Source organism: Polaromonas sp. P4_H1 (assembly GCF_056400945.1).
In genome coordinates this window covers 1-110,681 of record NZ_JBFUKG010000012.1, presented here as the reverse complement: position 1 = coordinate 110,681, position 110,681 = coordinate 1, and the positions used below count along the sequence as shown (strand labels likewise).

At 65.5% G+C, this 110,681-nt stretch carries 108 protein-coding genes, 1 pseudogene and 1 riboswitch (1 of these 110 running past the window's edge); of the genes and pseudogenes, 44 read left to right on the top strand and 65 right to left on the bottom strand.

Annotated features, from left to right (window positions below; translation table 11 throughout):
* From AC1DS5_RS16580 to AC1DS5_RS16565, 4 genes are all read right to left on the bottom strand, one after another.
* Nucleotides 1-27, bottom strand: the start of a protein-coding gene (locus AC1DS5_RS16580) for an IS91 family transposase (RefSeq protein ID WP_477719344.1). Its footprint begins 1,158 nt before the window's first position; 27 of the gene's 1,185 nt are visible here — the first part of the coding sequence; the start codon lies at nt 25-27; its stop codon lies off the left edge, out of view.
* A 10-nt stretch (nt 28-37) separates the two neighbouring features.
* Nucleotides 38-913 (bottom strand): tyrosine-type recombinase/integrase, encoded by an 876-nt coding sequence (locus AC1DS5_RS16575; RefSeq protein WP_477719343.1) that lies wholly within the window; start codon nt 911-913, stop codon nt 38-40.
* 400 nt (nt 914-1,313) lie between these two features.
* A complete protein-coding gene (locus AC1DS5_RS16570) occupies nt 1,314-1,706 on the bottom strand; it encodes a TraR/DksA family transcriptional regulator (RefSeq protein ID WP_477719342.1) in 393 nt (130 codons plus the stop codon).
* Between the two features lie 331 nt (nt 1,707-2,037).
* A complete protein-coding gene (locus AC1DS5_RS16565) occupies nt 2,038-2,379 on the bottom strand; it encodes a zinc ribbon domain-containing protein YjdM (protein ID WP_477719341.1) in 342 nt (113 codons plus the stop codon).
* Between the two features lie 217 nt (nt 2,380-2,596).
* On the opposite strand from AC1DS5_RS16565, the gene AC1DS5_RS16560 reads away from it, so the two are divergent.
* The 3 genes from AC1DS5_RS16560 to AC1DS5_RS16550 all read left to right on the top strand — a co-directional run bounded on the left by AC1DS5_RS16560 (nt 2,597) and on the right by AC1DS5_RS16550 (nt 4,651).
* Nucleotides 2,597-3,616, top strand: coding sequence for a hypothetical protein (locus tag AC1DS5_RS16560; RefSeq protein WP_477719340.1), 1,020 nt, complete (start codon nt 2,597-2,599; stop codon nt 3,614-3,616).
* Between the two features lie 265 nt (nt 3,617-3,881).
* Entirely contained in the window at nt 3,882-4,400 is a 519-nt protein-coding gene (locus AC1DS5_RS16555) for a cupin domain-containing protein (RefSeq protein ID WP_477719339.1), read from the top strand.
* Nucleotides 4,376-4,651 carry a hypothetical protein gene (locus AC1DS5_RS16550; protein WP_477719338.1) on the top strand — a complete coding sequence of 92 codons (276 nt, stop codon included), beginning with the start codon at nt 4,376-4,378 and terminating at the stop codon, nt 4,649-4,651. The genes AC1DS5_RS16555 and AC1DS5_RS16550 overlap by 25 nt, the downstream gene beginning before the upstream one ends.
* 251 nt (nt 4,652-4,902) lie before the next feature.
* Here AC1DS5_RS16550 and AC1DS5_RS16545 read toward each other — a convergent pair whose 3' ends face one another.
* Nucleotides 4,903-5,691, bottom strand: coding sequence for an SDR family NAD(P)-dependent oxidoreductase (locus tag AC1DS5_RS16545; protein WP_477719337.1), 789 nt, complete (start codon nt 5,689-5,691; stop codon nt 4,903-4,905).
* A 120-nt stretch (nt 5,692-5,811) separates the two neighbouring features.
* On the opposite strand from AC1DS5_RS16545, the gene AC1DS5_RS16540 reads away from it, so the two are divergent.
* Entirely contained in the window at nt 5,812-5,979 is a 168-nt protein-coding gene (locus AC1DS5_RS16540) for a hypothetical protein (protein WP_477719336.1), read from the top strand.
* Here AC1DS5_RS16540 and AC1DS5_RS16535 read toward each other — a convergent pair.
* From AC1DS5_RS16535 to mnmG, 18 genes are all read right to left on the bottom strand, one after another.
* Nucleotides 5,976-6,689, bottom strand: coding sequence for a transcriptional regulator NanR (locus AC1DS5_RS16535; RefSeq protein ID WP_477719335.1), 714 nt, complete (start codon nt 6,687-6,689; stop codon nt 5,976-5,978). The two genes, AC1DS5_RS16540 and AC1DS5_RS16535, sit on opposite strands and share 4 nt — an antisense overlap.
* A gap of 94 nt (nt 6,690-6,783) precedes the next feature.
* Complete coding sequence (gene oiaK / locus AC1DS5_RS16530) at nt 6,784-8,157, bottom strand: 3-oxo-isoapionate kinase OiaK (protein ID WP_477719334.1); 1,374 nt, start codon at nt 8,155-8,157, stop codon at nt 6,784-6,786.
* Between the two features lie 5 nt (nt 8,158-8,162).
* Nucleotides 8,163-9,404, bottom strand: a complete 1,242-nt coding sequence (locus tag AC1DS5_RS16525) for a ribulose-bisphosphate carboxylase large subunit family protein (RefSeq protein ID WP_477719333.1) — start codon at nt 9,402-9,404, stop codon at nt 8,163-8,165.
* Between the two features lie 10 nt (nt 9,405-9,414).
* Nucleotides 9,415-10,479 (bottom strand): tartrate dehydrogenase, encoded by a 1,065-nt coding sequence (locus AC1DS5_RS16520; RefSeq protein WP_477719332.1) that lies wholly within the window; start codon nt 10,477-10,479, stop codon nt 9,415-9,417.
* An 11-nt stretch (nt 10,480-10,490) separates the two neighbouring features.
* Complete coding sequence (locus tag AC1DS5_RS16515) at nt 10,491-11,252, bottom strand: SDR family oxidoreductase (RefSeq protein WP_477719331.1); 762 nt, start codon at nt 11,250-11,252, stop codon at nt 10,491-10,493.
* Between the two features lie 43 nt (nt 11,253-11,295).
* Nucleotides 11,296-12,744, bottom strand: coding sequence for an aldehyde dehydrogenase family protein (locus AC1DS5_RS16510; protein WP_477719330.1), 1,449 nt, complete (start codon nt 12,742-12,744; stop codon nt 11,296-11,298).
* A 53-nt stretch (nt 12,745-12,797) separates the two neighbouring features.
* Nucleotides 12,798-14,090, bottom strand: coding sequence for a TRAP transporter large permease (locus tag AC1DS5_RS16505; protein ID WP_477719329.1), 1,293 nt, complete (start codon nt 14,088-14,090; stop codon nt 12,798-12,800).
* Entirely contained in the window at nt 14,087-14,599 is a 513-nt protein-coding gene (locus AC1DS5_RS16500; protein WP_477719328.1) for a TRAP transporter small permease, read from the bottom strand. Before AC1DS5_RS16500 ends, AC1DS5_RS16505 begins: the two co-directional genes overlap by 4 nt.
* A gap of 24 nt (nt 14,600-14,623) precedes the next feature.
* The gene (locus AC1DS5_RS16495; protein WP_477719327.1) at nt 14,624-15,619 is read right to left on the bottom strand and encodes a TRAP transporter substrate-binding protein; all 996 of its coding nucleotides are present in this window, start codon (nt 15,617-15,619) and stop codon (nt 14,624-14,626) included.
* Between the two features lie 93 nt (nt 15,620-15,712).
* On the bottom strand, nt 15,713-16,543 hold the full coding sequence (locus AC1DS5_RS16490; RefSeq protein ID WP_477719326.1) for a phosphogluconate dehydrogenase C-terminal domain-containing protein: 831 nt from the start codon (nt 16,541-16,543) through the stop codon (nt 15,713-15,715).
* Nucleotides 16,544-17,032: 489 nt separating this feature from the next.
* Nucleotides 17,033-18,469 (bottom strand): NAD-dependent succinate-semialdehyde dehydrogenase, encoded by a 1,437-nt coding sequence (locus AC1DS5_RS16485; protein WP_477719325.1) that lies wholly within the window; start codon nt 18,467-18,469, stop codon nt 17,033-17,035.
* A gap of 611 nt (nt 18,470-19,080) precedes the next feature.
* The gene (locus AC1DS5_RS16480) at nt 19,081-19,968 is read right to left on the bottom strand and encodes a class I SAM-dependent methyltransferase (RefSeq protein WP_477719324.1); all 888 of its coding nucleotides are present in this window, start codon (nt 19,966-19,968) and stop codon (nt 19,081-19,083) included.
* A 345-nt stretch (nt 19,969-20,313) separates the two neighbouring features.
* Nucleotides 20,314-21,249, bottom strand: coding sequence for a ParB/RepB/Spo0J family partition protein (locus AC1DS5_RS16475; RefSeq protein WP_477719323.1), 936 nt, complete (start codon nt 21,247-21,249; stop codon nt 20,314-20,316).
* Nucleotides 21,250-21,319: 70 nt separating this feature from the next.
* Entirely contained in the window at nt 21,320-21,859 is a 540-nt protein-coding gene (locus AC1DS5_RS16470; RefSeq protein WP_477719322.1) for an RBBP9/YdeN family alpha/beta hydrolase, read from the bottom strand.
* Between the two features lie 117 nt (nt 21,860-21,976).
* Entirely contained in the window at nt 21,977-22,747 is a 771-nt protein-coding gene (locus AC1DS5_RS16465) for a ParA family protein (RefSeq protein WP_477719321.1), read from the bottom strand.
* A gap of 115 nt (nt 22,748-22,862) precedes the next feature.
* Nucleotides 22,863-23,489 carry a LysE family transporter gene (locus tag AC1DS5_RS16460; protein WP_477719320.1) on the bottom strand — a complete coding sequence of 209 codons (627 nt, stop codon included), beginning with the start codon at nt 23,487-23,489 and terminating at the stop codon, nt 22,863-22,865.
* 114 nt (nt 23,490-23,603) lie between these two features.
* Nucleotides 23,604-24,296 carry a 16S rRNA (guanine(527)-N(7))-methyltransferase RsmG gene (gene rsmG / locus AC1DS5_RS16455; protein WP_477719319.1) on the bottom strand — a complete coding sequence of 231 codons (693 nt, stop codon included), beginning with the start codon at nt 24,294-24,296 and terminating at the stop codon, nt 23,604-23,606.
* On the bottom strand, nt 24,296-26,293 hold the full coding sequence (gene mnmG / locus AC1DS5_RS16450) for a tRNA uridine-5-carboxymethylaminomethyl(34) synthesis enzyme MnmG (RefSeq protein ID WP_477719318.1): 1,998 nt from the start codon (nt 26,291-26,293) through the stop codon (nt 24,296-24,298). The genes rsmG and mnmG overlap by 1 nt, the downstream gene beginning before the upstream one ends.
* A 410-nt stretch (nt 26,294-26,703) precedes the next feature.
* Between mnmG and AC1DS5_RS16445 the strand changes: the two genes are divergently transcribed.
* Nucleotides 26,704-27,282 (top strand): NADPH-dependent FMN reductase, encoded by a 579-nt coding sequence (locus AC1DS5_RS16445; protein ID WP_477719317.1) that lies wholly within the window; start codon nt 26,704-26,706, stop codon nt 27,280-27,282.
* A gap of 52 nt (nt 27,283-27,334) precedes the next feature.
* On the top strand, nt 27,335-27,601 hold the full coding sequence (locus AC1DS5_RS16440) for a YkgJ family cysteine cluster protein (RefSeq protein ID WP_477719413.1): 267 nt from the start codon (nt 27,335-27,337) through the stop codon (nt 27,599-27,601).
* A gap of 15 nt (nt 27,602-27,616) precedes the next feature.
* Here the strand turns inward: AC1DS5_RS16440 and AC1DS5_RS16435 are convergent, their stop codons facing one another.
* Nucleotides 27,617-27,832: a DUF1127 domain-containing protein gene (locus AC1DS5_RS16435; RefSeq protein WP_477719316.1), complete on the bottom strand. Its 216-nt coding sequence runs from the start codon at nt 27,830-27,832 to the stop codon at nt 27,617-27,619.
* Nucleotides 27,833-27,927: 95 nt separating this feature from the next.
* On the opposite strand from AC1DS5_RS16435, the gene AC1DS5_RS16430 reads away from it, so the two are divergent.
* Together AC1DS5_RS16430 and AC1DS5_RS16425 are read left to right on the top strand one after the other, a co-directional pair.
* Complete coding sequence (locus AC1DS5_RS16430) at nt 27,928-28,818, top strand: LysR family transcriptional regulator (RefSeq protein ID WP_477719315.1); 891 nt, start codon at nt 27,928-27,930, stop codon at nt 28,816-28,818.
* Nucleotides 28,819-28,975: 157 nt separating this feature from the next.
* Nucleotides 28,976-29,746 (top strand): class II aldolase/adducin family protein, encoded by a 771-nt coding sequence (locus tag AC1DS5_RS16425; RefSeq protein WP_477719314.1) that lies wholly within the window; start codon nt 28,976-28,978, stop codon nt 29,744-29,746.
* 243 nt (nt 29,747-29,989) lie between these two features.
* On the opposite strand, the gene AC1DS5_RS16420 is transcribed toward AC1DS5_RS16425, so the two are convergent.
* From AC1DS5_RS16420 to AC1DS5_RS16405, 4 genes are all read right to left on the bottom strand, one after another.
* A complete protein-coding gene (locus AC1DS5_RS16420; protein ID WP_477719313.1) occupies nt 29,990-30,841 on the bottom strand; it encodes a transglutaminase-like domain-containing protein in 852 nt (283 codons plus the stop codon).
* A gap of 88 nt (nt 30,842-30,929) precedes the next feature.
* Nucleotides 30,930-31,313 carry a hypothetical protein gene (locus AC1DS5_RS16415; RefSeq protein ID WP_477719312.1) on the bottom strand — a complete coding sequence of 128 codons (384 nt, stop codon included), beginning with the start codon at nt 31,311-31,313 and terminating at the stop codon, nt 30,930-30,932.
* The gene (locus tag AC1DS5_RS16410) at nt 31,314-31,499 is read right to left on the bottom strand and encodes a DUF1328 family protein (RefSeq protein WP_477719311.1); all 186 of its coding nucleotides are present in this window, start codon (nt 31,497-31,499) and stop codon (nt 31,314-31,316) included.
* 425 nt (nt 31,500-31,924) lie between these two features.
* Nucleotides 31,925-33,298: an AsmA family protein gene (locus tag AC1DS5_RS16405; protein ID WP_477719310.1), complete on the bottom strand. Its 1,374-nt coding sequence runs from the start codon at nt 33,296-33,298 to the stop codon at nt 31,925-31,927.
* Nucleotides 33,299-33,406: 108 nt separating this feature from the next.
* On the opposite strand from AC1DS5_RS16405, the gene AC1DS5_RS16400 reads away from it, so the two are divergent.
* Nucleotides 33,407-33,835, top strand: coding sequence for a glutathione binding-like protein (locus tag AC1DS5_RS16400; protein ID WP_477719412.1), 429 nt, complete (start codon nt 33,407-33,409; stop codon nt 33,833-33,835).
* On the opposite strand, the gene AC1DS5_RS16395 is transcribed toward AC1DS5_RS16400, so the two are convergent.
* Entirely contained in the window at nt 33,795-34,268 is a 474-nt protein-coding gene (locus AC1DS5_RS16395) for a cytochrome C (RefSeq protein WP_477719309.1), read from the bottom strand. The two genes, AC1DS5_RS16400 and AC1DS5_RS16395, sit on opposite strands and share 41 nt — an antisense overlap.
* A 330-nt stretch (nt 34,269-34,598) precedes the next feature.
* Here AC1DS5_RS16395 and AC1DS5_RS16390 point away from each other — a divergent pair, with 330 nt between their 5' ends.
* Nucleotides 34,599-35,699, top strand: a complete 1,101-nt coding sequence (locus AC1DS5_RS16390; RefSeq protein WP_477719411.1) for an alkene reductase — start codon at nt 34,599-34,601, stop codon at nt 35,697-35,699.
* 54 nt (nt 35,700-35,753) lie between these two features.
* Here AC1DS5_RS16390 and AC1DS5_RS16385 read toward each other — a convergent pair.
* The 9 genes and pseudogenes from AC1DS5_RS16385 to AC1DS5_RS16345 form a co-directional block, all read right to left on the bottom strand.
* Nucleotides 35,754-35,939: pseudogene (locus AC1DS5_RS16385) on the bottom strand (aldehyde dehydrogenase family protein); the annotation flags it as partial.
* A gap of 3 nt (nt 35,940-35,942) precedes the next feature.
* Complete coding sequence (locus AC1DS5_RS16380; RefSeq protein ID WP_477719308.1) at nt 35,943-37,241, bottom strand: D-amino acid dehydrogenase; 1,299 nt, start codon at nt 37,239-37,241, stop codon at nt 35,943-35,945.
* Nucleotides 37,238-38,689: an NAD-dependent succinate-semialdehyde dehydrogenase gene (locus AC1DS5_RS16375; protein WP_477719307.1), complete on the bottom strand. Its 1,452-nt coding sequence runs from the start codon at nt 38,687-38,689 to the stop codon at nt 37,238-37,240. The genes AC1DS5_RS16380 and AC1DS5_RS16375 overlap by 4 nt, the downstream gene beginning before the upstream one ends.
* A gap of 55 nt (nt 38,690-38,744) precedes the next feature.
* Complete coding sequence (locus AC1DS5_RS16370) at nt 38,745-39,608, bottom strand: N-formylglutamate amidohydrolase (RefSeq protein WP_477719306.1); 864 nt, start codon at nt 39,606-39,608, stop codon at nt 38,745-38,747.
* A gap of 17 nt (nt 39,609-39,625) precedes the next feature.
* Entirely contained in the window at nt 39,626-41,467 is a 1,842-nt protein-coding gene (locus tag AC1DS5_RS16365) for an ABC transporter ATP-binding protein (protein WP_477719305.1), read from the bottom strand.
* A complete protein-coding gene (locus AC1DS5_RS16360) occupies nt 41,467-42,336 on the bottom strand; it encodes an ABC transporter permease (protein ID WP_477719304.1) in 870 nt (289 codons plus the stop codon). Before AC1DS5_RS16360 ends, AC1DS5_RS16365 begins: the two co-directional genes overlap by 1 nt.
* Nucleotides 42,337-42,394: 58 nt before the next feature.
* Nucleotides 42,395-43,351, bottom strand: coding sequence for an ABC transporter permease (locus tag AC1DS5_RS16355; RefSeq protein WP_477719303.1), 957 nt, complete (start codon nt 43,349-43,351; stop codon nt 42,395-42,397).
* A 186-nt stretch (nt 43,352-43,537) separates the two neighbouring features.
* Complete coding sequence (locus AC1DS5_RS16350) at nt 43,538-45,157, bottom strand: ABC transporter substrate-binding protein (protein WP_477719302.1); 1,620 nt, start codon at nt 45,155-45,157, stop codon at nt 43,538-43,540.
* Between the two features lie 78 nt (nt 45,158-45,235).
* Entirely contained in the window at nt 45,236-45,487 is a 252-nt protein-coding gene (locus AC1DS5_RS16345) for a hypothetical protein (protein WP_477719301.1), read from the bottom strand.
* Nucleotides 45,488-45,804: 317 nt separating this feature from the next.
* Between AC1DS5_RS16345 and AC1DS5_RS16340 the strand changes: the two genes are divergently transcribed.
* The gene (locus tag AC1DS5_RS16340; RefSeq protein WP_477719300.1) at nt 45,805-47,277 is read left to right on the top strand and encodes an aldehyde dehydrogenase family protein; all 1,473 of its coding nucleotides are present in this window, start codon (nt 45,805-45,807) and stop codon (nt 47,275-47,277) included.
* Nucleotides 47,278-47,330: 53 nt separating this feature from the next.
* Nucleotides 47,331-48,656: an NAD(P)/FAD-dependent oxidoreductase gene (locus tag AC1DS5_RS16335; protein WP_477719410.1), complete on the top strand. Its 1,326-nt coding sequence runs from the start codon at nt 47,331-47,333 to the stop codon at nt 48,654-48,656.
* 17 nt (nt 48,657-48,673) lie between these two features.
* On the opposite strand, the gene AC1DS5_RS16330 is transcribed toward AC1DS5_RS16335, so the two are convergent.
* Nucleotides 48,674-49,567, bottom strand: coding sequence for a LysR family transcriptional regulator (locus AC1DS5_RS16330; RefSeq protein ID WP_477719299.1), 894 nt, complete (start codon nt 49,565-49,567; stop codon nt 48,674-48,676).
* A 119-nt stretch (nt 49,568-49,686) separates the two neighbouring features.
* On the opposite strand from AC1DS5_RS16330, the gene AC1DS5_RS16325 reads away from it, so the two are divergent.
* The 10 genes from AC1DS5_RS16325 (at nt 49,687) to AC1DS5_RS16280 (ending at nt 60,186) form a co-directional block, all read left to right on the top strand.
* Complete coding sequence (locus tag AC1DS5_RS16325; RefSeq protein WP_477719298.1) at nt 49,687-49,998, top strand: (2Fe-2S)-binding protein; 312 nt, start codon at nt 49,687-49,689, stop codon at nt 49,996-49,998.
* Nucleotides 49,980-51,371: an FAD/NAD(P)-dependent oxidoreductase gene (locus tag AC1DS5_RS16320; protein ID WP_477719297.1), complete on the top strand. Its 1,392-nt coding sequence runs from the start codon at nt 49,980-49,982 to the stop codon at nt 51,369-51,371. The genes AC1DS5_RS16325 and AC1DS5_RS16320 overlap by 19 nt, the downstream gene beginning before the upstream one ends.
* Nucleotides 51,364-52,545 (top strand): NAD(P)/FAD-dependent oxidoreductase, encoded by a 1,182-nt coding sequence (locus AC1DS5_RS16315; protein WP_477719296.1) that lies wholly within the window; start codon nt 51,364-51,366, stop codon nt 52,543-52,545. Before AC1DS5_RS16320 ends, AC1DS5_RS16315 begins: the two co-directional genes overlap by 8 nt.
* A gap of 33 nt (nt 52,546-52,578) precedes the next feature.
* Entirely contained in the window at nt 52,579-53,622 is a 1,044-nt protein-coding gene (locus AC1DS5_RS16310) for a membrane dipeptidase (RefSeq protein ID WP_477719295.1), read from the top strand.
* A gap of 44 nt (nt 53,623-53,666) precedes the next feature.
* Nucleotides 53,667-54,671, top strand: coding sequence for a Bug family tripartite tricarboxylate transporter substrate binding protein (locus AC1DS5_RS16305; protein ID WP_477719294.1), 1,005 nt, complete (start codon nt 53,667-53,669; stop codon nt 54,669-54,671).
* 60 nt (nt 54,672-54,731) lie between these two features.
* On the top strand, nt 54,732-56,354 hold the full coding sequence (locus AC1DS5_RS16300; RefSeq protein ID WP_477719293.1) for an ABC transporter substrate-binding protein: 1,623 nt from the start codon (nt 54,732-54,734) through the stop codon (nt 56,352-56,354).
* Nucleotides 56,355-56,595: 241 nt separating this feature from the next.
* Nucleotides 56,596-57,261 (top strand): haloacid dehalogenase type II, encoded by a 666-nt coding sequence (locus AC1DS5_RS16295; protein WP_477719292.1) that lies wholly within the window; start codon nt 56,596-56,598, stop codon nt 57,259-57,261.
* Nucleotides 57,258-58,304 (top strand): phosphotransferase, encoded by a 1,047-nt coding sequence (locus AC1DS5_RS16290; RefSeq protein ID WP_477719291.1) that lies wholly within the window; start codon nt 57,258-57,260, stop codon nt 58,302-58,304. The genes AC1DS5_RS16295 and AC1DS5_RS16290 overlap by 4 nt, the downstream gene beginning before the upstream one ends.
* The gene (locus tag AC1DS5_RS16285; RefSeq protein WP_477719290.1) at nt 58,301-59,653 is read left to right on the top strand and encodes an aspartate aminotransferase family protein; all 1,353 of its coding nucleotides are present in this window, start codon (nt 58,301-58,303) and stop codon (nt 59,651-59,653) included. The genes AC1DS5_RS16290 and AC1DS5_RS16285 overlap by 4 nt, the downstream gene beginning before the upstream one ends.
* A gap of 32 nt (nt 59,654-59,685) precedes the next feature.
* Complete coding sequence (locus AC1DS5_RS16280; RefSeq protein WP_477719289.1) at nt 59,686-60,186, top strand: Lrp/AsnC family transcriptional regulator; 501 nt, start codon at nt 59,686-59,688, stop codon at nt 60,184-60,186.
* On the opposite strand, the gene AC1DS5_RS16275 is transcribed toward AC1DS5_RS16280, so the two are convergent.
* From AC1DS5_RS16275 to AC1DS5_RS16245, 7 genes are all read right to left on the bottom strand, one after another.
* Nucleotides 60,183-61,463 (bottom strand): NAD(P)/FAD-dependent oxidoreductase, encoded by a 1,281-nt coding sequence (locus tag AC1DS5_RS16275; RefSeq protein ID WP_477719288.1) that lies wholly within the window; start codon nt 61,461-61,463, stop codon nt 60,183-60,185. The genes AC1DS5_RS16280 and AC1DS5_RS16275 overlap by 4 nt on opposite strands.
* Nucleotides 61,460-62,191: an amino acid ABC transporter ATP-binding protein gene (locus tag AC1DS5_RS16270; RefSeq protein ID WP_477719409.1), complete on the bottom strand. Its 732-nt coding sequence runs from the start codon at nt 62,189-62,191 to the stop codon at nt 61,460-61,462. The genes AC1DS5_RS16275 and AC1DS5_RS16270 overlap by 4 nt, the downstream gene beginning before the upstream one ends.
* Before the next feature lie 2 nt (nt 62,192-62,193).
* Nucleotides 62,194-62,850, bottom strand: a complete 657-nt coding sequence (locus AC1DS5_RS16265) for an amino acid ABC transporter permease (protein ID WP_477719287.1) — start codon at nt 62,848-62,850, stop codon at nt 62,194-62,196.
* A gap of 16 nt (nt 62,851-62,866) precedes the next feature.
* Nucleotides 62,867-63,610 carry an ABC transporter substrate-binding protein gene (locus AC1DS5_RS16260; protein WP_477719286.1) on the bottom strand — a complete coding sequence of 248 codons (744 nt, stop codon included), beginning with the start codon at nt 63,608-63,610 and terminating at the stop codon, nt 62,867-62,869.
* A 248-nt stretch (nt 63,611-63,858) separates the two neighbouring features.
* Nucleotides 63,859-64,521, bottom strand: a complete 663-nt coding sequence (locus AC1DS5_RS16255; RefSeq protein WP_477719285.1) for an aspartate/glutamate racemase family protein — start codon at nt 64,519-64,521, stop codon at nt 63,859-63,861.
* Nucleotides 64,518-65,231 (bottom strand): cupin domain-containing protein, encoded by a 714-nt coding sequence (locus AC1DS5_RS16250; protein WP_477719284.1) that lies wholly within the window; start codon nt 65,229-65,231, stop codon nt 64,518-64,520. The genes AC1DS5_RS16255 and AC1DS5_RS16250 overlap by 4 nt, the downstream gene beginning before the upstream one ends.
* 55 nt (nt 65,232-65,286) lie before the next feature.
* The gene (locus tag AC1DS5_RS16245) at nt 65,287-66,906 is read right to left on the bottom strand and encodes an ABC transporter substrate-binding protein (RefSeq protein ID WP_477719283.1); all 1,620 of its coding nucleotides are present in this window, start codon (nt 66,904-66,906) and stop codon (nt 65,287-65,289) included.
* Between the two features lie 310 nt (nt 66,907-67,216).
* Here AC1DS5_RS16245 and AC1DS5_RS16240 point away from each other — a divergent pair, with 310 nt between their 5' ends.
* The 4 genes from AC1DS5_RS16240 to AC1DS5_RS16225 are packed head-to-tail and all read left to right on the top strand — an operon-like array spanning nt 67,217 to nt 70,248.
* Nucleotides 67,217-67,423, top strand: coding sequence for a hypothetical protein (locus AC1DS5_RS16240; protein ID WP_477719282.1), 207 nt, complete (start codon nt 67,217-67,219; stop codon nt 67,421-67,423).
* Between the two features lie 9 nt (nt 67,424-67,432).
* Nucleotides 67,433-68,572, top strand: a complete 1,140-nt coding sequence (locus AC1DS5_RS16235; RefSeq protein WP_477719281.1) for an NAD(P)/FAD-dependent oxidoreductase — start codon at nt 67,433-67,435, stop codon at nt 68,570-68,572.
* Nucleotides 68,562-68,870: a (2Fe-2S)-binding protein gene (locus tag AC1DS5_RS16230; protein ID WP_477719280.1), complete on the top strand. Its 309-nt coding sequence runs from the start codon at nt 68,562-68,564 to the stop codon at nt 68,868-68,870. Before AC1DS5_RS16235 ends, AC1DS5_RS16230 begins: the two co-directional genes overlap by 11 nt.
* Nucleotides 68,860-70,248 carry an FAD-dependent oxidoreductase gene (locus AC1DS5_RS16225; RefSeq protein ID WP_477719279.1) on the top strand — a complete coding sequence of 463 codons (1,389 nt, stop codon included), beginning with the start codon at nt 68,860-68,862 and terminating at the stop codon, nt 70,246-70,248. The genes AC1DS5_RS16230 and AC1DS5_RS16225 overlap by 11 nt, the downstream gene beginning before the upstream one ends.
* Before the next feature lie 118 nt (nt 70,249-70,366).
* Here AC1DS5_RS16225 and AC1DS5_RS16220 read toward each other — a convergent pair whose 3' ends face one another.
* From AC1DS5_RS16220 to AC1DS5_RS16210, 3 genes are read right to left on the bottom strand one after another with little or no spacing between them, the layout of a single operon-like run.
* On the bottom strand, nt 70,367-71,644 hold the full coding sequence (locus tag AC1DS5_RS16220) for an NAD(P)/FAD-dependent oxidoreductase (RefSeq protein WP_477719278.1): 1,278 nt from the start codon (nt 71,642-71,644) through the stop codon (nt 70,367-70,369).
* A gap of 23 nt (nt 71,645-71,667) precedes the next feature.
* Complete coding sequence (locus AC1DS5_RS16215) at nt 71,668-72,507, bottom strand: GNAT family N-acetyltransferase (protein ID WP_477719277.1); 840 nt, start codon at nt 72,505-72,507, stop codon at nt 71,668-71,670.
* Complete coding sequence (locus tag AC1DS5_RS16210; RefSeq protein ID WP_477719276.1) at nt 72,507-73,685, bottom strand: DSD1 family PLP-dependent enzyme; 1,179 nt, start codon at nt 73,683-73,685, stop codon at nt 72,507-72,509. The genes AC1DS5_RS16215 and AC1DS5_RS16210 overlap by 1 nt, the downstream gene beginning before the upstream one ends.
* Before the next feature lie 123 nt (nt 73,686-73,808).
* On the opposite strand from AC1DS5_RS16210, the gene AC1DS5_RS16205 reads away from it, so the two are divergent.
* Nucleotides 73,809-74,726: a LysR family transcriptional regulator gene (locus AC1DS5_RS16205; RefSeq protein WP_477719275.1), complete on the top strand. Its 918-nt coding sequence runs from the start codon at nt 73,809-73,811 to the stop codon at nt 74,724-74,726.
* 84 nt (nt 74,727-74,810) lie between these two features.
* Here the strand turns inward: AC1DS5_RS16205 and AC1DS5_RS16200 are convergent, their stop codons facing one another.
* Genes AC1DS5_RS16200 through AC1DS5_RS16180 form a run of 5 tightly spaced genes read right to left on the bottom strand, consistent with a single transcriptional unit; the run spans nt 74,811 to nt 79,276 of the window.
* The gene (locus AC1DS5_RS16200) at nt 74,811-75,167 is read right to left on the bottom strand and encodes a cupin domain-containing protein (protein WP_477719274.1); all 357 of its coding nucleotides are present in this window, start codon (nt 75,165-75,167) and stop codon (nt 74,811-74,813) included.
* Between the two features lie 59 nt (nt 75,168-75,226).
* On the bottom strand, nt 75,227-76,855 hold the full coding sequence (locus tag AC1DS5_RS16195; protein ID WP_477719273.1) for an ABC transporter substrate-binding protein: 1,629 nt from the start codon (nt 76,853-76,855) through the stop codon (nt 75,227-75,229).
* A 27-nt stretch (nt 76,856-76,882) separates the two neighbouring features.
* Complete coding sequence (locus AC1DS5_RS16190; protein WP_477719272.1) at nt 76,883-78,166, bottom strand: NAD(P)/FAD-dependent oxidoreductase; 1,284 nt, start codon at nt 78,164-78,166, stop codon at nt 76,883-76,885.
* A gap of 26 nt (nt 78,167-78,192) precedes the next feature.
* Nucleotides 78,193-78,552 (bottom strand): cupin domain-containing protein, encoded by a 360-nt coding sequence (locus AC1DS5_RS16185; protein ID WP_477719271.1) that lies wholly within the window; start codon nt 78,550-78,552, stop codon nt 78,193-78,195.
* Nucleotides 78,553-78,607: 55 nt separating this feature from the next.
* Nucleotides 78,608-79,276, bottom strand: a complete 669-nt coding sequence (locus AC1DS5_RS16180; RefSeq protein ID WP_477719270.1) for a haloacid dehalogenase type II — start codon at nt 79,274-79,276, stop codon at nt 78,608-78,610.
* 389 nt (nt 79,277-79,665) lie between these two features.
* On the opposite strand from AC1DS5_RS16180, the gene AC1DS5_RS16175 reads away from it, so the two are divergent.
* The 6 genes from AC1DS5_RS16175 (at nt 79,666) to AC1DS5_RS16150 (ending at nt 85,684) form a co-directional block, all read left to right on the top strand.
* A complete protein-coding gene (locus tag AC1DS5_RS16175) occupies nt 79,666-80,565 on the top strand; it encodes a GNAT family N-acetyltransferase (RefSeq protein WP_477719269.1) in 900 nt (299 codons plus the stop codon).
* A 156-nt stretch (nt 80,566-80,721) separates the two neighbouring features.
* Entirely contained in the window at nt 80,722-81,648 is a 927-nt protein-coding gene (locus AC1DS5_RS16170) for a 2-hydroxyacid dehydrogenase (protein WP_477719268.1), read from the top strand.
* A gap of 169 nt (nt 81,649-81,817) precedes the next feature.
* The gene (locus AC1DS5_RS16165; protein ID WP_477719267.1) at nt 81,818-83,218 is read left to right on the top strand and encodes an aminotransferase class III-fold pyridoxal phosphate-dependent enzyme; all 1,401 of its coding nucleotides are present in this window, start codon (nt 81,818-81,820) and stop codon (nt 83,216-83,218) included.
* Between the two features lie 43 nt (nt 83,219-83,261).
* On the top strand, nt 83,262-83,765 hold the full coding sequence (locus AC1DS5_RS16160; protein WP_477719266.1) for an Lrp/AsnC family transcriptional regulator: 504 nt from the start codon (nt 83,262-83,264) through the stop codon (nt 83,763-83,765).
* A 264-nt stretch (nt 83,766-84,029) separates the two neighbouring features.
* The gene (locus AC1DS5_RS16155) at nt 84,030-84,518 is read left to right on the top strand and encodes a helix-turn-helix domain-containing protein (RefSeq protein ID WP_477719265.1); all 489 of its coding nucleotides are present in this window, start codon (nt 84,030-84,032) and stop codon (nt 84,516-84,518) included.
* Nucleotides 84,512-85,684, top strand: coding sequence for a M20 aminoacylase family protein (locus tag AC1DS5_RS16150; RefSeq protein ID WP_477719264.1), 1,173 nt, complete (start codon nt 84,512-84,514; stop codon nt 85,682-85,684). Before AC1DS5_RS16155 ends, AC1DS5_RS16150 begins: the two co-directional genes overlap by 7 nt.
* Before the next feature lie 45 nt (nt 85,685-85,729).
* On the opposite strand, the gene AC1DS5_RS16145 is transcribed toward AC1DS5_RS16150, so the two are convergent.
* The 7 genes from AC1DS5_RS16145 to AC1DS5_RS16115 all read right to left on the bottom strand — a co-directional run bounded on the left by AC1DS5_RS16145 (nt 85,730) and on the right by AC1DS5_RS16115 (nt 92,855).
* Nucleotides 85,730-86,326, bottom strand: a complete 597-nt coding sequence (locus AC1DS5_RS16145; protein WP_477719263.1) for a hemerythrin domain-containing protein — start codon at nt 86,324-86,326, stop codon at nt 85,730-85,732.
* Between the two features lie 72 nt (nt 86,327-86,398).
* Nucleotides 86,399-87,046 carry a thiamine phosphate synthase gene (thiE, locus tag AC1DS5_RS16140; protein WP_477719262.1) on the bottom strand — a complete coding sequence of 216 codons (648 nt, stop codon included), beginning with the start codon at nt 87,044-87,046 and terminating at the stop codon, nt 86,399-86,401.
* A gap of 234 nt (nt 87,047-87,280) precedes the next feature.
* Nucleotides 87,281-88,096, bottom strand: coding sequence for a thiazole synthase (locus tag AC1DS5_RS16135; protein WP_477719261.1), 816 nt, complete (start codon nt 88,094-88,096; stop codon nt 87,281-87,283).
* Between the two features lie 130 nt (nt 88,097-88,226).
* On the bottom strand, nt 88,227-88,445 hold the full coding sequence (thiS, locus tag AC1DS5_RS16130; protein ID WP_477719260.1) for a sulfur carrier protein ThiS: 219 nt from the start codon (nt 88,443-88,445) through the stop codon (nt 88,227-88,229).
* Complete coding sequence (gene thiO / locus AC1DS5_RS16125) at nt 88,442-89,503, bottom strand: glycine oxidase ThiO (protein ID WP_477719259.1); 1,062 nt, start codon at nt 89,501-89,503, stop codon at nt 88,442-88,444. The genes thiS and thiO overlap by 4 nt, the downstream gene beginning before the upstream one ends.
* Nucleotides 89,504-89,594: 91 nt before the next feature.
* Nucleotides 89,595-91,511 (bottom strand): phosphomethylpyrimidine synthase ThiC, encoded by a 1,917-nt coding sequence (gene thiC / locus AC1DS5_RS16120; RefSeq protein ID WP_477719258.1) that lies wholly within the window; start codon nt 91,509-91,511, stop codon nt 89,595-89,597.
* Nucleotides 91,512-91,582: 71 nt separating this feature from the next.
* Nucleotides 91,583-91,694, bottom strand: a riboswitch (TPP riboswitch).
* 84 nt (nt 91,695-91,778) lie between these two features.
* Nucleotides 91,779-92,855: a LacI family DNA-binding transcriptional regulator gene (locus AC1DS5_RS16115; protein ID WP_477719257.1), complete on the bottom strand. Its 1,077-nt coding sequence runs from the start codon at nt 92,853-92,855 to the stop codon at nt 91,779-91,781.
* A 113-nt stretch (nt 92,856-92,968) separates the two neighbouring features.
* Between AC1DS5_RS16115 and AC1DS5_RS16110 the strand changes: the two genes are divergently transcribed.
* The 5 genes from AC1DS5_RS16110 (at nt 92,969) to AC1DS5_RS16090 (ending at nt 99,865) form a co-directional block, all read left to right on the top strand.
* Nucleotides 92,969-93,988: a TRAP transporter substrate-binding protein gene (locus AC1DS5_RS16110; protein WP_477719256.1), complete on the top strand. Its 1,020-nt coding sequence runs from the start codon at nt 92,969-92,971 to the stop codon at nt 93,986-93,988.
* Nucleotides 93,989-94,727: 739 nt separating this feature from the next.
* Complete coding sequence (locus AC1DS5_RS16105) at nt 94,728-96,611, top strand: TRAP transporter large permease (protein WP_477719255.1); 1,884 nt, start codon at nt 94,728-94,730, stop codon at nt 96,609-96,611.
* A gap of 49 nt (nt 96,612-96,660) precedes the next feature.
* Nucleotides 96,661-97,200 carry a VOC family protein gene (locus tag AC1DS5_RS16100; RefSeq protein WP_477719254.1) on the top strand — a complete coding sequence of 180 codons (540 nt, stop codon included), beginning with the start codon at nt 96,661-96,663 and terminating at the stop codon, nt 97,198-97,200.
* 11 nt (nt 97,201-97,211) lie between these two features.
* Nucleotides 97,212-98,507: a ribulose-bisphosphate carboxylase large subunit family protein gene (locus AC1DS5_RS16095; RefSeq protein ID WP_477719253.1), complete on the top strand. Its 1,296-nt coding sequence runs from the start codon at nt 97,212-97,214 to the stop codon at nt 98,505-98,507.
* Nucleotides 98,508-98,509: 2 nt separating this feature from the next.
* Nucleotides 98,510-99,865, top strand: coding sequence for a four-carbon acid sugar kinase family protein (locus AC1DS5_RS16090; RefSeq protein WP_477719252.1), 1,356 nt, complete (start codon nt 98,510-98,512; stop codon nt 99,863-99,865).
* A gap of 19 nt (nt 99,866-99,884) precedes the next feature.
* Here AC1DS5_RS16090 and AC1DS5_RS16085 read toward each other — a convergent pair whose 3' ends face one another.
* A complete protein-coding gene (locus tag AC1DS5_RS16085) occupies nt 99,885-100,859 on the bottom strand; it encodes a recombination-associated protein RdgC (RefSeq protein ID WP_477719251.1) in 975 nt (324 codons plus the stop codon).
* A gap of 402 nt (nt 100,860-101,261) precedes the next feature.
* Between AC1DS5_RS16085 and AC1DS5_RS16080 the strand changes: the two genes are divergently transcribed.
* Complete coding sequence (locus AC1DS5_RS16080; RefSeq protein WP_477719250.1) at nt 101,262-101,831, top strand: Spy/CpxP family protein refolding chaperone; 570 nt, start codon at nt 101,262-101,264, stop codon at nt 101,829-101,831.
* A gap of 259 nt (nt 101,832-102,090) precedes the next feature.
* Complete coding sequence (locus tag AC1DS5_RS16075; RefSeq protein WP_477719249.1) at nt 102,091-103,161, top strand: flavodoxin family protein; 1,071 nt, start codon at nt 102,091-102,093, stop codon at nt 103,159-103,161.
* Nucleotides 103,162-103,263: 102 nt separating this feature from the next.
* Here AC1DS5_RS16075 and AC1DS5_RS16070 read toward each other — a convergent pair whose 3' ends face one another.
* Nucleotides 103,264-103,620: a hypothetical protein gene (locus tag AC1DS5_RS16070; RefSeq protein ID WP_477719248.1), complete on the bottom strand. Its 357-nt coding sequence runs from the start codon at nt 103,618-103,620 to the stop codon at nt 103,264-103,266.
* A 728-nt stretch (nt 103,621-104,348) separates the two neighbouring features.
* Here AC1DS5_RS16070 and AC1DS5_RS16065 point away from each other — a divergent pair.
* From AC1DS5_RS16065 to AC1DS5_RS16055, 3 genes are all read left to right on the top strand, one after another.
* Nucleotides 104,349-105,119, top strand: coding sequence for an endonuclease/exonuclease/phosphatase family protein (locus tag AC1DS5_RS16065; protein WP_477719408.1), 771 nt, complete (start codon nt 104,349-104,351; stop codon nt 105,117-105,119).
* 318 nt (nt 105,120-105,437) lie between these two features.
* Nucleotides 105,438-106,766 (top strand): cardiolipin synthase ClsB, encoded by a 1,329-nt coding sequence (clsB, locus tag AC1DS5_RS16060; protein ID WP_477719247.1) that lies wholly within the window; start codon nt 105,438-105,440, stop codon nt 106,764-106,766.
* 7 nt (nt 106,767-106,773) lie between these two features.
* Nucleotides 106,774-107,778, top strand: a complete 1,005-nt coding sequence (locus tag AC1DS5_RS16055; RefSeq protein WP_477719246.1) for a lysylphosphatidylglycerol synthase domain-containing protein — start codon at nt 106,774-106,776, stop codon at nt 107,776-107,778.
* A 266-nt stretch (nt 107,779-108,044) separates the two neighbouring features.
* Here the strand turns inward: AC1DS5_RS16055 and AC1DS5_RS16050 are convergent, their stop codons facing one another.
* Complete coding sequence (locus AC1DS5_RS16050; protein ID WP_477719245.1) at nt 108,045-108,587, bottom strand: hypothetical protein; 543 nt, start codon at nt 108,585-108,587, stop codon at nt 108,045-108,047.
* Nucleotides 108,588-108,783: 196 nt separating this feature from the next.
* Between AC1DS5_RS16050 and AC1DS5_RS16045 the strand changes: the two genes are divergently transcribed.
* Nucleotides 108,784-109,776, top strand: a complete 993-nt coding sequence (locus AC1DS5_RS16045; protein WP_477719244.1) for a TIGR03915 family putative DNA repair protein — start codon at nt 108,784-108,786, stop codon at nt 109,774-109,776.
* 39 nt (nt 109,777-109,815) lie between these two features.
* Here AC1DS5_RS16045 and AC1DS5_RS16040 read toward each other — a convergent pair whose 3' ends face one another.
* Nucleotides 109,816-110,178, bottom strand: a complete 363-nt coding sequence (locus AC1DS5_RS16040) for a hypothetical protein (RefSeq protein WP_477719243.1) — start codon at nt 110,176-110,178, stop codon at nt 109,816-109,818.
* Between the last annotated feature and the right edge of the window lie 503 nt (nt 110,179-110,681).

Genomic DNA, 110,681 nt, shown 5'->3' with positions numbered 1-110,681 from the left:
GGCGACTTCCAGAGCTGCGTGGCCCACGACCGCAGGCTTACGACGACGGCAGCGTCTCCAGTGGGCTGATCACCGCGCGCAGCACCTCGGTGGCCACGTGGGTGTACAGCGCGGTGGTCTCCAGCCGCTTGTGGCCCAGCAGCACCTGGATCACCCGGATATCGACCTTCTGCTCCAGCAGGTGCGTTGCGAAGCTGTGGCGCAGCGTGTGCATTGATACGCGCTTGTCGATGTGGGCGGCGTCGGCGGCCAGGTGGATCGCGCGATTGAGTTGCCGGGTGGACATCGAGTCCATGGGGTTGAGCCCCGGAAACAGCCAGCCATTGGGCAGGATCTTTCCTTGCGCGTGGCCCACCCGCCACCATGCCCGCAGCCGCTCGAGCAGCACGGGCGAGAGCAAGGCATAGCGGTCCTTGCGACCCTTTCCTTGCTCCACGCGCAGCGTCATGCGCTCACTGTCGATATCGGTGACCTTCAGCGCGCAAACTTCGCTGGCACGCAGTCCGGCCCCATAGGCCACGGACAACGCCGCCTGGTACTTGGGGTTCGGTGCGGCGGCGATCAGACGAGCGACCTCGCCGCAGCTCAGCACCACCGGCAGCGGGCGCGGTTGGTGCACTGGCTGCACCTTGACCATCAGCTCGGCGTGGCCCAGCGTCACATCGAAGAAGAACTTCAGGCCACTGAGCGTGGAGTTGATGGTCGGCGGGGACGTGCCGGTGTCGACCATGTGCAGTTGGAAGGCCCGAAGGTCCTCGGCGGTGGCGGTGTCCGGCGATCGCTTGAGAAAGGCGGCGAGCCTGCGTACAGCGCGGATGTAGTGGATCTGTGTCTTGCCGTTGAACTTCCGCATGCGCATGTCGTCGATCATGCGTTGCCGCAACGGGGAGACGGAAGGCGTCAATGAGCTCATGGTTCAACTCCAGTCGAAGAGCGAGGCGGATTGCCTCACCCGTCAACTTGGCAGAACCAGCGGCGGAACGAATAACCACGATGTCGTCGAAGCGATTACCGCGCGAGCGGTTTAGTCCTACGCTGCTTTGCGGTCCGTCTCGTCTCTGACCGCTCAGGGTCGACGAAGGTAGTCCGCCAGTAACTTGAGCCTGCCAGCTGCCGCCTGCCATCATCAGCGGCAGTGGTCAGAACTTTCCTCCAGCGCCCGCACCCCCTCTTGGGTGGCGATACCGGGGTTGGGCCCGTTGCGAACTGCCGCCGCCGCGGCATGGGCGGGCGGGTACTGCATTTCATGGCGTTCCCGCGGGAATCCACCGAAATCGTGAAGGGTGTGGGGGTGCGACTGGCGTCGTGGCGCGTCAGACCACGTAGCGCGGGGTGGTGTCGCGCCCTTGCTCGAAGCGCGTCTGGCACACGATGCAGCGTGACGCGCTCGGCTGCGCCTTCAAGCGCTCGAAGGGAATGGGCTGGCCGCAGTCGATGCAACTGCCATAGCTGCCGTCGGCCATGCGCTCTTGCGCCTGCTGGATGGCGCGCAGCTCTTCCTCGTCACGCTGCAGGTCGACATGTTCGAGCCCGTGACGGAAACGCTCTTCCGCGTCCTCGCCCGGGTCCTGCACCTCGCGCGCGGTCGCGGGTGGTCGCTCGGCGGCCGCCTCCCTGGCCGCGCGCACATCGACCTGCAACTGCGCGTCGCGTTCGGCGAGGGCGCGGCGCAGCAGGTCGAGCTGTTCGTTTTTCAGGGTCGTCATGGTCGGGTGCAGCAAATGTAAATGTCGTGCCTGTCAGGTGGCTCCAGCGCTACCGGCGACCGGCGACCGGCGACCGGCGACCGGCAGCACGATGCCTGTGATGTAGACATAGCATACAGGTGTGGCGAAAAAACGTACACCGACGAGAGTTTCGCCAGCGAAAGTGGCGCGTGATTTCATAAATCGGGTCACGAAGCAAAAATCGATATGCCATTTCGGCGCATTTTTCCAGGGCTGTTGAGTCCTTTAACGGTCGGACACCTTAAAACCGCCGGAGTTCCAGACCGGGCCCGACCGCAGCATGTGGCTGGGCGCCTGCACAGTCCGACGGCTAGGCCTTCCTCAGGTAGCAGGCTTTCAGCATGAAGCTGCCGGCGTCCATTTTGCAGTCCACCTCATGGTCGCCGCCGACCAAGCGAATGCTTTTGACCTTGGTTCCCATTTTGAGGGTGATGGACGAGCCCTTGACCTTCAGGTCCTTGATGAGCACCACGGCGTCGCCATCGGCCAGCACGTTGCCATTGGCATCCCTGACCATGGCGTCTGCGCCGTCATCAGCGTCCGCGGCCTCCAGCATGGGCCATTCATGGCCGCAGTCGGCACAAACATAGTTGTCACCGTCAGGGTAGGTGTTCTCCAAAGCGCACTGGGGGCAGGCTGGGATGGTGGGCATGATTCCGTTCAAATCGCAGGTGGTTGAGACAACCTGAAGTATCCATCACGGGCCGGGGCGACCCCTGCCTGCCTGCTTTGTAGAGATCTCTGACCAGGCCGAGCATTCGTATTCATACTAGCCCTATCCGCTCGCCGGGCGTACGATGGCACAAGGCATGTCACTGGCGGAATCGAACCATCTGGCACGGAGGCTTTTTTGAAGAGTCGGGGCAGATGTGACTTTCCCCAGTCGACACGCCGCCTCGGTGATCGAACTGGAGGACAAGATGCGCTACCTACTTATTGTGCTTTGGATACTGCTTGGGTCGGTGACTTCGGCCATTGCCCAGGTGAGCATCGGGATCCACCTGCAGTTGTTCCCGGATCTCGTCCGGGTGCCGGGCTACCCGGTCTACTACGCTCCGCGACTGAATTCCAACTTCTTCTTCTACGATGGCATGTACTGGGTATACCAGTACGACACCTGGTACGCGAGCTCCTGGTACAACGGGCCCTGGTGGTTGGTGGAGCCTCAATTTGTGCCGCTGTTCATCCTGCGAGTCCCGGTGCGCTACTACCGGGTTCCGCCTGGGTACTTTTATGGGTGGCGGCCCGATGCGCCGCCGCGCTGGGGTGAGCACTGGGGCAATGAGTGGGAGCGGCATCGGAGAGGATGGGACAAGTGGAACCGGAGTGCTGTTCCAGCGCCCGCCCCGCTGCCTGTCTACCAGCGGCAGTATTCAGGGGATCGGTATCCCCAGGTGGTGGCGCAGCAGCAGGCCCTGCACAACCGAAATTACCGTTACCAGCCGCGCGACACCATAGTGCGGCAGCACTATCAGGGTCAGGGGCTGGCAGCGCAAAAAGCGCCCGCGCCTTCTCAGCGGGAACAGCCGGGAGCGCAGCAAGAGAGGCAGAGAAGTGCCAGGCAGCAGGATATCCAGCGGCCTGATCAGCCACCGCCGCTGCAGCAGCAGGGTCGGCCGGCCACCCCACGTTCACAGCCGCCGCAACGGGGAGGCGAAGAGGATCAGCGGGCAGCCCCCGGCCAGATCCATCCTCAACAGAGAGGCCCGGCAATGCAGGATCAGCGTCGGCAGCCACCGCAAGGGGCAGCCCCGCATGAGCAGCAGGCGCCAAGGGCAAGCCAGGAAAACGCTCCGAAAGGCAAGGGAGCGCCGCAGGAGCCAAGGCGCAAGCAGGGACAGGGAAAAGACCGCGACAAAGACGAGGATCGAGGCCAGGAGCGCAGATGAGAAGTGGACTGCACAGCTCAAGGCGGTGCGCCTGCTGCTCGGCCTGATCAAGGTGAACCAACCACTGGCTGCTGCGCTACTGGCAGGCGCCATGCCACAGGGCCGGGCAGCCCGGTGACGAAGTCAAGGGCGCCTCCACTCCTTCACCCCTCCTCTGCGGATGCGCCGGGCATGGCCGCAGCACCGCTGCGCGAGGCTTGCGCGACGCACCGATGTACGGCAAACTCCAGCGAGCCTGGGGAAGCCTCGGGCGGAGGGAGTGGCCATGGAATCCTTGCTCACTGATGAACGGCTGTATTCCAACACGGCCGGCGAGCCTCATTTTGCCCACCTGCAAATCGGCCGGTCCACCCGTCACTTTGCGCCGTCCGCCCCGCCCTTCGGCGTGTCTGAATTGACCGCCGTCTCCCGCTGCGGATTCCTGCGCGTGCCGGCCGGATTTGTCGGCGATTTGCCTCCCTCACCCCTGCACATGCGGATCTTCTTCCTTAACGGTGAAATGGAATTCGAAGCAAGCGATGGCGAACGCCGACGCCACGTCCCGGGCAACGCGCGGTTGCTCGAGGACACGACAGAAAAAGGACACCGCCGCCGGGTGCTGGGGGCCGCCGACGCGGTTCTTGCGGCTGTCCAGCTGTGCACCAAGGTTTTTTCAACGAGGAGGACTCCATGGGTAATCGCTTTTTACGTCTGGCCGTTATTTATCTCTTGCTTGGCGTATCGCTGGGCATCGCCATGGCCGCAAGCCATAACTACACGATGCGACCGGTTCATGCCCATCTGAACCTGCTGGGCTGGGCCAGCATGGGCTTGTTTGGGCTGTGGTATCGGTCTGCGCCTGCGGCGGCCGACACCCGGCTGGCCAAGGTTCATTTCTGGCTGCACAACCTCGCCCTGCCGGTCCAGATGATCACGCTGGCCATGTTTATGGGCGGCAACCAGGCCGTGGAACCGGTGCTGGCGCTGGCCTCGGTGGTGATCGGCGTCGGCCTGGTGTGCTTCGCGATCAACCTGTGGAAGCACACCGGTAGCTGACGCAGGTCGGCATGCGCACCACCGACTGGTGAGGCCTCCTGTGAACAGGCCCTGGCCCCAATACGGTTCAATTAAGGATCCGTGAAGCTCCCGCCCCTTCCGGGGAGGGCTGGGTGGGGGCCAGCGACGACCAGGTAAGCACGGTGGCCCGACGCCCACGCCGTGAGCCCCCATCCCGGCCTTCCCCCAGCGGGGGAAGGAGATGACACCTCATGCTCCTTCACGCGCTTTTGCACCGTTGAACGAATTGCCTAGGCTGCAGCCCGCTTGCGCAACGTGGGCAGCCCTACGCCGGCAGCGTCGAAGCCGCCGTCCGCGGCCAGGACCTGGCCGTTCACATAACTCGCGGCCGCACTGCAGAGGAAACCGGCGACCGACGCGATCTCCTCGGTTGTGCCGTAGCGATTCAGCGGAATTGCATCGTAGTAGTCCGAGCGGATGGCCACGCTGTGAACCAGCTTGGCCATCTCGGTCTCTACGGGGCCGGGAGCGATAGCGTTCACACGGATGCCGACATTGCCCAGCTCAACGGCCTGCTGCTTGGTAAGGTGAATGAGCGCGGCCTTGCTGGTGCCGTATGCAACGCGCAGTGTGCTCGCGCGCAGGCCGGAGATGGACGCGATATTGACAACGCTGCCACCGCCCGTTTTTTGCATGACCGGTGCGCAGGCCTGGGTACACAGAAACGCACCGTCAAGGTTCGTCGCCATCACGCTGCGCCATTCCTCAAAAGTAGTTTCGGCAATGGGTTTGAACACCGCCACACCGGCGTTGTTAACCAACGCGTCAATCCGGCCGAAGGCAGCCCCTACCTTGTCCACGGCAGCTTGCACCTGCTGCGGGTCGGACACGTCACAGTGGACGGCGAGCACGTGATCGTCATTCAGCCTGGCGGCCGTCTGGGCCAGCGTGTCGCCGTCGATGTCGAGCAGTGCGACCCGATGTCCGTGTTCCAGGAACCACTGACCAATCGCCAGGCCGATGCCGCGCGCACCGCCGGTGACCACGGCCACCGGCATTGATGAATTATCAGACGTCATGAGATGCTCCATTAAAAAAGATGATCACTTGTTATTGCTTACTCGCTTGCGTACTGGCCGGCAGCCATTCTTCCAGCGTGACCTCAAACGTCATGCAGATCGAATTGAAACCGGCCACGAATGGCCCCCATAGACGTTGCCTTCGACATCCGCGACAACGCCCGAGAGAGATGCCCTGAGCAACCCGTCGTCTTGCGAACGTACTTCACCAGCGAGGCTGACGAGCTCAACAGCCGGCCTCTTGATCTGCTGATAGGTGCCATCCTGGCCGGCGCCGGGCCCCGCTAACCCGACGTGTCCAGCTGGCGGTAGAGCTCGTTGGCACGCGTCAGGTGCTCCCGGATGGCAGTCTCCGCCGCTTGTGGATCGCGCGTGGCGATGGCCTCGACGAGTCGCGCGTGTTCGGCCAGGGTCAGCTGTTCGGCACCGGGCGCACGGACGAAGGGGTGGTAATACTCGATCGCCCAGCCGAACAGGGCCTCGAGGATGGCGGGGAAGATCGGGTTGCCGCTGATGCGCGCAATCTCGCGGTGAAAAGCCATGTCGAGCTGGATGAACTCGTCGACCTTGCCGACCGAGGCCCGGTGTTCGGCCAGCCGCTCCCGCAGCCGCGCAATGTCGTCGTCCGTCGCGCGCTCGGCGGCCACGCGGGCCATGCCCACTTCCAGAAAGACGCGCGCGTCTTTCAGGTGCTCCAGCATGTCGGGCTGGCTGTGCAGCAGGTGGCGTGCGCCGCCGGCGAGCTGCTCGATCAGCCGCCCGGCCGTGGGGATGACAACACGCGCCCGCTCGCCATGGGTGATCTCGACGATGCCCGAGCGCTCCAGCGCCTGCAGCGCCTCGCGCACCGCCGGCCGGCCCACGCCGTAAAACTCCATCAGCTCGCGCTCGGAAGGCAGGTGGGCACCGGGCGGAATTTCGCCGCTGCGGATCCGCTCCAGCAGCCGGTCGAGCACTTCCTGGTACAGCTTGCGGCGCTGAATCTGTTCGGTGGTCATGGTGGCGGGTATGAAGGGGAACGAAAAACTTCGGGCGGGGTGAGCTTTTAATTATCACTTAGTCGAGTAATCAGTCGAGCAATCAGTAGAAGGGTTAGTCGAGCAAGCGGCCGGCGCGCACGGCGCCAAAAAACGAGGCCGTGCCCATCTGGCCGCCCTTCAGCACAATCTCCAGGCCGTCGCGTTCGCGCCGCTCGGACCAGGCCTTGCACAACGGTGCGCCCGGCGCGAGCCCGGCCACCACGCTGAGCGCGGTGATGTCGAGTGCGCTCGCCACCTCACCCGAACTGTCGCCGCCAGCCACCACAATGCGCTGCAAGGGCGCCCGCTCGAGCAGCCGCCGCATCACTTCGGCCAGGCCGGCACCGACACGCTGGGCCGCCTCGCCGCGCGCCAGGCCGGCTTGCGCCGCCGTCGCATCGAATTGCCGCACCGCCGCATCATCGGGCCCGGCGGCCGAATACACCAGCGGGCTGGCGCCCTGCGCTATCGCCCCCACGGCCGCGGCCACCACGCGCTCAATCTCGGCCTCGCTCTCGCGCGCGTCGAGCAGGCGCGCCAGGTTCAGGCGCTCGGCCTGAAAGCCCTGCCCTTGCGCCCAGGCGATCTGCGCCGCCGTCACCGGCGAACAACTGCCGCTGACCACGGCGATCACCGGCACGGGCGCCGCCACCGGCAGCGAGGGCTGCTCCGGCAGCAGGCCCTGGCTGCGCCAGTGCGCGGCCAGCGCGTACTGCAGGCCGGACGACGAAGCGGTGAACAGGCCACGGCCGCGCTGCGTCCAGACCAGCCGGCCGGCCGCAGCCAGCGTTTCTTCGTCAAGCACGTCGATCAGCACCACCGGCACATCGGCGCCAGCGAGCGCCTGCACGCGGGCGGCCGCGTCGCCGGTACGCAGCTGCACCATATCGATCAACTCGCTGCGGCGCGGTGTCTGCGCCGCCAGGTGCAGGCGCAGGTCAGCCTCGGCCATGGGTGTGACCGGGTGGCGCGACATGGTCGGGTGCCGGTCCAGGCGGTAGCCGACGCCGTCGACCGCCGCGAACAGGTTGCCAAAGGCCTGATAGCGCTTCAGGCGCGGCGCGCCGACCACCATGGGCGACCAGCTGCCGGGCATCAGCGGCACGCCGAGGTCGATGGCGCGGCCGATCGAGCCGACCGCGGGTGAGGAGTCGAAGGTCGAGCAGACCTTGTATTGCAGGATAGGCGCGCCGAGTTTGGCCAGGCTGGCGAAGGCCTGCGGCAACTCGCGGTCCATCCAGTCCGGGCTGCGGCCGCGCGACTGCCCGGCCAGGCCGACGCAGCGCACCTCAGGGAATCGCTTCAGCCAGTCTGCCGTGGGCGGGCGCAGAAACAGCACGGTCGGTACACCGGCGGCCGTAAAGGCCTCCATCACATCGGTGGAGCCGGTGAAATCGTCGCCGTAGTAGGCGAGCAGCAGGCCGTCTGGCCAGCGTTGATCGGCCACGGGGTTCACCAGAACTCGAGCGCGCTGCGCAGCTCGGCATGCGTTTTGGCATGCTCGTGCAGCGGCGTGCCGGCCATGGCCGCCTCCCAAGCCTGGCGAAAGGCGCTGACGCCGGCGGCGATGCCGCCCGGGTGGCCGAAGATGCCCCCGCCGGCGGCATGGATCAGGTCCGCGCTGCCGAGCGCGGCATAGGTGCCGGGCGCCTGCAAGCCGGTCTGACCCGAACTGAAGACCGGCATCGCCGGCATCGGCTGATGCGCGAACAGCGGCTTGAGCACCGCGCGCGCGGCGGCAATCACACTCGTGTCGGACTCGCTGAACTTGTTGGCCAGGCCGTTGACATGCAGGTGGTCGGCGCCCGCCAGGCGCCAGATCTGGTGCCATGGCGCAAAGTCCCAGCCCAAGGCCGGGCTGCGCGAGAGATAACCCCAGCCGCAGCGGTGCGCATGGATGGGCAGGCTGGCATGGCGGCGCAGCTCGAGCAGGCCGACGAGGCCGATGGAGTTGAGGCTGGCCATCACGCAGGTGCCGCCCAGCGACTGCACGAGGTCGTGGCGGCGCCGCATCTGGTCCAGGTCGCCGGTCAGGTTGAAGGCCACCATCACCTTGCGCCCGTCGCGCTGGGCCGCGTCGTTGACCACCTGCATCACGGCGCGCACACGCTCGTCGAACGGGCAATGCGGCCCGTCGGCCTGCAGCTCGTCGTCCTTGATGAAGTCGATGCCGCCGGCTATCAGCTGGCGCACCTGCTCAGCCGTCTGCGCGGCGTCCAGGCCGACGCTGGGCTTGATGATGGTGCCGATCAGCGGGCCCTTCGCCACGCCGGACAGGCGCCGCGTGCCGTCGATGCCGAAGGCCGGGCCGGGGTAGGCATCGGCGAAGGACGCTGGCAGTTTCAGGTCCAGCACGCGCAGGCCCGACACCTGGCGCAGCTCGAACAGGTTGCCGGCGATGGTCGACATCAGGTTGGGCAGCGAGGGGCCAAGGTTCTCGATCGGCCACGACAGCTCCAGCGTGCAGCGGGTGTAGACCTTGGCCGGCGTGGCAACCGGCAGGCTGGGCTGGCCAACCTGCTCCAGCACCTCGAGCCGCTCGATGCGCGCGCCCGAGCGCGCCTTCAGGGCCGGCGTCTCGTTGGGCAGCGTGATGAAGGTGCCGCTGGACTGCTCGCCGGCAATCACCTCGGCGGCGTGCCGCGGGTCATCGCCGGTTTCCAGCCAGTAGGTCGCGTGAATGCGTTCGCTCATGGGTAATCCTTCAATTCGGCAGCGCCTGCACGATGGCGTCACCGAGCTCGCGGGTCGTGGCGCGGCCGCCGAGGTCGGGCGTTCGCGGTGTGCTCGCCGTGCCCAGCACTTTCTCTATCGTTCTGACAATCATTTGGCCTGCCTCTATCTCGCCCAGGTGTTCCAGCATCATCGCGGCCGACCAGATCTGGCCCATCGGATTGGCGATGCCGCGGCCGGCGATGTCGGGCGCCGAACCATGCACCGGCTCGAACAGCGAGGGGTAGGTTCGCTCGGGGTTGATGTTGCCCGACGGTGCGATGCCGATGGTGCCGGTAACCCCGGGGCCGAGGTCGGACAGGATGTCGCCGAACAGGTTGCTGGCGACCACCACGCCGAAGCGCTCGGGCGTCATCACAAAACGCGCGGTGAGGATGTCGATGTGGTCCTGGTCGGCACGCACATCCGGGTACTCCGCCCGGATCGCGGCAAAACGCTCATCCCAGAACGGCATCGAATAAAACAGGCCGTTCGACTTGGTGGCCGAGGTCACGTGCAGCTTGCCGCTGCGGCGTGCCAGCTCGAAGGCATAACGCATGATGCGGTCGGTCGCGCGGCGCGTGAAGACCGACTGCTGCACCACGATCTCGTGCTCGGTGCCGGCATTCTGCCGGCCGCCGATCTGCGAGTACTCGCCTTCGCTGTTTTCGCGCACGACCCAGAAGTCGATCGGCTGCTCGCGGTCGCGCACCGCCGGTGTCATGCCCGGCATCAGGCGCACCGGCCGCAGGTTCACGTACTGCTCAAACGCGCGGCGGATCGGGATCAACAGGCCCCAGGCCGAGACATGGTCCGGCACACCGGGAAAGCCGACCGCGCCGAGGTACAGCGCGTCGTGGTCGCGCAGGCGCGCCAGGCCATCGTCCGGCATCATGCGGCCGCTGGCCTTGTAGGTCTCGCAGCTCCAGTCGAAGTGCTGCTGCTCGATGCCAAAGCCGAAGCGCGCCGCCACGGCCTCAAGCACGCGCAGGCCCTCGGGCACGACCTCGCGGCCTATGCCGTCGCCGGGAATCACGCCGATGCGGTAGGTCTTCATCGTGAACGGCTTCAGATGCAGCGGCCGCCGTCGACTTCGAGCGCCACACCGGTGATGAAGTCGGCTTCGTCGCTGGCCAGAAAGGCGGTCGCCTTGGCGATGTCAATCGGTTTGCTCAGGCGGCCCAGCGGGATCGTCGCGATGATCTTGCGGCGCACTTCCTCGCTGTCCGCGCCGGGCAGGAAGTCGGCGAGCAGGCCGGTCTCGCCCATCACCGGGTTGATGGCGTTGACGCGGATCTTGTCCGGTGCCAGCTCGACCGCCATGGCCTTGGTCAGCGTGATGGCCGCGCCCTTGGTGCCGGCGTACCAGCTCAGGCCCGGGCGCGGGCGCAGGCCGGCGGTGGAGGCGATGTTGATGATGACGCCACCGCCCTGCTGGCGAAACAGCGGCACCGCATGGCGCGCGCCGAGGTAAATGCTTTTCACGTTGGTCGCATAGACGCGGTCGAAAGTCTTCTCGTCGGTCTCCAGCATGGGCTGGTTCTTGTGCGTGGTGCCGGCGTTGTTGACGAGGATGTCCAGGCGGCCGAAGCGCTTGACCGCGGCGGCCACCATGTCGGCGACCGACGCGTCCTGCGTCACGTCGACGTGCACCGCAATCGCCTGGCCGCCGCCCGCCTCGATGGCAGCGGCGACCTGCTGCGCCGCCTCGGCGCGCAGGTCGGCCACGACTACCTTGGCGCCGAGTTCGGCGAAATGTTTCGCAATGCCTTCGCCAAAGCCGCCACCTGCGCCGGTGATGATGGCCACGCGGTCCTGAAGTTTTTTCATGTCTCTTTCTCTCTCTCTGTCCTGAAGGGCTAACTTAAAAGGTTCAGCCGTGCTTGATGGCAATGGTCTTGATGGTCGTGAAACCACGCATGCCCTCGAAGGCCTTCTCGCGGCCATAGCCCGAATGTTTCATGCCGCCGAAGGGCAGCTCGATGCCGCCGCCCGCGCCGTAGTTGTTGATAAAGACCTGGCCGGCCTCGATGCGGTGCGCAACGCGCAGCTGGCGCGCGCCGTCGCGCGTCCACACCGCGGCCGTCAGGCCAAAGGGCGTGCCGTTGGCGATGTCGACCGCTTCGTCTTCGCCGTCAAACGTCATGGCCGCCAGCACCGGGCCAAAGACCTCCGACTGCGCAATCGTGTGCGCGGCCGGAACGTCATCGAGCAGCATGGGCGGAAAGAAGAAGCCGCCTGAAGGCGCGCCAGGCGCAAGCCGTGCGCGCGCCGCCACCCGCACGCCGTCGCCACGCGCCGCCTCGACCATGGTTTGCACACGCTCCAGCTGCTTGCGGTTGATCAGCGGGCCGCAGTCAAGGCCCTGCAGGCCGGGGCCGGTAGACAGCGCCTCGAAACGTTCCTTCAGCAGCGCCATGACCTGCGCATGAATGGCGCGGTCTATCAGCACCCGGCTGCCGGCGGCACAGGTCTGGCCGGCGTTCTGCACGATCGCGTTGACCACCACCGGCAGCGCCTGCTCCAGGTCGGCATCGGCGAACAGGATTTGCGGCGACTTGCCGCCGAGCTCCAGCGTCACCGGCACATGGTTGACGGCGGCCGCCTGCGCAACGGCAGTGCCGGTCTGCGGCGAACCGGTGAAGGAAATATGGTTGATGCCGGTATGGCTGGCGAGCGCCGCACCGGCTTCGATACCCAGGCCGCAGACGATGTTCAGGGCGCCCGCGGGCAGACCGACCTCCAGGGCCAGCGCGGCGATGCGCAGCGGTGTCAGGCAGGCGTCTTCGGCCGGTTTCACGACGCAGGCATTGCCCGCGGCCAGTGCGCCGCCGACCGAGCGGCCGAAGATCTGCGCCGGGTAGTTCCACGGAATGATGTGGCCGGTGACGCCATGCGGCACCCGCGCGGCCATCACGGTCGTGCCCTGTGCATACGGAATCATTTCGCCGTGCAGCTTGTCGGCCGCACCGCCGTAATACTCAAAGTAGCGCGCACAGGCCGTGATGTCGGCCTGCGCCTGCTGGATCGGCTTGCCGGTGTCGCGGCACTCCAACTCCGACAGCGCGGCGTGGTGCTGCAGAATCAGCGCCGACAGACGCATCATGATGCGGCCGCGCTCGGTGGCCGTGGTACGGCCCCAGGCGCCGTGGAAGGCGGCCCGCGCGGCCGCCACGGCGGCGTCGATGTCGCGGGCGTCGCTGCGCGGCAAGCTGGTGAAGACCTCGCCGTCGGACGGGTCGAGCACGTCAATGGCCAGCCCCGAGGCGGCGGCGCAATGCTCGCCGTTGATCAGGTTGCGCTGGGGTGCAAGCGGATTCATTTCTTTCCTTTGATGTGAGATCGGATGGAGGGGAAGAAGGGGGAAAAGGCGGTTTATTTGAAGCCCAGCGCGCGCGGCAGCCAGGTGCTCAGTGCCGGGATGAAAGTGATGACGACCAGGATGGCGGCGTGAGCGACGAGGAAGGGTTTGAGTTCGCGCACCAGCGCGGCCAGCGGCACCCGCGAGACGTTGGAGGTCACGAACAGCAGCCCGCCGACCGGCGGCGTGATCATGCCCAGCGTCAGGTTGTAGATCACGATCATGGCGAAGTGCACCGGGTCTACGCCCAGCTTGAGCGCCACCGGCGCCAGGATCGGCACCAGCACCATGACGCCGGGCAGCGGCTCAATGAAGATGCCAAACAGCAGCAGGAAGACGTTGACCACGATCAGGAAAACGGTGGGCGTGAAGTGCTGCGCGATCATCCATTCGGCCAGCGTCTGCGGCAGCCCTTCGATGGTCAGCACCCAGGCGAAGGCCGCCGACAGGCCGATGATGATCAGCACCGAGGCCGTCAACAACGCCGAGCGCTCCAGGATATTGGGCAGCGCCTTCCACTCCAGCGTGCGGTACACCCATTTGCCGCAGACCAGCGCGTAGAAGACCGCCACCACCGACGCCTCAGTCGGCGTGAACCAGCCCGCGCGCATGCCACCCAGGATCAGCACCGGCAGCAGCAGCGCCGGCAACGCCTTCACGCTGGTGCCGACGATTTCGCGCCAGCCCGGATGCTCGCCGTCGCCGCGGTAGTTGCGCGCCGTTGACACGCGCCAGTTGACGATGCACATGCCGACCGCGATCAGCAGGCCCGGCAGCAGCCCGGCCGCAAACAGCGCGCCCACCGACACGCTTTCGTCCTGCAGCGCGTAGATGATCATGATGATGGACGGCGGGATGATGGGCCCGACGATGGCGGTGGCCGCCGTCAGCGCCGCGGCGTAGGCGCGGTCGTAACCGGCCTTGTCCATCATCTTGATCATCATCGAGCCGGGGCCGGCGGCATCGGCCAGCGCCGAGCCGGAGATGCCCGAGAAGAACGTCAACCCGACCACGTTGGTGTAGCCCAGGCCCCCGCGTTTGTGGCCGACGAACTGGCTGGCAAAGCGCAGCAGCACTTCGGTGAGCGAGCCGCCGCTCATGAGTTCGGCCGCGAGGATGAAAAACGGCACCGCCATCAGCGGGAAGCTGTCGATGCCGGTGAAGGTTTCCTTGAGCAGCACAAACAGCGGGTAGTCGCCGCCCAGCAGCAGCGAGGTCAAGGTCGACAAGCCCAGCGCGAAGGCCACCGGCACCCCGACAGCCAGGTAGGCGCAGGCACTAATCAACAGGATGAGGCTTGCGCTCATAGCGATGCACTCGCGTTGGCGTCAAAGTGCGCGTCCGAGGCGAAGACACGCTCACGCATGTAGCCGCGCACGACCAGCAGCCAGTGCGCGATCAGCAGCACCCCGCCGATCGGCATGGCCGCATATATCCAGGCAAAGGAGATCTGGGTGGCTGCCGTGGTCTGGAACTGGGCGCGCTGCAGGTAGAGCCAGCCGTACCAGACCATGAAGGCAAAGAAGCCGAGCAACAGCAGCGCGATCAGGCAGCGCAGCGCCACGGCCAGGCCGCGCGGCAGGCTGTCCTGCAGGTTGTCCACCGCAATGTGCCCGCCGTAGCGCAGCACCGGCCCGGCGCCCAGAAAGGTCAGCCAGATCATCAGGTGGCGCGCGACCTCTTCGGCCCACTCGATGGATTCGTTGGTGAGGTAGCGCAGCCCCACGTTGGCGAAGATGATCAGCGCCATCACCGCCAGCAGCACAATCAGCACCCAGCGGTTGCCCGCCAGCAGCCAGCGTTCAAAGGTGTCCATGCCGGGCTCCTGGTGGACGTGCGGTTACTTGACGGCCTGGATCGCGGCGATCTTGTCGGCGCCAAATTCCTTGGCGAACTGCGGATAGGCCGTGGTCACCGCCTTGCGGAAGCTCTCGCCGTCGACCTTCTCGATCACCTGCATGCCATCTTTGCGCAGCTGCGCAATGCCCATGTGCTCGTCGTCATTGACCCTCTTGCGCTGGATGATGGCCGCCTTTTGCGCGGCCTCGACGAAGAGCTTCTTGTCGGCGTCCGACAGCTTGCTCCAGACCTTGGTCGAGAGGAGCAGGGCCGCGGGCGAATAGACATGGGCCGTCAGCGACAGGTGTTTTTGCACCTGGGAAAACTTCGACGACAGAATCACCGGGATCGGATTCTCCTGGCCGTCAACCGTGCCCTGCTGCAGGGCGCCGAAGAGCTCAGGAAAAGCCATCGGTGTCGGCAAGAGGCCAAAGGTCTTGTAGCCCTCCATGTGCACCTTGTTCTCCATGGTGCGCACCTTGAGGCCGCGGGCGTCGTCAGCAGTGTTGATGGCCCGCTTGTTGTTGGTCATGTGGCGAAAGCCGTTTTCCGTCCAGGCCAGGCCGATCAGCCCCTTGTCCGGCATCTTCTTCAGCAGGTCCTGGCCGATCGGGCCGTCCATGACCTTGCGCGCATGGTCGTAGTCGCGGAACAGGAAGGGGATGTCGACGATCTTGACCTCGGGCACGAAATTGCCGAGCGGACCCGTGGAAGTGTTGACCATATCCTGGGTGCCGAGCTGCACCGATTCGATCATCTCGCGTTCGCCACCGAGAGCCGAGGACGGGAAGTGCTGGCACTTGTAGCGGCCTTGCGTGCCCTTCTCCACCTCGTCGCAGAACGTTGTCGCGCCCACGCCGTAGTGCGAGTCCTTGGGCGGTGTGTAGCCGATCTTCAGAATGGTCTGGGCGCCGGCCGTGCCGGCGAGGGCCATCAGGAGGGCGGAGGCGGCGAGTACCGCGCGGGGAAGGAGGGAAGAGCGGGAACGTGAGGTCATGTTTGTCTCCATGAGAGGTTTGCAATGGGAAACCGAAGGAACGCAGCCGCGCCGCTTCTGTGGCGGCGTCGGCCGGGCGGGGAACGCGAAAACTCAGGTGATGCGGCGGATGCTGTCAGCAATCTCGTCGTGGTCGAAGACTTTTTTCCAGTCGTCGCGCATCAGGCGCGGCTTGCCGAAGGCAATCGCCTTGTTGCAGGCATCGGAGAACTGGCCCGGGATCTCCTTGAAGATCACCGCGCCCAGAATGGTCATATGGCCCAGCAGGAAGTCGCGGGCAGCGTCCTTGGGCACGCCGCGCGCCACCACCTCGTCCATCGCTTCGCGCATCACGTCGAGCAGCGTGGCGCAGACGGTTTCGGACAGGCCGGGCTCCAGCAAAGCCATCTGCTCGACCGTGAGGCGGTAGGAGCGCAGGATGGGCTGGTAGATCACCTTGGCCACCGCTTCGCCCAACGCGAAGTCCGCGTCCGTGCCCTGCATCAGCGCGCTGACGATGGATTGCTTGGCGTGCGCGCCGCCAAAAAAGTCGCGCCGTGCCTCGCTCGTGCTTTCGTCGTTGAAGATGGGCGGGTGGCAGGGATGGGCGACGAAGTAGACCAGGTCCGGCCGGTCCGGCAGGTGGCCGGCAAAGGGCGCGGCGGCGTCCAGCGTGATCACCATGGTGCCGGGCAGCAGTTTGGGCGAGATCTCGGCGGCGACCTTGCCGATCAGGGTGTCGGGGACGGCCAGGATCACCACCTGGGCGCCATCCAGCGCCGCATCGACCGAGACACATTCAAGGCCCAGCTCGTCCTTCAGACGCTGCCGGCCAACGGTGCCAACCTCGACATGACGCACCCGGTAGTCCGAGCCCTGCAGGTTCCTGGCCAGCCGAACCCCCATTTTCCCGCCCGCGCCGAACAGCGCGATTGTTGTCTTCATTACCAAGCTCCAGTCTGTTAGTGAGTGGGAGCACTCCCCTTCCAGGTGGAGAGCGCCAAGGAGGTGTGATGGTATGATGAGTACATCAGCACATCAACATGGGACTAACCCTAGGTCTTTAGTGAATGGGGCTTGGAGGGTTGCACGCTGCATTGCGCAGGAATGGCGGACGCAGGCACGCCGCGCCGGTGTGGCGCGGCCGTTGGATTGGCCATGCAATTCATTAATGGCTGCTCATTGCCCGTCGTTCAGGGGGCCAGAGGCATTTTTGGCTTGCAAAAATCCCCTGCAGGAGTCAGCTTCAGGCGCTGTTGCTCGTGATCCTCTGAAAACCCGAAAACCGGAGCCAGGACATGACAGAAGTCAGCGCCCACACACAGCCTACACGAACACTGCTCTGGCATATGCTCGAACCCATGAGTGCTACGGTGCCGGGCGGCCGTGAGCCGCGCCGCCCCACAGACGTCAGTGTGTGGGGCGCGGTGGAGCTCAAACGTTCATGATCGACACGGCCCGCGTGTTCAGGTAGGCCTCCAGAGCTTCCGGCCCGCCTTCGGAGCCGTAGCCGGAATCCTTGACGCCGCCAAAGGGCATCTCGGGCCAGGGCGCGGCGGGCTGGTTGATCCACAGCATGCCGACCTCCACGTTCTGCGACAGCGCGTGCGCATTCTTCAGTGAGCGCGTGAACGCGTAGCCCGCCAGACCAAAGGGCAAGCGGTTGGCTTCGGCGATGGCTTCGTCCAGCGTGTTGAAGCTGCGGATGGCCGCCATGGGGCCGAAGGGCTCGTCGTTGAACACCTTGGCGTCCAGCGGCACATCGGTCAGCACCGTGGGCGCCCAGAAGTTGCCCAGGTCACCGATGCGCTCACCCCCTGCTGCCACCTTGGCGCCGCGCTGTACCGCGTCCTGCGTGAACTCGGCCATGGCCGTCAGCCGGCGCGGGTTGGCCAGCGGCCCCATCTGGACGCCTTCGCCCAGGCCGTCGCCGACCTTGAGGCCTTGCGCGTGCTTGACCAGCGCCGCCGCAAAGTCGTTGCGTATGCTTTCATGCACCAGAAAGCGCGTGGGCGAAATGCACACCTGCCCGGCGTTGCGGAACTTGGCGCCGCCGGCGGCCTTGACCGCCAACTCGACATCGGCGTCTTCGGCCACGATCACGGGCGCGTGGCCGCCCAGCTCCATCGTCACGCGTTTCATGTGCTGGCCCGCCAGGGCAGCGAGCTGCTTGCCCACCGGCGTGGAACCGGTGAAGGTGATTTTGCGGATCACCGGGTGCGGGATCAGGTAACCCGAGATTTCGGCCGGGTTGCCGTACACCAGGCCGATCACGCCGGCCGGAATGCCCGCGTCGGCAAAGGCCTGGATCAGCGCAGCCGGTCCGGCCGGTGTTTCCTCCGGCGCCTTGACGATGATGGAGCAACCCGTGGCCAGCGCGGCCGACAGCTTGCGCACCGCCTGGTTGATCGGGAAGTTCCAGGGGGTGAAGGCGGCCACCGGCCCGACGGGGTCCTTCAGCACCAGCTGGCGCGTGGCCAGGTTGCGCGACGGCACGACGCGGCCATAGACGCGAAAGCCTTCCTCGGCAAACCACTCGATGATGTCGGCCGCAGCCATGGCCTCGACCTTGGCCTCGGCCAGGGGCTTGCCCTGCTCCTGCGTCAAAACCGCCGCGATCTCGCCGGCGCGCTCGCGCATCAGGCCCGCCGCCCGGCGCATGATCTTGCTGCGCTCGAACGCCGGAACCTTGCGCCAGGTTTCAAACCCCTGCTGCGCGGCCGCCAGGGCACGGTCCAGGTCGGCTTTGGCCGCATGGGCCACGCGGCCGATTTCCTTGCCGGTGGCCGGGTTGAAGACGGCCAGGCTGCGGCCATCGGCGGCATCCAGCCATTGGCCGGCGATGAACAATTGGGTATTGGGGTAGGTCATGAGATTCGGGTCCTGGCAATGTCAATGTATCTGGGGATAGCCATTGTCTGGCAATTCGATGCAGCATGCTTGACATGCTCAGCGCGCCCCGCGCAGCACGGGCCACAACAGAGCCCCCCAGATGCCGGATATACGACTGCAGGCGCTTCCCCGACAGCCAAAACTATCGGTCAACTTCTTGCTGTTGAGGGGGCATCCATATACAACAGGAAGCCGTCATTAGCCAAAGAAGGATGCCGATGACCATTGAAGACACACTCGTGGACGGACCTGAAGTTTGAAAAATAGCCGTAAGTCTCCAGCGTCAACGTTGCCAACAAGCGACTCATCGCCAGCAGACCGCTATATGTCAAGGGAGCGCACACCTTGAAGCTTAACGTCTAGCGTGAGTCGGCCCGAGAGCCACCACATGAAACGTAACTCATCTTCGCCGGGTAGCAATTCGCAAACTATGCGCCCCTCGCCGGCAACGCATTCAAACCGGTGGGTGCTGTACGGCTCCGGCTCCGGCTCCGGCTCCGGCTCTTCGGGGTATAGCTGGACGTGCGTACCACCAAGGCATTCAGTTCGTCGATTTCAGGGCAACGGTTCATGACGGCTAACATTCGGCGTCAGCCGCGCCCGCTTGCGGGCGTCGGTTGCACGCCGGGGTTAGGCAACGCCCATTTGCTTGCGATGACTTGTGCGAGAACAATCCGCCCCTCTTCAAGATTTCGTCGTTGATTCTGGGCCATCGCTTGAAAATCAGCTCCGAGCAGGACGTGAAATCCAAGCGGCGGCAAGCCTTCTTTGCGGATCTTCTCAGCCAGCGACACGAACCAGGCGCGCGCCGCATCAGTCGTGTCCGACCAGTTGGTCACCATGAACCCGGCAGCGTCGAGAAGCTTACGCAGCTCATCCGGCCGCACCAGGAAGCTCGTATCAGGCGTGCGCGCCCAAGGAACAGGAAAGAGAACGGGACCTGACGGGCCGGCGAGAATATCGTAGATTGCGAGCGTGCCGCCCGGCTTCAGAACCCGGTGCATCTCCCGGTACAGCCGGGACTTCTCCGGGATGTTCATCGCCACGTGCTCGGTCCAGACCACGTCGAACGACGCGTCATCGAACGGTAGATTGGTCGCGTCGCCCTGGCGATAGTCAACGAGGTCCGCGAGGCCGATCTTCGCGGTGAGCAACGCAGCGGCGCCGCAGTATTCCTCGGTGAGGTCGATGCCGGTGACACGGCAGCCGAACTCCTTTGCCAGGCATCGAGACGTCCCGCCGACACCGCTACCGACATCCAGCACACGCTTCGCCGCATCGAGGCCAGCAGCCCGCGCAAGCTCGAGCGTCGCCGCCCGGCCGCGGATATGAAATTCGTCGACCGGCGCCAAGTCCTCGAGCGTGAGGCGATTTGCGTCCTTACCCGCCTTTTCCAGCGCCGCGAGGATGATGTTCCCCAAATCGGAACGGGTGTAGTGTGTCTGGATTGCTTCGTTGACTCGAGTCGGTATGGACATGACCACTCCGTATGTTGACGCTGCCTAACGTAATGTATACCGCAAGGTGCTGCGGTATAACGTGGCAACTTGAACTAAAAAAACTGGCATCTACGCGTGTCTCACTTGGATAGTTTGCTCCATTAAAAATAGCGACAAACCCGGCAACTTTTAAGAAGTCGCTCGCTCTACATTTGCAGCGATTCTCGACCAAACTTTGTGGTTGGAACATCCTCCATTTGACGGAGGGTGCCGAAAGTCCGCGGTCGCTGTTTTGCGATTGTTCGTTGGTGCAAGTTGGCGGTTCACTTTGGGCGGCGGATTCAACCGGTCGATGCAACAAGTTGGCTCCACCCCTGGCGCGGTTTATTTATCGCCGCGCAGCCGCTCGATCAGCCCATTGAGCTCATCCATCGAGGAGAACTGGATCGCCACCTCGCCCATCTCTTCGTGCCGGCCGTTGCGCTTGACCTGCTTTTTGACGCGGACTTCGACCTCGGCCATCAGCAGGTCGGCCAGCTCTTCTTCGACGCGGCGGGTGTCACGCGATTTTTCCTTGGCGGCCTTTTGCGGCCTCAGGGAGAACTCGGCGCTGAGTTTCTTGACCAGGTTTTCCGTCTCGCGCACCGACATCTTTTTGGCCGAGATCTGGTTGGCCGCTGTGATCTGCGTGGCGCGGTCCAGGGCCAACAGAGCCCGGGCGTGACCCATGTCCAGGTCGCCGGCCATCAGCATGGTCTGCACCGGGTCGGCCAGGTTCAGCAGGCGCAGCAGGTTGGAGGCGGCGCTGCGCGAGCGCCCCACGGCCTGCGCCGCCAACTCGTGAGTGAGCCCAAACTCCTTCACCAGGCGTTGCAGGCCTTGGGCCTCTTCGAGCGGATTGAGGTCTTCACGCTGGATGTTTTCAATCAGGGCCATGGCCGCGGCCGACTCGTCGGGCACGTCGCGCACCAGCACCGGCACGCTGTCGAGCCCGGCGATTTTGGCGGCACGGAAGCGCCGCTCGCCGGCGATGATTTCATACTTGCCGTCGTGCGCACCGCTGTTCAGCCGTCGCACCAAAATCGGCTGCATGATGCCCTGCGCCTTGATGGATTCGGCCAGTTCGTACAGCGCGCCCTCGTCCATGCGGGTGCGCGGCTGGTACTGGCCGGGCACCATGTCGGCCAGGCGCAGTGTTGCCGGCAGGCCGGGACTGGTGGCGCTGCTGTTGGCGTTGTCCACGTCCCCTGATTCGCTGACCTTGGGCCCCAGCAGGGCTTCCAGTCCGCGGCCCAGGCCTTTTGGTTTTTTGGTGACCATGTCTGTCATTTCTTTCTTGAATACAAATCGAAGGGAGTCGCTTGCCGTGGCGTTGTGAAGCACTCGGGCATCACAAGCGCATCAGGCGCTGCAACTCGGTATAGGCTTGCGGCCAGTCGCCCAAGCCGCTCTCGGCATTGAGGTGGCCGCGTGCGCCGGCATCCATCAGCCCGGCACCCCACGCGGCCGCAAACCGGCGGGCGCGCTCCGGGGCGCAGAACGGGTCGTCGTTGCTGGCAAACAGCACAGTTCTAAAAGGCAGTGTCTGCAGCGGAATCGGCGACCAGCTCGGCAGCATCTCGCGCACACCGTCCTGCTCGACATCGGGCGGCGCCACCAGCAACGCCGCTTTCACGCGGTGCGTGTTGCGCGAGTGCGCGGCCCATGCCGCCACATGGATGCAGCCCAGGCTGTGCGCCACCAGTACGGCGGGCTCGTCACATGACAGCAGCACATCTTCCAGCCGCGCGATCCAGTCGCCCCGCAGCGGACGCTCCCAGTCATGCTGCTCCACGCGCGTGAAGCCATGGGCCTGCTCCCAGCGGCTTTGCCAGTGCTCGGGGCCGCTGTTCTGCCAGCCGGGAAGGATCAGGACATTACGGGAGTTCATGCGTTCAACGACTCAGTTTGACTCAATGTGGCTCAATGCGACTCGGCTTGCTATGTTTTTGATAGCTACAGGTGAAGTATGCAGGATGGATGTGGATGCTTTTATCAAGAGGCCGCCTCACATGCCCTTGATGCGCAGCACCATTTCCTCGGCAAACGTGACGAAGGCCTGCGCGCCTCGGGAGGACGGGTCGAACACCACACCAGGCAGGCCGTAGCTGGGCGCTTCGGCCAGGCGTACATTGCGCGGGATCACGGTGTTGAACACCTTCTCGGCAAAGTGTTCCTTGAGCTGCTCGCTGACCTGCTGCTGCAGCGTGATGCGCGGATCGAACATCACACGCAGCAGGCCAATGATCTGCAGGTCCTTGTTGAGGTTGGCATGCACCTGCTTGATGGTGTTGACCAGGTCGGTCAGGCCTTCGAGCGCAAAGTACTCGCACTGCATCGGCACGATCACGCCATGCGCGCAGCACAGGCCGTTGAGGGTCAGCATGCTCAGCGATGGCGGGCAGTCGATCAGCACGAAGTCATAGTCTTTTTCCACGGCATTCAGGGCCAGCTTGAGCCGCCGTTCGCGGCGCTCCACCTCCACCAGCTCGACCTCGGCACCGGCCAGCTCGCGGTTGGCGCCCAGCACGTCGTAGCCGCATTTCTCGCTGTGCACGCGTGCTTCCATGACAGAAGCCGACTCCAGCAGCACATCGTAGACGGTGAGTTCGAGCTTGCGCTTGTCCACCCCCGAACCCATGGTGGCATTGCCCTGCGGATCCAGGTCAACCATCAGCACACGCTGGCCAACCTTGGCCAAGCCCGCCGCCAGATTCACCGTGGTGGTGGTCTTGCCCACCCCGCCCTTTTGGTTGGCAACGCAGAATATTTTGGCCATCAGTAAGCCCCCACGCTTTTCACTGCGTGTAAGGCGCTGCCCCCCGAGGGGGCTAATTTTTCTAGGGGCAGCCCGTCGAAAAATTGTGCTGGGTGATCTTTTTTGGTTTTATGGTTCATTTGGAGACCGCGAGCTTGAGACCAAAGCCGATCAGGAAAACACCTGCCAGCTTGTTCAGGATGGCGGTGATTTTCGGGTTGGCGCGAATGCGTTCCGCAAGGTGATAGGTCAACATGACCGAGGTCAGGCCATACAGAAAAGTCAGGACGGCAATCGTCGCCGCCATCACGCCAAAGGTTTTCAGCCCCTGGTGCTGGGCCGGATCGACAAACAACGGGAAGAAGGCCATGTAGAAAACAATGGCCTTGGGGTTGAGCAAGGTGATCAGCAAGGCCTGGCGGAAATAATGACGCGGCTTGATTTGCAGGAGGGGTGCGTCGCCGGGCTTGGCGATCAGCATCTTGATGCCCAGCCAGGTCAGGTAAATGGCGCCCATCCACTGCACGGCATGAAAAGCCGTCGGGTAGGCGGCCATCACGGCGGCCACCCCAGCCACGGCCGCCCAGAGCAAGACCTGGTCGCCGGCAATCACGCCCAAGGTGGCACCCAGCCCACCCCGAATGCCGCCCTTGCCGGTCGAGGTGATCAGCGCCAGGTTGCCGGGCCCGGGAATCAGCAGAAACACAATGATCGCGACAACAAAAGCGCCGTAATCGGCAACGCCGACGAATGAGCCCAGCATGGAATTTCTCCGGAAGTAGAGGGCTTGAGTTTACGACAGGGGGTCACAGCGCCAATGCGAATGAACCTGTCTTTCGTGCCGCGCACAACGGCACGATGAAGAAAATCCCGCTCTTCAACCCTGCTGGGCCGGTCCTGCCGCAGCGTCCCGGCACCGCATCCAGACGATGCAACGCTCGGCCTCCAGCCCCGGCACCTGCAACTGTTCCACGTGAAACACTTCAACGGTCGGCGGCAAGGCGGCCAATTCTTCCGCTGGTTGCTTCCCCTTCATGGCCATCCACACGCCATGGGGCGCCAGTGCACCGCCAGACCATTGGGTGAAATCGGCCAGCGAAGCAAAGGCACGGGAACAGATCAGGTCAAACGGCTGGGTAAGGGTTTCAACCCGCGCATGCAAGCCCAGGAGATTTGGCAACTTGAGCGCGAGCGCCGCCTGTTTGATAAAGGCGGCTTTTTTGGCCACGGTGTCTACGCAGGTCACGGCAAGCGCGGGGCAGCAGATGGCCATCACCACACCCGGCAAGCCGGCGCCGGAGCCCACATCCAGCACACGGGCGCCCTGCCCCAACCCGGCATTTTGCAGATAGCGCCGCAAAGGCCCGATGGCCGCCAGGCTGTCGAGCAGATGGTGCGTCATCATTTCGGCCGGATCACGCACCGCCGTGAGGTTGTAAACCTGGGTCCATTTCGCGATCAGGTTCAGGTAGTCCAGCAACTGGCTGACCTGGTCATCGCTCAAGTCCAGCTGCAACTCCTGCAAGCCGGCCAGCAAAGTGGCCCGCAAGTCGTTTCCGGCGCCGACCATCAGGCTTGCGCCTGCTCGGCAGATGACGCCTCGGGTTTGACCGGAACGGCGTTTTTCCAGAGGTTCTTTTTCAGGTGAACCAGCAGCAGCGAGATGGTCGCCGGTGTGATGCCGGAAATCCGCGAGGCCATGCCCAGCGTTTCGGGCCGGTGCCTGGCCAGGGTTTGGCGCGCTTCAAAACTCAGGGCCGACACCTGCAGGTAATCAAGATCCGTGGGCAGCTTGAGGTTTTCATAGTGCGCAGCGCGCTCGACCTCGGTTTTCTGGAGGTCGATATACCCCGCATACTTGGCCGTAATCTCGATCTGCTCGATCACGCTTTTGGCCAGATCGTCGCTCGCGGCCGCTTCAGCCGCAAGTTCGGGGTTGGCATATTTGCCCTCCTCCAGCGACATCAGGCCGGCGTAGTTCACATCGGGGCGGCGCAGCAGGTCCAGCAGGTTGTATTCGCGCTCAATGGATTTGCCCAACACCCGCTCGGCTTCGGCCAGGGGCAGATTGTGCGGGTTGACCCAGAGGGAGCGAAGCCGCTCTGTTTCACGTGAAACAGCATCGCGCTTGCGGTTGAAGGCGTCCCAGCGGGCGTCGTCCACCAGGCCCAGTTCGCGGGCTTTTTCGGTCAGGCGCATGTCGGCGTTGTCCTCGCGCAGCATCAGGCGGTACTCGGCCCTGCTGGTAAACATGCGGTAGGGCTCGGTCACGCCCTTGGTGATCAGGTCGTCGACCAGCACACCCAGGTAGGCTTCGTCGCGCCGGGGCAGCCACGCCTCCTTGCCCTGGCACTGCAGCGCGGCGTTGATGCCGGCAAACATGCCTTGGGCCGCCGCCTCTTCGTAGCCGGTGGTGCCGTTGATCTGGCCGGCAAAGAACAGCCCGCCAATCGCGCGGGTTTCAAAGGTTGTCTTCAGTGCCCGCGGATCAAAATAGTCGTATTCGATCGCATAGCCCGGCCGCAGGATGTGGGCGTTCTCCATACCCGCCATCGAGCGCACCAGCTCATACTGGATGTCAAACGGCAGGCTGGTCGAGATGCCGTTAGGGTAGATCTCGTGCGTGGTCAGGCCTTCGGGTTCGAGGAAAATCTGGTGGCTTTCCTTGTCGGCGAAGCGGTTGATCTTGTCTTCCACGCTGGGACAGTAACGCGGCCCCACGCCGTCGATCTTGCCGGTGAACATCGGACTGCGGTCAAAACCGGAGCGGATGATCTCGTGGGTACGCTCGTTAGTATGGGTGATCCAGCAAGGCATTTGCCGGGGATGAGCGATCTTGCCGCCCATGAAGCTGAACACCGGAACCGGCCCGGCGGTTCCGCCCGGCATGCCATCGCCCGGCTGCTCGGTGCATTTGCTGAAGTCAATCGTCCGGCCGTCGATGCGCGGCGGTGTGCCGGTTTTGAGGCGGCCCTGCGGCAGCTTGAGCTCCTTCAGCCTGCTGGAGAGCGACACGGCCGGCGGATCGCCCGCCCGGCCCGCCGCGTAATTGTTGAGCCCGACATGGATCTTGCCGTCCAGAAAAGTCCCGGCCGTCAACACCACGGCGCGCGAACGGAACCGGATGCCGACCTGTGTGACAGCGCCCACCACTCGATCGCCCTCCACCATCAGGTCATCCACCGCCTGCTGGAACAGCCACAGGTTGGGCTGGTTTTCGAGTTTGCGGCGAATCGCCGCCTTGTACAGAATCCGGTCGGCTTGCGCCCGGGTGGCGCGCACGGCCGGGCCCTTGGAGCTGTTGAGAATGCGGAACTGGATGCCGCCTTCGTCCGTGGCCAGCGCCATCGCGCCGCCCATCGCGTCGACCTCCTTGACGAGGTGGCCCTTGCCGATGCCGCCAATCGAGGGGTTGCAGCTCATCTGGCCGAGTGTCTCGATGTTGTGCGAGAGCAGCAGGGTCTTGCAGCCCATGCGGGCGGAGGCCAGCGCGGCTTCCGTGCCTGCGTGGCCGCCACCGACCACGATCACATCAAATTCTTGCGGATAGATATAAGGCGATTGCATCACGCCTCCTTCAATAAAGCGGCCTTCAGGCCAGATGCCTGTACGCCATGGAGCTGCCCCGAAGTTGACGATGACCAGAGGGCCACGCCGGCCGCGGCTGGCACAGCCAGCGGCACATCAGGCCGCACGCTGCTTGCGCCCAGACCTGTTCCCGCCCCACCGGGCGAATGGTGAATTTTATCAGGCAGGCCCTTGTTCTGCGCTGCGTAATGGCATTTGAGCCATTCCTGCCGGCGCGCTGCAGCAGTGGCATTTGCTATGAATTCAATAGCAAATAACCCCCTATCTGTGCGTGTCTGCCCGTATTCATTGGCACAAGCGCCACAAAGGCCCCGCAGGCAAGGGACTGGCCGGCACGGAAATCGCCCCACCGCACCGCCAGGAGGCCACAAGCAGCCACAATAGCGGGCATGAAACTCCTCATCTTTGCCGGCAGCACCCGCCAAAACTCCTTCAACCGCAAACTGGCCCACGTCACCGCCGACATGGCACGGGCGAGTGGCGCCGAAGTCACCCACATCGAACTGGCCGACTTTGACATTCCAATGTACAACGCCGACCTTGAAGCCAAAGGCACGCCGCCCGACGTGATGAAGCTCAAGCAACTCATGTATGAGCATCCTGCCTGGATCATCTGCTCGCCCGAATACAACGCGAGCTATTCCGCCCTGCTCAAGAACACCATCGACTGGGCCTCCAGCCCGGTCAAGTCCGACCCGGCCTGGACCGACGAATTCAAGTTTTCACGCGGCAAGGTCGTCGGCATTCTGAGTGCCTCGCCCGGTGCGCTGGGCGGCCTGCGCTCGCAAAGCCACCTCGCCCCGCTGCTGCTCAATGTGCAGTGCTGGGTTGCCCCGTTCAATTTCGCGCTGGGCCGCGCGGGCGACGCCTTCGACGCACAAGGCAAGCTGGTCAATGACGCGCACCGCCAGAAGGTGCAGGCGGTGATTGACCAGGTGCTGTTTGCCAGCAGCCGCCTGGCAGGATAAGACGCAGGCATGGCCCCGCCAGCTAATTCCGGCCCATAGCCCCTCCTCCATGATGAATTGCCGACCCGGCTGCGGTGCCTGCTGCATTGCCCCATCCATCAGTTCGCCCATTCCTGGTACACCCGGCATGCCCGAAGGCAAGCCGGCCGGCGTGCGTTGCGTGCAGCTTGACGACGCCAATGCTTGCCGCATCTTTGGCCAGCCCGGTCGGCCCGCGGTCTGCGGGCAGCTGGCCCCCTCGGCAGAGATGTGCGGCACCGGGCGCACGCAGGCCCTGCTGTACCTTGCGCGACTGGAAACCCTGACCGCTCCGCAGTAAGCTTGCACCTCCCCCTCATCTTCTCACCTCCTCCCCGCAGTCCGGCCCCCGGCTCAGCAGCAGATACGGTATCTCCCCCCGCCCTATCCCCAAATCATTGAGTTCCCGCGCGCTCATGCCCTGCAGCTCGGCCGCCTGCCTGCGGTCATCGCGCTGACGCCAGAAGCGCGCGTGAAGGCGCAGGCGGGTCAGCGCCTGATTCAACAAAACAAAACCCGGCTTTAACAACATGGTGGCAACTCCTGTGATCGGGAAGTGCCCAATGGTGCGGCTTGTCGTGCTATTGTGGAAGTTGAATTTTCTGATGCAACCTATCAGGATTAATGATGCGTGAACTCAATCTGGACCAGCTGCGCACCCTCGTTTCCATCGCCGACCTGGGCACCTTCTCCGCCGCGGCACGGGCGCTGCATCTGGCGCAGCCCACGGTCAGCCTGCACATCAGCGAGCTGGAGGCCCGGCTGGGCACGCAGCTAGTGGTGCGCGGGGGCCGCAGCGTGGTGCCCACGGCGGCCGGTGCCGTGCTGGTCGAGCGGGCGCGGCGCCTGCTGCGTGACGCCGATGACGCTACCGATGCCGTCAAGCGCCATGTCGAGGGGCGGGTCGGCCGCGTGCGGCTGGGCACCTCCACCGGCATCCTGGTGCATTTGCTGCCGCGGGTGCTGGAGCTCATGGCGCGCGCGCACCCCGAGATCGACGTCGAGGTCAGCATTCTCGGCTCCAGTGAAGCCATGGAGCGCCTGGGCCAGGGCACGCTGGATGTCGGGCTGGTGGCCACGCCCCAGCCGGCGCGGCGCGAACTGCTGATGAGCCACTGGCGCAGCGACCCGATGATGGCCTTCCTCCCCGCGGGCTGGAAGGCGCCCAAGCGCATCACGCCGCCCTGGCTGATGGAAAAACCGCTGATCTTCAACGACTCGACCACGCACATGTACCGCCTGACCATGGAGTGGTTTGCCGCGGCCGGTCACACGCCCCGGGCGCGCATAGAGCTCAATTACAACGAAGCCATGAAAAGCCTGGTGGCAGCCGGTTATGGCGCGGCCCTGCTGCCGCTGGAGCAGGCGGGCGCTGCCGCCATTCCCAACGGCGTGCAGGTGCTGCCGCTCAGGCCCGCGTTGACCCGCCACACCGCCGTGGTGCACAGGCCGCTGGCAGCCCTTGACGGGGCCACGCGCAACCTGCTGCAGACGCTGGCGCAGTTCCGGCAAACTTGAAGCCCGACCGAGCGGCAGCACGCCAAACCACGGCGTGACCGACGCGCGGGAAGCAGGCACGCTGATGAAAGTTCAATTTCTGACAGTTGCACGTGCCGCACAGGCGTATCGTACAAAGCCAGGCCTTTTTAAAAACAACCCGCCAGGAGACAAACCCGTGAACATCCCATCCCTGAAAAAAACCGTCAGCGCCGAGGAATGGCAGTTGCGCTGCGACCTCGCGGCCTGCTACCGGCTGGTGGCCTTGTACGGTTGGAGCGACCTGGTGTTCACCCACATCAGCGCCAAGCTGCCGGAGGAGGTAGCGGGCCCCGGCGCGCACCACTTCCTGATCAACCCCTACGGCCTGATGTTCGACGAGATCACCGCCTCCAGCCTGGTCAAGGTCGACGGGCAGTGCAACAAAGTCATTGACTCGCCCTTCCCGGTCAACCCCGCCGGTTTTGTGATTCACAGCGCGGTGCATGACGCCCGGCCCGGCGCCGGCTGCGTGCTGCATACCCACACACGCGCCGGCGTCGCCGTCAGTGCGCAAAAGTGCGGTGTGCTGCCCATCAGCCAGCAATCGACCTTTGTGCTGGCGTCGCTGGCGTACCACGACTACGAGGGCGTCGCCTTTCGCGGCGAGGAAAGGCCGCGCCTGCAGGCCGACCTGGGATCCGCCAATTTCCTGATGCTGCGCAACCATGGCCTGCTGGTGGTGGGCACGACCATTGCCGATGCGTTTTTGAGCATGTACATCTTTGAAAGCACCTGCCGCATCCAGCTCGATGCCCAGGCCGGCGGCGAACTCATCACCGTCCATCCGCAAATCATCCAGGGCGTATCGGAAGCGTTGCGCGTGCAGACGGATGGCATGGGCGGCGCTTTTGCCTGGCCCTCGCTGATCCGCAAGCTGGAGCGGCTCGACAGCAGCTACCGCACGTAAGCAGCGCCCCGCCCGGCCTGGGCGCGGCAACGCGAGCCAACCGCTTCTGCGGTGTTGCGCTAGTCCTTCCTGTCGCTTGAACAGCGATGTTTCCCTTTTTTTACTCCTTCCCGCCTTTGGGGGAAGGTTGGGATGGGGGCAGCGACCGATGCAAAAGACTGCAGCATTTTTATACGCCGCTGGCCCTCACCCCAACCCTCTCCCAAAGGGCGAGGGAGCAAGAAAAAGCGTATCGCAACGTAACTAGGTGCTGACCAAAGAGAGCAAGGGCGGATGCGATCCCGGCGGGCTGCCTGGTCCCGGCGGTACTTCGCCCTCGTCCACGATCAGCTCCTTGCGCAGCATTTGCACATTGCCAAAAATGGTGGCAAAGGCCACGTCCTTCGCGTCGCGCCCCGTTCCTACGCGCACCAGCCGGTCAATGGGCGCCATATGGCTGGGATCAAACAGCACCCAGCGCCCCTCCAGCCAGGCCTCGAACACGGCGTGAAAATCCTGCGGCGGCTCGTCAAAATGGACGTAGCCCACCACCAGCCGCGCGGGAATATTGAGCGCCCGGCACAAGGTGATGCCCAGATGCGCAAAGTCCCGGCACACACCGGCGCGCTGCACAAACACATCCCGCGCCGTGGTCGTCGACGAGGTGCAACCCGGCAGGTAGGCGATCGAGTCGTGAATCCAGTTCTCGACCGCGCGCACGCGGCCGATACCGGAAGGCAGGTGAGCAAACAGCTGCTGCGCCGCGCGGCTCATGGAGTCCGACTCGCAGTAGCGGCTGGGCATCAGGTAACGCAAGACATCATCGGGCACGCTGGTCACCGGCGTTTCTTCAAGATACAGGGGCACGGGCGCGGCGACCAGCCGCACCTGGGCGTGGTAGTTGATGGACAGCCTCCCCTTGGACGCATCCAGGCGTATGAAACGGTTGCCGCTGCGCTCATCGCAAAAGTTGCGGACCTTCATGCTCGGCGTGATCGTCAGCCGCTCCTCCACCACCTGGTGACCCTCGTGAAACGCGGCCTCGATATTGAAAAGAAAATGGGTCGGGCTGCTGACTTCGTACTCGAGCAATGCATCGATCAGGGTGGTGTGCATGGAATGGGCGCCGGTTGAGAATTAAAAAAAACCCGTCGGAAGGACATTGAGACATTGCAGCCTGGCTGGCGCGGGACGGGCAGAATCATCAGATCCGCGTGCGGTGATGACCAGCGCCGTGGCCATGACCACTGTCCGCGGTGGCAAACCAGTTTTTGCATGTCACGAACACAATGCGCGCAGCGCGCTCCAGCACATCGGCTGAGGGCGCGGCGCGGCGCCGCGCACGCAAACGGGTGACCAGCAGGAACTCGGCAATGCCCGCCTGAAAACCGGCCCGCAGCGACACCGGCGCGGGCGGGGTGGCAGGCCGGTGCGCGACGTCCAGACGCGGCGCCGCGCTGCTGTCCACCGAGCGCGGCGGAAACAGCCGCTGCCGGACCCTGGACATCAAGGTACTTGCGGGCGCAGCTGTCGACGAAGACAACGAAGTCGATGAAGGCGAAGGTGTGATGGGAGGGAGTGACGCCATTTACTTCATGCCCTTCTTGACCGCACCCACGCCCAGCGCGGCGAGCACCACAAAAATGACCGCCAGAATCAGGAACAGGCCAAACAGGATCTTGGCAATGCCGGCGGCGCCTGCCGCCACCCCGCCAAAACCCAGGGCGCCGGCTATCAGTGAAATCACCGCAAAAATAATCGCGTACTTGAGCATCGGTTCTCCTTTGTCATGCCTCGTCCCCGCAAGCCTGCGAGCGGATAAGGCCTCAACAAACATCAGCACCAATATCAAAAATCAAAAAGCCATCAAAAGCAGGAGGCGAACACAGCGAACACGCGCGACGCTTACCCGGAAGCAATACTTACATGGTAGAAAAGCAAGCGGCGGTGACGCATCAGCAACGCCCGCGTGGCACTGTAGGACAAGGCCTCAGTGCATGCGGAGTTTGCTATGATTTTTCTAGCGTTACGGGCTTGCCAATAGCGGCCCCGGAGAGCCCCGGAGGACTCCGAGGACCGTCAGGCTTAGAGCCGCTAACAAAACCCAGCGAAGCGGTCCTGGCTAGGCGTGTCGTCGCAGACAGTGCTGCAGCACGGCAAGGTGACACAACGACGCCAGGAGGGTTTTGTTAGCCGCTCTTATTTGCCGAACAGGCCGCGAAGGCCCTCGCCCACGCGATCGCCCAGATTGGCGCCGGCGCCGGTACCCACACCCGGCAGCAGCGCCGTGCCAATGGCCGCGCCCAGCAGGGCCGAGCGCGACAGCGTCACCTCGGGCTTGTCCAGCGTGCCCCCCACCGTCAGGGGAACGCCCACCGCGCCGCCGATGGCCTGGCCCAGCTTGCTGTCGCCCGCCACATTCACGATGACCCGCCCGCTCAGCGCCTTGACCGGCGATATCGCCACATTGCCGGTGGCGCTCAGCACGCCCGAGCTCGCGATCAGGTTGCTCAGCTGCGCCGCTCGCCCCTGCGTGTTGACCTGCCCGGCCAGCGTGTCCAGACGCGTCTGCCCGCCGCGGCTCAAGCCCACGGTTTGCACGGCCTTGGCCAGGTCCAGGCCATTGATCACCGCGTTGCGCACGGTAAACGTGGTGTGGCTTTGCAGCGCATCCACCAGTCCGCTGGTGGTGGCCGCACGGGCATTGAGGCTGGTGGTAGCCTCCAGCTGCCCCGACAGCGCGCCGGCCGGAGCGGTCAGCGCGGAGACCTCGACCCCGCGGGTCTGCAGCTGGCCCTGGAGCGCCAGTGCTTCACCGGGCCGCGCCGAGGAGCCCGCAGGCGAGCGACGCAGGCCCAACCGGCCCTCTATCCTGCCGCCGCCCACCTCGACACGCAAGGCCCAGTGATCCTCGCCGGCAACGGTAGCGCCGCCCTTGTCCGCCTTGTCAGCGGGTTTGGGCTCTTCGCGCTGCAGCGTGGCCTGCAGCCCCTGCAGGTTGCCCTTGAGCAGCTTGAACGACACGCTGTCGGGCAGGCCGTCATCGGCCAGCGCCGCCTCGGCCGCCACCGTGGTGCGCGCGCCCGCGGCGCTGACCCAGGTCACCTCATCCAGCACCGTGCGGCGCGGCAAACCCTCCAGGGCGTCGTGTTCCGGCGTTTTCGGCCCGGGCCCCTGCTTGACGGGCTCCGGCTGCTTTTTTTTCTGCAGCGCCAGCAGCACCGCGTCTATACCCTGCTGCGGCAAGACAGCCCGCCGCACCAGCAGCGTGGAAACCGCCAGCCGCCCCTGCAACAGCGGTTGCCACTGGGGCCGTACCTCCACGCGCTCCAGCGTGAGGGGCGGTTTGCTCTGCACCGCGATGCCGCTCAGCGCCACAGCGGGCAAGGGCCACACATCCACCGCCACCCGGCCCAGCGTCACCGGCACCCCCAGCGCCGCCGAGGCTTCACGCTCGACGCGCAACCGGAAATCGTCCGTGCTCACCCAGCGGTGCAGCGTGAAGGCCACCGCCGCCAGCAAGGCCACCAGCCCCAGCGCCAGATACACCGCCCATTTAAAAACTTTTGCCATCCTGCTATTGTGGCGGTTTCAGGCCGCACGCCGCAGAAAACACGCGTCCCGATTAGAGCCTGCTCACCCTAAAACGGGAGATGCGTTTTAGGGTGAACAGGCCCTGACATCGGGGAGCCATTTCCAACCACCCTTCCAGGATCAACAAGAACACCCGGAAACATTACTGCGCCCCGGCGCCTGCCTCCTGTCGCCGCATATCGCGCTGCATGCGCCTGCCTGAAAGCCCGGCCAACGGCACCGTCGTGCGCGCCCAATTGCAGTCGTGGCGCAGAGTACAAAACCATCGCCACCGACAAGCTGCTATCGCGTCTGAAGCGGGTGGACGAGCGGCTGACCAGCAAGCAGTACCTGATGGGTGAAACTTTTAGCGTGACCGCCCCTTACCTGTCTACCGTCATCAACTGGGCTCCGCGTGTCGGCGTTGACATTGCGCGCCTGGTCAATCTCGCCGCTTTTCGCCAGCGCATGGCGGCCTGGCCACGACGGGGTTGGCTCAATACTTCAACTGGATCTTGTCAAGTTGCTCTTTGCTGACCATAGGCACATCTCCCCGCTTGTTCCAGCGATTGAGATTCCATGCGCCGTCGCCAACCCACGTCTTGAGCAGTTTGAGATTCGCGGCCCGCTCTTCATCCGTCGATCCGAGATACTGATACATGTTGCCGGGTTTGCCTCCGGCATACTGGCTGCTTCCATCGTCCAGCCGGCGCATGAATGCCCCCGTGTCGGGCCAGGCGATAAACGCAATCAAACGCTCGTATGAATCCATGCGCGGCCCTTGTGACTTCTCCGCGTACCCCTTCTCGTCCAGCAGAAAATCAGCCCGCTCAGGCGATTGCGCTCCGTGGCAGGCAACACATTTGGATTTCCAGAGTGGGGCGATGTGTGTGCGGTAGGTGACTTCCTGTGCCGCGACAGCACCAGTGCCCAAAATAAAGATCAGGATCATCGCCAGTTTCTTCAACATAAAGACCTCCTGGTTGGAGTTTGTCGACATTGCCGTCCAGTTGGCCGGTCTCCGCAATATGGACCTGTCAATCACGTATCGGGTTGATTTAAACCAACCCATCACCAATTGCAGCCCCTGCGAACACTGTCGGCCCGATTTTGTTGGGTTGGCCGCCCGGCCAGACCCGGAAACGGCCGTTGGACGCACGCATGCCGGAACGATCTAGCACGAATCCAGCAGCCCGTGTTGCACAGGCAAATTCAGATCGGCACACACTGAAGCCTGTTTTTTTCATTTCCACCTGGACACTTTCGGACACCTTTGGACACCTTCATGCCCTCTTCTCTCATGCCCTCTTTATTCGATCCCACCCAGGCCGGCGACCTTGAACTGGCCAACCGCATCGTGCTCGCCCCCCTCACCCGCAACCGCGCCCCCGACGCCATTCCCACGGCGCTGATGGCCGAGTACTACGCCCAGCGCGCCAGCGGCGGCCTGCTCGTCACCGAGGCCACCGCCATCAGCCACCAGGGCCAGGGCTATGCGGATGTACCCGGCCTCTACGGCAGCGAGCAGCTCGACGGCTGGAAGCAGGTGACCCGCGCCGTGCACGAGGCCGGCGGCAAGATCGTGGTGCAGCTCTGGCATGTGGGCCGCGTCTCGCACACCGAATTGCAGCCGGACGGCGGCCAGCCGGTCGCCCCCTCTGCCATCACCGCCAAGACCAAGACTGTGCTGCTCAAGGACGGCGCGCCCACCTTTGTCGCCACCTCCGAGCCGCGCGCGCTCTCGGTTGAAGAGTTGCCCGGCATCGTGCATAGCTACCAGCTTGCGGCGCGCAACGCGGTCGAAACCGCGGGCTTTGACGGCGTGGAAGTCCATGGCGCCAACGGCTACCTGCTCGACCAATTCCTCAAAAGCGGCTCCAACCAGCGCACCGACGACTACGGCGGCAGCATCGAAAACCGTGCGCGCCTGCTGCTCGAGGTCACGCGCGCCGTCACCAGCGCCATCGGCGGCGGACGCACCGGCATTCGCCTGTCACCCGTGACACCGGCCAACGATGTGCACGACGCCGATCCGCAGCCGCTGTTCGACTACGTGGTGCGCCAGCTCGCCACGTTGAACCTGGCCTACATCCACATCATTGAAGGCGCCACCGGCGGACCGCGCGAAATCGCCGACCGGCCGTTCGACTACACCGCGCTCAAGACCGCCTACCGCGAAGCCGGCGGCAAGGGTGCCTGGATGGTCAACAACGGCTATGACCAGGCACTGGCCAGGCAGGCCGTGGCAAACGGCGTCGACCTGGTCGCCTTTGGCAAGCCCTACATCGCCAACCCGGATCTGGTGGAGCGCCTGCGCCGCAATGCGCCGCTCAACCTGCCCGACCAGGCCACCTTTTATGGCGGCGGCGCCAAGGGTTATACGGACTACCCAACGCTATAAAACCAGACCGCTTGCCAGTCATGCATGACTGGCAAGGGGTTCAGGGCTTTTTACTTAAACCAGGCCCTGACACAGGTATTTGGTGTGCATATAGTCTTCGAGTCCGTAACGTGAGCCTTCACGGCCATAACCGGACTCCTTGACGCCGCCGAAGGGCGCAACTTCGGCGGCCAGTGCGCCTTCGTTGATGCCGACGATGCCGCTCTCCAGCGCATCGGCCATGCGCCAGACGCGCGCGATGCTTCAGGTACTCAGTCCAGGTTCGGTCCAAGGGCCGGTCCATTGCCGTGATTTCGGCTGCGCATAGCGCTGCACGGAAAGGTCGTCGGCACGGATCTCGGGCGCGCGGCCGCTCATGACGTCGGCCAGCACGCGCGCGGAGCCGCAGGCCATGGTCCAGCCCAGCGTCCCGTGGCCGGTGTTCAGATACAGATTGGGCAGCGGCGTGCGGCCCACCAGCGGCGTGCCGTCCGGGGTCATGGGCCGCAGGCCGGTCCAGAAGCTGCCGGTCCCGGCGTAGCCGGCGCCGGGGAACAGCTCGTTCAGGCACAGCTCCAGCGTTTCGCGGCGTCGCGGGTTCAGGCGCAGGTCAAAGCCGCGCAGCTCCGCCATGCCGCCCACGCGGATGCGGCGGTCAAAGCGCGTGATGGCGATCTTGTAGCTCTCGTCCAGCACGGTCGAAACCGGCGCGCGGCCCGCGTCGGCGACAGGCACGGTGATGGAATAGCCTTTGACCGGATAGACAGGTATTTCCAGCAAACCCGACAGCGCGGAAGTCGAGTACGCACCCAGCGCCATCACGTAAGCGTCGGCCTTGAGCAGGCGGCGGCCCTGCAGCACGCCGGCCACACGGCCGGCACAGACCTCCACGCTGTCGATGGCCTCACCGAAGGAAAAGCGCACGCCCATGGACTGGGCCAGATGGCCGATACCGGTGGTAAACAGGTGGCAGTCACCCGTCTCGTCGCCGGGCAGGCGCAGGCCGCCGACCAGCGGCCCTGTGGCGATGGCCGGTTCCGCGCGAACCAGCTCGTCAGGCCCCAGCAGTTCGTAGGGCACGCCCGCGGCGCGCAACACGGCCACGTCTTTCCCGACGGCGTCGAGCTGCGCCAAGGTGCGGAACACCTGCAGCGTGCCGCCCTCACGGCCTTCGTAGCGCAAGCCGGTGTCTTCGCGCAGCTGCGCCAGGCAGTCGCGGCTGTATTCGGCCAGCCGCAGCATGCGCTCCTTGTTCACCGCATAACGCCGCGGGCTGCAGTTGCGCAGCATCTGCCACATCCAGCGCAGCTGGTCCATGCTGCCGTCCAGGCCGATGGCCAGCGGCGCATGCTTCTGGAACATCCAGCGCAACGCCTTCAGCGGCACGCCGGGCGCGGCCCACGGCGCCGCGTAGCCCGGCGACACCTGGCCGGCATTGGCGAAACTCGTCTCCCGCGCGGGGCCGGGCTGGCGGTCGACCACCGTCACCTCGTGGCCCGCCCGGGCCAGATAGTAGGCCGTCGTGGTGCCGATAACGCCGGCACCCAGAACCAGCACCTTCATGCCAAATTCCCTTGGCACAGGTACTTGGTGTGCAGGTATTCGTCCAGACCCCAGTGCGAGCCTTCACGGCCGTAGCCCGACTCCTTCACGCCGCCGAAGGGCGCGGCCTGCGCCGCGATGGCGCCTTCGTTGATGCCCACCATGCCCGTCTCCAGCGCCGAGGCCACGCGCCAGACGCGCTTGATGTCGTTGGAGAAGAAGTAGCCGGCCAAGCCGAAAGGGGTGTCGTTCGCCTGCGCGATCACCTCGTCTTCGCTGCTGAACCGGAACACGGGCACCACCGGGCCGAAAGTCTCTTCGCACGACAACTCCATGTCGGGCGTCGCGCCGGTCAGCACTGTGGGCGCGTAGTAGTTCGGACCATTGGCGACTTCTGTACACACGCGGCTTCCGCCCACAACCGCCTTCGCACCTTTGGCCACGGCGTCGTTCACGTGACGCTCGATCTTGTCCACCGCTCGTGCGTTGATCATCGGGCCGATCTCGGCTTCCACCCAACTGGCCGGGCCGACCCGCAACGCGCCCACGCGGGCCGCCAGCTTGTCGACGAAGCGATCATGCACGGCCTCGTGCACGAACACACGGTTGGGGCTCACGCAGGTCTGGCCGCCGTTGCGGAACTTGGCGGCCATCAGGCCCTCGACGGCGGCGTCCAGGTCCGCATCCTCGAACACGATGAAGGGTGCGTTGCCGCCGAGCTCGAGCGACAGCTTCTTGAGCGTGCCGGCCGACTCGCGCGCCAACAGCTTGCCCACCGCCGTGCTGCCGGTGAAGCTGATCTTGCGCACGCGGCCATCGCGCAGCCACTCGCCCACCACCTCCGGCGTGCGCTCGCGCGAGGCGGGCACGATGTTCAACACGCCAGGGGGCACGCCCGCTTCCTCGGCCAGCTTCACGAGAGCCAACGAAGTGAGGGGCGTATCCTCGGCTGGCTTGGCGACCACGGTGCAGCCGGCCGCCAGCGCGGGCGCGATCTTGCGCGCGATCATCGCCGCGGGAAAATTCCAGGGCGTGACCACGGCGACGACGCCAACGGCCTCTCTCAGCACCAGGTAGCGCTTGCTCGCCACCGGCGCGGCGATGATCTCGCCGTGGGCACGCACACCCTCTTCGGCGAACCACTCCACATAACCCGCGCTGTAGGCGATTTCGCCGCGCGACTCCGCGAGCGGCTTGCCCTGCTCGCGCGAAATCAGTGTGGCCAGCGGCTCCACGTCGCGCTCGATCAGCGCCTGCCACTTCTTGAGGATCAGGCAGCGCTCGCGCGGCGAGCGTGCCTTCCAGGCGGGCAGCGCCTGTGCCGCGGCGTCGGCGGCCAGCCGTGCGTCCGCCCCGCCGCCGTCGGCCGCCAGGGTGATCAGGCTGTCGTCGGCGGGATTGCGCACCTCGAATTCGCGGCCGTCCTGGGCTGCTTGCCAGCGGCCCGCGATGTAGTTCAGTGTTTGCATGTCAGTTCAATCAGTTCAGTGAAAAAATTCCCGACGGCGCCCAGGCCGTCGATCTTTATGCGCACGCGGCGCTCCCTGCAGACTCGCGTGCCCGGCGCGTCACGGCCTGCAACACGGCGCCCGCCACGCCCCGGATCGCGTCAAAACCTTCGTTCTTCTTGAACGAGGCGACATCCATGAAGCGCTTCTTATTGATCTCCACCATCACGCTTTCCTGCGTGCCGTCGGGCTTGCCGTAGCGGCGGTTCAGCTCGCCGCCGGTGTAGGGCGTATTGACCGAGCAGGTGAAACCCTGGGCGCGGATGACCTCGGCGACGAACTCGATGAATTCCGCCGTGCTGGAGGTGCCGCGCAGGTTGCCCAGGCAGAAGTCCATGCGTTCCTTTCCGGCGTCGGCGTGCGTCGGCGCGCCCACCGCGGACATGCAATGGCAGGTGAGCTGGTAGTAAAAGCCGTGCGCCGCCAGCATGCGGTCCATCACCGAAGCGAGCTCTCGGTGGTAGGGCCGGTAATAACGGTCAAGCCTGGCCTCGACCTCCGCGACGGTGAGCTTGCGCTCCTGCAGCGGCTCGCCGTAGCGGGACACGGTCTTGAGCAGCCCGAGCCCGCTCTTGGAGACAAACTGCACCGGCACGGGCCATTCGCCTTCGATCAGGTCGGGGTCGATGTCGAGCTCATGCCGGTTGGCGTCGATGTAGGTGTTGGGAAACAGCGCCTGCAGCATCGTGGCGCCGTATTTGGGCGCATCCTTCCATATCTCCTCCACATACATCGACACGTTGTCGTGCAGGGCCGAGAACGGGACGGGCGAGCGGAAATCGATGGGATAGAGGCGCCCGCTGCGCGAGACATCCACGATCACCGGGACTGGAGCCGCCGTGGGATCGAAACGGTAGAAGACGTCGGGTTCGAGATACATGGATCGGGTCTTCTGGATCAGGCCGTACATTCGCGCGGCTGCGCCTTGGTCTTTTGCAGCTGCAGCAATTCATCGGCGCTGCGGTGGCAGAAGACCTCCACGCCGCCTTCGAGTTCATGCCGCGGCGGCGTCTTGCTGTCGCACACGCCGGCCACGCGCAAGGGGCACCGGTCCAGGAAGCTGCAAATGCCCGCGCGGTCGGTGGGCGCCTGCACCAGCGGCAGGGCCGCGCGCTGCGCCGCTCCGACTTCTTCCAGCCATCCCGGGCGCAGCTCCGGAACGGAATTGGCCAGCAGGTGGAAATACGGATGGCGCGGCGCATGCGCGAAAGCCGACCGGGTCAGCGACTCCACCTTCTGGCCGGCGTACAGCACCACGATCTCGTCGCACACGGCGCGCACGGTGTTCATGTCGTGGCTGATGAACATGTACGACACCCCGAGCTCTTTGCGCAGCTGCGCCAGCAGGTCCAGGATGGCGGCGCCCACGACCGTGTCCAGCGCCGAGGTGACTTCGTCGCACAGGATCAGGTCGGGGTCGGCGGCCAGCGCGCGCGCCAGGTTGACGCGCTGCTTCTGCCCGCCGGAGAGCCCGGCAGGCAGGCGCCGGGCACAAGCCTGCGGCAGTTGCACGAGGTCGAGCAGCTGCGCGATGCGCTTGTCCAGCGCCTCGCCCTTCAAACCGCGGTACAGCTGCAGCGGCCGCGCGAGAATCTCGGCGATGGTGTGCGAAGGATTGAGCGCCGTGTCCGCCATCTGGAACACGATCTGGATGCGGCGCAGTTCCTCGGGTGAACGCTGCGATACCAGGCGCGGCAGCGGTTTGCCGTCGAACATGATCTGCCCGCCGGCGGGCCCGATCAGGCCGGCGACGGCGCGAGCCAGCGTGGTCTTGCCGGAGCCGGACTCGCCGATGACGCCGATCGCCTGGCCGCGGTACAGGGTCAGGCTCACATCGTCGAGCACCGGCGAGGCAGGCCGGCCGTGCTTGTCCAGGGGCCCATAGCCGGCCACCAGGTTGCGCACCTGAAGCAGCGGCGTGGCGCCCTCGGCCACCGTCTCGCCGCTGCGCGCCTTGGGATTCGCCGCGGCGATCAGGCTGCGCGTGTAGTCGTCCTTCGGCGTGTTGATGATCTGCGCCGTGGTGCCGATCTCGCGCTCGGCGCCGTCGCGCAGCACCAGGATGCGGCCGGCCATCTGGGCCACCACCGCCAGGTCGTGCGTGACGTAGACCGCCGTGGTCCGGCGCTCGCGCACCACGCGGCGGAAGGCGTGCAACACCTCGATCTGGGTGGTGACGTCCAGCGCCGTGGTGGGTTCGTCGAAGATCACCAGGTCCGGGTCGCTCATCAGCGCCATCGCGGCCATCAGGCGCTGCAGCTGCCCGCCCGAAACCTGGTGCGGGTAACGCTGGCCGATGCTGTCGGGGTGCGGCAGCGCCAGCTCGCGGAACAGCGTCACGGCTTTTTTCTCGGCCTCCGCACGCGACATCAGCGAGTGGATGTGCGCGGTTTCAACCACCTGGTCCATGATGGTGCGCGACGGGTTGAACGAGGCGGCGGCACTCTGCGCGATGTAGGAGATACGGCGGCCGCGCAAGCGGCGCCGTTCCGATTCGGACAGGCCCAGCACATCGGTGTCTCCGATGCGCACGCTGCCTCCGGCGATGCGGCAGCCGTGGCGCGCGTAGCCCATGAGCGCCAGGCCTATGGTGGTCTTGCCGGAGCCGGATTCGCCGATCAGCGCCAGCACCTCGCCGGGTTCGATGCGGAAAGAAACGCCTTTGACAATCTCTGTTTCGCCGCCGCCGGCGGCCTGCGCCACGATGCGCAGTTCGTTCACGAGGACAGTGGCACCCATTAATGTTTCTCCCGGTCTGCGTCGGTATGGCCCGGCAGGTTGTCGATAACGAGGTTGACCGCGATGGTCAGCGCGGCGATCGCGAACGCCGGGGCGAGCACCGAGACGCCGCCTATCGGCAATACGCCGAGGTTCTCACGCACCAGGGAGCCCCAGTCGGCCATCGGCGGCTGCACGCCCAGGCCCAGGAAGCTCAGGCTCGCCAGAAGGCGCAGGGCGTAGACGAAGCGCAGGCCCATGTCGGCCAGCAGCGGGCCGGTGATGTTGGGCAGGATCTCGCGGCGCATGATGTAGCCCCGGCGTTCGCCGCGGGCGCGCGCCACCAGCACGTAGTCCATGGCGTTGATGTTCACCGCGAGCGAACGGATGATGCGGTAGCTGCCCGGCATGTAGACAATCGTGGCCACGGCGATCAGCAGCGTCACGGAGGAACCGAAGCCCGCAATCACCACCAGCGCGAACATTTTGCTCGGGATCGAGATCAGGGTGTCGAGCAGCCGGCTCAAGGCGGAATCCACCCAGCCGCCGGTGACCGCGGCCAGCAGGCCCAGCACCGCGCCCAGGCCGCAGGCGAGCAGCGTGGCCACCAGCGCGACGCCTATGGTGTAGGGCGTGCCCGCGACGATTCGCGTCAGCATGTCCCGGCCCAGGTAGTCGGTGCCCAGCCAGTGCTGCGCGCTCATGGCCTGGAACACCCCCGCGTCGGACATCTCCCCCAGGGATTGGTCGGACAGGAAGGGCGCGAACAGGGCCACGGCGACCCAGAAACCCAGCACGGCCAGGCCCAGTTTTCCGGCGCGCGACCAGCCGGCCAGTAGCCCGCGCTTGCGGGTGGAAACGGCGGAAGGAAGGAGTGTGGCAGTAGTCATATAAAAACCTCCGCGCTACGCGCTACGGCGCGAGCGCCTTCGGATGGACGGGCGGCGCTCATTGGTGCCTCAGCCTGGGGTTGGAGATGATGCCGCACACGTCGGCCAGCATCACCAGGATCAGATAAGCCGCGCAAAAAATCATGGCACAGGCCTGTACCAGCGGCATGTCGCGCTGGACCACGCCGTCGACCATGAGCTTGGCGATGCCCGGGTAGTTAAAGATCACCTCAATGATGATCACGCCGCCCAGCAGGTAGGACAGGCTCAGCGCCACCGCGTTGGCGATGGGGCCGATGGCGTTGGGCAGCGCATGGAACAGCACGGCGCGGGCGGCGGACGCACCCTTCAGGCGCACCATCTCGATGTAGGCCGCGGCCAGCTGGTCGATCACGGCGGCGCGCGTCATGCGCATCATCTGCGCCATGATCACGCTGCCCAGGCTGAGCACAGGCAGCGCGAACGAATGCAGCATCTGGCCGGGCGAGGACAGGTTCACCTCGTACGAGAGCGCCGGCAGCCATTTCAGCTGGACGGCGAACACCAGAACGGCCAGTGTGGCAACCAGGAACTCCGGCACCGAGACCACAGCCACCGCGGACATGCTGGCGAAACGGTCGAAAGCCGAGCCGCGCCACAAGGCGCACAGGATGCCCAGGCCCAGGGCCAGCGGCACCGCAAAGGCGGCCGTGACAGCGGCCAGCAGCAGCGAGTTGGGCAGGCGGCTGGCAACCGCCTCGCGCACCGGCATGCCCGTGACCACGGACTTGCCCGGGTCACCGGTGACCACGCCGCCCAGCCAGTCGAAGTAGCGCAGCACCGCGCTGCGGTCCAGGCCCATCTCGTGGCGCAGGGCCTTCACGGCCTCGGGCGTGGCGTCCTGGCCCAGCCTCTCTTCCGCCGCGTCGCCGGGCAGCACGGCGGTGATGGCGAACACCACCGCCGACACCGCCAGCAGCGAGCCCAGACCGGCCAGGATGCGGCCGGCCACCATTTTCACGATGGTCAGGTTCATAACGTTTTCTTCCTTTCGAGGGCCATCGCGGAACCGGCTTTGCCGGGCCGCAGGTGGCGCCCCCTTGAGGGGGAGGCGCCGAAGGCGCTTCGGGGGGGAGTCATGCTCGGCCTCCGCAGAGCCGCCTCAAGGCGGCCGAAGCCCCCCTGGGGGGCAGCGCAGCACACGAAGTGACAAGCGTGGGGGTCATGCTTCTAACCACACGTGTTCGGCGAAGCTGGAGCCCATCATCCCGCCCAGGGGGATGGGGCTGAGGCCCTTGAGCTTCTTGTTGTGGCCGTCCAGGCTGGAGAGGAACATCGGGATCCCGATGCCGCCGTCGCTATGGATCATGGTCTGCATGTCGGCGTACATCTGGGCCCGCTTGGCCGCGTCGGTTTCGCCGCGCGCGGCCACCAGCAACTGGTCGAACTGCTCGTTCTTCCAGCCCGCTTCGTTCCAGGGCGCATCCGACTTGAAGAACAGCGTCAACGCCAGGTCAGCGCTGGGGCGTGTGTTGACATTGCCGAAGCCGATCGGGTGCTTCATCCAGTGCTGCGACCAATAGCCGTCGGCCGGCATGTTGCGCACATCCAGGTTCAGTCCGGCCTGCCGGGCAGCGTGCTGCAGCACCAGCGCCATCTCCACCGAGTTTGTCGCGGCGGACGAGGCCACCATCGGGATGGCGGCGCTGCCCAGCTTGGCTTTTTGCAAGTGCCACTTGGCCTTGTCTGCATCGTAGGGGCGCTGCTTCAGGCCCTTGAAGTAGAAGCGGTTGCCCGGGGCGATGGGCTGGTCGTTGGCCACGACGCCACGGCCGATCTGGATGGACTTGAGCATCTGCTCGCGGTTGAACAGGAGCTTCATGGCCATCACGAAATCCGGGTTGCTGCCGGGGCCGCTGTCGCGCCGCATGATCAGGTCCGTGTAAGAGACGCCCTTGGTCTCGAAGATCGCGTGCTTGCCGCTGCCATTCACGCGGTCGATGGAGCGCGGGTTGACCTGGCCGACCATATCCAGTTCGCCAGCCAGCAGCGCGTTGATGCGCGCCGACTCGTCGCTGATGCCCACGTACTCGATCTCGTCCAGGTACGGGCGGTTGGGCTTCCAGTAGTTGTCGTTGCGCACGGCGATGGAGCGCACGCCGGGCTTGAACTCCTTGACCTTGTACGGGCCCGTGCCGATGCCGGCGTTGAAGTCGGTCGTGCCGTCTTTGACGATGTGGAAGTGGTAGGTGCCCAGGATCACTGGCAAGTCGGCATTGGGCGAGGTCAGCCGGAACGTCACCTCATTGGGGCCCGTGGCGGTCACTTCCTCGATCTGGTCGGCCAGCACCTTGGCCTTGGAACCAGTGGCCGGGTTCTTGTGGCGCATCATGGAGAAGACCACGTCGGCCGGCGTCAGCGGCTTGCCGTCGTGGAAAGTGACGCCCTTGCGCAGCTTGAACACCCAGGTCTTGGCGTCCTTGGTGGTGAACTCCTCGGCCAGTGAGGGCTGGGGCGTCAGGCTGCCGTCCAGGTAGGTCAGCCCGTTGTAGAACATGAAGCCGCGGATGTAGTCGGTGCCGTTAGCCTGCTTGGCCGGATCCAATGTATCGCTCACCCCGGAAGCCGCTCCAGCGACCTTGATGCGCCCGCCCTTGCGCGGCGTTTCTGCATGGGCGGCGCCGGCAAGGCCCGCGATGCTGCCAGCCAGGGCCGCCTGCATGCCGCCGGCCGCCAACATGGCCAATACATCGCGCCGGCTCGCGCCGCGCTGCAACGCACCCAGGATGCGTGTGCTCTCTTCAGGGCCGATCAGGCCGTCCAGCTGTTTGTTATCTGCCATGGTGGTCTCCTAGTGGGGGTAAAGGCATTGGAGCACCTGGCGACCGGGTATATGCCTCGATCACACGGGGGTGCTTGGTTAAAACTGCGGTTTTGCGGATGGCCGGCGGCATGGTGTGCGGCGCGCCCCCGACGGCTTCAGGATCTGGCCGTACGGCTTGCATCCGCCCATCACCACGCCGAAGCGAGGGTCATCGAGGTCCTTGACGAACAGGTGCATGCGTTCGGGCGGCAGCCGGCCCTCGCAGAGGTCGCAGGCCATCCGGTGCATGGGGAAACAGGTCAGTGCGCCGCTGCAGTCAAAGCCGATGGACTGGGGACGAAGGGTCATGAAAGCATCCTCCTGGAAGGGTGGTGCAAAGCCTGGACCGGTTCGCCGGCGCCATGCTTGAATGCTATTGAACCGCCGCCGCAGATGCTGCGGTTGTGCGCCGCTCGCGCACCGTTCATGCCGAATGCCCACTCTTAAACGGCAGATCAATTCCAGGCAAGGGCGTACCATGACTTCGATTCTTTTGAGAGGGCAATCATGGAAAATGACGACACAATGCGCGGCCGACCGCCGCGCAATGCACACTGGTTCTGCAAGGGCAACTTCCCCGCGGAGCAACGCAAAATCCGCCGCGCCGCAGCAAAGGATAAGCGCCCATGAACGTCTCCCTTGTTGAGCAACTCAAAGCCGCCGGCCGCCTGGATCGCCTGTTCATAGACGGTGAGTGGGTCCTGCCCTCAGGGCAATCCCGGGCCAGCGTCATCGACCCGTCGACCGAGGAGCCCGTCGCGCAGATCGCGTTGGGAACCGCGGAGGACGTCGCGACGGCCGTGGCCGCGGCACGCTGCGCCTTCGCGAGCTGGTCCGTCAGTTCCGTCCAGAGCAGGGCTTCGCTGCTTGACCGCGTCCACGCCCTGATCCTCGAGCGAGCAGAACTGTTCGCCCAGGCGATCTCGCTGGAGATGGGCGCCGCCATCGGGTTTGCGCGCAGCACACAGGTGCCGGTCGCGGCGGAGCACATCCGCGTGGCCCGTGCCAATCTGGCCGGCTATCCCTTCCTCACCCACCGGGGGGACATGGCCATCCTGCGCGAGGCCATTGGTGTGTGCGGCCTGATCACCCCCTGGAACTGGCCGCTCTACCAGATCACGGCCAAGGTCGGCCCCGCCCTGGCGGCGGGATGCACCGTCGTCCTCAAGCCCAGCGAGCTGTCGCCCCTGAGCGCCTTGCTTTTTGCCGAGGTGGTGCACGACGCCGGCATCCCGCCGGGCGTGTTCAACCTGGTGAGCGGCAACGGGCCGGAGGTCGGCGCCGCGTTGTCGGCGCATCCGGACGTGGACATGATCTCGATCACCGGTTCAACCCGGGCCGGCGTCCTGGTGGCCCAGGCGGCCGCCCCGACGGTGAAACGCGTGGCCCAGGAACTCGGCGGCAAATCGCCCAACGTGATCCTGCCGGACGCGGACCTGGCGCGCGCCGTGCCGGCGGGCGTGGCGGCCGCCTTTCGCAACGTCGGCCAGTCCTGCAGCGCGCCGACCCGCATGATCGTGCCGCGCGAGCGCCTGCAGGAGGTTGAACGGATCGCGCTCGAAGCGGCCTTGAGCTTCGTCGTGGGCGATCCGCGTTCGCCGCAGACCACGCACGGCCCGGTGGCGAACCGCGCCCAGTTCAACCGGGTGCAGGAAATGATCGCCATCGGCATCGCCGAAGGTGCGCGCCTCGTTTGTGGCGGCCCCGGCCGGCCGGAGGGCCTGGGGCGCGGCTTCTATTGCCGCCCGACCATCTTCTCCGCGGTGCATCCGCACATGCAGATCGCGCAGGAGGAAATCTTCGGGCCGGTGCTTGCGATCATCGCCTACGACAGCGTGGACGAGGCTGTGGAGATCGCCAACGACACGGTCTACGGCCTGGGCGCGCACGTGCAGGGCCAGGACCTCGCCGCTGCGCGCGCGGTCGCGGCGCGCATCCGCTCCGGGCAGGTGCACATCAACTATCCGGCCTGGAGCCCCCATGCCCCCTTTGGCGGCTACAAGCGCTCGGGCAATGGCCGCGAATACGGCATCGAAGGCCTTGAGGAGTACCTGGAAACCAAGGCGATCCTGGGGTTCGGGCAGGAGCAGCCAGCATGAGCACAGCCTTGGCACAAAGAGTACAGGCACTCAACAACGACCGAAATCCATCCATGTCCCAGCCCCTGCGCATCCTCGAGACCTCCTCCACCCCGCCGGCCAGCGCCGACGTCGTCGTGATCGGCGGCGGGATCATCGGTGTCTTCACCGCTTACTACCTGGCCCGGCGCGGGCTTTCGGTCGCCGTGGTCGAAAAGGGCCGCATCGGCGCCGAGCAATCGAGCCGCAACTGGGGCTGGTGCCGCCAGCAGAACCGCGACGCGCGCGAACTGCCCATGGCCACCCGGAGCCTCGAACTCTGGGACCAGTTTGCCGCCGACAGCGGCGAAGACACGGGCTTCACGCGCTGCGGCTTGTTGTACCTCAGCGATGACGAGGCCCAGATTGCCGGCTGGGCAAAGTGGCGCGAATTCGCGACGACCGCCGGCGTGACCACGCACATGCTGAGCGGCCGCGAGGCTTCGGAGCGGGGTCTGGCGACCGGCCGCGCGTGGAAGGGCGGCGTCTTCTCACCCAGCGACGGGACGGCCGACCCGGCCAAGGCGGCACCCGCGGTGGCGGCCGCGCTCATGAAGCTCGGCGGCACCGTCCACCAGAACTGCGCCGCGCGCGGCATCGAGATGGAGGGCGGCCGGCTCAGCGGCGTCGTGACCGAAGCGGGGACCATCAAGACCCGCACCGCAGTGCTCGCAGGCGGTGCTTGGGCGTCCTCGTTCTGCAACCAGCTCGGCGTACGGTTTCCGCTCGCCACGATACGCCAATCCATCGTGCGCCTGTCGCCGGTGGAGCAACGTCTGCCGGATGCGCTGACCAGCCCACGCGTCGCCATCACCCGGCGCCCCGACGGCCATTACGTCCTGGCCATCAGCGGCCGTGGGCGCGCCGACCCCACGCCGCAGCTGCTGCGCTTCGCGCCGCAGTTCATCCCGATGTTCGCCAAGCGCTGGCGCAACGTGTTTCCCGGCGGCCTGGAAGGCATACGCTGGGGCCACGAAACCCGCGCGCGATGGAAGCTGGATGCTCCCACACCCATGGAACGGGCGCGCATCCTCAACCCCAAGCCCGACCCTGCGGGTGTCCGCGAAATCCACCGCCGTGCCGTCGACTTGTTGCCCGCGCTGCGCGAAGCCCGCATCGCGAACACCTGGGCGGGCTACATTGACAGCACGCCCGATGGCGTGCCGGGTATCGGAGAACTGCCGCAGGTGCCCGGGCTCATCCTGGCCGCGGGCTTCTCGGGACACGGTTTCGGCATCGGTCCCGGCGCGGGCCACCTGATCGCCGACCTGGTGTCTGGCGCCAAGCCGATCTTCGATCCGGAGCCTTTCAACCCTGCCCGGTTCAACGCGTCGGCGTGGGGCAAGGTGGCTGATTTCTAACGAGCGTCCCGCGGGCGTCAAGTCCGGTTTGACAACGCCGCGACGGCGGCGCGCAGGTCGCGCGCGTATTCACGACCGTGCCGGGTCTGCGGCCGCAGCCCACTGCGCGACAGGACGATCTCCATCACGACTTCCGGGCGGAAGGGGCGTACCACCAAGTCGCCGAAGTTGCGCCATGGGACCAGCCCGTCCACCAACGCAATTCCCAGGCCGTGCTGGACCAGGGGCAAGGCAGCGATCGACATGGATACTTCGATCTGCACCTGTGGCTGCACATCCGCCTCGCGGAATGCCCGCTCAACCAACTTGCCCATGGGCGTTTGCGCGCCGTAGCTGATCAGAGCGTGTCCGAGCAGATCAGCCGGCGTCACAACCTCAAGACCGGCCAGCGGCGAATCCGGCCGCATCAGCGCCACGATCCCGGCTTTGCCCAGGGACTCGCACCGCAACTGCGCCTCGGCAGACCAGCGCATGCTCACGCCGAGATCGATGTCGCCCAGCAGGATGTGTTCGTCGATGGCCTCGGCAGAAAGCGTCTGCAGCACGACGCGCAGCCCGGGATTGCGCTGGCGGAAGCGCTCCGTGGCGTAAGGGAGCAAGGCGAAAGTCGCCGGCGCACTCGCTCCGACGCGGAGCAATCCGAGCTGCTTGTCGCGGATGCGGTCCGACAGGCCCTTGAGGACTTCGATCTCGCGAAAGATCCGGTCGGCGTCGCGGTACAGCAGCTGTGCCTCCGCGGTCGGCACCAGCCGGCCACCGAGGCGCTCGAACAGCGAGTAGCCGATCTGCGTTTCGAAGTGCCGCAGCAACTTGCTGACCGCCGGTTGCGAAACATGAAGCGCCTCGGCGGCGGCGGTCAGAGAGCGGTTGCGCATGACGGCGCGAAATACTTCAAGCTGGCGAGCGTTCATGCAGCAAGCATAACCAAAGGTTTGGTATTTCCAAACACTTGATATTGGCGCTGGCAGGCCGTCCTGCCCAGAATCGACGGCATGAGTCCATCCAATTGCCGCTGCGGCGGAACAAGCAAATGACGGCCGGCCGCTTCATCCGGCTGGCTGAAACGGTTCGCCCCTCGGTGCAACTGATCGCCGACGGCAAGCCGATCGCCGCCCTCGAGGGCGACACCTTGCTCGTCGCCCTGCTCGGCAACATTGCTCACCTGCGGCATTCCGAGTTTGGCGATGGCGTGCGTTCCGGTTTTTGCCTGATGGGCGCCTGCCAGGACTGCTGGGTCTGGACCGAAAGCGGCGAGCGCCTGCGCGCCTGCACAACCGTGGTGCGCGAAGGATTGCGCGTCTGCACCGAACCGCGGGAGGTGACATGGCCCAACCGCGCGTGATCGTCGTCGGCACCGGCCCCGCCGGCGTTCGCTGCGCCGAGGCCCTGGTCGAGGCAGGCCTGATTCCGACCGTTGTCGACGAAGGCCGGCGCGATGGAGGCCAGATCTACCGGCGCCAACCCGAGGGCTTCAAACGTCCCTACGCCAAGCTGTACGGCAGCGAGGCGAAGAAGGCCGAAGACCTGCATCGCAGTTTCGAGGCCATCCGGCCCAAGGTGGATTACCGGCCCGAAACGCTGGCCTGGAACGTGACGGCGAACAAGCTGCACGTGCTGCATGACGGCAACCAGACCTCCACGCTGCCATTCGACGCGTTGGTTGTGTGCAGCGGCGCCACCGACCGGTTGATGCCGGTCGAGGGCTGGAACCTCGCCGGATGCTACAGCCTGGGTGCATCCCAGATCGCGCTGAAGTCGCAGGCCTGCGCCATCGGCCGGCGGGTCGTCTTCATGGGGACCGGACCGTTGCTGTACCTGGTCGCCTCGCAGTATGTCCAGGCCGGTGCCACGGTGCTTGGCGTGCTCGACACATCGCCGTTTTCCCAGCGACTGCGAGCCTTGCCGGCTCTCGCGGTCAGACCCGGCCTGCTGCTCAAGGGGTTGGCGCTGGACCGCGTCCTGCGCAAGGCCGGCGTCGCGGTCCACAGCGGCGTCACTCCCCTGCGCGTCACCGGTGCGGCAGCAACGGGTGTCCAGGGGGTGACGGTGCGCAAGAGTGACGGTGGCGAACTGCACTTCGACTGCGACGCTGTTGCCCTGGGCTACCACCTGCGCGCGGAAAGCCAGCTGGCCGATCTGGCGCGCTGCGAATTCCGGTTCGACAGCGAGTCGCGCCAATGGCTGCCGAAGATCGACAGCGATGGACGCAGCACGACCGCGGGCGTCTATCTCGCCGGCGACGGAGCGCGCATCCTTGGCGCCGATGGCGCCGAAGCGGCAGGCCGCCTGGCGGCGCTGGCGGTGCTGTCCGATCTGGGACGGCCGGTGTCGCCGGACCCGATGCCGGCGCTGCGGCGCACCCTGGACAAGATGGACCGCTTCCGCCGGGGCCTGATCACGGCCTTCCCCTGGCCCCATGCCCAGGCGGCTGCTCTGCCCGATTCGGCCGTGGTCTGCCGCTGCGAAACGATCACGGCCGGAGAACTGCGGCGCGTGGTCAACGAGATGGGCGGCAGCGAAATGAACCGTGCGAAGGCGTTCAGCCGGGTCGGCATGGGCCGCTGCCAGGGCCGCTTCTGCGGCCACGCGGCGGCCGAGGTGGTGGCGCACGCCGCCGGCATTCCGATCGAGATGGTCGGCCGCCTGCGCGGACAAGGGCCCGTCAAGCCGTTGCCGATGGCGGCGCTCGAGAATGCGGGAGGCGTCGATGTCTGAAGATCAGAAGGCCGACGTCATCATCGTCGGCGGCGGCCTGATGGGCGCGGCCAGCGCATTCTTCCTGCGCAGGCGCGGCCGCTCGGTGATCCTGCTGGAACGCGGCCTGGTGGGCCAGCAGGCCAGCGGCGTCAACTTCGGCAACGTGCGGCGCCAGGGCCGGTACCTGCCGCAACTGCCACTGGCACATCGCTCGCGGGCAGTGTGGGACCAGATGAAGGAACTGCTCGGCGACGACGCCGAGTTCCTGGTGACAGGCCATGTGCGTGGCGTCTACGACGAGGCGCAGGCGGAGGTGGTTGAGAAATATGCCAGCGACGCGCGCGGCTGGGGCCTGGACCTTGAAATTGTCGGCGGAAGCGAGTTCCGCCGCCGCTTCCCCTTCTTTGGCCCCGAGGTCATCTGCGGCTCCTATTCGCCGAACGACGGCCACGCAAATCCACGGCTGGCGGCTCCGGCTTTCGGTCGAGCGGCAGCGCGCGCGGGGGCGCAGGTGATAGAGAACTGCGAAGTAATTGCTGTCGACAAGGACGGCGAGGACTTCCGCGTGCAGACAGCCGACGGCCGGACCTTCCGCGCGCCGTGCGCCCTGATTTGCGCGGGCGCCTGGGGCGATAAGCTGTCCGCCGCCTTTGGCGAGCCCGTGCCGATGACGCCACAGGGACCCACTATGGGCGTGACCGAGCCGGTGCCCTACGGAATCATCCCGGTGGTTGGCGTGTCGACGAAGGTGCACCATGAGGTGGTTTACTTCCGCCAGGTCAAGCGCGGGAATATCGTGTTCGGCGGCGGGCTGCGCGGCCCTGCCTACCCGGATCTCAAGCGGGCCTACGTGCTGCCGGAGAACACGCTTCTTCAGCTGCGCGAGCTGCGGCGCCTTGCGCCGGTGCTTGGCAAGCTACAGGTGCTGCGCACCTGGAGCGGCATCGAGGGCTACATGCGCGACGATCTGCCGGTCATGGGCCCCAGCGGCCGGGTCAGCGGCCTGTACTACGCCTTCGGCTTCTGCGGCCACGGCTTCCAGCTCGGCCCCGGGGTCGGCGACGTGATGGCTGAACTGATAGCCACGGGCGCCACCAGTACGCCGATCGAGCCTTTCCATATTCGACGCTTTGCCGTCCAGCCGGTGTCCTCATGGGCGCCCGCCTCCACCGCTGCGCAGGCAATTGCCTGACGCATTCCCAAGATACTTCCTGGAGCTTTACCGATGTCAGTGACCGTCCACCCCGCAGAATCCCTTGTCGCCGACGACAGGGCACGCCGCTTCCATGAGAGCAACCTCGTATTCGACGGGTTGGCGATCGCCTATGTGCTCGATGAGAAGTTCACCCGACGCGCGATCGAGGGGGGGGTCAATGCCGCCAACGTGACCTTCGCGTTGGAGGAGAACTGGGACAAGACGCTGCAGAACTTCGAGCGCCACCTGGCCAAGATCGACAAGAGTCCGCTGCTGATGCTGTGCAAGACGGCCGACGACGTTCTCGTCGCCAAGCAGAAAGGCAAACTCGGCATCGTGATCGGCACCCAAGGTGCCAGCATGATCGAGGACCAGGACCAGTTCTGGCGCATTGAAGCCATGACCCGGATGGGCCTGCGCTTCCTGGGTCTGGCCTACACCACGGCCAACGCGCTCGGCGACGGCTGCGGCGAGAAGCGCGACGCGGGCCTCACTTATCTGGGCGAGGACCTGATCTCCTTGGTCAATACCCTGCCGCTGATGCTGGACCTGTCGCACTGCGGCCACCGCACCCGGGCCGAAGCGGCGGCGCTGGCACGGGCACCCGTTTGCACCCACTCGAACAGCGACGAACTGCGCAGCAATGGTCGCAACACGACGGACGCCACCGTCAAGGCGATGGCGGCCAAGGGCGGAATGATCGGCGTTTGCGGCCTGCCGCAGTCGCTGGCCGACGAGACGCCAACCCTCGACGACCTGCTCAACCATCTGGACCACTTCGTCAAGCTGGTGGGCGTAAACCACGTCGGCATCGGGATGGACTATGTCGAGGCCTTCCAGGAAGCCGCAACCGTGGTGGCCCCGCCGAGCGTCGTGACCTGGCGTACCCGCCGTCCCGATATCTTCGGGCCGCTGTCCGCTTTCGGCCGCCAGTCGTATCCGATCGGCGTCGAGTCGGTGCGCAAGCTTCCGAACCTGACCCAAGGCCTGTTCGACCGCGGCTATTCGGAGGACGATGTGAAGGCCCTGCTCGGCGGCAGCTGGCTGCGTGCCATGCGCAAGTTCTGCGGTTGAATGGGCGCACATGCCCCCGAGCCATCCACGAAGGACAACAGACCATGCATGCCACCCGTAGAAAATTCTTGAGTGCCCTGTCCAGCCTGCCCCTGCTCGCAAGCGGTGTCCTCAGGCCCCGACTTGCGATGGCGCAAGATCGTTACCCCAGTCACCCCATCAAGCTGATCGTTCCGTTCGGCCCGGGCAGCAGCACGGACATCGCCGCAAGAACATGGGGCGAAGTGATCGGCAAGCAGCTGGGCGGCGCGTCGGTCATCGTCGACAATCGGACGGGCGCCGGCGGCAACATCGGGGCCACAGCGGTCGCACGCTCCACACCCGATGGGTACACGCTTCTCTACAGCACGGCCACCACGTGGGCCATCGCGCCCTTGATCTACCCGGACCTTTCCTACCAGCCCACGCGCGATTTCCTGCCCGTTGCGGTGACGACTACCGTACCCACCTTCCTGGTGGTCAGTGGGGACAGCGACATCCGCACATTCCAGGACCTCGCCACCCGCATCAAGGCAGCTCCGGATCGCCACAACTACGGCTCGAACGGCGTGGGTGCGAATAGTCACCTCACCTGCAAGCTGCTGGCCAACCGCCTCGGCGTGCCCAACCTCCTGCACGTGCCGTTCAAGCAGGGATCGCAAGGCGTGATGTCCGAGGTGATGGCAGGCCGGATCACCTTCGCGGTCGATTCCTGGTCCGTCGTCGGCCCGCTCGTCCGCGCGGGCCGGCTACGCGCGCTTGGTACGACCGCCAGCAAGCGCCTCGCGGTCGCGCCCGAGGTTCCGACGTTGGCGGAAATCCTGAAGCAGGAGTTCGACACCACCACCTGGAGCGGTCTCTGGGCGCCTGCGGGCACACCCATGGAGATCGTCACCCGCCTGCACGAAGGACTCGCGGCAGGCCGCAAGAATGCCGCCCTGGCCAAGCAGTTCGAAGAACAGGGAACCCCTTTGATGCCCGACATGTCGCTTGCGCGCGTGAACGTGTTCATGCAGCAGGAAATCGATCGCTGGAAAGTCATGGTGAAGGAAGCCCAGATCACCGTCTAGGAACAAGATACTCGCGCCTTACTGATCCCTCCCACCCTCCAACCCTACCGGAGACATGACATGAACGAACGCAAAGAGCTCGACCTATTGATCGGACCCGCAGACAGCACGCGCATCCACGACGCGTTGAAGCGGGGGGCGAGCCGGCGCGACGTCCTCACGATGCTGATGGCCGGCGGCATGCAGGCCGCGCTTGCGGGCGGCATTGCAACGGCGGCGACCAACGCGCACGCCGCCGAAACGCCGAAGAAGGGCGGGCGCATCAAGGTGGCGGGCGCCACCGCCGCTGTGAGCGACACGCTCGACCCGGCGAAACAGTCGAACCACACCGACTACATCCGCGGGTTCATGTTCTACAACGGGCTCACGTACCTGGACGGCAGCCTGACGCCGCAACCGTCACTGGCCGAGGAGTTCACGACGAAGGACGCGAAGACCTGGGTGTTCAAGCTGCGCAAGGACGTGACCTTCCACGACGGCAAGCCGCTGACGCCGCAAGACGTGATCTTCTCGATCATGCGCCACAAGAACCCCGCGACGGCCTCGAAGGCCAAGGTGCTGGCCGACCCCATTGACGAGGTGACCGCCACCGGTCCGAATGAAGTGACGATCCGCCTCGCAACGCCGAACGCGGACCTGCCGGTGGTCCTGGGCACGTATCACTTCCACATCGTCAAGGACGGCACAACCGATTTCAACGCTGGTATCGGCACGGGTCCCTACAAGGTCAAGGAATTCAGGCCGGGCGTGCGCTCTGTGGCCATCCGCAACGACAACTACTGGAAGCCGAACCGGCCGTACGTCGACGAGATCGAATACGTGGGAATCGGCGATGAATCGGCGCGCATCAATGCACTGCTGTCAGATGAACTGGATCTGATCGGATCGGTGAACCCGCGCTCGATCGACCGCATCAACTCCACCGGCAAACATGCGATCTTCGAGACAAAAGCCGGCACCTACACGGACATGGTCGTTCGCCTGGACAGCGCGCCCGGCAACAACCCCGACTTCGTGAAGGCGATCAAGTACCTGTTCAATCGTGAGCAGATGCTCAAGTCGATCATGATCGGTCGCGGGGTGGTGGCCAACGACCAACCCATCGATCCCAGCAACCGGTTCTACTTCAAGGGCCTCAAGCAGCGGGCGTACGACCCCGACAAGGCGAAGTTCCACTTCCAGAAATCAGGCATCGGCAGCACGGCGGTACCCCTGGTGGTGTCGCCTGCCGCGACCAGCTCGGTCGAGATCGGCCTGGTGCTTCAGCACGCGGCCAAGCAGATCGGCATGAACCTCGATGTGCGCCGCATGCCGGCGGACGGCTACTGGTCGCAGCACTGGATGAAGCATCCGGTGGGATTCGGCGCGGTCAACCCGCGCCCCAGCGCCGATGTCCTGCTCACGTCCTTCTTCAAGTCCGATGCGCCGTGGAACGAATCGGCGTGGAAGAGCGAGAAGTTCGACCAGCTGCTCGTCACCGCGCGCGGCGAGCCCGACACTGCAAAGCGCGCGCAGATGTACGCCGACATGCAGGTGATGATCCACGAGGGCAGCGGCATCGGCATCCCGTTCTTCATGTCGAACATCGACGGCCACAGCAAGAAGCTCAAGGGGCTGACGCCGATCCCGCTCGGCGGAATGATGGGCTATACGTTCGCCGAACACGTCTGGCTGGATACATGACTCGGCCGATGCCGGCCGCACCCGCGGCCACGCGCGATCGACGGTAAGGTGTGGAGTTTGAACTCGCAGAGTGGCTGCTAAGGCAGTTCAGCCCACTAAGCCCCACGCCTGTCAAGGCCGCGCAAAGTTCCGGCAAGCGTCCGGATTGAAACGGATTCCACTTGCACCGCATGTGAATGCGGCATTTCCGAAAGGCGGGAATTCATAGACTCATATCCACCCCAACAGCGTGGATCCTTCTATGACATTCAAACCCAAATTCATCAGCTTCGACTGCTACGGCACGCTCATCAACTTCGAGATGGGCCCGACCGCAAACAGCCTGTTCAAAGACCGCGTCCCGGCCGGCCGGATGCCGGCCTTCCTGGACAGCTTTCGGGCCTATCGCCTCGACGAGGTCCTGGGCGAGTGGAAGCCCTTCTTCGAAGTCGTGGAGAATTCGATCCGCCGTGCATGCAAGGCGCACGGCATCGACTGCAAACCGTCGGACGCCGTGGCGCTGTACGATGCCATTCCCACCTGGCAACCACACCCGAACGTGGTCGAGGTTCTGGAGGCGATTGCGCCGCACGTGCCGCTGGTGATCCTCTCGAACTCGATGGTCGATTTGATCCCGGCGAGCGTCGCCCACCTGAAGGCGAAGTTCCACGCGGTCTACACCGCCGAGGAAGCGCACGCGTATAAACCGCGCTTTCAGACCTTCGAGTACATGTTCGACCAGCTCGGATGCGCGCCTGACCAGATGATGCACGTCTCGTCGAGCTTCCGCTACGACCTGATGACGGCCTCCGACCTGGGCTTCATGGCGAAGGCCTTCATCGACCGCGGGCATGAGCCGACTTCCGACGCCTACGGTGTCAGCCGTTTGACCGACGTCCGCCAGCTTCCCGGCCTGCTCGGCCTATGACCGAACTGAGCACCACCGTGCCCGCCCTCGCGCCGGCGGCAGTGGAGGCCCTGGTCCGCCGCATCTACGGCATCGAGGGCTCCACCCGGCCATTGGCGGGCGAGCGCGACCAGAACTGCCTGGTGGAGGCGGCCGATGGCTGTCGCTACGTCCTCAAGATCAGCAATCCGTCCGAGTCACCCGCGGTCGTCGACTTCCAGATCGCGGCGCTCGACCACATCGCCCGCATGTCACCGGACCAGCCGGTGCCGCGCGTCGTGCGGACACTGGAAGGACACACACACGACACGGTCGTGCTCAACGGGGGCGTTCAGACACGCGTGCGCATGCTGAGCTACCTGGACGGCATCCAGATCCGCGAGACCGTGCGCACCGCCGCGCAGCGGCGCGCCATGGGAGCCGGGCTCGCCGGCTTGAACCGCGCGCTGCACGGCTTCGCGCATCCGGGCGCGGCGCATGACCTGCTGTGGAACGTCGCCACGGCGCATCGGCTGGGCGCACAGCTCGACAGCCTCGTGGACGGCAAGCACCGCGCGCTGGCCCAGGCCTTCATGACGCGCTTCACGACGCACGTGCTGCCGCGCCTGTCATCGCTGCGGTCCCAGGTGATCCACAACGACTACCACCTCTACAACGTGCTGGTCGCCCCCGACGACCCCGCGCGCATCGTGGGCATCATCGACTTCGGCGACATGGTGCACGCACCGCTCGTCGGCGAGGTGGCGACGGCCGCCGCCTTCCACATGGCCGGCAACGCTGATCCTTTCGAGGGACCGGCCCAGTTCGTGGCCGCCTATCACGCGGTGCTGCCGCTGACCGGCGCCGAACAGGAGGTCGTTGCCGATCTCCTGGCCACGCGCCACCTCATCACGGCGCTGATCTCGGAATGGCGCGCCGCGCGCTATCCAGAGAACCGCGCCTACATCATGCGACACAACCCCGCGGCGTGGGAAGGCTTGTCCCAGATGGCCGATCTTTCCCGCGACACAGCACGCGACCGGCTGCTGGCCGGCGTACACGTACAAACAGGAGCCATTCTATGAAAAGCACCACCGACCTCAACATGGTCAATGCCTATATCCCCGGCCGCGCCGACGTGGGCCCGGCTACCGCGCAAATGATCGCGCGCCGCGACGCCCTGCTCGGCCCGGCCTACCGCCTGATGTATGAACGGCCGCTGCACATCGTGCGGGGCGAAGGCGCCTGGCTGATCGACCCCGAGGGGCGCCGCTATCTCGACGCCTACAACAACGTCACCTCGCTCGGGCATTGCCATCCGGCGGTGACCGAGGCGATCTGCCGGCAGGTGCAGACGCTGGCCACCAACACGCGCTATCTGCACGACACGATTCTCGAACTGGCCGAACGCCTGCTCGCGAGCGTGCCGGGGACCGATCTGGCCCACCTGATGCTGACCTGCACGGGCAGCGAGGCCAACGACCTCGCCTATCGCATCGCGAAGGTCCGCACCGGTGGCACCGGCATGATCGTGACCGACACCGCGTATCACGGCATCACCGACGCCGTGTCGCAATTCTCGCCGTCGCTGGGCGTGACCGTCGATCTCGGCGCGCATGTGCGCCTGGTGCCGGCTCCGCGCCTGTATCACGCCGGGGGCGCCGACCTGTCCGAACGCTTCACCCGCGACGTCGAGGCGGCTATCGCCGACCTGCGGCGCCATGGCATCAAGCCGGCCGCGCTGATTGTCGATTCGCTGTTCACCAGCGACGGCATCCTCCCCGGACCGCAAGGCTTCCTGAAGGGCGCGGTCGACGCGATCAAGCGGGCCGGCGGCCTGTTCATTGCCGACGAAGTCCAACCCGGCTTCGGCCGGACCGGCGAACACCTTTGGGGTTTCCAGCGTCATGGCGTCGTGCCCGACATCGTCACGATGGGCAAACCCATGGGCAACGGCCAACCGATTGCGGGACTGCTGGCGACCGCCGACGTCCTGGCCGAATTCGGCAAGCACTCGCGTTACTTCAACACCTTCGCGGGCAATACCGTCTCCTGCGCGGCGGCACTGGCGGTACTGGACACGATAGAGCGAGCCCGGCTGGTGCAGCATGCCGCCAAGGTGGGGAAGATCCTGCACGACGGCGTCGCCGCCCTTGCAGCCCGGCACGAGGCTATCGGTGATGTGCGCGGGGCGGGCCTGTTTGTCGGGGTCGAACTCGTCTCTGACCGGGCATCGCGCGCGCCGGATCGCAGCCTGACGAGCCAGGTGGTCAACCGGATGCGCGACAAGGGCGTGCTGATCAGCGCCTGTGCGATGGGGCACAACGTGCTCAAGATCCGCCCGCCCCTGGTGCTGTCGGCGGACCAGGCCGCCCTCGTCATCCAGGCGCTCGACGAATCCCTGGCCGAAGCGCGCACGGCCGGCACGCACTAGCCGCGATCGGCATCCGGCGCTACCATCCGGGCATGACCCCAGCAGTGTCCCTCGACCGCTTCGACCTCAAGATCCTCGCACACCTCGAGCGCGAGGGGCGCTGCTCGAATGTCGAGTTGGCCGACGCCGTCGGCCTCAGCCAGAGCCCGTGCCTGGTACGGACGAAACGGCTGCAGGACATCGGCGTGATTCGCGGCTATGGCGCCGACATCGCGCTGGAAAAGCTGGGCAATTGTGTGGTCGTTTTTTCCGAGGTGACGATCAGCAGCCATCGGCCTCCCGACTTCCGCAAGTTCGAAGCGGCCGCTGATCGGCACCGCGAAATCGTGGAGTGGTACAACGTCAGTGGCGGTTACGACTATCTGTTGAAAATCGTGGCGCCGAGCGTCGCCCATTTTCAGGAGCTGATGGAGCGCCTGCTGCTGGACGATATCGGCATCGAGAAGTTCACGAGCCGGATCGTTTTGCGCCAGTCATCCGGCAAGCGCACGCATCCGCTCCATCTCATCGCGGGGCAGCGAAACCACGTCTAATCAAAGAAGTCGAGAGCCCGGTAATACGCGCCCACGAAGGGCAGAAACCACGGCGGCCCGAAATGGCCCGGCACGAAACGCCAGCGCAGGTCACGCAGCGGGTTGGCGGCCGGATTGCCTGCAATGGTCTGCGCCATGGCATCGCCCATCAACGTCGCCAGCTGCGTGCCGCTTCCGCTGTAACCCATTGCGTAATGCAGTCCGCCGGCGCTGCCCGCACGCGGCAGGCGGTCAATCGTCATGTCGAGCACGCCGCCCCAGCAATAATCGATGCGCACCCCGTGCAATTGGGGGAACACCTTGTACAACGTGCGCTGCAGGATCGCGCCGCTTTTCGCGTCCGAGTCGGGGCTGGACAACGCAAAGCGGGCGCGGCCCCCGAACAGCAATCGTCGATCCGGCGTCATGCGGAAGTAATTGCCGACGTTCAAGGTCGTGGTTGCATTGCGGTTGCCCGGCATCACCGAGGCCGCCAGTTCCGGCGACAGAGGCTCGGTTGCGATGAGGAAACTGCCCACCGGAATGATGCGGCGGCGGAACCAGGCGAACGGACCGCGCTGGCAGGTTCCCGCGGCAACGAGCACCTGGTCCGCCTCGACCCGACCGTGTGGCGTTTGCAAACGAAACCTCCCACCCGATGCACGTTCCAGGGCGGTTACGGGCGTGTGCACGTGGATGCGCGCTCCCTGGCTCGCCGCCACATGGGCCATGCCCACGCCGAAGCGGCCCATGTGCATCTGCGCGCTTCGTGGCCACACCAGCCCGCCGTGGAACTGGTCGGATCCAACTTCACCGCGAATCGATTCCGGTCCGACCAGGTAGATGTCCGGATCGATATCGCCATACAACTGCCGGTGCGCAGCTTGCAGTTTCTCGAAATGGTGAGGCCGTGCAGCGAGCTTGATTTTCCCGTTGCGGCGGAAGTCGCAGTCGATCTGCTCGCGAGTCACGACCTGCTCGACACAGTCCACACCGCGGCCGTAGAGCTGGTAGAGCGCACGCGCTTGCTGATGGCCAATGCGTCCTGCCGCCGCGCCGAAATCAAAAGGCATCCCGGTATTGCAGTGGCCGCCATTGCGGCCCGACGCCTCCGTCACCACCTGGCCGGCTTCGAGCACCACGACCTTGGCGCCCTGCCGGGCGAGCGTGAGCGCGGCCGAGAGGCCGGTGAAGCCCGCCCCGATGACGGCGACGTCGGCGCGCCCACCGAGTTCGCCGGGGCTGGCCGCCGCCTCGAACGGAGGCGCTGTTTCATGCCAATAAGAGCTGTTCTTCATTCAGTCGTCAGCAGGCGTCTCAGGAAGTCACGGGTGCGCGGGTTCTGCGGACGACCGAGCAGTTCCGCGGGCGGCCCCTGCTCGACCAGCACGCCGCCGTCGAGGAAGAGCACGCGATCCGCCACCTCCCGCGCGAAACCCATCTCATGGGTGACGACGACCATGGTCATGCCTTCGTCGGCGAGCGCGCGCATGACGGCGAGAACTTCCCCGACGAGTTCCGGATCGAGCGCCGAGGTCGGCTCATCGAACAGGATCGCGTCCGGGTTCATGCTCAGCGCGCGGGCTATGGCGACGCGCTGTTGCTGGCCGCCAGAGAGCTGCGCCGGATAGGTGTCGATCTTGGCGCCAAGGCCGACGCGTTCCAGCAGATCGCGCGAGCGGGCGAGAACTTTCTCGCGCGACTCCTTCTTCACATGGATCGGACCTTCCGCGACGTTCTCCAGCGCAGTGCGGTGCGGGAACAGGTTGAAGCGCTGGAACACCATGGCGACCCGGGTGCGGACCTGGCGGATCCTGCGGGAGGCGCTCTCGACCCGCTCGCCATGGACGGTGATCTCGCCGCCCTGGTAGGTCTCCAGCCCGTTGATGCAGCGCAGCAGCGTGGACTTGCCCGAGCCGGACGGCCCGATGATGCAGACCACCTCGCCCTTCTCGACCGAGAACGAGACGTCGTGGATCACCTCGTGCGAGCCGAACGACTTGCGGATGTTGCGCAGTTCGATGATGCTCATTGGGATTTCCTCATCCGCCGTTCGAGCCAGCCGTTGAACGCCGTGAGGGGCAAGCTCATGGCGAGATACATCAACGCGACCATCGTGAACACCGTGGTGTTCTGGAAGGTGGAGGAAGCGAGCAGCTTGCCCTGCAGCGACAACTCGGCGACGGTGATCGTCGAGGCGAGGGAGGAGTCCTTCAGCAGCATGACCATCGTGCTGCCATAGGGCGGCAAGGCTACCCGCACCGCCTGCGGCAGGATCACGCGCCGCATCAGCAGGCCCCAGCCCATGCCGATGGACAGGGCCGCCTCCGTCTGGCCGCGATCGATCGCCTCGATGCCGGAGCGGAACATCTCGGCCATATAGGGGGAATAGGCGATCCCGAGACCGAGGATCGCCGCCTGCACCGCCGTGAGCGAGAGCCCGAAGTCCGGACCGACGAAATAGATGTAGAACAGCGTGACCATACCGGGGATGCCGCGCACGACGACGATCACCGTGCGCGCCGTCCAGGCGAGCTGGGGGATGCCGCCCACCCGCATGAATGCCAGGACCAGGCCCAGCACGGTTGCAAGTGCGAAGGCGCCTAGCGTCACCAGCACGGTGAGGTAGACGCCCTGCATCAGGATCGGCAGGAACGCCGATGCCTGGTTCAGGACTTGGGACATGACTCCGGGGTGGGGCTCAGAGGCCCCACTTCTTCAGGATCGCGTCGAGCCGGCCGTCCTTCTGCATGGTTTCCAGGCTCTTGTCGATCCTGGCCATGAGTTCCTTGTTGCCCTGCTTCACCGCGATGTTGATCGGCCCGATCATTCCCGGCTTGTAGGATTTGACGAGCCGCACCTGCGGGAAGTTGCCCTGCGAAAGGTTGTAGGCGAGGATCGGGTAGTCGCCCACGCCGGCTTCCAGGCGGCCATTGGAGACGTCGCGCAGGATGTCGCCCAGCGAATCGTAGGCGTTGACCTGGGCGGCTCCGCTCTGCACCTTGAGGAATTCGAGATAGCGGGTACCAATCTGGCCGCCGATCTTCTTGCCCTTGAGGTCCGCGACGGCGGCATAGCCCGTGGCGTCCGTGGCCGGCACGACAAGTCCTTCGCCATACGAGTAGACGTTCTTGCTGAAGTCAACGACCTTGGCGCGCTCGGGTGAGCCGGTCATCGCGGCCGAGATGACGTCGATCTTGCCCGAGGTCAGCGCCGCGATCAGCGTGGAAAACGGCATCGGCTGGATCTCGACCTTGAAGCCGGCGTCCTTGCCGATCTCCTCGATGACGTCGACCATCATGCCCTGGATGGTGTTGGTCTTCGCGTCGAGGAAGGTGAAGGGCACGCCGGTCGGAGTGGAGCCGACCTTCAGGACGGTCTGTGCCTGCGCGGCCGCAGCCGCGCCGAGCATGGCAATCGTAACGAGAGTCCTCTTGATCCACATGGTGGTTGTTCCTTATTTTGTGATGGCAGACGCCCGTCGCCTGCCGATTGGCACTTCGTTGATTCGTGTCATGCCGGAGTTGAGTGTCGCGACTCTCGAGCAGCGAATGAGCCTGATAGTCGAGGGACGGAAAGCACAAAATGACGCATTTTCGATGCTCGGCAGCATCTTGTGTTTGCGCCGGGGTCACTGCGACTGTCATGGAACTTGAAAAGTTGTGCTGCGCCGGCTTCAGCGCGCCGCCATGCTCAAGCTGACGCCGTGACGCGGCCCACGACATCCGCCACCATCCACTCCGGGCTGGCGAGCACCGGCTTGCCGGTTCGCGTCTCCAGCTCGCTGCACAGATGCGCCAGCGAGGCTTGCGCCAGTACCAGCCGGTCGACCCGCGGCGCTAGCGCGAGCGCGGCCTGCATCACCAGGGCGTCGTGCTCTTCGCGCTGGCCGGCCGCCAGCGCGGCGAAGGCGCCCTCTACCCATAGCGGTTCGGCGTGAACCTGGGTCCCGGACGCTGCGGAGTGTTCGGCGAGCAACCCACGGCTGGGTTCCAGTGTGGATTTCGTTGTGCACACCAGGCCGACCCGGCCGTCCGACTTGGCGGCATGGCCATACATGGCGTCGTCGATCTTCACAATGGGCACCGGCACCACATGGCGCGCGATGTCGACGGCAGGTGAAGTGGACGAGCAGGTAAAGACGATCAGGTCGGCGCCCGCGTCGGCCGCGAGGGTGGCCAGCCCGACCACGCGCCGCGTGATCCCCGGCGAAGGCCCATCACGCAGCAGGTCCTGCAGGACGCTCTCGTCCAGCATGTGGAAGCAGCGCGTGTTCGGCAACTCTTTCTGGAAGCGCGGCCGAAACCGTTCGACCAGCATGGCGACGGTGTGAATGAAGGCGACTGAACGGATCATGCGCTTTGGATCACGTAGAACTTCGCGACGCGATCGCTGCTCTCCCATCCAACCGGCGCGCCCTGAGGCACGAAAAGCGCATCGCCGGCGCCCGCCGACAGCACGCTGCCATCCGGGGTTGCAAACCGCACGCTGCCGGCCAGGAGATGCATGAACTCGTTCACGCGATGCGGGCGAACAATCCGGTGGTACGGTGTGGAATCCCAGGTGCCCGCACGGTACTCCGCGCCGTCGTCGGTGAAGACGTTGTCGCTGCGGCATTGCGGGGCCGGGCCCAGGAGCACCTCCGCCGGCAGCGACGCGGACGGCTTGAAGTCGGCGTCGGCGCGCAGAGGGGTGAGGCCGCGCCTCGTCGGCTTGTCGCAAGCGGCCGCGCAAAACGAAAACCGCACGCGCGATCCGGCCAGGATGCGAAGCGCCGTACCGCACCCGATGACGGCACCCGCTTGGGGACCGAGCACCAGCGGGGCCGCCCCGTCCGCTGTCAGGGTCAGCTCGCCTTCCGCCACGACGATGGTTTCGATGTGGGGAAAGCTTGCGACTGCCAGCTCACCGATGAAGCTGGTTCGGCCCGCGATCATGGATTGGGGTCCTTCCCACGCTATTTCGCGATTTCGCGCAAAGGGGTCGTCCTTGCCGAACGCCGCCCGGCGAAAAGAGGTTGAAACGGGTGCGCCGTCGGCACGGTGCAGCATTAGGGCCACGGTCATGATTGCTCCTGCGCATTGCGCGATGATTTCACTTGAAACTTGGCAGGGGTAGTGGTCATGCGTCCAACCAGACGTGTTCGGCGAAGGCGTAGCCCATCATTCCCCCGAGCGGGATTGGCGACAGGCCCTTGAGCTTCTTGCTGTGCCCATCGAGGTTGGACATGAAGAACGGGATGCCGATACCGCCCTGCTCGTGGATCATGACCTGCATGTCGGCGTACATCTGCGTGCGTTTTGCCAGATCGGTTTCGCCGCGCGCGGCCACAAGCAGCTGGTCGAACTTTTCGTTCTTCCAGCCCGCTTCGTTCCAGGGCGCATCCGACTTGAAGAACTGCGTCAGGAGCACATCGGCGCTGGGGCGCGGAAGGATATTGCCGAAGCCCACCGGGTGCTTCATCCAGTGCTGCGACCAGTAGCCGTCGGCGGGCATGCGGCGCACGTCCAGGTTCAGGCCGGCCTGCTTGGCTGCGTGCTGCAGGACCAGCCCCATTTCCACCGAGTTGGTTGCGGCGGGCGAGACCACCAACGGAATGGGGGTGCTGCCCAAGTTGGCCTTCTGCACATGCCACTTGGCCTTGTCGGCATCGTACGGACGCTGCTTGAGGCCTTTGAAGTAGAAGCGGTTGGTCGGGTCGATCGGCTGGTCGTTGGCCACCACCCCATAACCCTGCACGATGGACTTGAGCATCTGCTCGCGATTGAACAGGTACTTCATGGCCAACACGAAGTCCGGGTTGCTGCCGGGGCTGCTGTCGCGCCGCATCACAAGGTCCGTGTACGTGCCGGCCCTGCTCTCGAAGATCGCATGCTTGCTGGAAGCCTTGACCCGATCGACCGAGCGCGAGTTGACCGAGCCGATCAGGTCCAGCTCGCCGGTCAGCAGCGCGTTGACCCGCGCCGTTTCGTCGCCGATGCCCACATACTCGATCTCGTCCAGGTACGGGCGATTCGGCTTCCAGTAATTTTCATTGCGCACGCCCACCGACCTGACGCCGGGCTTGAACTCCTTGACCTTGTAAGGCCCCGTGCCGATGCCGGCGTTGAAATCGGTGGTGCCGTCCTTGACGATCAGGAAGTGGAAAGTGCCCAGGATCACGGGCAGATCGGCATTGGGGCCCGTGAGCGTGACGGTGACTTCGCTCGGCCCGGTGGCCTTCACGTCCTCGATCTGGTCGGCCAGCGACTTGGCCTTGGAGCCGCTCGCCGGATTCTTGTGACGCATGATCGAAAACACCACGTCGGCGGGCGTGAGCGCCTTGCCGTCGTGGAACGTCACGCCTTTGCGCAGCTTGAAGACCCAAACCTTCCCATCGGTGCTTGTGAACTCCTCGGCCAGCGCGGGCTGCGGCGTCAGGCTGCCATCCAGCGAGGTGAGCCCGTTGTAGAACATGCAAGCGCGGATGTAGTCGGTGTGGTTGGAACCCCGGGCCGGATCCAGCGTGTCGCTGACGGCCGCCGTCGCGCCGGCCACCTTGATGCGGCCGCCGCGGCGCGGCGTCTGCGCATGCGCCGTGGCCGCGACGCTCGCGATGCTGCCGGCGAGTGCCGCCTGCATGCCGCCCGCCATCATCAACGCAAGGACATCGCGGCGGCTCGCGCCGCGATGCAATGCACCCAGGATGCGCTGGCTTTCTTCCGGGCCGATCAGTTCGCCCAACTGCGTGTTGTGTTCCATGGATCTCGCCCTTTCGGTGGTTGAGTTAGTGCGCGAAGTTATCCTCGGCGCGCTGCCGACGATTGGACGGATTTGTCGTTCGGCACGACTTGCTGCCTGGCGGGCAACAAAACAATGGAATGCTGCAGCGGCGGTACCGCACGGTGGCGGGGTTCACACCGCAGTTTTGGCCGCGTCCAGGCCGCATCCGGTATTTGCTGCTGCTCCTGCGCGCGTATGCGACGCCATGTACTGCGAAGGCGGCGTAATCTTGTTTGCATGAACCCACCTTGATTGCATGAACACACGCAGGGCGTGCAGGAGACCTGAAATGAGCGACCAGACAATGCCGCAATACGAGCTGCGCTTCCAGTCCCTTGTCGATGGGCAGTGCTACGCGTTTCCATGCAATCCCGCGGGCCATGTCGACATGAACCAGTTGAGCGACCGGGTGCGCAACGACTATCTCTTTGCGCGCGCCTTGGTTGGCCGCGACATGGCTCCCCCGGCCATGGAGTGTTGCAGGATGTCCCGATGATTGGAATACATGTTTGCTAGCGATGTGATCGTGATTGGCGGCGGCCTGGTCGGCACCGCAGTGGCCTACGGGCTGGCGCAGCCCGGCAAGAACATCACGGTATTGGATGAAGGCGACGATGCGTTTCGCGCGTCGCGCGGGAATTTCGGCCTGATCTGGGTCCACGGCAAGGGCCGCGGCTTTCCCCAATATGCCCGCTGGACCCGGGAGTCCGCCCGGCAGTGGCCCGCGCTGGCAGCCCAACTCCAGGAGCAAACCGGCATCGATGTCCAGGCCAAGCGGATGGGCGCTTTCACCCTGTGCTTTTCCGAGGCTGAACTCGAGGCGCGGCGCGAGCGGCTTGCCGCCGTGCGCGATGAAGCAGGCGGCGACTACCCGTACGAGATCCTGGACCGCGCGGCCCTGCTGCAGCGATTGCCCCACATCGGACCGACGGTGATCGGCGCCAGCTACTCGCCGATGGACGGTCACGTCAATCCACTCAAGCTGCTGCGCGCCTTGCACAGTGCGTGCACCCAGCGAGGCGTGATGCTCAAGACGGGCCACGGGGTGCAGCGCATCACGCACGCGGACGGCGTGTTCACAGCGCACAGCGGCGGCCAGCAGTTTCGCGCGCCCAAGCTGGTGCTGGCGGCGGGGCTGGGCAATGCAGGCCTGGCCGGGCAAGTGGGCCTGCATGCGCCGGTGCGGCCGAATCGCGGGCAATTGATCGTCACCGAGCGATGCGAAAAGATCCTCGACTATCCCACCGGCCATATCCGCCAGACCGACGAGGGCGGCATCCAGATCGGCGAGTCCATGGAAGATGCGGGCTTTGACGACAGCACGACCAACAAGACGTTGGCCGAGCTCGCGCGCCGCGCCATCGCCAGTTTTCCCGTGATCGGCCAGCTCAACGTGGTTCGGGTATGGGGCGCGTTGCGGGTGATGACGCCCGACGGTTATCCGATCTACCAGGAATCGAAGTCCTGCCCGGGCGCGTACGTCGTCACCTGCCACAGCGGCGTGACCCTGGCCGCGGCCCACGCCTTTCGCATCGCTCCGTGGATCAACGGCGCAGCCGCGCCCGAGGAGCTTGACGCGTTCCGGGGCGATCGCTTCCCCACCGCCCCTCCGACACAGGCCCTGGACCACCACCATGCCCACTGAACCGCTCTTTCGCCCGATCTCCGCCCCCACCGAAGCCTTCATCGACGTCGAGTTCGACGGCCACCCGCTAGCGGTGCCTGGCCAAGGCTCGGTGGCTGCGGCCTTGCTGGCGGCCGGCGTGACGCGCTTTCGCTCCACACCCGTGTCGGGTGCGCCACGTGCTCCCTACTGCATGATGGGCGTCTGCTTTGAATGCCTGCTGGAAATCGACGGCGTGGCCAATCGCCAAGCCTGCCTCGTGACGGTGCAACCGGGCATGAAAATCCGCTCACAAGAAGGCGCCCGCCATGCAGCTTGACGCGGACGATGCTGTTGTGGACGTCGCCGTGGTCGGCGCGGGCCCGGCGGGTCTCGCAGCGGCCGCCACCGCGGCCGCACTGGGGCTGTCGGTCGCGTTGCTCGACGAGCAGGCGCATCCCGGCGGACAAATCTACCGTGACGTGAGCCGCGCCGGCGTCGATCGGCTGCAGGTGCTCGGCCACGACTACGCCGCCGGCCGGGCGCTGGTCGAGCGCTTCGCGCAATCGACCGCGCGGCACGTGGGCGGCGCGGCGGTCTGGAACGTCACCCGCGATCGCGTCGTTCACTACTTGAAGGATGGGCGATCCCAATCCATCACGGCCGGCCAGGTCATCCTGTGCACCGGAGCGATGGAGCGGCCCTTTCCAATTCCGGGCTGGACGCTGCCCGGCGTGATGACCGCCGGCGCGGCGCAGATTCTTCTCAAGAGCGCCGGGCTCGCGCCGTCGCAGCCCGTCGTGCTGGCGGGCTGCGGACCCTTGCTGTACCTGCTGGCCTGGCAGTACTTGCGGGCCGGTGTGCGCATCGGCGCCATCGTCGACACCACGCAGCGCGGCGACTACCTGCGGGCTCTGCGCCAAGTCGGTGGCGCCCTGGCGGGATGGCGCGACGTTAGGAAAGGCCTAGTCCTGATCCGCAGCATCAAGGGCGCCGGCATCCCCTTTTATCGCGGCGCAACCGATCTCGCTGTGGAAGGCGGCGAACGGGCCACGGCCCTAACCTTTCGTGTTGGGGCCACGTTGCACCGCGTCCAGACCGACCTCGTGTTGTTGCACCAGGGCGTGGTGCCGAACAACCAGATCACTGCGTCGCTGCGGCTCGCGCACCGTTGGGACGACCAGCAGCTGTGCTGGGTGCCGCAGACCGATGCCTGGGGCCGCCTCGCGCTGGACGGCTTCCTGATCGCCGGCGACGGCCGTGGCATTTCGGGCGGCGCCGCGGCGGCCTTGCAAGGACAGCTCGCCGCACTGGCGGCAGCACACAGCGCGGGGCGCTTGCCAGAACTCGAGCGCGACCGCCAGGCCAAGATTCTGCGGTCGGCACTGCGTCGGCAGCTGCACATTCGGCCCTTTCTCGATACGCTTTACCGTCCCAAGCTCCAGCACCGCGTGCCGGCCGACGACGTGATCGCCTGCCGCTGCGAGGAAGTCTCGGCTGGCGAGCTGCGCCGGATGGTCGCGCTCGGCTGCACGGGGCCGAGCCAGACCAAAGCCTTCTCGCGCTGCGGCATGGGCCCCTGCCAGGGCCGCCTTTGCGGCCTCACGGTTACCGAGGTCATCGCGCAGGCGCGCGGCGTCTCTCCGGCCGAGGTCGGCCACTACCGGATCCGCCCTCCCATCAAGCCGATCACGCTCGAAGAGCTGGCGGCACTTTGATTCCCCCGCACACTTTGTCATTGCGGGCTTGACCCGCAATCCATCGCACGTTGGCCGACGCCATCTCCGGCGAGGCATGGATCCCGGGTCAAGCCCGGGATGACAACCCAGGGGGGCGTCAGGACAGCTTGTCCTTCAGCCGGTAATACGCACCGACCAGCGGCAGGAACCAGGGAGGGCCGAAGTGGCCCGGGATGGCGGGCCAGGTGAAGTCTTTCCAGGGATTCAGGTCGGTGCGTCCGTCCATGACCTCCGCCATGATCGTCCCCATCAGGGTCGACATCTGGGTGCCATGGCCGCTGTAGCCCATGGAGTAATAGATGCCGTTGCGCTCGCCGGCGCGTGGTAGCCGGTCACGCGTCATGTCGACCATGCCGCCCCAGCAATAGTCGATGCGCGCGCTGCGGAGCTCGGGAAAGATGTCGTGCAGTGCATCGCGCAAGATCACGCCGCTTTTTTCGTCCGAAGCCGGGTCGGAGACGGCAAAGCGGGCGCGCCCCCCGAAGAGCAGCCGGTTGTCGGGCGTGGTGCGGAAGTAGTTGACCAGGTTCTTCGTATCGACCGCCATCCGGCGCCTCGGCAGGAGCCGATCCAGAGTCGCCGTCGGCAGGGGTTCGGTGACGATCAGGAATGCGCCGACCGGCACGATCCTGCGGCGGATCCAGCCCAGCGGCCCGGTCTGCGAGGTTCCGCTCGCCAGAAAAACTTGGCTTGCATGGAGCCGGCCCTTCGGTGTTTCGATCAGGTGGCCTCCGCCAGGCGCCGGTCGCAGGCCCGTCATCGGCGTGTGCTCGTGGATTTCAGCGCCGCGCCGCGCCGCCGCTTCCGCCAGGCCGCGGACGAAGCGCCCCACATGCATGCCGGCGCCCTTGCGGTAGACCAGCCCGCCGTAGTAGCGGTCCGACCCCACCTCGCTCGCCAGATCCGCGCGGCTCACCATCGCCGTGTCGGGATCGACGTTGGCGGCCAGCAGTTCCTGGCTGCGCACCAGCTTCTCGTAGTGCTCGGGCTTGGCCGCCAGCTTGATCTTGCCGACGCGCGCGAAACTGCAGTCGATGTTCTCTTCGGCCACCAGGCGCTCGACCATGTCGACCCCGGCGTCGAAAGCCCGGTAGAGCCGGTTCGCGACGTCCTTGCCGAGTTTGGCCGACATCATGCCGTAGTCCTGGGCGAAGCCGTTGTTGCACATGCCGCCGTTGCGGCCGGATGCCGCGTTGCCGACCGTCTCCGCTTCCAGCAGCACGACGCGTGCGCCCTTCTTCGCAAGCGCCAGCGCGGCCGAAGAACCGGTGAGGCCGCCACCGATCACTGCAACGTCGCAGCTGCCCTGCACCGGCCCCGGGTCGGCGCTCTTGAATGGCTCCGATGTGTCCAACCAATAGGATGTCAGCTTCATATCGCCTCTGGAATGATTGTTGTCTAATTGAACGACTGGCTGGCGAGCCCGAACATGCACGCCGGGCCGGTGGATGCAAGCTGCGTCCCGAGGACCATGGTGGTGGCCTTATCGACCTGCCGCAGGCCGATGCGCTCGAGCCACTCCCCGAGTTGCAGCGCGGCGGAGGTGTCGACCCGCACGAACGCGCTCCCGAGGCGCGCGAGCGCGGCCTCGATCAAGGCGCGCGCATCGGACGGGCTTTCGGCGACCACAGGACCGATGACATGGCCGCGGCCGAACAGGCGGCAAATGGCGTAGCCGCAGGGCACGCCGTCACGCAGAAGCACATCAGCGTCGCCGAGCTCGACGAGCCGGCGCAGCATCGCTTGTCTCGCCCAGCCCGTAGCTTGCTGATCAAGACGCGCGACCGCCTCGAAATCCGGCGCAGCCATCGCCCTGACGAGGCTGGGCGGCGGCGCCTCATGGCGCTCCTTGGGAACGCCCTGATGCTGCTGGATGACACCGATGGGCACGAACCCACGGCGCTCATAAAGCGCCAGACCTTCGGCCGTCGAGTTCAAGGTGATGGTGCGCGGGTGTGCCGCCGCCAGCAGCTCATCCATCAGCCGGGCACCATAACCGCGGCCTTGGGCGGCTTTCGCGACGATGATCATCCCGGCGCAAGCATGGGCCTCGCCGTACGGCCACCAGACTGCTGTCCCGATCACATCGCCGGCGTCGTCCTGCAGCACGAACCCTTGGCCCAGCTGGAGCGCGACATCCCAGTCCTCGATCCGATAGGGCCAAGCCATCTCCTGCGACAACTTCAGGGCGCCTTCCAGGTGTGCTTTGGCGAACGGCACCAGGACCACGTCATCCATCACAGCCAGCCCCCGAAACGCGGCCACTCGGCCTCGACCTTGCCGGAGGTGCCGCGGACGACGTGATAGCCCCGGTGCTGGGCGCTCGTGGCGCAAGCGTGGTTCGGCAGAATCCGCACGCGGTCCCCGATGGCGAGGTCCGGCAGCACCCCGTTCGAGCCTGGCCGCACCGTGATGATCCCGTGTTCCTGGTTCGCATCGCCAACAATCAAGTCGGCATAGGGGATGCCGGCGGTGTCGCACACCAGCCCGTAGCCTTGGTTGACCGCCTGCTTGGAGGTGCCTCGGTCCTGCGACATGGCCATCCAGCCCGCGTCGATGAGGATCCATCCCTTCTCGCGCTGGTGCCCGATCACCGTCGCGAGCACCGAAACGGCGATGTCCTCGACCTGGCAGACGCCGACCCCGGCCATCACGAGATCGAAGAACACGAACACGCCCGCCCGCACTTCGGTCACGCCGGTAAGGTCTGTTGCGCTATGTGCCGTCGGGGTGGAGCCCACACTGAGCACGGGGCAAGCCAGCCCTGCTTCCCGCAGGATCGCGGCGGCGTCGACAACGCTGCGCCGCTCGGCCTCCGCACACTGTCGCAAGGCCTCGGCCCCGCGCGCGGTGTAGCTCCCGCCGGCATGGGTCATCACGCCGCGCAGTTCCGCACCGTCCGCCAGGGCACGGCCGATATCGACAAGGCGCTGCCTGTCGCCAGGCAGCACGCCCGAGCGGTGGCCATCACAGTCGATCTCGATGAGGGCCGGAATGCGCGTTCCCGCCTCGCGTGAGGCCTGCGCAACGGCCTGTGCCTGTTCCACGGTATCCAGCACCACGGCAACATCGGCGCCCTGGGCGCGCAACCCAAGCACCTGCGGCAGCTTGGCTGGCGCAATGCCGACGGCGTAGATGATGTCCCGCACGCCGGCCGCCACGAACTGCTCAGCCTCCCTGAGCGTCGAAACAGTGGCGGGACCGGCCGGCGAGCTCATGACGCGCCTTGCGACCTCCACCGACTTGGCTGTCTTGAGATGCGGACGCAGGGACACGCCAAGGCCGTCGAGCCGGGCTCGCAAGCGTGCGATGTTCCGCTCCATGCGGTCAGCGTCGAGGATGAGGCAAGGGGTCGCCAGTTCATCCAGCGTGCTTGCCGTCTTTTGCGCTTGCTCTTGCTCTTGCGCCTGTTCCATGGATATTGCTGTTCCCAATGTGTTGTCTCCAGTTGTGCTTCAGATCACGTTCCAGGCATATTGCGCCGGTTTGATGCAGATTACAATTAATCAAGTCTGCACTCACAGTTAAGGCTGCCCTTTATGATCAGCTCGGACGATCTTCACTTTTTCAACGTGTTGGCCAAGTCTGCGACGCTTGCCGAAAGCGCCAGGAAGCTGGACGTCACGCCGCCCGCCGTCACCCAGCGCTTGCAGGCGCTGGAGGCCCGTATCGGAATCCGCCTGATCGACCGGTCCGGCCGCAAGATGAGCCTGACCGATGAAGGCGCCCTCGTTGCATCGCACGGGATGATCGTGGCCGATGCGCTGGAGGCCCTCTCCGAGGCCTTGGCCGATCGAAAGAAGGCGGTCGGCGGGCACCTGCGCATTGCCGCCCCTCACGGCTTTGGCCGGGTTCATGTGGCACCGGTGGCCGACGCTTTTGCACGGACCCATCCCGGCGTGACGGTCACCCTCGACCTCTCCGACCATCCGGGCGCGCAATCGGTCGAGACCAGCGACGTCATCATTCACATCGGCCCGCCGGGATCCCTCAACCAGATCGTGACGACGCTGGCGCCGAACCGGCGCATCCTCTGCGCCAGCCCGGACTATCTGGCCAAGGCCGCACCGATTCACTCGCCTTCAGACCTGATGCGGCATCGCTGCCTCGTGGTCAGGGAAAACGACGAGGACGTCACCCTCTGGCGCTTCCTGCACCCTTCCCGGGAGCCGGAGACAATCCGCATCCACCCCACCATGTGCAGCAATGACGGGGCGGTCGTGCGCGACTGGGCGCTCGCAGGGCAAGGTGTCGCGATCCGGTCGGAGTGGAATATTGCCGGCGACCTGGCGGCCCGCCGGCTCAAGCGGGTACTTCCGGGCTGGGAAATTCCCGCCGCGGATGTCATCGCCATGCTTGGGACACGCTTCGGACGGAGCGCGCGCACAACGGCCTTTCTGGCCATGCTGCGCCAAGCCCTTTCGCCGCCGCCGTGGCGGCGAAAGGCGGGTCGCTGACTCAGCCCTTCGCTGGGCCGCTCCCAAGGAGGGCTGCGCCCCCTCGGGGGGCAGCGAACGCAGTGAGCGTGGGGGCTGGCACCCTCAGGCCGTGACCCAGACCTTGCGCACGGTTTCGAGCGTGCGCCAGGTGCCTGTGTAGCCGGGCTTCATGATGAAGCAATCGCCCGCCCTGTAGGTCACCGGGGGCCGTCCATCCTCGGTGATCTCGGCCACCCCGGACAGGATCAGGCAGAACTCCCACGTGTCGCCCTTGATGGAGCGGTTGACCCCCGGGGTCGACTCGAACACGCCGGCACGGACCTTGCCGTCCTTGGCACTGTCGACATCCCAGCTGCGACACACGATGTCGCCTTCGATGACGCGATCGGCGGGCGGCCGGTATTCGCGCGGCTCGCCAAGTTGGTCGAGCTTGAATGTGACGAGAAGATTGTTGGGCATGGAATTGGGGTCCTTGGGACAAAAAGAAACGTGGCGAGCTCAGCTGCGACAGCTGGTGTTCATGCGTCGAGCCAGACGTTCTCCGCAAAGTTGTACCCCATCAACCCACCCAGCGGAATCGGCGACAGGCCCTTGAGCTTTTTCGTATGGCCGTCGATGCTGGACATGAAGAACGGAACACCGATGCCCCCGTCCTCGTGGATCATGACCTGCATGTCGGCGTACATCTTCGCGCGCTTGGCCGTGTCGGGTTGCGCCCGCGCGGCCAGTAGCAGTTGGTCGAACTTCGGGTTCTTCCAGCCTGCCTCGTTCCACGGCGCGTCGGACTTGAAGAACTGCGTGAGCAGCACGTCGGCCGACGGCCGCGGGTTGATGTTGCCGAAGCCCACCGGATGCTTCATCCAATGCTGCGACCAATAGCCGTCCGCCGGCATGCGGCGCACATCCAGGTTCAGCCCGATCTGGCGTGCGGCGTGCTGCATAACCAGGGCCATCTCCGCGGAGTTGGTGGCGGCGGGCGACACCACCACCGGGATGGCTGCGCTGCCGAGGTTGGCCTTCTGCACGTGCCACTTGGCCTTTTCGGGGTCGTAGGGCCGCTGCTTGAGCCCCTTGAAGTAGAAGCGGTCGCTGGGGTGGATGGGCTGGTCGTTGGCCATCTCGCCGTAGCCCAGCAGGATGGACTTGACCATCTGCTCGCGGTTGAACAGGTGCTTCATCGCCAGCACGAAGTCCGGGTTGCTGCCGGGTGCGCTGTCTCGGCGCATGATCAGGTCGGTGTAGAGGCCGGCCTTGGTCTCAAAGATCGCGTGCTTGGCGCTGCCCTTGATGCGGTCCACCGAGCGCGGGTTGATGGCCATGGTCAGGTCGATCTCGCCGGTCAGGAGCGCGTTGACGCGCGCCGCCTCGTCGCCGATGCCCACATACTCAATCTCGTCTAGGTAGGGGCGGTTGGGCTTCCAGTAGTTGTCGTTGCGCACGGCCACCGAGCGCACACCCGGCTTGAAATCCTTGAGCTTGTAGGGGCCGGTGCCGATGCCCGCCATGTGCGCGTTCACGTCGGTGACGCCGTCGCGCACGATATGGAAGTGCCAGGTACCCAGAATGGCCGGCAGGTCGGCGTTGGGTGCCACGAGGCGGATGGTCACTTCGTGCGGGCCGGTGGCCTTCACCTCTTCGATCTGCTCGGCCAGCACCTTGGCCTTGGAGCCGGTCGACGGATCCTTGTGACGCAGGATGGAGAACACCACGTCGGCAGAGGTGAACGGCTTGCCGTCGTGAAAAGTCACGCCCTGGCGCAGCTTGAACACCCAGGTTCTGGCGTCCTTGGTGCTGAACTCCTCGGCCAGCGCAGGCCGGGGCGTCAGGCTGCCGTCTAGGGAGGTCAGCCCGTTGTAGAACATGCAGCTGCGGATGTAGTCGGTGTGGTTGGAGCACTTGGCCGGATCCAGCGTGTCGCTGAGCGCGGCGGTCGCCCCGGCCACCTTGATGCGCCCGCCCTTGCGCGGGGCCGCCGCCTGCGCCGCGGCCGCCGTCGAGGCCAGGCTGCCCGCCAGCGCGGCCTGCATGCCGCCGGCCGCCAGCATGGCCAGCACGTCGCGCCGGCTGGCGCCGCGCTGCAGTTCGCCCATGATGCGATGGCTCTCTTCGGGGCCTATCAGGCTGCTTATCTGCTCTTGTTTTGTCATTTTTGTGTCTCCTCGGTGGAAAAAAAGTCAGGCGAACTTGTTCTTGATCTGGTAGTACAGGCCCACGGCGGGCAGGAACCAGGGGGTTCCGAAATGCCCCGGGATGGCGGGCCAGGGGTTGTCGCGCCACGGGTTGGCCGCCACATCGCCGGCCATCACCCGGGCCATGCACTCGCCCATGTGCACCGACATCTGGGTGCCGTGGCCGCTGTAGCCCATGGAGTAGTACAAGCCGTCGGTTTCGCCGGCATGCGGCAGGCGGTCCTGCGTCATGTCGACGGTGCCGCCCCAGCAGTAGGCTATGCGCACATCGCGCAGCTGCGGGAACATCGCCACCAATTGCTCGCGCAGCACCTGGCCGCTCTTGGCGTCCGAGCGTGGACTGGACAGCGCAAAGCGCGCACGCCCGCCGAACACCAGCCGGTGGTCGGGCGTGATGCGAAAGTAGTTGTGCAGCGTGTCGGTCGTGGTGTAGGTGCGGCGCTGCGGCAGCAGGGCCTGCAGGACGCTGGGGTCGAGCGGCTCGGTCACAATGATAAAGCTGCCGATCGGCACGATGCGGCGCCGCCAGAAGGAGAAGCTGGAGTAAGCACCCACGCGCGTCGCGCCGGTGGCCAGCAGCACCTGGTCCGCATCGATGGCGCCGCGTTGGGTGTGCACGCGGTGCGCATGACCGTTCAGCCGCTGCAGCCGCTCCACCTGCGTGTGGTCGTAGATCTGCGCGCCGCGCCGCGCCGCGGCCTCGGCCAATCCGCGGCCGAATTGGCCCATGTGCATCTGGGCACTCTTCTTGAACAGCAGGCCGCCCGCGAAACGGTCGCAGCCGATCTCCTCGTGGATGCGCTGCGGCGGCACCAGCTCGACCTGCGGGTCGGCCTCGCGGCGCAGCCGTTCAAAACTGCGCGCCAGCTGCTCATAGTGCGCGGGCTTCGAGGCCAGCTTGAGCTTGCCTCGGCGGTGGAAATCGCAAGGAATCGCCTCCTCGCGCACGATGCGTTCGACCGTATCCACCGCGTTGTCGTAGGCGCGGTACCAGGCGGCCGCGCGCTCGACGCCCACGCGGGCCGCGACGGTAGCGTAGTCCACAGCAAGGCCGTTGTTCACATGGCCGCCGTTGCGCCCGGACGCTTCGGCCGCAACGGCCGAAGCCTCCAGCACCACCACGCGGGCACCGCGCATGGCCAGCGTACGGGCCGCCGACAGGCCAGTGAAGCCGCCGCCGACGACCACCACGTCGGCCTTGGCGGGCAAGGCATCGGTCTGGCCTTCGAACGCAGCCGTGCTATCAGTCCAGAACGATTCGAGCTTCATGATGCCTGGGGGATGCGAGGCCGCGCTCATGCGCTGCCGTAGATGATCCAGATCTTGCGCGTGGTCTCGATGCAGCGCCACTTGCCGACGTAGTCCGGCTTCATGACGAAGGCGTCGCCGGCCTGCACGCGGATGGGTTCCTTGCCGTCTTCGATCAACTCCGACACGCCGGAGAGGATGTGGCAGAACTCCCAGACGCCGCCCTTGATCGATCGGATGGTGCCGGGCGTGATTTCCCACACGCCGGTGCGCACCTTGCCGTCGGGCGATTGCTCCACGTCCCAGTTCATGAAGCGCGGATCGCCGGCGATCAGGCGCTCGGGCAAGGGGCCGCTCTCACGGCCAGGGCCGAGGTCGTCGAGTTTGAAGAAAGTGAGCTCGCTCATTTGTATCGGGTCCTTTTGCAATTGAATGAAAGCGGGAAGTCAGGCGCGCGCCGGATTACAGGCCGACCAGTGCCGGCAGCCCGTTGATGTCGCGAATCTCCACGTGGGTATAGAACTCGTTGGGCTTGGGCTCGTGGCCACGGTTGACGAACACCTTGTTCTTGATGCCCATGTCATGGGCCGACATCAGGTCGTAGCGCGGGCTGGAAGACACGTGCAGGATGTCGTCCGGTGAGCAGCCCAGCTGGTCGAACATGTACTCGAAGGCCTGCAGGCGCGGCTTGTAGGCGCCGGCGTCCTGCGCCGTGTACACCTTGTGGAAGGGCGCTTCCAGCTTGCGGACGTTGGAGTCGATCTGCTCGTTCATGGCATTGGACAGGATCACCAGCGGGATCTTGTTGCCCACGCGCGTGAGCGCATGCGGCACGTCGGTGTGCGGGCCCCAGGTGGGCACGGCGTCGTAAAACTTCTGCCCGTCCTCCTCGCGGTAAGTGACCCCGTGGCGCTTGCAGACGCGCGCCCACGCGGACTTGAGCACCTGGTCGTAGGGCTTCCAGTCGCCCATCGCCTCATCCAGCCGCAAGGCGCTGAAATCCTTGATGAACTGCTGCATGCGCTCGGGCGACAGCTGCTCTCCCACAATGGCGTACGCCACCTCGTGCATGCGGAAGTAGATGAGGGTGCCGTAGCAGTCGAAGGTGATGTACTTGGGTTTGAAGATCATGATTTGCCTCGTTGGTAGGGGAGTGGAGAAAGGGTTCAGGCGACCGGGAAGTCCCTCAGCGCACGCCTGCGGCGCGGCCCGACCTCCACCGCCGGGCGACGGAGGGGAAACGGCCGGTAGGCACGGAGAGTAGGCGGCAGTCGACGGACATCGGTAAGCTTCCTGTTGTCGCGGTGGTTCAATAGGAGCAATCCTAGGCAGCATCCGCCGCAGTTGTTGCGGTTCTGCGCGGCGCGAACGCAGCATTCATCCGGAGTACCGCGGGCTCCAGGCGCTTTGTGCCGTTCTTCGCGCGGACGTGGCCGGCGCCAAGATCGTACAAGCCGCGGGGCCGTTGCGCCGAGCATCATCGTCCCCAAACCGCCATTGACGTTTTGAAGGGAAGTTCTATGTCCGACCATGTTTTCACTCCACAGGCTGCGCTTGCGGCGGTGGGCCGTCCCCTGCCCGACGGTGTGTCGGTGCGGCGGTTGAATGCGGACGACCTGGAGGCGGCACAAGCGCTGTCGCGCGAGTTCCAGTGGCCTCACCGCCTGGAGGACTGGCAGTTCAGCCTGGCGCATGGCCAGGGCGTGGCGGCGCTGCGTGACGGCGAACTGGTAGGCACCGCGCTGCATTGGCCCTGGGGCAAGCAGCATGCGACGGTGGGCCATGTGATGGTGTCGCCGCGGATGCAGGGGCAGCGCGTGGGCCAGCACCTGATGCACGCGGTGATGGCGGGGCTGGAAGACCGCACGGTGCTACTGCACGCCACGGTCGAAGGTCGCGGCCTGTATGAACGGATGGGCTTCGAGATCGTCGGCGAAATCCGGCAGCACCAAGGCTTGGCCGCGCCGGCGCAACTGGTGGCCCTCGCGCCGGGCGAGCGGCTGCGCCCACTGGGTCGCAATGACGCAAAGGCACTCGTCGCCTTGGATGCCCGTTCTGCCGGCATGCCGCGCGAAGCGATGCTGCGCCAGCTGCTGGCCGAAGGCCAGACGGTAGTGCTGGCACGCGGCGGCGAAGCCCTGGGGTTTTCCGTCGCGCGGCGCTTCGGGCGCGGCTATGCCGTCGGCCCCGTGGTGGCGCCGGATCTCGCGAGCGCGCAGGCGCTCGTCGGGCATTGGTGCAGCCGCTTTGCCGGCAAGTTCCTGCGCATCGATGTGGACGCCGCCAGCGGCTTGCCCGAATGGCTCGAAGCGCAGGGCCTGCCCCGGGTGGACACGGTCACGACCATGGTGCGCAACGGCCCGCTGGAGCGAGGCCCGGCCGTCGGCGGCTGGGCGCTGGTCAACCAGGCCATGGGGTAGGAATGGCCCACCCCCGTTCAGGCTCACTTCGTGTAGCCTGCTCCCCCCTCAGGGGGCGCACTCTGCGGCCCGGCAAAGCCGGTTCCGCGCGTGCCCTCGCTTCGGCCAGCCGCGATTCGCGGATCGCGGTAATTCCGAATTGCATGGAAAACTAACATGACTTTTTTGTACAAGGGCCCCGCGCAGCGCGGGGCCGTGTGGGCCGGGGAGTTCGCGCGCAGGATGCCGCAGTTGCCGTTCCGGACCTGGCCCGAGATCGGGGACCCGGCGCAAGTGCGCTTCCTTGCGGCCTGGGAGCCTCCGCCGCGCATCGCCGAGGCCCTTCCCAACCTGGAGGTCCTGTTTTCGGTGGGGGCCGGCGTGGACCAGTTCGATTTCGCGGCGCTGCCGGCCGGGCTCACAGTGGTCAGGATGGTGGAGCCGGGCCTGACCGCCTGCATGTGTGAGTACGTCAGCTGGGCCGTGCTGTCGCTGCACCGGGAGATGCCGCTGTACCTGCGGCAGCAAGGCCTCAGCCAATGGCAGCAGCACCCCGTGCAGCCGGCCTCCACGCGGCGCGTGGGCGTGATGGGCATGGGCATGCTGGGGCGCGCGGCGCTCGCGCAGTTGCGGCTGCTCGGCTTTGACTGCGCGGGATGGAATCGCTCGCGTCGCAACGAGCCGGGCGTGCGCTGCTACAGCGGCGAGGCGGAGCTGGACGAGTTCCTGGCCCGCACCGACATCCTGGTATGCCTGCTGCCGCTCACGCCCGAAACACGCGGCATCCTCGGCCGGCGCGTGTTTGACGCGCTGCCGGAAGGCGCTTGCCTGGTCAACGCCGCGCGCGGCGGCCACCTGGTGGAAGCGGACCTGCTCGCCGCACTGGAAAGCAATCGGCTCTCGGCTGCGGTCCTGGACGTCTGCGAGCCGGAGCCGCCTGCGCAGGGCCACCCGTTCTGGGACCATCCGCGCATCTGGCTCACGCCCCACATTGCGAGCGCAACCCAGGCCGGGACCGCGGCCGAAGCGCTGCTGGACAACCTGCGGCGATACGAGGTCGGCCTGCCGCTCGAAGGCGTGGTGGACCGCTCGCGCGGGTACTGAGCCCGCCATCCCGGGCTTGGCCGGGGGGGCGCGGATTGCGTCACCCCCGCACCGGCATCAAGAACCGCAGAATCTTCTACCGTACGCGCGCGAACAACAGCATGGTCGTGCGCGCGCAAGGGGGACAAGCCGCAGCACCCGCTGCGCACTCGCGCCTAAGCTTGTCCCCATGATGTCCACCAAAACCCTTTCACTTAATTCTTCGCTTGTGGCGCTTGACCGCGCGCATTTGATCCACCCTGTGGCCAACTGGCGCGGCCATGAGCAGCGCGGCGCCACGGTGCTGCGCTCTGGCAAGGGCGCCTGGCTGCGCGACGCCGACGGCCGCGAACTGCTCGATGCCTTCGCGGGCCTGTGGTGCGTCAATATCGGCTACGGCCACGAAAGCGTCGTGGAAGCCGCCGCGCGCCAAATGCGCGAGCTGCCCTATGCGACGGGTTATTTCAGCTACGCCAGCGAACCGGCCATCCGCCTGGCCGCCAAGCTCGTGGAAATCGCGCCGCCCGGGCTGGGGCATGTGTACCTGACGCTGGGCGGCTCCGAGGCGATTGATGCGGCCGTGCGCCTCATCGTGCAGTACTACAACGCCACCGGCCGGCCACGCAAAAAGCACTTCATCGCGCTGGAACGCGGCTATCACGGCTCATCCTCCACCGGCGCCGGCCTGACGGCCCTGCCCGCCTTCCACCGCGGATTCGACCTGCCGCGCCCCGAGCAACACTACATTCCCTCGCCTTACCCCTACCGCAATCCCGTGGGCGGTGATCCGCAAGCGGTGATCGCGGCTTCGGTGGCCGCGTTGCGCGAGAAGGTGAACACGCTGGGCGCGGAGAATGTCGCGGCCTTCTTCTGCGAACCGATCCAGGGCTCGGGCGGCGTGATCGTGCCGCCCGCGGGATGGCTCAAGGCCATGCACGAAGCCTGCCGCGAGCTGGACATCCTGTTCGTGGCCGACGAGGTGATCACCGGCTTCGGCCGCACCGGCCCGATGTTCGCCTGCGACGCCGAGGGCGTGTCGCCGGACCTGATGACGGTCGCCAAGGGACTGACCTCCGGCTATGCGCCCCTGGGCGCGCTCCTCATGTCCGAGCGCGTGTACGCCGGCATTGCCGACGGCACGCCGGCCGGTGCCCTGGTGGGCCACGGCGCCACCTACTCCGCGCACCCGGTGAGCGCCGCCGTGGCGCTGGAAGTCATCCGGCTCTACGAAGAGGGCGGCATTCTCGCCAACGGCCAGCGCGTCGCGTCCCACTTCGAGGCGGGATTGCGGTCCATGCTGCGCCATCCGCTGGTGGGCGACGCGCGCTCGCGCGGGCTGCTGGGCGCGCTGGAGCTGGTGAGCGACAAATACACCAAGGCCAGCTTCGACCCCGCGCTGCAACTGCCCGACCGCATCGCCAAAGCAGCTTACGAGAACGGCCTGATCTTCCGCGCTTTCGGCGACAGCATCCTGGGTTTCGCGCCGGCCTTGTGCTTCACGCCCTCGGAGTTCGAGCAGATGTTCGAGCGGCTGAACCGCACCCTGGACACCGTGCTCGACCAGCCCGAAGTGCGGCGCGCCCTGGCTTAACCTGATTGACTTGGGCGTGGAACTTGCTTAAAAGGGGTTAACGATGAATACCTCCACTGGCAACCCCAAGCTTGACCGCCTCGACCTGCGAATCCTGTGCCACCTGCAAAAAAACGGGCGCGCCTCGAACGTCGAGATCGCCGACGCCGTCGGCCTGTCCCCCAGCCCCTGCCTGGTGCGCGTGAAGCGGCTGGAGCAAGCCGGCTATATCGCCGGCTATGGCGCGCAGATCCGGCTGGAGAAGCTGGGCGACACGCTGCTGGTGTTCACCGAGGTCACGCTTCAGGACCACAGGCGCGAGGACTTCGTCAAGTTCGAGATGAGCATCCGCCCGATCGACGAGATCGTGGAGTGCCACCTGGTCAGCGGCGGCTACGATTACCTGCTGAAGTTCGTCACACGCGGTGTGAACCACTACCAGGAGATCATCGAAGGCTTGCTGGAGGCCAACATCGGCATCGAAAAATACTTCAGCTACATCGTGATCAAAACACCGTTCGTCAAGAACTACTACCCGATCGAGCAGCTGATGCAGCCGCACGTTTGAGCGGGGCTTAGAACGTGTTCACGGTCTATTTGGGGCCGCGCAGCTGCCTTTTCGGGAGGGGCTGGTAGGCGCGGCTCGCCGCCAATAGCTGGCTATTGGCAAGAGTCGCAACACCCCAGACTGCCCGAAAAGACAGCTGCCCTTCGGGTTGGGGAGAAATCGGGCGATTTGCCTGCCATCACCCTTGCATGGGCACAAGCCCATGCTGCGGGCGTTGACAGCCAACTCATCCCGATTGCTCCCCAGCGCGGCCCCAAATAGACCGTGAACACGTTCTTAGGGCCGCAGCTTTTGCCGCAGCCCGACCCGATTCGACATTTGCTGCTGCGCCGGCGCCCGTTTCCGGTGCCATCTCCGGTGGGGCTGGCCTACGCTTGCAGCATGAACCCTCCTCCCCGCATCCCGGCGCCTGCCCGCTCGGCCGCAGCGATCCAGCGTGTGCTGCGGCACATCAACGAGAACCTCAACCAGGCGCTGACGCTATCGGAGCTGGCCGATCTCGCCGGGCTCAGCATATGGCGCTTCGCCACCGTATTTCGCCAGCAGGTGGGTGTTGCCCCGCATCGCTACATTTGCCGGCTCCGCCTGGCACGCGCACAAGCCCTGATCCGGCAGGGGATGCCGGTCGCCAGCGCGGCCAGCGAGGCGGGCTTCTATGACCAAAGCCATCTCTCGCGGCACTTCAAGACCGTGTTCGGCATGACGCCCGGGCAGTACTTCATGGCCGCCGGCCAGCCGCGGACGGCATGCTAAGCCGTCCAATGACGGAGGAAATTGCGGACCTGGTGCCCGATCTGGTCGCGCTGCGGCATGACTTGCACGCGCATCCGGAGCTTGCGTTCAAGGAGCATCGGACAGCCGGCATCGTCGCCTCGGCCCTGCGCGACCTGGGGCTGGAGGTGCACGAAGGTATCGGCGGCACGGGTGTTGTCGGCGTGCTCCGCGCCGGCAGCGGACGGAACAGCGTGGGTTTACGCGCCGACATGGATGCCTTGCCCATCAGCGAACAAAGCGGCGTGGCGCACACCAGCACGCAGCCCGGCATTCACCACGGCTGCGGCCATGACGGCCATACCGCGATGCTGCTGGGCGCGGCGCGACAGCTGGTGCGCACACGCGGTTTTGAGGGCACGGTGAATTTTATTTTCCAGCCCGCTGAAGAAGGCCATGGCGGCGCGCGCGCCATGATCAATGACGGGCTGTTTGAGCGTTTCCCGTGTGATGCGGTGTATGCGCTGCATAACTGGCCGGACCTGCCGCTGGGCAGCGCGCAAACCCGGCCCGGCGCCATCATGGCGGCGGCCGACCGGTTTGACATCACGGTTCGCGGGCGAGGCGGCCACGCGGCGCAGCCGCAGCACACACCCGACGCAATACTGGCGGCAAGCTCGCTCGTCACGCAGCTGCACACCATCGTCTCGCGGCGTATAGACCCGGGCCAGTCGGCGGTGCTGTCGGTCACACGCATTGAAGGCGGCCAGTCGCACAATGTGCTGCCGCCCAGCGTGGGCCTGACCGGCACAGTGCGCAGTTTCGACGCCGCCACGCAAGACCGCATCGAGGCCGCGCTGCGGCAGACCGCAGCAGGCGTTGCGATGGCCACCGGCACCGAGATTGAGGTCAAGTACACCCGCTATTACCCGGCCACGATCAACAGCGCGCCTGAGGCCGGTCTGGCGCTGCAGGCCGCCACGGATGCCGGCCTGCAAGCCAGTGTGGCGGCGCACCCGGCCTTCACCTCGGAAGACTTCAGTTTCATGCTGCAGCAGCGCCCCGGCGCCTACCTCTGGCTGGGCCAGGGCAGCGGTGATGAAAGCAGTGTTTCGCTGCACCATCCGCGTTATGACTTTAACGATGCGGCGCTGGGCCTGGGCGTGCGCTGGTTCTGCGCCGTCGCCGAGCTGGCGCTAAAACCTTAAGCCGCAGCCAGTTTCAAGCCTTGCGAGGCGGCCTGATGTGCGCTTTCAGGCGTTGACGGCAGAAGGCCCCAGCCCGATGGGTGCGGGGGCTTTCATGACGATACGGGTGAACAGGCGGTCATAGGCTGTGTCATGCGGGCAGGACCCGGCCAGCGGGTCCCGGTTGGAGCCGAAGGCGGCGTCCAGCTCGTGCCAGTCGGCGGCAGTCAGCGTTTTCTCGGCCGCCGGCAGGATCACGGTTTCTTCGAGCTTCATGTGCTCCAGGTAAAACGCCACATACGCGCGCGCGGCTGTCTCGAACGCCGGCCGGCGCGCCTCGCCCAGCAGCTCCCACGCGATCAACTGGTGCTGCAGCGCACGCACCGCCAGCTCACCGTTCATATGGTCGTGCTCCAGGCGCGCCACCGCCTCCATCGTCTCCGGTGCGCCCCGCACGACCTTGGGAAACAACAAATTCGATTCCTTGGGATGGTGCTGCCGCTCCGGGAACTCATCAACATAAAACAGCATGGCGCGCAGCACGTCGAAAAACGTTTCCGGCGCATCGCCGGGCCCGCGATCCAGCATCATCAGCAGGGATTTGAGTACGGCGGACAAGGCAGCGTGCTCGTCGCGAATAATGCGCAGGGTTGCGTAGGCCATGATCGTCTTTCCCAGGACAAACTCAGTGAAGCCCAGCATCCCACCGCTCAGGAGGGCGCGTCTTGATTCACATCAAACAGTCGCGTCAAAGAAGGCGAGTGCCTCCCGGGTGGCCTGCTGTGGGTCAGCCGCCTGCGTGACGGCGCTGACCACCGCCACGCCATCCACCCCGCAGGCCAGCACACCGGGCAAGCGTGCCAGCGAAATGCCGCCGATCGCCACCACGGGATAAGGTGCGGCCCGCAGCGCCCAGTCTTTCAGGCGCTCCAGGCCCACCGGCTCATAGGGCATGACCTTGAGCAGGGTCGGGTAGACCGGGCCAATCGCCAGGTAGGAGGGCTGCACCGCATGGGCACGCGCCAACTCGGCCGGCGTGTGCGTGCTCAGGCCCAGGCGCACACCCGCGTTACGCAAAGCATTGAGGTCCGCCTCGGCCATGCTCAGGTCTTCCTGGCCCAGGTGCACGCCATAGGCGCCGGCCTGCAGCGCCAGCCGCCAGTGGTCGTTGATGAAGACCTGCGCGCCCGGCACGGCGCGCCCGGCTTCGACCGCCGCGCGAACCTCGCGCTCAATCTCGGCCGGTGTGTGGTCCGCTGCCTTGATGCGCAGCTGGATGGTGCGCACACCCCAGCCCAGCAGGCGCTGCACCCAGGCGGCATCGGGTACTACCGGGTAAAAGCCGATGGGACCGGTGAGCGGAGCAAAGGCAGAAGTAGTCATGATTTGGTGTTACTCACAATCAAAATCAGAAGTCAGGAGCCGGATGGTTTTTCTCCTTCACCCTTTGGGGGAAGGTTGGGATGGGGGCACGCGCGGCAAGATGCCCCAACCGATGGAAAACGGACTCCCCCCGAGAAACAAAGCCGACGGGCCGCTTGTTTGAAAGAGATGCCGGTGCACAGAGCCCCCATCCCTGCCTTCCCCCAGCGGGGGAAGGAGCAAGACCGACAGGCATCAGAGCGCATGCCAGAACGGCACACCGACAGTCGAGGTGGAGGCCTGCGCCGCAGCGCGCTCGGGCATGGGCGTCGACTCATACGCGGCGCGGCCGGCGGCCACACCATCGGCAAACGCGCGCGCCATGCGCACCGGGTCACCGGCCTGCGCCACCGCGGTGTTGAGCAGCACCGCGTCAAAGCCCAGTTCCATCACCTGCGCGGCATGCGAGGGCCGGCCCAGCCCGGCGTCCACCACCAGCACCGCATCGGGCAGGCGGCGGCGCATCGTTTCCAGCGCATAGGGGTTCAGCGGCCCGCGGCCGGTGCCAATCGGTGCGGCCCAGGGCATCACCGCCGCGCAGCCGGCGTCGCGCAGGCGCTGGGCAATCACCAGGTCATCGGTGGTGTAGGCAAACACCGCAAAGCCTTCGCGCGCCAGCACGCTGGCCGCATGCAGGGTGGCCTGCGTGTCGGGCTGCAGCGTGTAGTCGTCGCCTATGACCTCCAGCTTGATCCACGGAGTGCCGAAAATCTCGCGAGCCATCTGCGCCAGCGTGATGGCTTCCTCGGCGCTGTGGCAGCCCGCCGTGTTGGGCAGCATGTGGCAGCCCAGCGCCTGGATGCGCTGCCAGAAGCTGTTGCCGCCACCGCTCTCGGGTTGCAGCCGGCGCAACCCCACGGTCAGCACCTCGGTGCCGGAGGCCGCCACGGCCTCGCTCAGGACCTGCGGCGACGGGTAATGCGAGGTGCCGAGGAAGAACCGGCTGGACAGCGTGACGCCGGCGACGGTCCAGGGGCTGCCGTGCGCAATAGCGGATGGGGTTGTCTTCATGTCAGTTACTCCATCGATGCGGTTCCATACCAGCAGACACCGCGGAACTGGCTTTGCCAGGCCGCAGGTGTCGCCCCCTGCAAGGGGGGAAGGTGCTACACGCAGTGAGCATCCGGCGGGGGTGTTCCATCTAGCCTCCAGCTATCGGAGTGATCACGTCAATGCGGTCACCGTTTTGCAAGGCGCGTTCGGGCCACTGCGGCCGCGGTACAAAGGCGTTGTTGATTGCACAGGCAAAAGCGCCCTGCAACTGGTAGCCCTGCGCCAGCAGCAGCGCCTGCAGTGTGGGCGCCTCGGTGGCCACGCGTTTGCCATTGAGTGAAATTTCAAGAGCGTTCATCACCGTCATGCCGGGCTCTCCAGAAGTTGATGGACCAGTTCCTCCACCAGCGCAGGCGCACACAGATAGCCATGCCGGTACAGGCCGTTGATATGCCAGACACCGTCGCGCAAGGCCACCGCCGGGCGATGGTCGTCCAGCGCCGGCCGCAATGCCGCCGCCAGCCGCACCACACGTGCCTCGCCAAAGGCCGGGTGCAGGCTGTGCAGGGCGCTGCCCAACTCCAGCATGGAGCGCAAGGTCATGGCGCCGGTGTCTTCCGACTCCAGCTCGGTTGCGCCCACCACAAAAAGGTGATCGGGGCGCGGTGCCACATAAAGCTGGTAGCGCGGATGCATCAGGCGCACCGGGCGCTGCAGCGTCACGCCCGGGCATTCCACCGTGAGCACTTCGCCACGCACGCCGCGCAATTGCGGCCATGCCGCCTGGCTGCCCACCCCGCGGGCATCCACCGCCACATCGACGGTGTAGTTGGCGCCGGCGCAGCTGATGAGATGCGGCGTCAGGCGGTCCACCCGCTGCCCTTCATGCCAGCGGCAGCCCAGCGCATCGATCTGCGCCGCCAGTGCCGCCATCAGCTGGTCATTGGCCAGCTGGCCTTCGCTTTCCAGAAAGAGGCCGCCGCCAAAACGCCCGGCCAGCGCCGGCTCATACCGCGCGAGCGACGCGCTGTCGAGCGTGTGCACCTGCGCACGGCAGGCCTCGGGCAGCTTGTGGTGCAGCAGGCGCGTGAAGTGTTCCAGCGAGGCCTGGTCGGGGGCGTGCGCCACCACCAACGTGCCCTGCTGGCGGAAATACACCGGCGGTGCGCCCGTGGCCGCCAGCTCCGCGATCCAGCTCGGCCACAGCTGCATGGACCGCTGGCCCAGCGCAAACACCACCTCATCCGACACCGCCAGCTCGGCCAGCGGTGAGAGCATGGCCGCCGCCGTCATGGACGCGGTGGCCTGGTCATCGCGCAGGCGCGCGTCGAACAGGCTCACGCGGCAGCCGGCGCGCAGCAGGCGCCAGGCCAGCGTGCGGCCGGCCAGACCAGCGCCTGCGATGCCGATATGGGGAGTTTTCATGATGGTGTTTTCAGCCTTTCTGCCTCACTCCCTCACCTTAATCCTCTCCAGAAGAAGAGGAAAGGAGAGGGAACAAGTCCGGGACACTGCATCAGGAATAAATCTCGCTGCCACCTTCACGGAATTCTTTCGCCTTTTCCTCGAACCCGCTGTCGATCTGCTTGATCGCAATCACGCCCGGCGCGGCCAGCGTGGTGGTGGCCGGGTTGAGCCTTGCAAACTCACGCACTTCCTGCGAGATCTTCATCGAGCAGAACTTCGGACCGCACATCGAGCAGAAATGCGCCACCTTGGCGTTTTCCTTCGGCAGGGTTTCGTCGTGGTAGGCCATGGCCGTGTCGGGGTCGATCGCCAGGCGGAACTGGTCTTCCCAGCGGAACTCGAAGCGTGCCTTGGACACTGCGTTGTCCCACATCTGCGCGCCCGGGTAGCCCTTGGCCAAGTCGCCCGCATGGGCGGCGATCTTGTAGGCAATCAGGCCCTGCTTCACGTCGTCGCGGTTTGGCAAACCGAGGTGCTCTTTCGGCGTCACATAGCACAGCATGGCCGTGCCATACCAGCCGATGTTGGCCGCACCCATCGCAGAAGAAATGTGGTCGTAGCCGGGCGAGATGTCGGTGATCAGCGGGCCCAGCGTGTAGAACGGCGCCTCGAAACAGGCCTCGAGCTGCTTGTCGACGTTTTCCTTCACCAGCTGCAGCGGCACATGGCCAGGGCCTTCGATCATCACCTGCACGTCGTGCTTCCAGGCGATCTGCGTGAGTTCGCCCAGCGTGTGCAGCTCGGCAAATTGCGCTTCGTCGTTGGCATCGGCAATCGAGCCCGGGCGCAGGCCGTCGCCCAGCGAGAAGCACACGTCATACGCCTTCATGATCTCGCAGATCTCGTCGAAGCGCTCGTACAAAAAGCTTTCCTTGTGGTGCGACAAACACCACTTGGCCATGATGGAGCCGCCGCGCGAGACGATGCCCGTCAGGCGGTTGGCGGTCAGCGGCACATAAGCCAGGCGCACACCGGCGTGGATGGTGAAGTAGTCCACGCCCTGCTCGGCCTGCTCGATCAGCGTGTCGCGGAAGATTTCCCAGGTCAGGTCTTCGGCCTTGCCGTTGACTTTCTCCAGCGCCTGGTAAATCGGCACCGTGCCGATCGGCACCGGCGAGTTGCGCAGAATCCATTCGCGCGTCTCGTGGATGTTCTCGCCGGTTGACAGGTCCATCACGGTGTCGGCGCCCCAGCGAATCGACCAGACCAGCTTGTCTACTTCCTCTTCAATGCTCGAGGTCACGGCCGAGTTGCCGATGTTGGCATTGACCTTGATCAGGAAGTTGCGGCCGATGATCATCGGCTCGCTCTCGGGGTGGTTGATGTTGTTGGGAATCACGGCGCGGCCGCGCGCCACTTCATCGCGCACAAATTCAGCGGTGATCTCTTTCGGAATCGACGCATTGAAGGAATGACCCGCCTTGGGCATGCGCTCGGTGGCCAGGCGTTCGGCCAGCTGGGCGCGCACCAGGTTTTCGCGCACTGCGATGTATTCCATCTCCGGCGTGATGATGCCCTTGCGCGCGTAATGCATTTGCGAGACGTTGGCGCCGGCCTTGGCGCGGCGCGGCACGGGCGCATGCGCCATGCGCAGTGCGGCCAGCGCCGGGTCGTTCAGGCGCTCGCGGCCATAGGCGCTGCTGATGCCGGGCAGCGCTTCGGTGTCGGCGCGCTCGTTGATCCAGGCGCCGCGCAAGGGCGGCAAGCCGCGCGTGATGTCGATCGGCGACGCCGGGTCGGTGTAGACGCCCGAGGCGTCATACAGGCGCAGCGGCGGGTTGGCTTCGCGGCGCGGCTCGCCCGCCCCCTCGTGCACCATCGTGTCGGTCAGCGTGACCTCGCGAAACGGCACGCGGATGTCGGGGCGTGAACCCTCGATATAGATTTTGGCGGAACCGGGAAAAGGCGCGCGCGTGATACGGCTTGCGAGGTCGTTGGTGTCAACGGTGAGGCGGGTTTTGGCCATGGCTTTTGCTCCAGAAAGTCCAGAAGGTGGGGTGCCTGCCTGGGGAGCCGGGAGTTCCGCTGGGGAGTGCCGGAGCCAAGTGCCTTGTTCCCTACGCGGGCATGATCCCGATCAGGTTCGGCGGGTCTCGCATCTGCGATCTCAGCCTCAGATGAATCATCTTTGGCACCCCGACAAGCTTCGGCCATTGTAAGCACGGCGGCGAAATCCGGCAAGCGGCCGGGGTTACTACCGAATTGATAGCTGACAACGCCCGCACCTTGTGGGCTAAGGCAGGTTTTCCCTGAAAATCACCTGGCTGCGCACGGCATCCACGCCACTCATCACGTCGCGCTTGTCGCGCAGGTTGGTGAACATGCGCACACAGCTCATCATGGCGGACTGCGGGCTTTGCGTGATCACCGCGTCCATGCTGCCGTCGATCAGCATGGCGCGCGTGTCCGGCGTCAGGCCATGGCCGATGAACACCACCTTGTGCTCGCGCCCCATCTCTTTCAGCGCGCGCGCCACGCCGTCGGAGGCGCCGCCGATGTTGTAGATGCCCGCCAGGTCCGGGTACTGTTCCAGCAGCGTACGGGTTTGCTCGTAGTTCTTCTGCGCGTCGTCCTGCCCTTCGCGCAGGCCCACCACCTGCAGCGCCGGAAACATCTCTTCGATCACGTGCAGGAAACCGGCCTCGCGCTCTTCATGGGCGCGGTAGCTCAGCGAGCCGGCGATCAGCGCCACCTTGCCGCCGCGCGCGCCGGGGGCTATGAAGCGCCCGACCAGGTAGCCCGCCGTGCGGCCGGCGGCGCGGTTGTCCAGCCCGACGTAACCGGCGCGCCGCGAGCCCGACAGATCCGAGATCAGCGTGATGGTGGGCACGCCCCTGTCGGCCAACTCGCTGACGGCCTCGCGCACCGCCGGGTGCTCCAGCGCCATGAAGGCGATGCCGTCGCTGCGCTGCCCGTGCTTGAGCAGGCTGGCAGCCAGCTGCTGCGGGTTGAAACTTTCAAACAGCTCGGTGCGGCACTTCACGTTGAAGGGCGTGAGGTGCTCCTGCGAATAGCCCACGGTGTCCCCCAGCATGCGGATGAAGCGGTTGCTGCCGTCGGGCAGCAGAAACGTCAGCCGCATGGGCGCCGCCGCCAGTGCCGCGTAAAGGCCTGTTTCCGGCAGGTAATCCAGTTCCGCGGCCACCTTCAGCACCTTCTGCGCAGTAGCATCACGCACACCGGGCCGCCGGTTCAGCACGCGGTCCACCGTGGCGGTAGACACCTTGGCGGCCCGCGCAATATCGGCCACACGCGCCCGCTGTGGCTGGTCCTGTGGCCGGTCTTCCGTCTCGTCAGGGATAACCCTCATACATCAAAATCCATCATTTTTCTTGTTTGACGCTTCACCACTCAACGCCTATCGTTGCGTGGCTTTCACCCGATGATGCATCAAAACGCATCAAAACAAAACTGGAGACAACCATGACCGAAGTCACCCGCCGCAGCGTCCTGCGCACCCTGTCCGCCGTTCCGGCCGCCGGCATCGCCGCCGCCCTGCCTTCCATGGCGCGCGCCGCCGAGTTCTCCTACAAATACGGCAACAACCTGCCGGTGACCCATCCGCTGAACATTCGCGCCCAGCAGGCCGCCGACCGCATCCTGAAGGAAAGCAACGGCCGGGTCGAGATCAAGATCTTCCCGAACAACCAGCTCGGCGGCGACACCGACATGCTGGCGCAGGTACGTTCCGGCGGCATCGAGTTCTTCACCCCCTCGGCGCTGGTCATCGCCACGCTGGTGCCGGTGGCCGCCATCAATGCGGTTGGTTTTGCGTTCTCCGACTACAACCAGGTCTGGGGCGCGATGGACGGCAAGCTGGGCGCGCATGTGCGCGAGGCCATCAGCAAGTCGCGCCTCTATGCGTTTGAAAAAATGTGGGACAACGGTTTTCGCCAAACCACCAGCAGCAAGGCCCCGGTCACCAGCGCGAAAGACATGGACGGCCTGAAGATCCGCGTGCCGGTCAGCCCGCTGTCGATCTCGATGTTCAAGGGCCTGGGCGCCGCGCCGGCCAGCCTGCAGTTCAGCGAGGTGTATTCCTCGCTGCAGACCAAGATCGTCGACGCGCAGGAAAACCCGCTGCCCATCATCCAGGTCGCCAAGCTGTACGAAGTGCAGAGGTTCTGCTCCATGACCAACCACATCTGGGACGGCTACTGGTTCATCGCCAACGGCCGCGCCTGGGAAAAACTGCCCGCCGACCTGAAAACCATCGTGGCGCGCGCCATCAATGAGGCCGGCCTGCAGCAACGCGATGACATCAAGAAGCTCAACGAAACCGTCGCCGCCGACCTGCAGTCCAAGGGCCTGGCCATCAACCGCCCGGCCTCCGACACCTTCCGGGCCAAACTGCGCGAAGCCGGGTTCTATGGCGAATGGAAAGGCCGCTTCGGCGACGAGGCCTGGGGTCTGCTGGAGCAGTCTGTCGGCAAGCTGGCGTAAATTTTTCCCCTCTTGCTCCCTCTCCCACTGGGAGAGGGCAGGGGTGAGGGCCTGCGGCGGTTGATCCGCCACCAGCAGCCACAGCCGAGAGCCCCCATCCCAACCTTCCCCCAGCGGTGGAAGGAGCAAGGCAAGCAGCCCCACTTTCACATCAGCGCCACTATTTTTAATCCGGAGTTCCTTCATGTCCCACGCCCCTTCCCCCGTCGCCTCCGACACCTTCCGGGCCAAACTGTGCAAAGCCGGGTTCTATGGTGGATGGAAAGGCCGCTTTTCCCCCTCTTGCTCCCTCTCCCACTGGGAGAGGGCGGGGGTGAGGGCCTGCGGCGGTTGATCAAGCAAGTCCCCGCCCCCAGCGAAGAAGCCCTCATCCCCACCTTCTCCCAGAGGGAGAAGGAGCAAGACAAGCCGCCCACTACTTTCACTTCAGCGCCATTATTCTTAATTCGGAGCTCCCCTCATGCCCCACGCCCCTTCTCCCGTCGCCTCCAACACCTTCCGGGCCAAACTGCGCGAAGCCGGGTTCTATGGTGAATGGAAAGGCCGCTTTTCCCCCTCTTGCTCCCTCTCCCACTGGGAGAGGGCAGGGGTGAGGGCCGGCGGCGGTTGATTCACCACCAGCTGCCACAGCCAGGAGAGCCCCCATCCCAACCTTCCCCCAGCGGGGGAAGGAGCAAGACAAGCAGGCCCACCGCCCACTTTCCACTTCAGCGTAATTTTTTAATCCGGAGCTCCCCTCATGTCCCACGCCCCCTCTCCCGTCGCCGCCGATGCCCTGCCAGCCAATGCGCTGAGCGGCCTGGCCCATGGCGTGGACCGGGGCCTGGGCGCGGTAGTCGAAACCGTCGCAGCCGGGCTGGTGCTGGCCGAGATCATCGTGCTGTTCGCTGGCGTGGTCTCGCGTTATGTCTTTCACCAGCCGCTGGTCTGGTCGGACGAGCTCGCCTCCATCATGTTCCTGTGGTTGTCCATGCTGGGCGCCGTCGTCGCGCTGCGCCGCGGCGAGCACATGCGCATGACGGCGCTGGTCAACCACGTCCAGCCGCACACCCGTGCGCTGCTCGACACCGTGGCCATCACCGCCTCGCTCGCGTTTTTGCTGCTGGTGCTGTTTCCGGCCGGTGAATATGCGTATGAAGAAACCTTCATCGTCACGCCGGCACTGGAGATCAGCAACGGCTGGCGCGCCTCGGCGATTCCGGTGGGCATGGGGCTGATGATTGTCGTGGCCCTGCTGCGGCTGCTGCGCATCAGCAGCTTCCAGCAGATTGCCCTCGCGCTGGCCGGCACGGCCGCCGTGGTGCTGGCCTTCTGGCTGGCGCAACCCCTGCTCGCGCCGCTGGGCAAGATCAACCTGGTCATCTTCTTCGTGCTGCTGGTGGCGGCCAATGTGTTCTCCGGCGTGCCAATTGCCTTTTCGTTTGCGCTCGCCACCTTCGGCTACCTGGCGCTCACCACCCAAACCCCGTTGCTGGTCATGGTGGGCCGGCTCGACGAAGGCATGTCCCACCTCATCCTGCTGGCCGTGCCGCTGTTTATCTTCCTCGGCGCGCTGATCGAAATGACCGGCATGGCCAGGGCCATGATCCAGTTCCTGGCCAGCCTGCTGGGCCATGTGCGCGGCGGCCTCAGCTATGTGCTGATCGGCGCGATGTACCTGGTGTCGGGCATTTCGGGCTCCAAGATCGCCGACATGGCCGCGATTGCGCCGGTGCTGTTTCCCGAGATGAAAAAGCGCGGCGCCAAACCGGGTGACCTGGTGGCGCTGCTGTCGGCCACCGGCGCGCAGACGGAAACCATTCCGCCATCGATTGTGCTGATCACGATCGGCTCGGTCACCGGCGTGTCGATTGCGGCACTGTTCACGGGCGGCCTGCTGCCTGCCGTGGTGCTGGGTGCGGCGTTGTGCGCCGTCGTCTGGTGGCGCTACCGTGGTGAAGACCTGAGCGGCGTCACGCGCTACGGCAAACGCGAAATCGGCAAGCTGCTGCTGATCGCCCTGCCCGCGATTGTGTTGCCCTTTGTGATTCGCGCGGCCGTCGTGGAAGGTGTGGCCACGGCCACCGAGGTCTCCACCATCGGCATCGTCTACTCGGTGCTGGCCGGCTTGCTGCTGTACCGCCAGTTCGCGTGGCGCCGCCTCCTGCCCATGCTGGTCGAGACCGCCTCGCTGACCGGCGCCATCATCTTCATCGTCGGCTGCGCCACCGCCATGGCCTGGGGCCTCACGCAGTCGGGCTTCTCGCAGGACCTGGCCCGCATCATGGGCAGTCTGCCCGGCGGTGCCTATGGCTTTCTGGCGGTGTCCATCGTGGCCTTCATCGTGCTGGGCAGCGTGCTGGAGGGCATCCCCGCCATCGTGCTGTTTGGCCCGCTGCTGTTTCCCATCGCCAAGGCGGCCGGCGTGCATGAAGTGCACTACGCCATGGTCGTGATCTTCGCCATGGGCATCGGCCTCTTCGCGCCGCCGTTCGGCGTCGGCTACTACGGCGCCTGCGCGGTCAGCAAGGTCGATCCGGACGACGGCATCCAGCACATCTGGGCTTACTTCGGTGCCCTGCTGGTCGGCCTGATCGTGGTTGCGGCCATTCCCTGGTTCTCCACCGGCTTCCTCAAAACCTGAATCCGGCACCAAAACTTCCCACCTCCCCCTTTCACTGGAGCGACAACACATGAGCAAATTTTTTGGCGAGATCCGCCAGCTGGGCTACGTCGTGCACGACATCGAAGCCGCCATGGACTACTGGAGCAAGACCCTGGGCGTCGGCCCCTGGTTTTACAACCCCAAGGTGCCGATCAAAAACTACAGCTACAAGGGTGAATCGCACGAGCCGCATAACTCGGTGGCGCTGGCCAACTCGGGTTTTGTGCAGGTCGAGCTGATCCAGACCCGCAACGACGTGCCCTCGATGTACCGCGACTTCCTGCAGGCCGGCCGCACCGGGCTGCAGCACGTGGCCTACTGGACCAGCGACTACGACGCCGACCTGGCACGCCTGCTGAAGGAAGGCTTCCAGCCGGTGATGAGCGGCGAAGTCGGCGAGAAAGGCCGCTTCATTTACTTCGACACCGAATACCACCCCGGCACCGTCATCGAGCTGTCCGAAGTGGCCGGCCCCAAGGGCAGGATGTTCGACCTGATCCGTGCCTCGTCCGAGGGCTGGGATGGCCGCGAGCCGGTGCGCCCCTTTCCCGACCTGAGCAAACTCTGAAGCGCGCCGACATGCACCCCGACCGCTTTGAAGCCACCTACCTGATCGAGACCCCGCTAGCGCCCGCCCGGGTTGCCGAGGTGATGGCCGGCGAGCAGTCCTGCGGCACCTTCACCCGCGTCGAGGGCGAAACCGATGCGCTGCGCCTGCGCGCCCGCGCGACGGTGGAGTCGATTGAAGAACTTGCATCGGTGACCGCGCCCAGCCTGCCCAATGCCCTGCTCGAACGCCAGGGCCATACCCCGCCCCATGGCGGCCCGTGGCGCCGTGCCCGCGTGCGTATCTCTTTTCCGGTGGCCAATGTCGGCGCCAACCTGCCCACGCTGGCCGCCACCGTGTCCGGCAACCTGTACGACCTCGGCGAGGCGAGTGGTCTACGGCTGGAGAGCATGAAGCTGCCCGCCGCCTACCGAGCGCAATTCGACAGGCCCCGGGTCGGCATCGCCGGCACGCGTAAAGCCACTGGCGTGGCCAGCGGCGCGCTGGTGGGCACCATCCTCAAACCCAACGTCGGTTTTTCCGCCGCACAAACGGCCGAGCTGGTCGGCCGGCTGTGCGCCGCGGGCGTCGACTTCATCAAGGACGACGAGGTTTGCGCCGACCCGCTGCACGCCCCGCTGGCCCAGCGCGTCCCGGCCGTGATGGCCGTGGTGCGCGCGCACCAGCAGCGCACCGGCAAACATGTGATGGTAGCCTTCAACATCACCGACGAAACCGATGCGATGAAGCGCCACGCCGACCTGGTCGAGCGCGAAGGCGGCTCCTGCGTCATGGCCAGCCTCAACTGGTGCGGCCATTCGACCATGCAGACGCTGCGCCGCCACACCGGGCTGGCGCTGCACGGTCACCGCAACGGCTACGGCGCGCTGTCGCGGCATCCGCTGCTGGGCATGTCGTTTCAGGCCTACCAGACGCTGTGGCGCCTGGCCGGCGTGGACCACATGCATGTGCACGGCCTGCAGGGCAAGTTCTCGCAGCCCGATGCAGAAGTGATCGAATCGGCGCACGACTGCTACACGCCACTCACGGATGATGCCGAGGGTGACTATGATTTTGACGATCGCGTCATGCCGGCCTTCTCGTCGGGCCAGTGGGCCGGCACAGTGCCGGCAACCTGGGCCGCCGTGAAAAGCGACGACCTGCTCTTCATGTCAGGCGGCGGCATCCTGGCGCACCCTGGCGGGCCGGCGGCCGGTGTCGCCAGCATCCGTCAGGCCTGGGCCGCCGCACGCCAGGGTGTGGCGCTGGCCGAGTTCGCGCGCGAGGCGCCCGAGCTAGCCGCCGCGCTCGCCTTCTTCGGCAAATAAGCATGCAGGCGAGCAATACAGACAGCACAGACAGCACCCTGAAGATCGCCTACTACGGCGATGACTTCACCGGCGCCACCGACACGCTCGCCACCGCGGCGCGCGCCGGCCTGCGCACGCTGCTGTTCCTGGGCCTGCCCACCGCGGCGCAGCTCGAACGCGCCGGCCCGCTCGACTGCCTGGGCATTGCCGGCGCCGCACGCGCCATGACCCCCGCCGAAATGCAGGTGGAACTCGAGCCGGTGGGCCGCCTGTTTGCGGCGCTCGGGGCGCCCGTCATGCATTACAAAACCTGCTCCACCTTTGACAGCGCGCCGCATATCGGCAGCATAGGCGCAGCCATCCGCATCCTGCGGCCGCATGCCGGCAACGCGCTGGTGCCCATCGTCGGCGGCCAGCCCAACCTGCGCCGCTACTGCGTGTTCGGCAACCTGTTTGCGGGCACGGGCAAAGACGGCGCCATCAGCCGGCTGGACCGTCACCCGACGATGCGCCAGCACCCCATCACGCCCATGCACGAAGCCGACCTGCGGCTGCACCTGGCGCAGCAGGGCCTTGAAAACGTGAGCGCCATCGCCTACCCCGACTATGAGCAGGCCGATGAAGCGCTGGACCGGCAGCTTGACGCCCTCCTCGCCCAAGGCCCCGACGCCGTGCTGTTTGACATCGCCCATGCAGACAACCTCGCCGCAGTGGGCCGCCTGATCTGGCAACACGCTCAGCGCCGACGCCTGCTCGCCGCCGGACCCAGCAGCGTGGTGCAGGCCCTCGCCGCGCATTGGCAAACCGGAGCCCACCCCGCCCGGACGGCCATTGCGCCGGCGCAGGGCCCGGTGCTGGTGCTGGCCGGCAGCCTGTCGCCGCTGACGGCGCGCCAGGTCAAGGCCGCCACGTCCTACGAACACATTGCGCTCGATGCGGCCCGGCTGGCAGGCGATGAAAACTACCGGATGCAGATGGCCCGCCAGATCGCCACGCGGCTGGACCAGGGCGCCCATGTGCTGGCCTGCACCTCGGGCGAAGACGGTGCCACCGTGAGCACTGGCACCGGCGGCACCAACCCCACCGACGGGCGCGCGCTGGCCCAGGCCTGCGGCGACTTGCTGGCGCGCGTGCTGGCCACCCGGCCGATCAGGCGCCTGGGCATTGCCGGGGGTGACACCTCCAGCCATGCCGTGCAGGCCCTCCAGGCCTGGGGGCTGTCTTACCGCGCACCCCTCGCGCCCGGCGTGGCGCTGTGCCGGCTGCACAGCGAGCAAGCGTCCCTCGACGGGCTGGAGATCATGCTCAAGGGCGGGCAGATGGGCAGCGACACGCTGTTTGAAGAACTGCTGGCCGGCACGCCCTTGCCGGTTTAAAAGCGCTGATGAAGCGCGCTTAAAAAGGCGGCGACTCTGCCTCGGCCGCAGCCAGCGCTGGGACCAATGCCGGGGCCAGTGCCGCAGGCGCGTCAGCCCCCATCACCAACTCGCCGCCCAGCGCCTCCAGCAAATCGGGAATCAGCCGACGGATTTCCCCGGTAGCAATCGCGGCGTCGGCATCAAAGCGGTCGGCCTTGCTGGCAGCGGCATCGTCTTCAAACACGCCATCGACAAACGCCAGCTTCTTGATCTGCAGCGTATCGGTCAGCATGAACGACACCCGCCCTTCCCAGGTCATGGCCAGCCGCGTGGGCAGCTTGCCGTGGTTGATGTGCTGCTGCACTTCCTCGATGTCGAGCGCGTGCCGTGAATAGCGCACCACCGCTTTTGACTCGTCGCCGGCCTTGAGCTCGCATTCGCGGTCCACACTGAAACCGGCCGGCGGCTCCTGGCTGACCAGCCACTCCGACATGGCGGCCACCGGCGAGGCGGTGGTCTGCAGCAGCATGGCGCCCAGGCCGTCCATCGATTTGGCCAGGCAGGTCAGCACCTCGTCGGCCTTGCCCTGGCTGGCCGCGTCAATCATCAGCAGGCGCGCCTGGGGGTCTATCCACACCTGCACCGAGCCTTGCTTGGTGAAGGCCATCGGCAGCAGGTCCAGCTTGAGCTCTTCCTTGAGGTCCCGGGTTTCCTTCTTGCCGGGCTTGCGGCCGGTGGCGGCTTCAATCTGCGCCGCCCGCTCCTTGACCTTGCGGTTGATGACCGAGGCCGGCACGGCCTTGCTTTCCAGCATCAGCTTGAGCAGCCACTGGCCGCCCACCGACTCGACCAGCGGGCCGTTTGCCTCACCCCGCGGCTCCACCCAGCCGACGGATTTTTCCTGCGTCAGGCCGCACTCGACAAAGCGCATGGCCTGCAGGTTCGCTTCGAGTTGCTCCAGGGAAACCGACCACGCGGGCCCGATGCGGTACACCATCACGTTTTTGAACACGAGAAACCTTTTTGACTGTTGATTTGATTTGAAAAGGGAAGGACACGGAGTCTAGAAGACGGGCGCCCCGCGCAGCGCAGGCCAACACGGTGGCGCTGCAAAAAAATGCGCTGCCCGGCCGGCACTCACTATGCTTTTAATAGCAGCTTGGCCGCGTAATACTTGGGCTACCAATGATTTTTATCCAGGATACCGACTGGAAGCGGTCAACCAACTGTAACAAATCAGGGAGGGGCGGTCCCACCGCCGGCGCGCCGCCACCACATCACGCGGCCTTCATCGAACTTTACAAACCATCACCCGCGGGCAATGGCGCGTATACAAGCGCCGGCCACACTTGCTTTCAACCTGAAGCGCATTCATTCCTGTATCAGGCTTTTTTCTTCTTGAAAGGAAGTTTTTATGAAATCCGTTCATCGTCCCTTTTCCTTCTCCCTCAAAGCCTCGGTGCACAGCTTCATCGTCGCCGGCCTACTGGCAACCGCCGGCGCCAGCGTGATGGCGCAAGGCGCGCCCATGGCACCGCCGGCCGGCCCTGCAGCCGCGGGCCAGCCGCCCGCGCCCCGCGGCGAGCACATGGGCCGCCACGACCCGGCCAAAATGCAGGCCTGGATCGCCAAACGCCAGGCCGAACTGAAGAGTCAGCTCAAGCTCACGCCGGCCCAGGAAGGCGCGTGGACCGCGTACACCGCCGCCATGCAACCCCCCGTCCATGGAGCACGCCCGACACCCGAACAGCGCGCCGAGTTTGACAAGCTGACCACGCCCGAGCGCATCGACAAAATGCGCGCCCAGCGCAGCCAGCGCATGAGCGAGATGGCCGCCGCGATGGACAAGCGAGACGCAGCCACCAAAACCTTCTATGCCGCGCTGACGCCCGAGCAGCAAAAAACCTTTGATGCCGAGTACAAGAAACGCGGCCCTCACGGCGGTCATCGCGGCCACCATGAAGGCGGCCCGCGCAAGGGCTGAGGGCTAAGACGCCAGGCTCTCAGCCGGGCCACGGCCTGCACCGGACGCTCCCTGACAGGGCAGCGCCGGTGCAGGCCTTTTTCATGCGGGCGGCGAACCCTCGTGACTGCCTTCTTTTCAACAGCGCCCAACCCCGACACCTGGAAGATTCAGGCCGGTTTTGGCCCTGATTTCCGGCCGGCCAGACATAGGCCAAAAGCCGCGTAGGACGCCGCCCAAAGCCCCTCCGCACGCGCCGCAGCCTGACTAAACTGGCCGGATGACCGATATCCGCAAAGGCCAGGCGCCAGCCGTTTTGTCGCGCAGCGTGTTTCATGAGCGCTTCATGCAGTCGTTCATGGACCCGGCCTTCCGGGCCGAGGATTCCGCCATTTCCCGCGTGGAGCAGATTGCCTGGGAGGCCTACCAGCAAGGCCGCAAGGCACCGCTGACCCGCAAGGCCGGTCCGGGTTATGCCGACCCCGACTACGACCTGTCCGTCGAATGGCTGGAGACCAGAAGCCGCCTTGAAAAAGCCCAGGCCGCATGGCAGGACCCCGCGACCCGCTCACGCGTGCTGCTCATCTGCGGCTCCGCACGCAACGACGGCACCTGCCCCGGGGAAATCTCCAAGACTTTCCGCATGGTGCAATGGGCGCAAGAAACCCTGCAGCAGGCCCAGCTGGACACCGATGTGCTCGACCTCAGCCTGCTCACCTCCAGCTACCACCTGCATATTCATCCGTGCAAGGGCTGCGTCTCCACGGCCATGCCGCTGTGCCACTGGCCCTGCAGCTGCTACCCCAACCATTCGCTCGGGCAAACCGGCGACTGGATGGCTGACATCTATGAGCGCTGGACGGCGGCGCATGCCGTCATCATCGTGACGCCGGTCTACTGGTACCAGTCGCCCAGCCCGCTCAAGCTCATGATGGATCGCCTGGTCTGCGCCGACGGCGGCAACCCGGACCCCACGAGCACCCACGGCAAAAAGCCGGCCGAAGCCAAGGAGCTGGAACTCAAAGGCTGGGACTACCCAAAGCACCTGGCTGGCCGCGCCTATGGCCTGGTGGTGCATGGCGACGTGGCCGGCATTGAAGGCGTGCGGCGCGGCCTGTCGGACTGGCTCGACTGGATGGGCCTGATCGACGCCGGCAGCCAGGCACGGCTGGATCGCTATGTGGGTTACTACGAGCCCTACGCGACCAGCCACGCGACGCTGGATGCGGACCAGGCCATGCAGGCCGAGGTGCGCAATGTGGCCGGCGCCGTCGCCAACGCCGTGAAGGCCCTGCGCGCCGGTACGCTGTCCCAGCCAGACAAGGGCTTGGCGCGTCCGCGTCCCAAATAACAGGCAACAAGCCTGAAGCAGGCCACGCACAGCGAGGGCCCGCCGGCATCATCCCCTGCCGGCTTACCAAGGCCCTCTATGGGGCCGGGTGAACCGATTGGTCTAGCCCGGTGCAACGCCCTTGAGGTTATCCGTCGGCGGCGCCTTTTCCTTGCGCGCAGCCCGCTTGGCGTCCCTGGTGGCCTTTTTATCAGCCTTGGCCGCCGCGCGTTCCTCCGCGCTCTTCGGCGTGCCGCCGGTCGGCGCAGGGCTCACGATGTCGTCCTGGCTCTTGGTCGCGGCGGCTGTGGGAGCCTTTTTCCCAGGCTTGGCTGCGTCGCGTTCCTCCGCGGTCTTCGGCGTGCCGCCGGCCGGCGAAATGCCGGTCTGGGCGTGCGCCGCGGCGCCGAACATCAGCGCGGCCGTCATCGCCGCGGCCAACGGGATGGATTTCATGGAAAACTTCTTGATCTTGAGCATGTGGATTCCTTTGACGGACCGGGTACGCCGTACCTGGCTCGAGGCTGGTTGATAAAAAAACACGCCCACCACCGTCCACGACGGCAGGCGCTCTTGTCACTTTAGGGGTGCGGCGCAGGATGCCTATCGGAAAGGCGCACCGCACCCTGTAGGACGGAGTCCCTCCTGCGGCTGTGGCGCTGCATCACCTGGCATCAGCGCGCGGACCCGGGGATGGCGGGGATTGTCTTCACCCGACGGGCAGCGCATTTTCCGGCCCCGGGCGCCGCCCTTTGGGCCAGAATAGCGAGAAGGTTCCACCGCCGTGTCACCAGGCTGGACAACGCAAAAAGGGAATCAGGCCATGAACCGGAAACAGGCGAGCGAAAGGCCAGCAAAAAAGCGAAAGGCGAGATGAGCTACCCTTACCTGTTCCAGATGATCGACAAGGCGGCGTTTCTGCCTGGTTGGGGTGCTTGCAAAGGCTGATTTCCGCCAAATAAGTTGCTGTCCTACACTTTCATTCATCCCCCGGCCGCAACAATGACTAGGGACGATCCAGGCTCTTCTTTTTTTCTTTTTTTACCTGAGGCGTCTCTCCCCTTTTTATGCAGTCTCCCGTCCGCCCGCCCCCTCCCTCCGCATCGCGCCGCGCGCCTGGCACGGTGTCGCAGGTCGCACCGGAGCTACTACCCGAGGCCGCCACCTCCATCGACATGGCGGCGGTAGAGGCCGACACCCAGACCGCGATGGCGGCCGCCAGCGCCGAGTCGTCATTTCTGTTCAAGGTGCTCACGGTCAACATCCACAAGGGCTTCACCTTCTTCAACCGCAAGTTCATCCTGCCCGAACTGCGCGAGGCGGTACGAACGGTGGGGGCCGATGTGGTGTTCCTGCAGGAGGTCACCGGCAACCACCTCAAGCATGCGGACAAGTTCGACAACTATCCCGACACGCCGCACTACGAGTTCCTGGCCGACACGATATGGCCGCAGTTCGCCTATGGGCGCAACGCGGTCTACACCAACGGCCACCATGGCAACGCCGTGTTGTCCAAATTCCCGATCGTGCGCTTCGAAAACCGCGATGTCTCCATCAGCGGCCCGGAGCGGCGCGGCCTGCTGCATTGCGAACTGAAGGTCCCCGGCCGCAGCGTGAATGTGCATGCCATCTGCGTGCACCTCGGCTTGATGGAGACCCACCGCGTCCAGCAAATGGAAATGCTGTGCGACCTTGTGCGCAAGGACATTCCGGCCCACGCCCCCGTGGTCGTCGCGGGCGACTTCAACGACTGGCGGCTGCGGGCGCACACCGTGCTCGAAACCGGCGCCGACCTGCATGAGGTGTTCGTTCAGGCCAACGGCCAGGCCGCAAGAACCTTCCCCGCGCGTTTGCCCCTGCTGCGGCTGGACCGCATTTATGTGCGCAACGCCATCGGCCATGCGCCGGTCGTCCTGCCCAGCCGGCCCTGGTCGCACCTGTCGGATCACGCGCCCCTGGCGGCGGAGATTGAATTGTAGATATATGGCCCCCACGCTTGTCACTCCGTGTACTGCGCTGCCCCCCGAGGGGGCGCTGCGCCTGCGGCCCGGCAAAGCCGGTTCCGCGGCCCCTGCTGGAATAGACTTGGCTCCCGCGCTTGTCGCTTCGTGTGCCTTCGGCGTTGCGCTGCCCCCCGCGGAGGCTGAACTTGCTCGGGGCGGCCCTTCGCTGCATTCGGCCCCTACGCTTGTCACTCCGTGTACTGCGCTGCCCCCCGAGGGGGCGCTGCGCCTGCGGCCCGGCAAAGCCGGTTCCGCGGCCCCTGCTGGAATAGTCTTGGCACCTGCGGGAGGCTTATGAGCCCCTGGATCAGCGGCAACCAGTTCCGCCTGCTTGAAAACGGCGAAGAGTATTTCCCGCGCGTCTTTGCCTGCATTGCCGCCGCCGAGCGCGAGGTCGTGCTGGAAACCTTCATCCTGTTTGACGACAAGGTCGGCCGGGCGCTGCATGCCGCCCTGCTGCAGGCGGCCACGCGCGGCGTGCAGATTGACATCACCGTTGACGGCTATGGCTCACCCGACCTGTCGCACGAATTCATTTCTGCACTGACCGAGGCGGGTGTCCGGGTTCATGTGTTCGACCCCGGCCCCAGGCTCTGGGGCTGGCGTACCAACCTGTTTCGCCGCATGCACCGCAAGATCGTGGTGGTCGATGGCCAGCGGGCCTTTGTGGGCGGCCTCAATTACTCGGCCGATCACCTGGCTGATTTCGGCCCCGCGGCCAAGCAGGACTATGCGGTCGAAATTGAAGGCCCCATCGTCGCCTTCATTCACGCCTTTGTGCACCGGGCACTGGCGGCCGGCCAGCGCAATGCGCAGGACAGTCTGGCCGGCCGGCTGCGTGAGCGCCTGTCCAGCCGCGCCCATTCGCTGGCCCGAAGCTGGGGGCTCGCCCCGCCAGGCCAGGCCGCGGCCGCTCCCGCCGGTGAAGGGGCGGCCATCTTCGTGACACGCGACAACCGCGAACACACCAACGACATCGAGCGCCACTACCGCATTGCCATCCGCGTGGCCCGCCAGCGCATCGTGATTGCCAATGCCTACTTCTTCCCCGGCTACCGCCTGCTCAAGGAGATGCGCAAGGCGGCACGGCGCGGTGTCGACGTGCGGCTCATCCTGCAGGGCGCGCCCGACATGCCCTTCGTCAAAACCGCCGCCAGCATGCTCTACCACCACCTGCTGGAAGCCGGCGTGCGCATTTACGAGTATTGCGAGCGGCCGCTGCACGGCAAGGTCGCCGTGGCCGACGATGAATGGGCCACCGTGGGCTCCAGCAACCTTGACCCGCTGAGCCTCTCGCTGAACCTGGAGGCCAACGTGATCATCCGCGACCGCGCCTTCAACCAGCACCTGAGCGCACGGCTGGACCACCTGATGCAACACAGCTGCAAGCAGATCGGCCCCGGGGACCTGGAGGAGTCGAGCGGCTGGCGCACCGTGCGCAGCTTTTTCCTGTTCCACCTGCTGCGCCGTTACCCGGCCTGGGCAGGCTGGCTGCCCGCGCATGCGCCGCGCATCACGCCAGCCCTGGCACCCGCCGAGCCCAAGGCCAATACCGGCACAGGCACTGGCACCAGCACCGCACAGGCAGACGCCGTCAGCCGGGCGGACCCGACCATTTTGTGAGCAGTAAATGACCAACAGCCGCCCCGCAGTCCCGGCCTCGCGGCGCGAGGGCAGGCATAAAGTCACCAGCAAAGCCTGGTGGCCGTGGTTCAAGCGCGGCGCCAGCGTGGTGTTCTTTGTGCTGGTGGCCGGCCTGCTGATCTCCCAGGCCCGCCATATCAAGTGGGACCAGGTGCTCACCTCGCTGCAGCGCTATCCGCTCAGCGCCGCCTGGGGCGCCGTGCTGCTCGCCCTGACGAGCTACACGCTCTACAGCACATTCGACCTGCTCGGGCGGCATTACACCGACCACAACTTGCGCGCCCGTACCGTGATGGCGATCACCTTCATCAGCTATGCCTTCAACCTCAACCTCGGCTCGCTGGTGGGCGGCGTCGCCTTCCGTTTTCGGCTGTATTCACGCCTGGGCCTGCCCACCGGCATCATCACGCGCATCATGTCGATAAGCATGCTCACCAACTGGATGGGCTATCTGCTGCTGAGCGGCCTGGTGTTCAGCCTGCGCCCCCCCGCCGTGCCCGCCGACTGGGGCATAAGCACGGACCACCTGCGTCTGATCGGTTTCGGTTTGCTGGCCGGCGCCGCAGCCTACCTCGGCGTTTGCGCTTTTTCCCGCCCGCGCGTGCTGTGGGTGCGCGGCCACGGAATTGACCTGCCCTCAGTCAGGCTGGCCACCCTGCAATTGCTCATGGGCGCCACCAACTGGCTGGTGATGTCGGGCATTATTTTCATCCTGCTGCAGCACCGCATCGATTTTTCCGCCGTGGTCAGCGTGTTGCTGCTGGCCGCCATCGCCGGCGTGATCACGCACATACCGGGCAACCTGGGAGTGCTGGAGGCGGTCTTCGTGGCCCTGCTGTCACACCAGATGGCCCAGCATGAATTGCTGGCGGCACTGGTGGCGTACCGGCTTATTTACTACCTGATACCGCTGGGCATCGCGGCGGTGGCCTATCTCGTGATCGAAACCCGAGCCAAAAAGGCCGGCAGCAGCGCCAAAGAAGCCACTTAGCACCGCTTCATGCTGCTCTCATGCCGCTCACTCCTGGCGCCGCTCAGGCTGGCCGGCACCCCAAAAACCCTCTTCCGCCTTTTTAGAAGCTGTTAGGCGTCGTTATGCATCTTTAAAGACAGAAAAAATCCAATGCCGGTGTCTTTCGGGCCACCGGTGATCCTGACTCTCGATTTCCTCTTCGGCCCCCACGCATCGCCCGCGGTTCCGGGACAAGGAAATCGGGCGGCCCATCGAGGTGACTGCCAGCGCGATGGCTCAGGGGCCTACGAATGAATGTGTTCTCCACCGCTTTCTTGCCAACGTTGCTGGATTTGCAAGGCATCTGCATCGGAATGCGCTTTCACACCAAGCAGAATGCCGCCTGCACGGAGTCCGACTTCGTACTGCTCGACGCGCGAGTCCGGAATGCCCCAATTCTTGAGTATTCCCATGAGGCCGATCGCTACACCAGTCGCTGCGGAAGCTATCAGTGCTATGGCGAAGGGCCCGGCAACTATCCCGAAGCCAGGAATCAGTAACACGCCCACAGCTGCAACTACCGGCACAAGCGTGCCCACCGTCCCACCCACCGGACCACCCCACGTGTTGTTCGCTGGGTTGTTGATATCTGCTACAGCGGCCTTCTCTTCCAGATCAGTCGTATCTGGATAATCTGTGGTCGGGTTGTGGGCGGGAAAGTATCGTTGGCGAACTTCGTCGGACATGACCACATTGACATCGCTCTTGTCGTAGCCCAGGTCGACAACGGACTGGAAAGCGAACTCCGCGCTGTCCTTGTCCTTGAACAAGCCAGTGACCATGGTCATCGCATTCTCCTTGTCGCAGTCAGAGCAGGGAACAACCTTGCTTTTGATTTTGAACCTACTGGCGCCAAGCAGATATACTGTATATTAATACAGTAGTTACACGGCAAAAAACCCGCCATCTGGCCGATGCCGCCAAATACCGCGCGTCCTGCACGTCGAGCGGCACGGTCAGGCACCAGTCCATGGGCGGCACCTGGTGAAAAAGAAAGGAGCAGCCATGGGCGTGATGAATGACCTGCTGACGAACGACCTCTTTCCCCAAGCCCGGCGGCCGGTCACGCTGCAGGGGCCGGCAGATCTGGAAGGGTTTCGCCGCGCCGCCCGCAGCTTGCTGGCCCAGCAGATGCGGCCCGAACAGGTCCGCTGGCACAGTTGCGGCCCGGCCATGCAGAACCCGTTTGCCGCAACCGGCGAGGCCCGCGCCGGCGCACTGCCCCCGGCTTTGGACCAAGCCCCGGCCATCAGCGTGCCGCCCGGCTTCTTCTCGCTGTGCCAGAGTGTCATCCTGCACCGCGACCCCGACCGTTTCGACCTGCTCTACCGCCTCCTGTGGCGCCTGGTGCATGAGCCCGGGCTGCGGCACGACCCGCTGGATGCCGACATGGCGAAGGCGCAGCTGCTCGCCCAGGCGGTGCACCGCGACATCCATAGGATGAAAGCTTTTGTGCGCTTTCGCACCGTACAGGACGACACCTTCAAAACCCGGCCAGAAGGCGGGCCGCTGCATGTGGCCTGGTTCGAACCCGAACACCACATCGTGCAGGCCGTCGCGCCTTTCTTTGCCCGGCGCTTCGCGCAAATGCGCTGGGCCCTCCTGACGCCCGAGTGCAGCGTGGAGTGGGATTACGCAGGCCCCCGCGCCCGGCACGCAGGAGCCTCGCCGCTCCCCGGCAGCGCGTCGGGGCAACTGCGCTTTGGCCCGGGCGCCAACAAAGAGGACGTACCTCCGCCCGACGCCGGCGAGCAGCGCTGGCTCACGTACTACCAGCACATCTTCAACCCCGCACGCCTGAAGCGCAGGACGATGCCCAAGGAAATACCGCGGGAAATGCCGCGCAAATACCGGCGCAACCGGCCCGAGGCCGAACTGATCCACACACTGGCAGCGGGCGCGTACGCGCGCAGCGCCAACGCGGTGATGCCGCGGACCGACCTGGCGCTGGCCCAACACAAATTGCGACTGTATTGACTGTATTAATGGCTGGAAACGATTGACTTTGTTGGGCTGTCATTTCACCGGCATGCCAGACCCGGGCGCGGGCAATACCGTATCGCGCCCATCCCGGTAACCGGGCGGCTGCGCCGGACGCACCGACGAATCACGCGGATCGGGCGGCGCGACAGGGTCAGAGGCCGGCGCCGTGCTGCGCCGGGCCGGGTTGCGGTTCAGCGGGTTTCTCAGCGGTACTGTCTGATCTGCGGTGGGAGGTCGGGGCTTGCCGTTTTGCAGGTCAGGATCTGCCGGCCTGGCCGTCTCCGGCGAAGACATGGGAGTCGGCGAAACAGACGGCGTCTGTGCAAACGCCCATGGCCCGGCAAAGCCCCCGAGGGCAAGCATGAGGGCGGTGGTCAGGACATGATGGGGTTGCATGATCAATCTCCTGCGTTGCAAGTCACTTTACGCCCCCTCTGGGCGGCGCGCCAGTGATGGCCATCATGGTTGCGTAATGTCAGGTGCGGTGGCGGGAGTTTGCTTTGATGGGAGCTTGTTTTTGATGATGGTGCTGAGGTCTTCTTGAGGCTGCTGGCCGGGTCTCGCCCCGGCGGGCGACTTACTTTCTCTTGCGTCGCCAAGAGAAAAGTAAGCAAAGAGAAGGCGACCCTGCTGTCTGCGTCCCTTCGCTGCGCTACGGGCAGCCTGCGGTGCTTATATGGACGCCTTCCGTGAGGCAAGTGCTGATTGGAAGTTCTGGCCGGGCGGATTGACTGCTTGCTTATATCCGGCCTTTTCGTTGCAAAGCGGCTTTCAGAACCCTCGCCTTGCTGGCCCCTATGGTGATTCGCGAAGTCGGGGCTTATCTCGGTAAAGGACTTCGCCCCAGGCGTGTCCAAGCACCGCACCAGCTTTACCRACCCACGGTCCGACCGCTTTGC

What these genes read in the sequence shown, in the direction of transcription:
- AC1DS5_RS16575 (WP_477719343.1), bottom strand. Translation starts at nt 913, where the DNA reads ATGAGCTCATTGACGCCTTCCGTCTCCCCGTTGCGGCAACGCATGATC.
- AC1DS5_RS16570 (WP_477719342.1), bottom strand. Translation starts at nt 1,706, where the DNA reads ATGACGACCCTGAAAAACGAACAGCTCGACCTGCTGCGCCGCGCCCTC.
- AC1DS5_RS16565 (WP_477719341.1), bottom strand. Translation starts at nt 2,379, where the DNA reads ATGCCCACCATCCCAGCCTGCCCCCAGTGCGCTTTGGAGAACACCTAC.
- AC1DS5_RS16555 (WP_477719339.1), top strand. Translation starts at nt 3,882, where the DNA reads ATGGAATCCTTGCTCACTGATGAACGGCTGTATTCCAACACGGCCGGC.
- AC1DS5_RS16550 (WP_477719338.1), top strand. Translation starts at nt 4,376, where the DNA reads ATGCGACCGGTTCATGCCCATCTGAACCTGCTGGGCTGGGCCAGCATG.
- AC1DS5_RS16545 (WP_477719337.1), bottom strand. Translation starts at nt 5,691, where the DNA reads ATGACGTCTGATAATTCATCAATGCCGGTGGCCGTGGTCACCGGCGGT.
- AC1DS5_RS16540 (WP_477719336.1), top strand. Translation starts at nt 5,812, where the DNA reads ATGGCCCCCATAGACGTTGCCTTCGACATCCGCGACAACGCCCGAGAG.
- AC1DS5_RS16535 (WP_477719335.1), bottom strand. Translation starts at nt 6,689, where the DNA reads ATGACCACCGAACAGATTCAGCGCCGCAAGCTGTACCAGGAAGTGCTC.
- AC1DS5_RS16525 (WP_477719333.1), bottom strand. Translation starts at nt 9,404, where the DNA reads ATGAGCGAACGCATTCACGCGACCTACTGGCTGGAAACCGGCGATGAC.
- AC1DS5_RS16520 (WP_477719332.1), bottom strand. Translation starts at nt 10,479, where the DNA reads ATGAAGACCTACCGCATCGGCGTGATTCCCGGCGACGGCATAGGCCGC.
- AC1DS5_RS16515 (WP_477719331.1), bottom strand. Translation starts at nt 11,252, where the DNA reads ATGAAAAAACTTCAGGACCGCGTGGCCATCATCACCGGCGCAGGTGGC.
- AC1DS5_RS16510 (WP_477719330.1), bottom strand. Translation starts at nt 12,744, where the DNA reads ATGAATCCGCTTGCACCCCAGCGCAACCTGATCAACGGCGAGCATTGC.
- AC1DS5_RS16505 (WP_477719329.1), bottom strand. Translation starts at nt 14,090, where the DNA reads ATGAGCGCAAGCCTCATCCTGTTGATTAGTGCCTGCGCCTACCTGGCT.
- AC1DS5_RS16500 (WP_477719328.1), bottom strand. Translation starts at nt 14,599, where the DNA reads ATGGACACCTTTGAACGCTGGCTGCTGGCGGGCAACCGCTGGGTGCTG.
- AC1DS5_RS16495 (WP_477719327.1), bottom strand. Translation starts at nt 15,619, where the DNA reads ATGACCTCACGTTCCCGCTCTTCCCTCCTTCCCCGCGCGGTACTCGCC.
- AC1DS5_RS16490 (WP_477719326.1), bottom strand. Translation starts at nt 16,543, where the DNA reads ATGAAGACAACAATCGCGCTGTTCGGCGCGGGCGGGAAAATGGGGGTT.
- AC1DS5_RS16485 (WP_477719325.1), bottom strand. Translation starts at nt 18,469, where the DNA reads ATGACCTACCCCAATACCCAATTGTTCATCGCCGGCCAATGGCTGGAT.
- AC1DS5_RS16480 (WP_477719324.1), bottom strand. Translation starts at nt 19,968, where the DNA reads ATGTCCATACCGACTCGAGTCAACGAAGCAATCCAGACACACTACACC.
- AC1DS5_RS16475 (WP_477719323.1), bottom strand. Translation starts at nt 21,249, where the DNA reads ATGGTCACCAAAAAACCAAAAGGCCTGGGCCGCGGACTGGAAGCCCTG.
- AC1DS5_RS16470 (WP_477719322.1), bottom strand. Translation starts at nt 21,859, where the DNA reads ATGAACTCCCGTAATGTCCTGATCCTTCCCGGCTGGCAGAACAGCGGC.
- AC1DS5_RS16465 (WP_477719321.1), bottom strand. Translation starts at nt 22,747, where the DNA reads ATGGCCAAAATATTCTGCGTTGCCAACCAAAAGGGCGGGGTGGGCAAG.
- AC1DS5_RS16460 (WP_477719320.1), bottom strand. Translation starts at nt 23,489, where the DNA reads ATGCTGGGCTCATTCGTCGGCGTTGCCGATTACGGCGCTTTTGTTGTC.
- rsmG (WP_477719319.1), bottom strand. Translation starts at nt 24,296, where the DNA reads ATGGTCGGCGCCGGAAACGACTTGCGGGCCACTTTGCTGGCCGGCTTG.
- mnmG (WP_477719318.1), bottom strand. Translation starts at nt 26,293, where the DNA reads ATGCAATCGCCTTATATCTATCCGCAAGAATTTGATGTGATCGTGGTC.
- AC1DS5_RS16445 (WP_477719317.1), top strand. Translation starts at nt 26,704, where the DNA reads ATGAAACTCCTCATCTTTGCCGGCAGCACCCGCCAAAACTCCTTCAAC.
- AC1DS5_RS16440 (WP_477719413.1), top strand. Translation starts at nt 27,335, where the DNA reads ATGAATTGCCGACCCGGCTGCGGTGCCTGCTGCATTGCCCCATCCATC.
- AC1DS5_RS16435 (WP_477719316.1), bottom strand. Translation starts at nt 27,832, where the DNA reads ATGTTGTTAAAGCCGGGTTTTGTTTTGTTGAATCAGGCGCTGACCCGC.
- AC1DS5_RS16430 (WP_477719315.1), top strand. Translation starts at nt 27,928, where the DNA reads ATGCGTGAACTCAATCTGGACCAGCTGCGCACCCTCGTTTCCATCGCC.
- AC1DS5_RS16420 (WP_477719313.1), bottom strand. Translation starts at nt 30,841, where the DNA reads ATGCACACCACCCTGATCGATGCATTGCTCGAGTACGAAGTCAGCAGC.
- AC1DS5_RS16415 (WP_477719312.1), bottom strand. Translation starts at nt 31,313, where the DNA reads ATGGCGTCACTCCCTCCCATCACACCTTCGCCTTCATCGACTTCGTTG.
- AC1DS5_RS16410 (WP_477719311.1), bottom strand. Translation starts at nt 31,499, where the DNA reads ATGCTCAAGTACGCGATTATTTTTGCGGTGATTTCACTGATAGCCGGC.
- AC1DS5_RS16405 (WP_477719310.1), bottom strand. Translation starts at nt 33,298, where the DNA reads ATGGCAAAAGTTTTTAAATGGGCGGTGTATCTGGCGCTGGGGCTGGTG.
- AC1DS5_RS16395 (WP_477719309.1), bottom strand. Translation starts at nt 34,268, where the DNA reads ATGTTGAAGAAACTGGCGATGATCCTGATCTTTATTTTGGGCACTGGT.
- AC1DS5_RS16390 (WP_477719411.1), top strand. Translation starts at nt 34,599, where the DNA reads ATGCCCTCTTTATTCGATCCCACCCAGGCCGGCGACCTTGAACTGGCC.
- AC1DS5_RS16380 (WP_477719308.1), bottom strand. Translation starts at nt 37,241, where the DNA reads ATGAAGGTGCTGGTTCTGGGTGCCGGCGTTATCGGCACCACGACGGCC.
- AC1DS5_RS16375 (WP_477719307.1), bottom strand. Translation starts at nt 38,689, where the DNA reads ATGCAAACACTGAACTACATCGCGGGCCGCTGGCAAGCAGCCCAGGAC.
- AC1DS5_RS16370 (WP_477719306.1), bottom strand. Translation starts at nt 39,608, where the DNA reads ATGTATCTCGAACCCGACGTCTTCTACCGTTTCGATCCCACGGCGGCT.
- AC1DS5_RS16365 (WP_477719305.1), bottom strand. Translation starts at nt 41,467, where the DNA reads ATGGGTGCCACTGTCCTCGTGAACGAACTGCGCATCGTGGCGCAGGCC.
- AC1DS5_RS16360 (WP_477719304.1), bottom strand. Translation starts at nt 42,336, where the DNA reads ATGACTACTGCCACACTCCTTCCTTCCGCCGTTTCCACCCGCAAGCGC.
- AC1DS5_RS16355 (WP_477719303.1), bottom strand. Translation starts at nt 43,351, where the DNA reads ATGAACCTGACCATCGTGAAAATGGTGGCCGGCCGCATCCTGGCCGGT.
- AC1DS5_RS16350 (WP_477719302.1), bottom strand. Translation starts at nt 45,157, where the DNA reads ATGGCAGATAACAAACAGCTGGACGGCCTGATCGGCCCTGAAGAGAGC.
- AC1DS5_RS16345 (WP_477719301.1), bottom strand. Translation starts at nt 45,487, where the DNA reads ATGACCCTTCGTCCCCAGTCCATCGGCTTTGACTGCAGCGGCGCACTG.
- AC1DS5_RS16340 (WP_477719300.1), top strand. Translation starts at nt 45,805, where the DNA reads ATGAACGTCTCCCTTGTTGAGCAACTCAAAGCCGCCGGCCGCCTGGAT.
- AC1DS5_RS16335 (WP_477719410.1), top strand. Translation starts at nt 47,331, where the DNA reads ATGTCCCAGCCCCTGCGCATCCTCGAGACCTCCTCCACCCCGCCGGCC.
- AC1DS5_RS16330 (WP_477719299.1), bottom strand. Translation starts at nt 49,567, where the DNA reads ATGAACGCTCGCCAGCTTGAAGTATTTCGCGCCGTCATGCGCAACCGC.
- AC1DS5_RS16325 (WP_477719298.1), top strand. Translation starts at nt 49,687, where the DNA reads ATGACGGCCGGCCGCTTCATCCGGCTGGCTGAAACGGTTCGCCCCTCG.
- AC1DS5_RS16320 (WP_477719297.1), top strand. Translation starts at nt 49,980, where the DNA reads ATGGCCCAACCGCGCGTGATCGTCGTCGGCACCGGCCCCGCCGGCGTT.
- AC1DS5_RS16315 (WP_477719296.1), top strand. Translation starts at nt 51,364, where the DNA reads ATGTCTGAAGATCAGAAGGCCGACGTCATCATCGTCGGCGGCGGCCTG.
- AC1DS5_RS16310 (WP_477719295.1), top strand. Translation starts at nt 52,579, where the DNA reads ATGTCAGTGACCGTCCACCCCGCAGAATCCCTTGTCGCCGACGACAGG.
- AC1DS5_RS16305 (WP_477719294.1), top strand. Translation starts at nt 53,667, where the DNA reads ATGCATGCCACCCGTAGAAAATTCTTGAGTGCCCTGTCCAGCCTGCCC.
- AC1DS5_RS16300 (WP_477719293.1), top strand. Translation starts at nt 54,732, where the DNA reads ATGAACGAACGCAAAGAGCTCGACCTATTGATCGGACCCGCAGACAGC.
- AC1DS5_RS16295 (WP_477719292.1), top strand. Translation starts at nt 56,596, where the DNA reads ATGACATTCAAACCCAAATTCATCAGCTTCGACTGCTACGGCACGCTC.
- AC1DS5_RS16290 (WP_477719291.1), top strand. Translation starts at nt 57,258, where the DNA reads ATGACCGAACTGAGCACCACCGTGCCCGCCCTCGCGCCGGCGGCAGTG.
- AC1DS5_RS16285 (WP_477719290.1), top strand. Translation starts at nt 58,301, where the DNA reads ATGAAAAGCACCACCGACCTCAACATGGTCAATGCCTATATCCCCGGC.
- AC1DS5_RS16280 (WP_477719289.1), top strand. Translation starts at nt 59,686, where the DNA reads ATGACCCCAGCAGTGTCCCTCGACCGCTTCGACCTCAAGATCCTCGCA.
- AC1DS5_RS16275 (WP_477719288.1), bottom strand. Translation starts at nt 61,463, where the DNA reads ATGAAGAACAGCTCTTATTGGCATGAAACAGCGCCTCCGTTCGAGGCG.
- AC1DS5_RS16265 (WP_477719287.1), bottom strand. Translation starts at nt 62,850, where the DNA reads ATGTCCCAAGTCCTGAACCAGGCATCGGCGTTCCTGCCGATCCTGATG.
- AC1DS5_RS16260 (WP_477719286.1), bottom strand. Translation starts at nt 63,610, where the DNA reads ATGTGGATCAAGAGGACTCTCGTTACGATTGCCATGCTCGGCGCGGCT.
- AC1DS5_RS16255 (WP_477719285.1), bottom strand. Translation starts at nt 64,521, where the DNA reads ATGATCCGTTCAGTCGCCTTCATTCACACCGTCGCCATGCTGGTCGAA.
- AC1DS5_RS16250 (WP_477719284.1), bottom strand. Translation starts at nt 65,231, where the DNA reads ATGACCGTGGCCCTAATGCTGCACCGTGCCGACGGCGCACCCGTTTCA.
- AC1DS5_RS16245 (WP_477719283.1), bottom strand. Translation starts at nt 66,906, where the DNA reads ATGGAACACAACACGCAGTTGGGCGAACTGATCGGCCCGGAAGAAAGC.
- AC1DS5_RS16240 (WP_477719282.1), top strand. Translation starts at nt 67,217, where the DNA reads ATGAGCGACCAGACAATGCCGCAATACGAGCTGCGCTTCCAGTCCCTT.
- AC1DS5_RS16235 (WP_477719281.1), top strand. Translation starts at nt 67,433, where the DNA reads ATGTTTGCTAGCGATGTGATCGTGATTGGCGGCGGCCTGGTCGGCACC.
- AC1DS5_RS16230 (WP_477719280.1), top strand. Translation starts at nt 68,562, where the DNA reads ATGCCCACTGAACCGCTCTTTCGCCCGATCTCCGCCCCCACCGAAGCC.
- AC1DS5_RS16225 (WP_477719279.1), top strand. Translation starts at nt 68,860, where the DNA reads ATGCAGCTTGACGCGGACGATGCTGTTGTGGACGTCGCCGTGGTCGGC.
- AC1DS5_RS16220 (WP_477719278.1), bottom strand. Translation starts at nt 71,644, where the DNA reads ATGAAGCTGACATCCTATTGGTTGGACACATCGGAGCCATTCAAGAGC.
- AC1DS5_RS16215 (WP_477719277.1), bottom strand. Translation starts at nt 72,507, where the DNA reads ATGGATGACGTGGTCCTGGTGCCGTTCGCCAAAGCACACCTGGAAGGC.
- AC1DS5_RS16210 (WP_477719276.1), bottom strand. Translation starts at nt 73,685, where the DNA reads ATGGAACAGGCGCAAGAGCAAGAGCAAGCGCAAAAGACGGCAAGCACG.
- AC1DS5_RS16205 (WP_477719275.1), top strand. Translation starts at nt 73,809, where the DNA reads ATGATCAGCTCGGACGATCTTCACTTTTTCAACGTGTTGGCCAAGTCT.
- AC1DS5_RS16200 (WP_477719274.1), bottom strand. Translation starts at nt 75,167, where the DNA reads ATGCCCAACAATCTTCTCGTCACATTCAAGCTCGACCAACTTGGCGAG.
- AC1DS5_RS16195 (WP_477719273.1), bottom strand. Translation starts at nt 76,855, where the DNA reads ATGACAAAACAAGAGCAGATAAGCAGCCTGATAGGCCCCGAAGAGAGC.
- AC1DS5_RS16190 (WP_477719272.1), bottom strand. Translation starts at nt 78,166, where the DNA reads ATGAAGCTCGAATCGTTCTGGACTGATAGCACGGCTGCGTTCGAAGGC.
- AC1DS5_RS16185 (WP_477719271.1), bottom strand. Translation starts at nt 78,552, where the DNA reads ATGAGCGAGCTCACTTTCTTCAAACTCGACGACCTCGGCCCTGGCCGT.
- AC1DS5_RS16180 (WP_477719270.1), bottom strand. Translation starts at nt 79,276, where the DNA reads ATGATCTTCAAACCCAAGTACATCACCTTCGACTGCTACGGCACCCTC.
- AC1DS5_RS16175 (WP_477719269.1), top strand. Translation starts at nt 79,666, where the DNA reads ATGTCCGACCATGTTTTCACTCCACAGGCTGCGCTTGCGGCGGTGGGC.
- AC1DS5_RS16170 (WP_477719268.1), top strand. Translation starts at nt 80,722, where the DNA reads ATGACTTTTTTGTACAAGGGCCCCGCGCAGCGCGGGGCCGTGTGGGCC.
- AC1DS5_RS16165 (WP_477719267.1), top strand. Translation starts at nt 81,818, where the DNA reads ATGATGTCCACCAAAACCCTTTCACTTAATTCTTCGCTTGTGGCGCTT.
- AC1DS5_RS16160 (WP_477719266.1), top strand. Translation starts at nt 83,262, where the DNA reads ATGAATACCTCCACTGGCAACCCCAAGCTTGACCGCCTCGACCTGCGA.
- AC1DS5_RS16150 (WP_477719264.1), top strand. Translation starts at nt 84,512, where the DNA reads ATGCTAAGCCGTCCAATGACGGAGGAAATTGCGGACCTGGTGCCCGAT.
- AC1DS5_RS16145 (WP_477719263.1), bottom strand. Translation starts at nt 86,326, where the DNA reads ATGGCCTACGCAACCCTGCGCATTATTCGCGACGAGCACGCTGCCTTG.
- thiE (WP_477719262.1), bottom strand. Translation starts at nt 87,046, where the DNA reads ATGACTACTTCTGCCTTTGCTCCGCTCACCGGTCCCATCGGCTTTTAC.
- AC1DS5_RS16135 (WP_477719261.1), bottom strand. Translation starts at nt 88,096, where the DNA reads ATGAAGACAACCCCATCCGCTATTGCGCACGGCAGCCCCTGGACCGTC.
- thiS (WP_477719260.1), bottom strand. Translation starts at nt 88,445, where the DNA reads ATGACGGTGATGAACGCTCTTGAAATTTCACTCAATGGCAAACGCGTG.
- thiO (WP_477719259.1), bottom strand. Translation starts at nt 89,503, where the DNA reads ATGAAAACTCCCCATATCGGCATCGCAGGCGCTGGTCTGGCCGGCCGC.
- thiC (WP_477719258.1), bottom strand. Translation starts at nt 91,511, where the DNA reads ATGGCCAAAACCCGCCTCACCGTTGACACCAACGACCTCGCAAGCCGT.
- AC1DS5_RS16115 (WP_477719257.1), bottom strand. Translation starts at nt 92,855, where the DNA reads ATGAGGGTTATCCCTGACGAGACGGAAGACCGGCCACAGGACCAGCCA.
- AC1DS5_RS16110 (WP_477719256.1), top strand. Translation starts at nt 92,969, where the DNA reads ATGACCGAAGTCACCCGCCGCAGCGTCCTGCGCACCCTGTCCGCCGTT.
- AC1DS5_RS16105 (WP_477719255.1), top strand. Translation starts at nt 94,728, where the DNA reads ATGTCCCACGCCCCCTCTCCCGTCGCCGCCGATGCCCTGCCAGCCAAT.
- AC1DS5_RS16100 (WP_477719254.1), top strand. Translation starts at nt 96,661, where the DNA reads ATGAGCAAATTTTTTGGCGAGATCCGCCAGCTGGGCTACGTCGTGCAC.
- AC1DS5_RS16095 (WP_477719253.1), top strand. Translation starts at nt 97,212, where the DNA reads ATGCACCCCGACCGCTTTGAAGCCACCTACCTGATCGAGACCCCGCTA.
- AC1DS5_RS16090 (WP_477719252.1), top strand. Translation starts at nt 98,510, where the DNA reads ATGCAGGCGAGCAATACAGACAGCACAGACAGCACCCTGAAGATCGCC.
- AC1DS5_RS16080 (WP_477719250.1), top strand. Translation starts at nt 101,262, where the DNA reads ATGAAATCCGTTCATCGTCCCTTTTCCTTCTCCCTCAAAGCCTCGGTG.
- AC1DS5_RS16075 (WP_477719249.1), top strand. Translation starts at nt 102,091, where the DNA reads ATGACCGATATCCGCAAAGGCCAGGCGCCAGCCGTTTTGTCGCGCAGC.
- AC1DS5_RS16070 (WP_477719248.1), bottom strand. Translation starts at nt 103,620, where the DNA reads ATGCTCAAGATCAAGAAGTTTTCCATGAAATCCATCCCGTTGGCCGCG.
- AC1DS5_RS16065 (WP_477719408.1), top strand. Translation starts at nt 104,349, where the DNA reads ATGGCGGCCGCCAGCGCCGAGTCGTCATTTCTGTTCAAGGTGCTCACG.
- clsB (WP_477719247.1), top strand. Translation starts at nt 105,438, where the DNA reads ATGAGCCCCTGGATCAGCGGCAACCAGTTCCGCCTGCTTGAAAACGGC.
- AC1DS5_RS16055 (WP_477719246.1), top strand. Translation starts at nt 106,774, where the DNA reads ATGACCAACAGCCGCCCCGCAGTCCCGGCCTCGCGGCGCGAGGGCAGG.
- AC1DS5_RS16050 (WP_477719245.1), bottom strand. Translation starts at nt 108,587, where the DNA reads ATGACCATGGTCACTGGCTTGTTCAAGGACAAGGACAGCGCGGAGTTC.
- AC1DS5_RS16040 (WP_477719243.1), bottom strand. Translation starts at nt 110,178, where the DNA reads ATGCAACCCCATCATGTCCTGACCACCGCCCTCATGCTTGCCCTCGGG.